A 115,343-nucleotide genomic window follows, 5' to 3' on the forward strand; every position below is an offset into this window, starting at 1 on the left:
GAGTGCTTTAATTGTAAAAATTTTTTCCATTAAAGCGAAAGTCTAAGATATTTTGAATGCAGATCACAACACTCCTTATTGAAACATCAAAACTGCTGCAGACAAAAGGATGTTTGTAATGATGATAAAAGGTTCAATGAATACATATACAGCAAAAGAAAAAATGGAAGAGTTACATTCTTTATTTTCAAAAAGTGAAGATTTGATCTTTAAAGAACATCACTTTGAACAAGTAAGGATTACGATGGTGTTTTTTGAAAGTATCGTTGATATCAAATACATGGATAAATCGATCCTGCCGAAACTGGACCTGATCACAGATAAAACCGTTTTACAAAAGATGAAGCAATTCTTCCAGGCAGAGGAATTTATAAACAGAGAAATGGAAGAACTGACAACTGCATTATTTTCAGGACATGTCCTCTTTTTCCTGGAAGGGACTATCCTCGGTATACAAGCTGGGAATCTTCCAAAGCGCAATCCCGAAGAATCTTCACTCGAAACTTCAATCAGGGGGCCGAAGGATGGATTTGTAGAGGACCTGAATACAAACATTTCACTGGTAAGGAGACGTCTTTTTACACCGTCTTTATGTGTCGAGACATATCATTTAGGTAGCAGGAGCAATACAAAAATAGCCGTTCTTTATATAGAAGACATCATCGACGATACAATCATTAAAGATTTGCATAATAGACTGGAAAATATTGATATTGATGTTTTGGTCTCCAATCAAGAACTGGAATCTTTGTTGGATGATTCCCCTTATTCAATATTTCCGAATTTCGATTATACCGGGAGACCGGATTTTATAGTGGAAAATCTAAATCAAGGCAGATTTGCCATCATAATGGATGGAAGTCCAACCGTATCTATTGCCCCAGTTAATCTTTTGCTCCAGACGAAGTCCCCCGAAGATTCAAATATTAATTATTTCTTTGTTTCAATTGAACGATTGATTAGAATCATTGGATTGATTATATCTGGCTTTCTCCCAGGAACTTGGGTAGCTTTTTCAGCTTATAATATTGAGCAAATTCCATACTTGCTAGTCGCTACAATTTCTATGTCAAGATTCGGCCTGCCCCTTTCTGCTCCTATTGAAATGTTCATCGTATTGTTTTTATTTGAATTTTTTAATGAAGCGGGCATACGGCTTCCAAGGGCCATTGGTCAGACGGTTTCCGTGCTTGGGGGACTGATTGTAGGGGACGCAGCCATCCGGGCTGGATTAACTTCACCCACTATGCTTGTTATTGGTGCGATAACCTATATTTCTTCTTTCACGCTCGTCAATCAATCATTAAAAAACGGGCTTACCACATTAAGATTTATCGTTTTACTCTTCAGCACCTTATTTGGATTGTTTGGGGTGATCCTTACCTTTATCATCACCATCCTTTATTTAGCCACAAAATCTTCTTTTGGGGTCCCTTACTTAGGCTCTGTCGCCCCTCTCAGTTTTACGGAAACAGTCAGGGCTTTTATAAAGCTGCCGCTTCAATTCTATAAAGAACGTACGAAGTCAACCAGTCCGAAAGATACAACCAGGAAAGGGAATGAGTAAACGTGGTCCTTCGAAAATTCAGCATATGCATACTCGCTTCACTTTTCTTGTTATCGGGTTGTTCAGGTATTAAAAATATACAGGACTTGACTTATATCGTCACAATTGGGATGGATTATGACCCTGACCACGATGAATACATTGTATATCTTCAAGGCTTGAACTTCTTGAATGTGGCCAAACAGGAAACGAGACCCATTGAACCGATACCGACACTGGTTGGGTCGGCGCGAGGGAAAACACTCAACCTTGCAGTAAGCAAGTTATATAAGCTATCACGGCCCCCGTTGTTCTTTGGCCATCTAAAGGCATTGGTATTATCGGATAAAGTGATTGAGTATAAATTTAAAGAAGTACTCGAAGATGTAGGAAGGAATCGATCGTTAAGGCCCAATTTATTGCTATTCACCACTGATCAAAATATTGAAGAGATCTTTCACACAAAAGGCTTATTTGGTTATCCCCCCGTCTACACTGTAATGTTGACTGAGGAAAATATTGAAGCAAATTTAAATGATATTGGTCCAATCAGCCTCATGTCATTCTTGAGAATGTATTATGAGCCGGTGGGGTCTGCATTCATTCCAAGATTGTCTGTCAATCAAAACGCATGGCAAACAAATGCCCCAAACCCTGTGCTTCTCCTTGACGGGTATTCCCTGTTCCAGCATTCAGACTATAAAGGTATACTTCCTTCAAAAGAAGCGATAATAGTGGATTGGCTTCTCGATAAAAGAAATCAGATCAATTACGGTATTCATATTGATGACGAATTGGCTGCTACATTTGAATTGACGTCCCAAAAGATGAAAGTGAAAATGAAAAAGGATGGATTACGGCCCGAATTTATACTGGAGCTCAAAGTGGAAGCAGAACTGCTGGAAAAGGTAAAAGAAGTGCCGTATGAAAAAGTGAAGGCTTCACTGGAGGAATCAATCAAAAAAGAAGTTCAAAAAGTGTATGATATCGGTATTGAGAAAAAAGTGGATTTGTTGAATATCGGGGAAAAGTATTACAGGTTCAATGGGGATGAATACAGGAAACTTATGAATAGCGATCAGTTCTATCTGACCCGGGATTCTTTGAAGAAGATTAATGTAAGCGTGAGCATTTCTCACTACAACGCATACCGGTTTAATAAAGAAGAACGTTAGGGGCTCCCTTTAAAAAATATTACCTGAACTTTCAATTATATCTTTATATTTCCAGTAGGATTAACTATGATGAAGATATAAGACATACACAAAGCGGGTGATATCTATGAAAATAAGTGTTTATATTTTAATCTTAATCATTTCAGCAGCCGTCGCAATTGGATGGAGCTGGAAGAGGCTCCTGGACTTTAACACATATAAGAAACCATTTTTTGAGGGGGTTGCCCTGCAGTTTTTATTCCTTTTGATCGCTTCCATTTGGTGGCTGGTGACAGAGGACACTTCTAACGGAATCATGGGTGTTTTTTATTATCTCGTCGCATTTCTCGTCATCATGGTGATTCACGGATATGTCCTTCACTATCTATTCTCCAAAAAGAAAAAAGAAGTATCAGAATGAGATATTTAGGAATCGACGCAGGCGGAACCCTTACTAAGCTTGTATATGAAGAACACGGCAGATACCATTATAAAGTCTTTGACAGTAAAGAACTGCCTCAGATAATGAATTGGATTCGGCTCACCTCACCGGATTCAAAATTGTTCCTTACCGGCGGGAAGGCTGAAAAGATTAAGATGCTGGTTCCGGAGAGTGCAGTATTTCCTGAATTCAAATCAATAGAAGAAGGTATTCGAAAACTTGTTCATACTCAAAATGAAGAGCTGGATCGATACATCTTGGTGAATATAGGCACCGGAACCTCTTTCTTTAAAGTCGCTCCCAATGAATTCTCCCGTGTAACGGGAAGCGGAATGGGCGGAGGTATGTTCATAGGGCTGGGAGCGCTGCTCACTGGCACAGATGATTTCCATGAACTCGTGGAGATGTCCGAAAACGGAAATCGTGAAGCAGTCGATTTGATGGTGAAGGATGTATATGAAGGGGAGGATGCTCCTGTGCCTGACTATCTGACGGCAGCAAACTTTGCTAAACTCGGATCTGGAGCAGCATCAACTAAAGATGTGACTCGCTCTTTGACCAACTTGATTGCGGAGACGGTTATATTGCTTTCCCAGCAGCTTGCGGTCTCACATCGCTGCCAAAAGCTTGTTTTCATAGGAAGCACTCTCATTGCGAATTCTCCCTTAAAAGAAGATCTCAAACAATTTGAAACCCTTTTGGGGTGTCAGTGTGTTTTTATTGAAAATGGATCATTCTCCGGAAGTATCGGTGCACTGAGGCTTGGATTGAAAAGCCTGGGAATTTCACAAAATAGTCATTGATACTCATAGGAAGCGCATTGTCTTTTCCTGTTCTTTCTACTAACATAGAATGAGAAAGAGTAGTGGAAAGCGGAGGAGATTTTAGTGCCTAAAATTAAATTAATAGCGGTCGTGATGGCTGCAGTAGGAATTCTCCTTGCAGGTTGCAGCAATAGTGACTTTCAAGCAGAAACGAATTATGAAATAGCGGATTTCAATTATACCAATCAACAAAATGAAAAAGTAAGTCTCAAAGACTTGGAAGGAAAAGTTTGGATTGCAGATTTCATTTTCACTAACTGTGAAACGGTCTGTCCGCCAATGACGTTCAATCTTACGAAATTGCAAAAAGAACTGAAGAAAGCAGGGGTAGAAGATTATAAGATCGTCTCCTTCAGCGTCGACCCCGAAAACGATACACCGCAGGCCCTGAAGGAATATATTTCAGGATACGAAGCGGATTCAGGCAAGTGGGAATTATTGACCGGTTATAAGTTTGAGGAAATCAAGGACTTTGCTGAACATTCATTCAAAACAATCGTTGCAAAAGACCCCAATTCTGACCAAGTCATTCATCAGACAAGCTTCTTCCTCGTCAATCAAGAAGGTGTTGTGGTTAAGAATTACAGCGGGAACAGCGATGTACCTTACGATGAAATCACCTCCGACATGAAGACACTTATAAAAGAAGGTTCAAATTAAAAACTGATCGGAAATAGTCGAGTTGGATCAAGCCTCTTTAGAAGGCGGGCTTGTCCGGCCGGCTATTTTTTTATTGAGATCAGCGCTTATGGTAAAGTAAGTATAGTCATTCTATATAAAAAGCAGGTGAGGAATATTCGAAATTCAAAAGGCATATTTATTTTTGATTGTATCATCACAGTAGTGATTCTGTTTTGGACGATCAAATCTTTCTCAGAAGGGGAAAGTATGAAAGGTTTCCTGTTTATTGCATGCTTTGCATTGATGACAGGCGTATTATTCACTCATTATAAAAGAAAGAAGAAGTCTTAGAAGAAGCAGGTGGGAATGTTGAGGAAACGGTACTATACGGTCGGAATGGCCGGACATATTGACCATGGTAAAACTGCACTGACTAAGGCCCTTACCAACATCGACACCGATCGCCTAAAAGAGGAAAAGGAAAGGCGTATTTCGATAGAGCTCGGTTTTGCCCCGTTTCATCAAGAAGAGGATATGCAGATTTCCATTATCGATGTGCCCGGCCATGAACGTTTTGTGAGGAAAATGATTGCAGGGACAGGTGGAATTGACCTTGTGGTGCTCGTTATAGCAGCCGATGAAGGAATCATGCCTCAAACACGTGAGCATTTGGATATCCTTTCCCTTCTTGGGATTTCAAATGGGATTGTGGCACTTACGAAAATGTCAAAAGTGGATGCGGAACTGAGGGAACTTGCTAAAGATGAAGTGAAGGAAGAACTTGAAGGCTCTCCTTTTGAAAATGCCCCGTTGGTGTTGGTCGACAGTATCTCAGGTGAAGGTATCCAGGAATTGAAGGATTTAATTTTAAAATCGATAGAAGATATACCTGTCAGGAGTTCTGAAGGTGATTTCCGTTTGCCGATCGATCAGATATTTTCACTGAAAGGACAAGGTACCATTGTCAGGGGGACCATATATGAAGGAGAGATAGAAACGGGGGCAGAAGTCACGATACTCCCTCAAGGAATCAAGGCGAAAGCAAGGCAGATACAAGTCCATGGAGAAAAGAGCAGCAAAGGTTGTGCAGGACAGCGTGCAGCCATCAACTTGGCAGGTGTCAATTATCAACAGATTGAGCGCGGAAACGCAGTTGTATCCTCTTCACTCTTTTCTGTCACAGATACAATCGATGTTTCATTGAATACGCTTGGCGGAATAAAGAATGGACTTAAACAGCGTATGGAAATCAAGTTCCATACAGGAACTTCAGAGGTAATGGGGAAGCTTGTATTCTTCGACCGTAATAAAACAGAACAAGCAGAAGACTCTATTCTATGTCAAATCCGGCTAAACGATAAGATTGTAGTTAAACGCGGCGATCGATTTATAATCAGGAGGCCATCGCCTTCAGAAACACTGGGCGGAGGTTGGATTATTAATCCAAGTGGAAAAAGGTACCGCTTTGGCCAGGAAACTATTTCGAAATTGCGTGCGGTAATGGAGGGTTCTGCTGAAGAAAGGATTTTAAGACTTCTTCAACAGAAAAAGAGTGTACCTGTACAATCTTTGATACTTGAAGTCTCCCTTACACAAGAAGACCTTGAGGAATTGCTGAATAAGCCAGGCTGGATTATGCTGCGCGATATTTTTGTGACGCATATAAGTATTGTAGAAAGCTGTGAAAAGAAGATTGTAGATGTCATCAGTACCTATCATGACAGGCATCCCCTTGAAAAGGGAATCAACAAGGGGGAGCTACACTCGATGCTGGAGTCTTTCACTGATACGGTCATCCAGTTCAGTATCGAAAGACTGATTCAGCAGAAGCAAGTATCTGTTGAAAATGGAGTTCTCCGTATACATGATTTTATACCGAGCCTCCCTTCACAGTGGGAAAAAAGGTGCGTGCAGCTTTTACACTCCTTAAAGGAGGATAATTTGAAAGTAAAACCAATAGAAGAATATTTTAAGGAAGCCGGTATCCCTGAATCGTTAAGACAGGAATATTATTACTTTTTTATTGGACAGGAGTGGATTATTCCACTCGATGAAAAGCATGCGTATGCTTATGAAACCTACAAGAAGGCAGTCAATGAGCTGAAAGGAAAAACAGACCGTAGATTCAATATCACTGAGGCAAAAGAACTGTTGGGTTTATCCCGGAAGTACATGATCCCGTTTTTAGAAAGACTGGATAAAGATGGACATACAGTTAGAATCAACGATGAGAGGAAATGGATTTCTTATCGAGAATAATATGATTATGTTTTTCTTTTTAAGGAAAGTGGTATAAATGTACTTATAGAATTGTATAACTTAGTAAATAGACAAGGCAGGAAAGTAGGAGACGTAAGATGCAGGAATTATGGAGCGCATTTGGATGGGTGATCCCCATTCTTGCACTGTTTACCATGACTTCCCTCCTGGCCGTCTCCGTATGGAAAAAGAAAAAAGGCAAAGGAAGGTGGATGAACCTCCTTCCTGTTTTATTGCTTTCAATTTCCATTGGCGGTATATGTTTGATCACCCTTACACCCATGCTGGGTGACGGAGGCATGAACGGCGGGGTAAAAGGTCATACCAATATGGATCCTTTTTCAAATTTGAGACTGAATCTAATTTATCGGAATCATTTAGATGTGCCGATTCGAAACTTATTAGCCAACGTGTTTTTGTTCGTACCCTTTGCTTTCTTTTCAGGCTGGTGGATGCGGCACCAGCGGGCAATCCTTTTAAAGGTGACATTCCTCGGGGCCATCTTATCATTCCTTATTGAATTGACTCAATACTATCTTCCTTTGGGAAGGGCGACAGATATCGATGATTGGCTTATGAACACGCTTGGTTCTTTTCTCGGCGGGATTATATTTATCACGGGAAGTTTCATATTCAGATTGTTAAGGTTAAATGGCTGGATAAATAGATAAAGCATTACTGAAAAAGATACTGGGATAAAAGTACTTTAGTCTATATAAAACCCGAGCTGATTTGCAGTTGAAGAGGCAAATCAGTCCGGGTTTTTAATTTGTTTAATTCAAATATACATTTTAGACCTTCCCAGAGGTTGATTGGATTGAAAAATAAAGACTCCTAATTGAAATGCGGAAGGGCTTTGCTCAGAGGCTTATGACCTCGAGGGGCTAGCCTCCGGAGCTGCACAGGATCTGCCGCGAGAAGGAGAGGGGCTCACGGGCTACCCGCGGAAAGCGAAGTCTTGCACGTAAACCATTAGCTATTCTGTAATTGTTTGTCCCAATCTCTTTCTTTTGTGTAAAGATTTTGAAAAAACCATGTTAATATGGAAATGACTTCAAATAAAGGAGAGAGTATTTGTGGATATTTCGATAGAAAAGGCATCTTTGGAAGATGCTGAATTATTGACCGGCATCATGAAAAAAACGTTTGATCGTGAAGCTGCGAGATGGCTCGGAAATGAGAAGACCCTGGATTATAATATTCAGCCGCCCGGGTATGACTCTGTTAGAAAGAATAAGTACATGATCAGCGAATTGGATGCTTTCATCATTTCAGCCGGTGGAAAACCAGCAGGTGGAATCTATGTGACCATTTCAGGCAAATCATATGGGAGAATCGACCGCATCTTCATTCAGCCGGAACATCAGGGGGAAGGAATCGGGTCCAAGGCGATAAAAATGATCGAAGAAAGATATCCAAACGTAAGGATATGGCATCTCGAGACATCTGCAAAGCAAATAAGTAATCATTATTTTTATGAGAAAATGGGATATAGTAAAACGTTTGAATCCCCGGAGGAGTATTCCTATGAGAAACTGATCCAGACGAAACCCGACGACCAAAAACTTCTAAAGAATGAAGATTTATCTCACAGAATTTATGAACATTGCAGTTTAAACCATTCAGAGTATTATGGGGTGAATATGGAAGAAAGCTCGATCATCAACAGTAATTTAAAAGGTATTCACGTAAGTAACTGTAATATGAGTGAAGTAAAATTTCAAAATATTAATCTTACTCATTCTCTTATTGCTGATTTGAATCTTTCAAAAAGTGAATTTGCACATCTATCACTTAGCGGTACAACTTTTACAAACACGGACTTGGGAGAAGAAGGAGAACCCGTGAGCTTTAAGGGATGCAACCTTCAAGGAAGCAAGTTCATAAACTGCGATTTAAAGGGAATTGAGATAAGTGACAGTGATCTGTCAGGAATGAAGATTAATGATATTCCAGTGAAAGATCTGCTGGATGCTTATAAGCGGATTCACAATACATAATGTTCCTGGAAGAATGATAATAAATTGAAGGTGTTGGAACAATGACTGAAGAAAAACTTGCAATCTTTGATGAAGATTATAATAGATTAGGTGAACGTACCCGTACGGAAGTGCATGCCCTTGGGTATTGGCATGAAACCTTTCACTGCTGGATGGCACATTATAATGAGAGCAGAAGTCGAATTTATATATATTTCCAGCTGAGAAGCGAAAGTAAGAAGGATTATCCGGGGCTTCTCGACATTACTGCTGCAGGTCATATTTTATCTCAAGAATCGATGGAAGATGGAGTGAGGGAGATCCATGAAGAATTGGGAGTGGATATTCCTTATGATCAACTTATTTTTGCAGGGATCATGAAAGAAGAGCTGAACGGCGCAGGAATAGTAGATCGCGAGTTAGCGAATGTTTACTTATATACAAAACCAATTTCTTTTGACAACTTTCGCTTGCAAACTGAGGAATTATCCGGAATCTTCCGGACGACACTTGATGAGGCTGATCAACTTTTTCATCATGCAGCAGATGAAATAAGTTTAGAAGGGTTTGTTGTAGATGATAATCAGGGATTAATTGATAAGAAGTGGAAGGCAACCATTCAGGACTTTGTTGCCCATCCTATTTCGTATTTTCAAAAAGTGATAAATAGAATTAAAGATGAACTTCTGGAAAAATAATTCAAGATTCCCATGTTCATTTCGTAATTTATCCTCTATCATGATAGTTTCAATATTTCATTTACTTGAGGAGGGATGTTGTGAACGGAACAGCACATATGGCAGCAGGGGCAGCAGCGGGATTCATCACAGCCAACTCAATTGGGGCAGACTTTGCGTCGACAGCCACACTCGTCACTTTTGGCGGCATTTCGGGGCTTATTCCGGATTTAGATATCGATGGAAAGCTCAGTAATAAGGTTACGTTTTCTTCTAAAATGATTCGTGCGGCAGCTTTGGTCATTGGACTATTAATGATGGTGTACAGCTTCCTGGAAGAAGGAGGGAGTGATCAATGGATAGGGCTGGGGTACGGCGCAGGAATCCTCTTGCTTTCAACCTTCATTACCCAAAGAAGGATGCTGACCTTTACAGGAATCGCCGTCACAGTCGGTGGCTGGCATATCAATGAAACCTGGCTGTGCTTACTGGGAATCTACATAGTGATTGCTTCACTGGTTTCACACAGAAGTTATACACATTCTGTTATAGGCATCATTTATTTTGGCTTTATTGCCCGTTACCTTGAATCCTCCCTTATGATCCAAGGTGTCTTTGAAGCGTGCATGCTGGGCTATGCAAGTCACTTGGCGGGAGACATGAAAGTCCTTCCCTTTAACAGGAGAGGGGTAAAATTGTTTCTGCCTTTTTCTTCAAAGGAAATGTAAAAATATATTGACCAATTATTTCTGTTACTATAAAATATTGGAAATGGCATAACACATGCAATGATGAAGAAAAGTAAGCTGTCGAAACAATTCAGAGAGCTGATGGCCGGTGAGAATCAGTGTGGGAAGGCAGACGAATGGGCTTCTGAGCATCCAGGCTGAAGTGGAAAGTAGGCTATGGCGGAGAGTCTCACCGATAAAAGAGGCAATGTATCGAGGTATGTCCCTCTGTACAGGAAAGTGCGTTTGCTTTATGTAAACGAATGAAGGTGGCACCACGGGTTTCCCGTCCTTTTTGGATGGGGAGCCCTTTTTGTGTTTAGGTGAAAAGGAGGTTTGTAAAAGTGAAAAAGCAAGTACTGACAGGGATCAAGCCCACGGGCAAGGTGCATCTGGGGAACTATATCGGTGCCATAAAACCGGCATTGGAGCTGGCGCGGCAAGAATCGTATCAGCCCGCATATTTTGTAGCGGATTATCACGGTTTGACAAAGATACACAACAAAGAGGAAATGAACGAGCTCAGCCGCGGGATTGCCGCCACTTGGCTGGCTTTGGGGCTTGATCCTTCTAAAGCGATTTTCTACAGACAGTCGGACGTTCCGGAGATTTTTGAACTGAGCTGGATTTTAGCCTGTTTTTCCCCAAAGGGATTAATGAACCGCGCACATGCTTATAAGGCGCTTGCAGAGGGAAATGCCCAAGCAGGAAAAGAAGCCGATACAGGGGTGAATATGGGATTGTTTACATATCCGATATTGATGGCATCGGATATTCTCCTATTCCAGACAGAAGTTGTACCGGTGGGGAAAGATCAAATACAACATGTGGAAATTGCAAGGGATATTGCTGAAAGCTTTAATCATACCTATGGAGTAACGTTCACCCTGCCTCACTATATCGTGGAAAAGGAAACGGCCGTATTGCCAGGTCTGGATGGACGTAAAATGAGCAAAAGTTATAATAATACCATCCCATTGTTCGAAGAGCCAAAAAAACTGCAAAAATTGATCAATAAGATCAAGACGGATTCAAGTCCGCCTGCGGCTCCGAAAAATCCAGATGATTCGATTATATTTTCGTTATATAAAGAATTTGCGTCAGAAGCTAAAGCAGATGAGATGAAGAACCGGTTTCAATCCGGTATCGGATGGGGAGAGGCCAAGAAAGAGCTTTTTGAAGTCATGAATGAGTTTTTGGAAGAGCCTCGTGAAAAGTATCGTGAATTGATGGACTCTCCTGAAAAGCTTAATGAAATTTTAATGGATGGTGCTGAGAAAGCAAGAAAGAAAACGAGACCATTCTTGCAGGAGGTGAAAAGGAAAATAGGGATTCTTCATTCATGACATTAAAAATACAAGCTGCCGATCTAGTTGAATGGCAGCTTGTATAATATAGGTTTATGGTTTTAATATCACCTTGATATTGCCGTCCTCTTTCTTATCGAAAATCTCGTATCCACGCGCTGCATCTTCAATGGGAATACGATGGGTAATAATATCAGTCGGGTCAAATTCTTTGTTTTCGATCATATCGTACAGTTTTGGCATAAGGTGTATGACTGGGGCCTGTCCCATTTTGATGGAGACATTTCTGCTGAAGAAGTCTCCTATTGGAAAACGATTTGCTTCTGTGGCATAAACACCTGTCAATTGCACGGTCCCGAATTTTCTTACTGATTGAGAGGCCGTTGTTATCGGGCTGATGGTCCCGAATTGATTATCGAAATCAGATCCGAATGTTTCATCAGGTGGAACGGTCCCGTCCATTCCGACACAGTCAATCACAACATCAGCGCCTCCCTTTGTATATTCATGGAGGACAGAACCGATGTCAGGGGTCTCCTTGAAGTTATACGTTTCAGCATTATTTGTGCGTTTAGCGTGCTGGAGCCTGTGATCGACCTGATCGACTGCGATTACCCGCTCGGCTCCTTTCAGTTTAGCGAATTTCTGGGCCATCAACCCAATTGGTCCGCTGCCAAGGACAATGACCGTATCGCCTTCTTTCACTCCGCTGTTTTCTACGCTCCAATAAGCTGTAGGAATGACATCCGAAAGGAAGAGGACACTCTCATCATCAAGACTGCTGGACTCGGGCACTTTGAACGAAGTAAAGTCTGCATAAGGGACCCGAAGGTATTCTGCCTGACCTCCCGGATAGCCGCCGTTCATTTCTGTAAACCCAAATAACCCGCCGACCTCTCCATGAGGATTTGAGTCGTCACATTGACTTTCCATCTGATTCTTACAGAAGAAACACTCTCCGCATCCGATATTGAAAGGGATGACTACACGATCGCCTTTCTTTAAACTTTTAACATTCGAACCTACTTCCTCTACAATCCCCATCGGCTCGTGCCCCACTACGTAATCTTGTTCAGGCTCGATTCCGCCGTGATAAAGATGAAGGTCAGAACCGCAGATGCCGCTTGCAGTAATCCTCACAATCATATCGGTATTCTCTTGAATATCAGGAGTTTCAACTTCTTTTACCACCATTTGTTCTTTCCCTTGGAAAGTTACACCTTTCAAGCAAATCACATCCTATCTAAGTATTTCTATACATTTAGACTTTAAGTAGATACTTTAAACATTTCTTATTGAATCTCATTTGTAACCTAAAACATTTCTAACGTGAAATGACGAAGTATTCATAATTTTCATTGACATTTAATAAAGTATGTTGTAAGTTATGAAGAAGTTATTTTAATAAAGTTTTTGGAGAAAGCTCTTTTCGCATACTTAGTTGCTCATTACACAAGAAAATACAGGAACTTTGGTATTTTCTGATGTTCGTCCACCTGTAGATTAACTTGAATTTGAAAAGAGCACGTATACAAGCAACATTCAGGCTACAAGCCAATTTACGAAAAGCAACAATCTTTTAGAAAACATCCTTGTAGAAAAACTAAATAGATTCTTATCAAGAGAGGTAGAGGGACTGGCCCGGTGACACCTCAGCAACCAGCATGGCGCATGGTGCTAATTCCAGCAAGTTGATTCAACTTGGCCGATAAGAGGGAGAATGAATGATGAAGCCTTCTTATATTGCATAAGGGGGCTTTTTATTTTATACCCCTTTTCATTTTACTGAGAAAAGGAGAGGCGAAAAGTGAGTAAACACATTGATACAATCCTCGTACAATCCGGTAATCGTACAGACAGCAGGACAGGTGCAGTCAGTCCGGCAATATACTTATCTACTGCATATGAGCATCAGGGAATCGGAAAATCTACTGGATTTGATTATTCCCGCACAGGAAATCCAACCAGGTTCATTTTAGAAGACACATTAGCCCAGTTGGAGGAAGGCAGGAGGGCCTTTGCGTTCAGTTCCGGTATGGCAGCCATCCAGGCAATATTGAATTTGTTTTCCTCGGGGGACGAACTGATTGTTTCCGAAGATCTGTACGGCGGCAGCTATCGGCTTTTCCTTCAGTATGAGAATCAGTACAATATCAGATTCCATTTCGTCGATACAGCAGATGAAAGCAGAATAATTGAGAAGATAAATGGAAGCACGAAAGGCATCTTCCTTGAAACACCAACCAATCCGCTTATGAATGAAACGAGTATTTCGACCGTTTCTTCCGTTGCAAAGGATAACGGCTTACTGCTGATTGTGGATAACACCTTTTACACCCCAATCCTGCAAAAGCCAATAACAGAGGGGGCAGATATTGTCGTCCACAGTGCCACAAAATATTTAGGCGGCCACAACGATGTGCTGGCGGGTGCGGTCATTGCACGAGACGAGGATCTCGGAGAAAAGATATACACAGTCCAGAATTCCATTGGAGCAGTCCTTTCACCGTTTGACAGCTGGCTTCTGCTCCGCGGTATGAAAACGTTGAGTTTGAGGATTGCGCAGCATGAAAAAAATGCCCGCGTCATCGCAGAATATCTGACGAATAATGAGTGTGTGACAGATGTCCTGTACCCGGGCAGAGGAGGGATGTTGTCCTTTAGGATTTCAAGAGAAGAGTGGGTCGGTCCCTTCCTTGAAAAATTGAAAGTCATTACATTCGCGGAAAGCCTCGGAGGCGTTGAAAGCTTCATAACTTATCCAGCCACCCAGACACATGCTGATATTCCCGTAAAAGAAAGGAATAAAATCGGTATTTGCAATCGTCTTTTACGTTTTTCGGTTGGAATTGAAAATGTCGGGGATATCATTGCTGATTTGGACAATGTTTTTAATCAACTAAAAGGAGAGGTGCTTACTTATGAGTAGAAAAACTTACTCTCAACAAACATCCCTTATTCACTCTCATGGATATGACCGGCATACTGGAGCTGTTTCAATTCCTCTTTACCACGCGACCACTTTCCATCAACAAGATTTTGATCAGTTTGGAACCTATGATTACAGCAGATCTGGTAATCCAACCAGGGAGGCATTGGAGGATACGATTGCTGAACTTGAAGGCGGTGTCCGGGGGTTTGCCTTTTCATCAGGCATGGCAGCTATTTCAACCACTTTTATGATGCTTTCTCAGGGAGATCATGTATTGATTTCGGAGGAAGTGTACGGTGGAACCTATCGCTTGATCACTGAGGTTTTGAACCGTTTCGGTATTCAATACTCTTTTGTCGATATGGGTGATCTTCATGAGGTGGCACGAGCAATCAGGGTGAATACTAAAGTGATTTATATTGAAACGCCTTCCAATCCACTGCTCAATATTACCGATATTGAAGGGATTGTGAAATTGGCGAAAGCCAACGACTGCCTGACATTCCTGGATAATACATTTATGACGCCTCTTCTTCAAAGGCCGTTGTCGCTCGGGGTGGATGTAGTCCTTCACAGTGCTACTAAGTTTCTGGCGGGACACAGTGATGTACTTGCCGGCCTCGCTGTGACTGGATGCAATCAAGTTGCTGAGAAACTGGCATTCTTGCAGAATTCGTTCGGTGCGGTTTTGGGACCACAGGACAGCTGGCTGTTATTAAGAGGATTAAAGACTCTTCATGTCAGGCTCAAGCAGTCATCTGAAAGTGCATCTAAAATTGCCAGTTTCCTCGAAGCAAGAAATGAGGTGGAAGAAGTGTATTATCCGGGGCTTAGCTATCACAAGGGTTATAAAACTCATGTCAGGCAGTCAGAAGGACCAGGCGCTGTATTATCATTCCGCCTCAAAAGTGAAAGGGAGGTAAGGGAATTGAAGAGGCATGTGAATATACCCGTATTCGCCGTAAGCCTGGGTGCTGTGGAATCCATCCTCTCATATCCTGCAAAAATGTCCCATGCATCGATGCCGAAAGAGGAAAGGGAAAGGCGGGGCATCACAGACGGGCTGCTGAGGCTGTCAGTCGGCCTGGAGAATGCAGACGAGTTAATCAGTGATTTGTCCCATGGGCTGAATTCAATCAATTTGTCATCACCGAAAAAAGTCATCCATTTATAGTTTGTATTAATGAAGGAGGAATTGTGTGAAGCCGCTCAAAGAATCTTTAAAAGAAAGAATCTTGATTGCTGATGGAGCAATGGGGACACTCTTATATTCATATGGAGTTGATCGATGTTTCGAGGAACTGAATCTCTCACACCCGGAGGAAGTATATAAAGTCCACAGGGATTATATAGAGGCAGGGTCTGATATCATCCAGACCAATACGTATGGGGCCAATTATGAAAAACTCTCAAGGTATGGCCTTGAGGATTCAGTAAAGGAAATCAACACTGCGGCTGTAAGACTTGCTAAAAAAGCTTCAGGCGGTTCTGCATATGTGGTCGGAACCATCGGGGGAATCAGGGCGATAAAACAAAATGTCTCACTGGAAGAAATCAAAAGAAGCTTCAGGGAACAGCTGTATTGCCTTCTGCTTGAAGGTGTTGATGGGATCCTTCTCGAAACCTATTATGATTTTGAAGAATTGATGACAGTCCTTAAAATCGCGAAAAGGGAGACAGATCTTCCGATAATTGCCCAGGTTTCCCTGCATGAAACGGGGGTACTGCAAAATGGAATGAAGGTAAAAGAGGCATTGCATCAGCTTGAATTTTCAGGTGCTGATGTTGTTGGGATCAATTGCAGGATGGGACCGTATCATATGGTCGCTTCCCTGGAAGAAGTGCCGCTCCCTAAGAGTTCGTTTCTTTCAGTCTATCCAAATGCAAGTCTGCCGAACTATGAAGAAGGCAGATTTTATTATTCAGCAGAACCAGGGTATTTCGGGGATATCAGCAATGAACTCCGCAGTCAAGGTGCAAGAATCATAGGGGGGTGCTGCGGAACGACACCTGATCATATCCGGGCTGTAGCAGCGAAGTTGAAAAGCCGGGTCCCTATTACGGAAAAGAAGGTGAAGCTGACTAAATCTGTAGAAATTGTTTCACGCCCTATAAGTGAAAAGCTCCTTCACCATAAAGTGAATGAAAAGATGACGGTCATCGTCGAATTGGATCCGCCTAAGCATCTTGATACAGACTTATTCTTTCAGGGAGCTCAGGCACTAAAGGAGGAAGGAATCGATGCATTGACGCTTGCTGATAATCCCCTCGCATCTCCGCGTGTGAGTAATGAAGCAATCGGGACAATGGTTAAAGAGAAGTACGATATTTCACCTTTGGTTCACATCACATGCCGTGACAGGAATTTGATCGGCCTTCAATCGCATCTGATGGGCCTGCATACACTTGGGATTCATAATATCCTGGCGATTACCGGTGACCCTGCAAAAATCGGGGATTTTCCCGGCGCTGCTTCCGTGTATGATTTATCCAGTCTCGAGCTGATTGAACTAATCAAACAGAATAATGAAGGCATATCATTTTCCGGCAAGTCTCTCAGACAAAAAACACAGTTTTCAGTCGGTGCAGCGTTTAATCCCAATTTCAGGCACATGGATGCTTCTGTAAAACGCCTTGAGAAAAAAATAAAAGCTGGTGCTGACTACTTTATTTCACAGCCAGTATTTGGGGTGGAAGAAATGTTCCAGATATATGAAGCAACCAGGCATTTGAATACGCCGGTCTTTATTGGCATCATGCCTCTGCTCAGTTCGAGGAATGCAGAGTTCCTTCACCATGAGGTACCCGGAATTAAAGTGCCTGAGGCAACCAGGCTGAGAATGAGAGAAGCGGGTAAAGACCCCATTCATTCCCGGGCAGCGGGTATGGAGATCGCAAAGGAACTATTGGATACAGCACTTACTCTATTTAACGGAATCTATCTGATTACACCGTTTGTCAGATATGATATGAGCATAGAATTACTTCGTCATATGAAAGAAAAAGCAGGGATTGAGAAGGAGGTTCCTTATGGCCGTCACATTATTTGAAGAACAGCTTAGAAAGAAAATACTTGTCCTTGACGGGGCTATGGGGACGATGCTGCAAATGGCTGAATTAACACCGGAAGACTTTGGCGGGGAGGAGCTTGATGGGTGCAATGAAAATCTTGTTCTCACAGCTCCTGAAGTCATATACAATATTCACCGGGAATACCTGGATGCAGGAGCCGATGTAATTGAAACGAACACATTCGGAGGCACTCCGGTTGTACTTGATGAATATGGATTGGGAAAAAAAGCATATGAAATAAATAAAACAGCAGCTGAAATTGCAAGAAAGGCAGCAGATTCGTATACAAATGCAGACTGGCCACGATTTGTAGCGGGCTCTATGGGGCCAACGACAAAAACGTTATCGGTAACAGGGGGAATCGGTTTTGATGAACTGGCTGAGAACTACCGTATACAGGCGAAGGGTCTTCTGGATGGTGGAGTTGACGTCCTATTACTGGAGACAAGCCAGGATGCGCTTAATGTGAAAGCAGCCAATCTCGGTATACAGGCTGCCTGCAAAGAAAGCGGCAGGCAGGTGCCTATTCTCTTATCTGGAACCATCGAACCGATGGGTACGACATTGGCAGGTCAGAATATTGAAGCTTTTTATTTGTCGCTTGAACATTTGAATCCCCTGGCTGTCGGGGTGAACTGTGCGACAGGTCCTGAATTCATGAGGGACCACCTCAGGTCTCTTTCTAATTTAGCAACCACTTACGTAAGCTGCTATCCGAATGCCGGGCTGCCTGATGAAGAAGGCAATTATCATGAAACCCCTGAATCACTAAGCTTGAAAATGAAAGGGTTTCTTGAGAAAGGATGGCTGAATCTTTTAGGAGGGTGCTGCGGGACAACCCCCCGGCATATAGAAGCGTTATCCCGGATGGCAAAAGAATTCGAACCAAGAATCCCAAATGATACACATCCCCATGCCGTTTCAGGCATAGAACCGTTTTTATATGAAGATAAGGCCAACCGTCCGATTCTCGTCGGTGAGCGTACGAACGTGATCGGTTCCAGGAAATTCAAAAGGCTGATTGCCGAGAACAAAATAGAGGAAGCCTCCGAAATTGCAAGGGCCCAGGTGAAAAATGGAGCGCAGGTCATCGATATCTGTGTGGCAGATCCTGACAGGGATGAAGTGGAAGACATGAATACTTTCATCCAAGAAGTCGTAAAAAAGGTGAAGGTGCCGCTCGTCATTGACTCCACTGATGAAGAGGTGCTTGAGACTGCGTTGAAATATTCTCAGGGGAAAGTGATCATCAATTCCATCAACCTTGAAGACGGGGAAGAACGATTTGAGAAAATCATTCCGCTCATCAAGAAGTTTGGGGCGGCTGTTGTCGTCGGTACAATTGATGAAAAAGGAATGGGAGTGACTTCAGCCCGTAAGGTAGAAATTGCTTTGAGGTCGCAAAAACTATTGACAGAGAAATACGGGCTTCCATCACAGGACATTATTTTTGATCCGCTTGTCTTCCCTGTAGGTACAGGAGATGCACAATATATAGGTTCAGCGAACGCAACTGTGGAGGGGATCAAGAGAATCAAAGAACTTCTTCCAGAGTGTCCTCATATTCTCGGGATCAGCAATGTTTCCTTTGGACTCCCTCCAGTCGGCCGGGAAGTATTGAATGCAGTATTTTTATATCACTGTACAAAAGCAGGGCTTGATTATGCAATTGTGAATACGGAGAAACTCGAGCGGTTCGCATCGATCCCGGCTGAAGAGGTTGAGCAGGCAGAAAAGCTCCTGTTCGATACGACGGATGCAGCTCTGGCAGCTTTTACTGAATTTTATCGGGGAAAGAAAAAAGAAACCAAAATACCAGTAAATACAATGACTCTGGAAGAAAGGCTTGCTCATTATATAGTGGAAGGTACAAAAGAAGGGCTTATTCCAGATCTAGAAGAGGCACTTAAACAGTATCATACTCCGCTGGACATCATCAATGGTCCTTTGATGGATGGAATGAGTGAAGTGGGCCGTTTATTTAATGATAATCAGCTTATTGTGGCAGAAGTTCTCCAGAGTGCCGAAGTAATGAAAGCATCGGTCGCCTTTTTGGAGCCTTATATGGAACAGGGAGAAACTTCTTCTTCTAAAGGAAAAGTGATTCTTGCTACCGTAAAGGGAGACGTTCATGATATCGGAAAAAATCTGGTGGACATCATTCTCAGTAATAATGGTTATGAAGTGAAAGACTTGGGTATCAAAGTGACCCCGCAGGAGTTAATTGAAGTGATTCGAAAAGAAAAACCGGATATAGTCGGTCTTTCAGGCCTTCTGGTGAAATCAGCACAGCAAATGGTCGTGACGGCTCAAGATCTGAGGCAGTCCGACATTTCGGTTCCCATTATCGTCGGCGGGGCAGCTCTTACCAGGAAATTTACCTCAACCAAAATAGCGAAGGAATATGGCGGGCTGGTAGTATATGCAAAAGACGCAATGGATGGATTAAGTATCATCAATGGAATGCAGGATAGAGGGACGAGAAAGAAGTGGGAAGAAGAAAGCCGGCAGAAGTTAATGGAATTAGAAAGCAGACCTGCACCTGAACCACGTAGTGATTCACCTGTTGCTGTAAAGGTGCGTTCAGAAGTAGCCAGGGATGTCCAGGTTTATACTCCGCCGGATCTGGAACCGCATATCATCAAGGATTTTTCCCTTAATCAGATCCAGCCATATATCAATCAGCAGATGCTCCTTGGACACCATCTGGGAATCAAGGGGAAAGTATCCCGGCTATTGGTAGAAAAAGATGAAAGGACAATCAGAATAAAACAATTGACGGATGGATTATTCAAAAGGGCAGCAAAAGAAGATATTATTCATGCATCCGCACTCTATCAATTTTTCCCGGCTCAGTCAGAAGGGGACGATGTCATCATTTACGATCCGAATGATTCATCAAAAGAAATTGAGCGGTTTCATTTTCCGCGTCAGAATCAAAACGACCATCTTTGTTTAGCCGATTATCTTCGGCCGGCAGGAAGCGGCGAGATGGATTATGTCGGTTTCTTTGCAGTCACGGCCGGCCGGCAAATCAGAGAATGGGCTGCATCATTAAAGGGTGAGGGGAAATTCCTTGAAAGTCATGCTATTCAGGCGTTGGCACTGGAGACGGCTGAAGGACTTGCTGAAAGGGTGCATGAAATGATGCGAAGCAGATGGGGATTTCCTGATCCGGTCGACTTCACGATGCAGGAGCGTTTCCGGACGAAGTATCAGGGTCAGCGATATTCCTTTGGATATCCTGCATGTCCTGACCTTGAGGATCAGAAAAAACTTTTCAATCTCCTCAAACCCGAGAGAATAGGCATTGAATTGACAGATGGTTGTATGATGGAACCGGAAGCATCTGTAACAGCGATGGTGTTTGCACATCCTGAAGCCAGATATTTCAACGTACTTTAGAAATAATAAAAAAATGGGGGTAGGACAAAACATAAATTTTCATGTTTAAAAACGAACATTTCAGAGTGGACTCTAAACAACGCTAATGATTTCCGTGCAAGACTACGCTTTCCGCGGGTAGCCCGTGAGCCTCCTCGGCAAGCCTGCGGGGTCTCACATAAGCTACTCTTCCCGCAGGAGTCTTCGTCTTGCACTCCAATCAAACGCTGAATGTGCTAAATCCTAAATGTACAATGAACAATAAAAAACCCGAGCTATTTTGTCTCACCTCATGCAAAATAGTTCGGGTTTTACTTATACTATATCACTTGTGTCCCAGCCTCATATTTATTTTAGTGAATCATCAATAAATCACTCCCGGGTGGAAGCCGTATATGCCATCAATTCATCTCTGCAAACTTGGAAGTCAATGTCGATTCTTTCCAAGATCTTTTCTTCAGAAAAGCCTGTAATCATTGATATATTCGTAATACTGGGTGTCAATCCCATGTTTCGGCAGAATTCACAAGCACTTCTTATCGAAAGGACTTCAACTGATAATCTAGAAAGTTTTCGTTTCACCTTCATCAACTCCCCAATTAATTGGCCGGTGGCAGGAAAAAGTTATCAAAAACCTTTTGGATCAATTTGTGAGTCCCGGAAGTGTAGTTCATTCTGCATATTTCAATCATAATCGACATAATATTCAGATATCTTTCTCTTATTATATACCCTAACATGTGTGGATGCGAGACAAAAGTGACATTCACAAGGATTTTTTTATTAATATTCATTTTATTGAATGTTTTTACATAAATACAAAATAATTGGAATGCCGGATTGTTGCTTCTGCGTGATTTGGCTCATTAATATTGGTGTCAGGCTGATTACTATATTATAATAGAAAGGAAGACATCACTTTACAGTAATAACAGATAAAGTCACAGGCATTGGTATACAATTTAAATAAACAATGGGGGGAACACATCCAATATGCATCGCAGCAAACATTTACATACATATCTTCTAAGCAAAGCACGTCAATTAACGGACTCCTGGTATGAATCTATCGATAAGAGCAAAGTTAGTGGAGTATACTCCTCTAATGACCCTGAAACAGTAGATAATTTAAAAAAACAAAATTTTGAGTTCCATCAATTATTTTGTGAAGTTTTCACAATAGAAAAAGAAACCTTTTATAAGCGTCTGGATGATTGGGTACTTTCCATTGCAGAAGATAAACACCACCTGGAAACACCTACCCATCATATCATTCAGGAGTTCATGCGGGTCCGAAATCAATATCTTGACTTTGTTAATGAATTCGCACAGAAAAGTGAGGATCCCAAGAGCTCGGATCTGCTTAGGATTTGGGAGGATACCGTCATTGAATCATTTGACAGGGTGATTCTCAGGTTCATGGAACTGCAGAACGAGGTTGTAGAAAGACAGCTGAAGTCTCAGGAACAGATTATCCATGAACTCAGTACACCACTCATCTCCTTGAATGAAGATACTGCGCTTGTGCCTCTCATTGGGAATATTGACCCTGAACGAGCTAAGTTGATCCTGGAAAATACATTAGAGCAATGTGTCCAAAAAGAAATATCCTATCTGTTCATCGATCTTTCCGGAGTTGTGATGATTGATACGATGGTTGCACATCAGTTATTCCAGCTGGTAGATGCTCTTGAGCTTATCGGTGTGAAGCCAATCCTTTCGGGTCTGCGCCCTGAAATTGCACAGACTGCTGTTCAACTCGGATTGAAATTTGACAGACTGACGATTACGTCTACCCTAGCCCAGGCTATCACAGTTAAAAGTAATGAACATATTTAAACAAACGATCCCGCCTGGCTGTAGGCGGTTTTTTTCTGCACATAAATTTTGAATTAAAATATCTTGAATTAAAGATAAATATATTGTAAGCTATTAGCAGAAGATAATTAAATACCATTATCAACAGGGAGTGAGTAAGGAATGAATTTAAAACCATTAAAAGGGCAGCACCACGTGTCTTCCATAACAGCCAACGCTAAGAAGAACTATGAGTTTTACACGAAAACACTTGGTCTTCGTCTTGTGAAGAAGTCCATCAACCAGGACGATACTTCTGTTTATCATCTTTTTTATGCCGATGAAAGGGGAAACCCGGGAACAGATCTCACTTTTTTTGAGATTCCTCATGCAGGAAATACGTATAAGGGAACAAACAGTATCTCATTGACTTCCCTGAGAGTGAAAAGTGATGAAGCCCTGACGTATTGGAAGAAGCGCTTTGAAGAATCAGGTGTTGAGCACGATGAGATATCTCATCGTACAGGAAGGGCTGCACTGGGTTTCCGGGATTTTGAAGGGCAGCGGTTGATGCTCGTATCGGATGAAAACAATACAGGAGTAGCGGGTGGAAAACCTTGGGACAAGAGTCCTGTTCCAGTCGAGTATGGGGTCGTAGGACTCGGTCCGGTTAACCTTACAGTAGCAAGGGGAGAGCTGACCGCAAAAGTATTGACTGAAGTGTTGGGCTACCGCGAAAAGGGTACGTTTCCTGCATATGAAAAAGGACAGCCTGATATCCGTGTGTTTGAAACAGGAGAGGGAGGTACAGGGGCTGAGCTTCATCTTGAAGAACGGAACGATCTGCCGCAAGAAAGACCTGGACGGGGAAGTGTTCACCATGTGGCTTTCAGGGTTGAAGATGAAGAGGAGCTGCGCAAGTGGGTGGATTGGATTACCCAGACTCGTCTGCCCAATTCCGGATTTGTAGAACGTTATTATTTCCGTTCACTTTATTTCCGGGAACCCAACGGCATTCTTTTTGAGTTGGCTACGGACGGTCCCGGTTTTGAATCAGATGAAGACTTCGACAGCTTAGGTGAAAATCTGTCCTTACCGCCATATTTTGAAGCTCAGAGAGAATCCATTGAATCCAGGTTAAAACCTTTGGATACGAAAGAATGAACAGGGAGGAATGAAATTGAAGCATATCTTCAACAAAGGGACGAATGAGCGATTGCCTGTCTTATTACTGCTGCATGGGACCGGTGGTGATGAACGGGACTTGCTGCCGCTTGCTGAAATGATTGCGCCTGAAGCATCTGTATTAAGTGTTAAAGGAAGTGTGAATGAGAACGGGATGGCGAGATTCTTTGCACGCCTTAGTGAAGGAGTCTTTGACGAGGAAGACTTAATCTTCCGTACCAAAGAATTAAATACTTTTCTTGATGATAGCGCTAAGGAATATGGTTTTGATCGATCAAATATAGTAGCACTGGGCTATTCTAACGGTGCTAATATTGCTGCAAGTCTTATGTATCATCATGAACATGCACTTAAAGGCGGGATCCTTTTTCATGCAATGGTGCCACGCCGGGGAGTATCAATTCCGGATTTACATGATTCGCCCGTTTTCATCGGCGCAGGAAAGAAAGATCCGTTGATTCCAGCGGACGAAACCGAAGAATTGATCAGGAACCTCAAAGATGCTAAGTCCACTGTAACCGAGTACTGGACGGATGGCGGTCATGAATTGAGAAGAGAAGAGGTCGACGCAGCAGCGGAATGGTTCAAGAGTAATTTCGTTGAAAAATAATCAAACGGACCCGGGTAGAACCCCGGGTTTATTTTTTTATTCAATTTTTTCGTAAGCAGCAAGTGAACGGAGCATAGAGAGGGTATTAATGCCCCGCCATTCAATTTCAGCTTTTTTCCAGGTCTCTTCGTAATGCCCAAACCAAGACCAGGCAGGCTGCCAATATCCTTTTTCATGCTGGCTCTTTATTTCATAATCTAATTGAAGAGTGATGTCTTTCTTAAGATGTTCGAAAAAAGGGGAAGAGGGATCAGGAGCTGCATCCAGAGGTTTGGCAACATATTCATTCCATCTTGAGGGGTCTTTGCAGACCGTCTCATGCACTGCCTGTGACAATGCTGAATAGATATACTGTTTTGTCTCTGAATATGTTGAAAGATTGTGAAGAAGCCTGGAGTAGCAAAGGAAATCATGTTTTCCTAAGGGCCGGGGCAGCTTCGAAAGTTCTTCGCCGGCCATCTTTGTCCATTTTCCCAATAAGGGTTCTTCCTGCTTGAATAAATGAAAATAACCTATTATCTCCGCATTTGGATTCGCCCATGTCGCCTGTACTCCGCAAAACCCTTTTTCATGATCAAAGTGCCACCACGGGGCATGTGGAACCTCATTGATTTCAGGAGGTACAGCATGCCAAATTATTTTTTGGTCATCATAAACAGATTCGAGGTAACTCAATGCTTTCGTAATGACCGGATGATTCTTTCCCAATTGAAGGTCCGCGGCAATCTGTAGTCCCACAGTCGTAGCCATAGGGGACGAAATCTCCAGACGGAAATCCGGTTCCAGACAGTTACCAAAGCCGCCGTCATTATTTTGAAACGAGATCAGCTCGTTTACTGCATCTTCTTTGCTCCCATTTTCAAAATGATAATTGAAAAGCTTTTGTTCCAGGGGACGGGCTTGCGAGAATATAAAAGACTTCGCAGCGTCCCAATTGTCCTGGGTGAGCTTCATCTTACATTACCCCCATTTTTTTATGTGCTCTCTACTAATTAGCTTTTTCAATTCAAATCTCCTGCTTAATATGAACATTGCCCTTGGAAGGATGGAGGATTTGGTCCGCAGTCATAAGCCATAAGCATATTTTCACATTGCACCGTTCCGAAAAGACTACTAAACTAGGATATAGATTGTTAATGAGCAGGAGTTTTAAGAATGAATCATTTGCTGAAGTCAGTCATACTTTTCATTGCATCAGGAATTCAAGGTACTGCAATGGCAGTCTTCCTGTTTCCTCATTTCATCCCTTCAGGGGGCGCAGCGAGCGTCAGTGTTCTACTGAATTATCTGCTTCACGTACCTTTTTCAATTACTCTCTGGGTATTGAATGCCGGTCTGTTGATTGCTGCCGTCAAATGGCTCGGGAAGTCTAATGCATTATGGACTCTATACTGTGTAACCGTTACATCCATTACTGTTAATTTAATCAGCCCTCATATGAAAGCCCCCTTATCGAATGTGATACCGGATATGGGCATCGGAGCAGTTCTATTCGGGATTGGAATCGGGATCCTCTTCAGAATGGGCGCATCATCGGGCGGAATGGATATACTTGCCCTCATCATTTCAAAACTGAGGGATAGTTCACCCGGCCGCACGCTCTTCTTCATAAATGGAAGCTTGTTATTATTGACAGGAATCGTCGTGGATCTGAAAGTCATAGTATATGCCCTCATTTGTCAATTCATAGGTACGAAAATACTTGATATCATCTATAAACTTGAATTCAGGCATAGGGTTCCTATGCTGGATTCGCAAAATGAAGGTCCGTCTTCAATGCTGTAAACATTGAGGGACGGGCCTTTAAGAGTTTTCAATGATTGAATGAATCGTGTGCATGGGGGAATTTTCAAATGCCGAGAGATACTGAAAAGCTCTATTTTTGGGCAGCAGCATTTTCCTGATTTCTAATGGTGTCAACCCTTTTTGATAGTGGGTCAGGACTTTCCCTTGAAGGTCCAGCAGATAATCCCGTTTTCTTTCGATTAACCTCCGCCCATTTAGGAGATACCCGCCGTGTGAACAGTAAATTTCCTGAAAGTTATAATTCAATGCTTTATTCAGGGAGTGTATCAATTCAGGGACGGATTCAAATGCAAAATGAGAGGTGGGTGAGTGGTATAAGTATAAGTCCCCCGAGAGGCAGATGCCTTTCTCCTCATCAATGAAAATGACATGATCAACGGAATGACCTGGAGTATGAACAATCTTAAACGTATGCTCCTTTGTATGAAACTCGCTGCTTTCAAATTCCCTTGGTTTAAAGGATTTTCGATTATACCAAAAAGCAGAACGATAAAGAGGAAGTTTGGTATTATTCATGCATTTTATCACACCTGCACGATGAATCCATTGCGGAACCTTTATATGCTTTTCAATCCAAGCGCTGTTTCCTGTATGATCCTCATGATGATGGGTATGGATGACATTCCGGATCGGGTGTTCCTTCACGATTTCCCTTACTTGTTTATGTAAACTATATGGACCCGTATCCACCAGTGTATCATCGACGATAGTGATATAAACGTGCATTTTCTGTCCTGGGATTTTCCTAACCAACTTGAATGTATTTATCAATACGTCATATCCTTTCTATTACTGACTGCATGGAAAAGGTTTGATTCCCTCTTTCAGTTGTCTTAAAGGCAAGGCTCTGTGTGCTTTTTTCCTCAACAGAGCCTGCAAAGAGAAGAATGTTCATGTGGTTTTTAAGCAATTCTGGACTTTCTTTTTTGTTCATGCGCCCTTGAGATATAACGGAATGATGTGAACCAAATTGCAGTCTGAATGAACGTTACGGAAATGACCACCCAAATGCCTGCAGCCGCCGCAAAGTTTCGTGCAGATTCTATAAATGGGCCCTGCGGTTCCATCAGCAGTGTAAAAGTGAAGTACATGGCAAAGGTGAAAATTCTGCTCCATTGGGTGACGTGGTATGTCCACATACCTTCACGAAATCCAAACAAACTCACTCGTTTTACTAAACGGGCAATTTCAATCGATTCTACAAGAATGAATATCAGCGTTGCAGCCGTCCACAAAGCTTGTACCAGTATAGAAGGCATAATTCCAGTTGAAACGGACGCAACCCCGGTAATGGAAAGAGCCCCGTGTAAAATGCAGTTTGAATTCTTCCAGTCGTGTACAATTGACCATTTATTAAATATATACCGTTTTAAGATAAACAGCAGGCATATGAAGTAAAAAAGGATGCCTGCCGTAATGAACCAAAAGTAAAAGATGGTGTCTGCTCCTTGATAAACTGAATGAACAAGAAGAACGAGAGACTGTGTACTTACGGTGGATAACAGGATGATACCGTTGACTTCTTGATCTTTATTTTTTATAAAGTATGGGATTATGATTCCAATATAGAACATCCACACAATACTATCAATAGCCAAGATCACTACAGGAACGGTTATCTGGCTGAATTGTTCGTGAATGATGATCCCGCATAACGAGCTGCTCGCAATCCAAGTGCCAATGCCAAATCGATTAAGAGGATTCAGTAAATGCAGCTCTCTGAACTTCCTATTACGGATTGAAGCCAGGATAGATATAATAAAGGACATCCATAGAGAAAGTACAATTCCACTTAGCAGCTTTCCAGTGAACCCTGTAAAGTAATCCATTCCCAGGTAATAATAGAAGACACCTTGCGTAAAAATCCCCAAAGCCATAACAATGGCCAGTGAAGAAGTCTGGATATAAATTCTTTTTTTATAAAAATAAAAAGTAAGGCCTCCTGTTAACAGGAGGATAAAATAAATTTCCGACACAATGACCACCAACATATCAATTTAGAATATAATACAATTTTATCATATACCTCCGTCTGCTGTTTTTACGATTTATGGTAAATGAACAGGTCTCATTAGTTTAGAAGATGGCTCTCGAATTTTTGTGATATGATAGTAATCAGAGAGATGTGATTCATAGGGGGAACTGTTTTGCAAAAATGTAAAGTTTGTAAAAGGAAGTTCGGCTGGAAAGAGCTGCTGATTTCTATTTGGAGTTCATATAAGCCTATTGATTGCGGGGAGTGTGGAAAGAAGCATACGATCAGTTTTGCTTCAAAGTTTTTAGTTTCTTTTTTAATCATTGTACCCGCAGTCTTTTTTGGCCTGCTCATAGCTCCGGATATGGGACTGTCCAAACCCGTAACATTCGGGATGATCGTAATGATGGCTTTCTTCATTTCACTTATACTTCCTTTCTTCGTGAAATATGAAGTGAAATCTTAATTTTAAAATATGTAAGAGGGACTGGGGAAAAAGTGTTTTAGTTAAGTAAAACCCGAACTTATTTGCACAAGACGATGCAAATAAGTTCGGGTTTTTAATTTGATCAAAGTACATTTAGATTTTAGTTGTTTTTAGCGGTTGATTGGAGTGCAAGACGAAACCTCCATTCAATCAGATAAATCATCTATAAGGCTGCCTATTCGGCGGCTTTTCTAATGGATATTTAAAAAATACTGCAATTTTATGACACTCACAGAATAGTCGAATTTACTGCATTTATAGTGTATCAATGCAATGGGGATTAAGATACAATAGTACTCATGTTGAATGAAAGATGTATTCTTTCAGTCGTTAACTGTTTTTGTAAACAAGAAATTTACAGGTTTTAAGGAGCGAATTCATGCTGGAATATAAAGTACATCAAGAAGAATTTGAGGAATATGTTATATTCCTTCATGGCATCGGAGGCAATTCGACTGTTTTTGGAAAGCAGCTCAATGAATTTAAAAAACAGTATAATGTCATAACCGTACACCTGCCTGGTCATGGCAAGTCCCCGAGTGTAAAAAGCTATGATGAAAGATTCTCAATTGAATTGAATCTCCGGGAAGTTTTAAAAGTCATGGATCACTTGAATATAGACCGTGCTCATTTTGTTGGTGTATCACTGGGATCCATCTTTATTCATGCCCTGATGCAGCGATATCCCCACCGGGTGAAAAGCGCTGTTTTAGCCGGATGCATCACACGGTTTACACCTTTTGCATCCATACTTTTAAAGTTGGGAGACGGAATAAAATCGCTTATGCCATTTTTATGGCTGTATAGAATATTTGCCTATATTATGATGCCGAAGAATAATCATGCTGTTTCACGTAAGCTTTTCATACGGGAAGCAAAAAAAATGAACAGGGAATGTTTCTTAAGTTGGTACAGATTGACCCCTTTTGTTAAATCTACTTATCAACTTGTCCAGACAAAGGCCCCGCATATTCCGAAGCTGTATATTTCGGGGAGGGAGGATCACTTATTTGTAAAAGCCCTTGAAGAAGATATTCAGGGGGATCCTTCAGCAGAGACAGTCTTTTTGGATGACTGTGGACACGTCTGCAATGTTGAAAAGCCTGCTGATTTTAATAAACATGCATTGGAATTTCTTTCGCGCCAGTCAGTATGTCAGCTGAAAAGAGTCCAATAAACCAAAAAACCATTTTACTAACGTAAGGTGGTTTTTCTATTTGTTCAATTGATAGAGTTGATGACTAAAAAAGGAAAATGAGGTTTGTAGAAAGAATATAGAAGAGAGGAGGATTAGAATGAAGGATCTGTTTAATTTCCGCTATAAAGAATTTCCATTTCAAATTTATTCTGCTTCACATATTATTGCCGTCCTTCTGATGATCATTTTCATTGTCCTATTATACAAATATAGAAACAATTTAAGCATGAACGGCAAGAAAGCGATAAGATTGATACTCATAGCAACACTTGCAGCAGGAGAATTATTTTTTCAATTTTGGTATGCGTTGAATGGGTTATGGTCTCCTGCCGTGAATCTGCCGTTTCAATTATGCTCCTTATCAATATATTTGTGTATCATCATGCTGATAACGAGAAATAAATTGATTTTTGAAGTTGCTTTTTTTGCTAGTCTCACAGGTGCATTCATTGCCATGATCACGCCAGAACTATTTTTTGGATATCCGCACATCAGATTTTTTCAGTTTTTTATCGTGCATGCAGCCATCATCCTTTCTTGTTTTTATATGAGGTGGGTTGAAGGTTTCTCGTTGACGGTTCTATCCCCGATAAAGTCATTTCTTGGGTTGAACCTGTTCGCAGCTGCAGCATATGTTCTGAATATGGCCTTTGGAGGGAATTATATGTTCCTTGCTCATAAGCCATACAATCCCAGTCCAATTGACTATTTAGGCGATTACCCATGGTACTTGTTGTCATTGGAAGCAATCTCCCTGATCCTGTTCTATCTGATGTATCTACCTATCCATCTTAATAAAAATGTAAAAAAATGAAACTTTTTCAAATTATAATCGTCTATTAATTAGGCTCTTTCTGTTTAAAGGCAGAATGGTCGATCGGTTTTGTACTATTTATTAGAAAAGTCAGGTGCAATGCGTTGGAGAATTCAATAATTGGATTTCTAGTGATCTCGGTGGTCTCCTATCTGGCCGGATCCATAACAGGGGCATTCTATATCATTAAATGGCAGACAGGCCAGGATATTAGAAAAATAGGGAGCAAAAACGTAGGTGCAACAAATGCAGGACGCATACTTGGCAAAAAAGGGTTTCTCCTAACCTTGCTCATTGATGCTGCCAAGGTGTTTATTACTTTGTTCCTGGTGAAGGAAGGACTTGCAGGGAGTGATTTTGCACTAATACTCAGTGCGGTATTCCTTTGTATCGGTCATTTATTTCCGATACAGCTCAGGTTTCACGGCGGCAAAGGTGTGGTCGTTTACCTTGCTTCTGCATTATTTTTAGTGCCTTTGACAATCGGAGCTGCCGCGGCAGTCATGGGGGCAGCTTACTTGCTGCTTCATCGTTATAAAACGGCGGGGTTTCTTACGATGACATCAATCCCCGTAGCGGCTTTTTTGATTGAAGATTCATTCATCCTGCCCAGTGGTCTTCTCTTCTTGTTCATCACAGTGATTCTGTCCCACAATAAATAGATGATTATCCCCTGAATGTTGAAAGAACAAGATTTTTTACATCACCTAAGAGGAGGTACATATATGGGTCATCAATCCTTGCTATATAAAATTGCAGACGATCCAAAAGAACTTCAACAAATCAATCAATTGAATTATCAAACCTTTGTGAATGAAATACCGCAGCATGAGGAGAATGAAGAAAAGCTGCTTGTGGATAAATTTCATGATGAAAATACATACATTATCGCGAAAAACCATGAAGAAATCGTTGGTATGATTGCGGTTCGTGCCAAGCGTCCGTTTTCTCTGGATAATAAGATCCCTAACCTGAATCAATTCATTCCTTCCGGCAGTGAACCTTGTGAAGTTCGTCTTCTTTCGGTAAAGGATGAGTATAGGAGCACAAGAGTATTTTACGGATTATGTAAAAGGCTTGTTCAACTGTGCCTTGAAGAAGGGTATGATCTTGCTTTTATCTCTGGTACAGTCCGTCAGCTTAAATTGTATAAGAGAATCGGCTTTATTCCTTTTGCTTCCCTGGTTGGGGAGGAAGATGCGCGTTTTCAGCCAATGTACATAACAAAGGCGAGTTTTGAGAAATCTACAAAGGCATTTCAAAAACTGATGGAAAACGTTACCCTCAATAATGAAAGGAGTGGAGCCCACTCTTTCCTTCCAGGCCCGGTCCCTCTTCACCCTGCGGTGAAAAGGGCATTGGGGAAGACTCCCATTTCCCACCGAAGTGAAGCTTTTTTGAAAGAAATAGAAGAAATTAAATTTAATTTATGCCGGCTGACCCAAGCCAATCATGCTGAAGTAGTGGTAGGCACCGGTACCCTCACCAATGACATGGCAGCTCAGCAGCTGAAGCGGTTTAAAGGAGATGGTTTGATACTCGCCAACGGGGAGTTTGGCTTCAGGCTGATTGATCACGCCAAAAGAAGCGGATTGTCTTTCAGAACTTTGGAAAAGCAATGGGGAGAGGATGTATCACTTAAAGAAATCGAATCCGCTATGAAAGCCTTCTCGCCTGACTGGATATGGACGGTACATTGCGAAACGTCCACCGGTTATTTATATGATTTGAAGGGGATATTGGCATTATCAAAAAAATTTCATGCAGAATTGTGTGTGGACGCTTGCAGCTCTGTAGGAGTTGTACCGGTAGATTTTAAAGAATGCTATCTTGCGACTTCAGTAAGCGGAAAGGGTTTGGGTTCTTTACCGGGACTTGGTATTATATTTCACAGGGATGCGTTAACGTCCCATCCTTCTATACCGCGATACTTGGATATCGGCTTGTATGCAGAAAATGGGAGCATCCCGTTCACTCATTCCTCCAATCTTATATCTTCGTTAAAAGAAGCAATAAGAAATATCGATTACGTTGCTAATCTCCGTTTAGCCCGTGCTGTCAGAGAAGCAATGGAAAAATGGGATGTACGCATAATGGGGAATCAGGACTATTCACCGGGGGTCATCACCATTGAATTGCCGTATGGGGTATCAAGCAGGGTGGTCGGAGACAAATGTAAGGAAAGAGGAGTACTGCTCAGCTATGAAAGTGGCTATCTCCTAAATATGAATTGGGTACAGCTCGCATTGATGGGATATCAGAATGAGGAAGAAGTAATGAAAGCAATCAATTCAATAAAGGAAATAATTGCTCCTGTAAAGGAAATAGGGTATATATAAATGTCAAAAATGAAACAAATGTATCTTAACCTAAAAAAATTCAAACTGATCGGAATCGTATTAATCCTTCTATGGATAAAAACATTGATTGTCATGCTCGCAGGCTTTAATATTACCCCGCATTCTTTAATGGATATATGCTTGCTTCTCATCAATTCAATAGGTTCTTTAATGATCGTGCTCGGCGTCAGCTTTTATTTTAGAAAAAAAATCCACGCTTTTACATTGTTTCTGATGATGGTGATTATAACAGGGATTTTATATGCAGATTTACTATATTTCCGATTTTATTCTGATTATGTAACCCTGCCGATATTGTTTCAATTTAAAAATGTCGGTGGAATCGGCCCCAGCACATTTGAATTGATGAGTCCATGGGATGTATTGCTTTTTATTGATATTCTTTGGGCTGGATGGTATCTGAAGAAAAAGAGGCGTATGCCTTCCATCAAACCAAGAGAAAAGGCGACTTATTTGTTGGCCGGCACAGCTGTTGTCATGTTGACTATATTACTTGGTTTGATTAAGAGTCCATACCTGTTCGAGGAGGTATATGACCGGGAACAAATGGTCACGGCTATCGGTCCTTTTAATTATCATCTATACGACACAGGGTACGCTTTGGGTGTGAATCTCAATCCGTTAACCGCCTCCAGGAACGACACGAGCTCTCCCCTGAAATATACAAAGTCCAAGGAAAATGAACAGACTGATTTATTTGGTATTGCAAAAGGGAAAAATGTCATTTTGATCAGTATGGAGTCGACCCAGAATTTTGTCATTAATAAGAAAATCGAAGGAGAAGAAATCACTCCCTTTCTTAATTCACTAGTGGATGAGAGCTTCTATTTCAATCAGATATATGATCAGACCGCCCAAGGGAAGACCTCAGATTCGGAGTTCATGATTGATACAGGTCTTTACCCGCTCGCAAGCGGATCTGTGTTTGTGCGTAATCCGGATAATGTATTTAAGGGGATGCCTCACATCCTGAAGGAAAGCGGGGGATATTATTCAGCCGTTTTCCACGGGAATGATGCCACCTTTTGGAATCGGAACAGAATGTATGATTCTCTTGGATACGACCGTTTCTTCTCAAAGAAAGACTATGAGGTGACGGAAGAAAACTCAGTGAATTATGGGATAAAAGATATTCCGTTTTTCGATCAGTCCGTTTCTTACCTTCAGGATCTTCCCACACCGTTCTATTCACGTTTTATAACTCTGACAAATCACTTCCCGTTTTTATTGGAAGAGAAGGATCAATTTATATCCGAAGCATCAACGAAAGTGGATGTAGTCAATCGATATGTGACGACTGTGCGGTATGAAGATGAAGCGATCAAAGAATTTTTTGGGAAATTGAAGGAAGAGGGCATTTATCAGGATTCAATCTTCGTACTTTATGGTGACCATTATGGCATTTCCGAAAAATATGAGCCTGGTGTCATGGAGCTGCTTGGTATGGAAGATACTACTCTTAATCACGTGCAGCTTCAGCAGGTTCCGCTTATTATTCATATACCCGGTACTGAAGGAAAGACCATCACATCCATAGGCGGGGAAGTTGATATCCGTCCTACCATCCTTCACTTACTGGGAATTGAATCCAGGGAAAATCTTTCATTCGGTCACAACTTGTTTACAAGGGTCAAGAACCATCCCGTCATTTTCAGGGACGGGGGATTCGTTACAGAAAAGTATATATTCAAGGACAATATGTGTTACAGAAGAAAGAACGGGGAAGCAGTTATGGATAATCAGTGTGATTCTTATAAAGAGATCGCCAGAAAAGAATTGGGGATGTCTGACGATATCATTTACGGAGATCTGCTCAGGTTTCTCGAGTAATGTCACTTAGCAAATAGTACACCCGGAAAATGTAATATTTAGTCTAAGTAAAACCCGAACAAATTTGCAGGAAATGAGGCAAATTTGTTCGGGTTTAATTCGTTCATTGTACATCTATGGGTTAGCTTATTCAGCGGAAATCATTAGAAGAGCCTACTCTGAAATGTTCGACTTTAGAGGTGGGATCTTAAGATTTGTCCCATCCTCTTCTTCTATTTACTTTTTTGATTTGCCAATGGCAGGGAGATATTTACTTTTGTCCCTCTGCCGGGTTCACTTTCGTATTCAATCATACCGTGCATCTCACGGATGATTTTATTTGTGACCATGCTGCCGAGTCCGGTACCTTTGGTCTTGGTTGTATAAAAGGGGAGCCCAATTTTATTTAGTTCCTCGTGACTCATTCCTTTTCCGTCATCCGTTATCGTTACTACGATTTTATTGGATGCAGGGATTTCCTTTGTTTCAATAATTACTTCTCCTTGACCATCTATCGCTTCAATCCCATTCTTTATGACGTTCATGATTGCCTGTTTTAAATACTGTTCATCTCCTTTGATGAAATGTTGTCCTGATGTACTGTAGAAAATCGAAACATTCGAATAAGAGGCAAAAGGTCTTAATAGTTCGACACAATCATGAAGGACTTTATCTGCATTCAGTAAGGAAAGTTCGAATTTTCCAGGTCTTGATACGTTTAGATAATCTGTGATGATCTTATTGGTACGATCCAGTTCATCAAGAATCAAAGGTGAATATTTCTTGAACTGTTTGTCATTCGTATCCTCGGCCAGGTGTTGAATGAAACCTCTTACGGTCGCCAGCGGATTTCTAATTTCGTGAGCAATGGATGCAGCCATCTGACCTGCCATATTTAACTTATCGAGGTACATCATTTCTTCAATTTGTTTATTCGTACGAATTAAATATTCAATAATAAAGACGATTGAAATAAATGTAAGATAAAAAACACCAAAGTAATTGAAATAAAATCCGGTATGTAAAAAAGGAACGAAAATGAAAATATTAATAAAATAAACAATCATATAGATGAAAAAAATGACTGTACTCGTAAAGAATGTTGAACCTGATGATAGAAACAGTTTCCGGAAAGCGAGCGCGACCAAATATGCCAGAATGGAAACAACCAAACCAGTAGACACAAAAGGACCGCCTATTATAGATCTGAAGATCAGCACGAGCAAAAGAACCAAAGAACCAGAAATCCATCCAGCGTATAGAGTGACTACCAAAATAGCAATCATTCTTAAGTCAAAATGGGTTTTACCCAGTGTCTCGATGGGATAGAGCATACATAGAAACGCTCCGAATGCACCGATGAGACCGTATGTTATTTTATGCTTTAAAAACAGCATCTGCTTTACCTTGAAAGGAAAAAATATATTAGCGTTGTATGTCAATGATAACAGAATTGTGATATTGACTAATAATGTCTTAATAAGTGTGATCAAATGTAAGCCTCCGTAAGGTAGTAACCATAATGTTATCGTAAACCTACATAAGATACCAAATCTTGTTCAATATTACAAGTAAAAAAGTACCTTTATCGCAGTCTGGAAATCAATAGGCAAGGTACTAAGGACACGAAATCACTTTTGGAAAGGCAGACTCTGACGCGTATCATCACTTCCTGCAGCTTCATTCATGCTCCTGAGTTTACCCATACCTGCCTGGTTCAAGCTGTGAAGGACCATCCCGATGACTATGACTCCAATTCCGAAGAGTGCAGAGGCTGCAGGGAGGGGGGCTGAGAAAATCAAAATCTCCCCGGCCATGACGAATAAAACCTGCGTCGATTGAGTGGCTTCGACGGAAGCAAGCTTACCATGATGATTCCGGACCATGTCGGTTGCAATGAAGAATAAAATGGTGGCAACGATACCTGAACTGATTGCTACGATAAGGGATTGGAGGACTTGGCTGGAAGATGGGAGTCCTGCATCGATAAATCCTGCAGACGCTATAAGCAGCCAGATGGGTACAGTGGCAATCGTCATGCCGAATACACGTTGAAAAGTATCCAATCTCCCATCCACTACTTCCATCATTTTTCTGTTACCAAGAGGATAACAGAATGCCGCTATAACAACTGGAATGATGCCGCTCATTATCATATTTACAGACATTCCTTCTGCATTCGGAATTTGGATGAGAATCACCCCGCACAAGATGAATAGGGAAATGAAAAGTGAACGGAATGGTATTTTTTGACGCACTTTTACTGCTCCCGAATTAGTTATGACCTCTTTCATGAATAACGGGCCAAGCAGAGTCCCGGCGACAATGGTAAGCTGCCACGTTCCTGCTACAAGCCATCCAGGGCCATAAGCTGCCGCATAAGTAATCGGTGCATAGAATAACACGAATCCGACAAAGCTCCATAGTAACCAAGGGAGGGGATTCTTCCACATTTCCGAAAGCACTTGCTTCATGTTTCTTCTTACCATTACGATCAGGACAAGAAAGGGTACCATGAACAAAAATCTCAGCGATGAGCTCCAAAGCCAGCTTCCGCCTGAAAGTTCCATAGACCTGTTTAATATAAACGTTACAGCGAAGAACATAGAAGCCATTATTCCCAACATCATTTCTTTCAACCTGATCACCTATTTCATACAGTTATTGTCTAATATATTAAACTTTAACAATAAAATAGTATACTATTTTCTGAAAATGATGATAAATTCTCATTGGCTAAATAAGGGAATAAAAATAGTCCGGTTTGTCTGCCGGACTGTGATCTTTCATTTACAATTTTTCAGTTGGAGGGATGAGGTGGCCAAGTTGACCGTAGTGGACGATCCTTTGATATTCGCCCCAGACTCTTTTCTTTCCCAGATCTGAGTTCATCCAATTGTGGCGGCTCACTGTAGTATTTTTATAGATTGTATCGAATGAAAAGGGGATGTATTCCATCGTCTCCGGAAAGTGCTTCTGCAGCGTCCTGATCTGCCGCCCGGCCGCGTGGCTTTTGCATATTACCAGCAGGGAAGTGATTTTTTTAAAATCAATAAGGTCTTTCGCATATAATACATTTTCTAATGAATTCGAAGATTGGTCTTCAAAGGTAATATTCTCTTCAGGAATCCCCGCTTTTACCAAATAAGAGATAATGATGGAAGCCTCTGTTTCTGCTGAAGCCGATCGGCCAGACCAGTCAGGGTGAGACTCTCCCGTGAGACTTCTGCCGCCCGTCACTATGACCTTTGGTGCAAGGTTCAGGTTGTACGCCTCGATTGCTTTCTCCCAATGGCCTGGATGTGTTCCCGCAAATACAAAAATTGCATCACAGGATTTAATCTTTTCAATCTTTCCGAAAGTAAGTTCTGTTATGTAATCAATTTGTTCTGGACTGAGCTGAGGCATATCAATTTCTTTCTGAATGATCGGTTTCATTGTCTTCCTCCTAAAAAATGATAGTTTCCGGTCATATACCAGAATTCCTGGGAAGTGGATAGATATAATGAGCCAAGTTCCGATTTTCTGTTTTGTGCTTGTTTATGCAATTTTGTTTTTTTGATCTTTTTTTCGATATTGATGTATTGAAGCTTATCTTTATATTCCCATATTGCCGTAATTTGCGTTTTGTCTTCATTGATCCATCTTCCAATGAGTTTTGCGCCGAAACGAAGTTGATTGGGAAGCAAAAATTCGTGGAAAAATGAATTGAATGTTTCTAAAACATCAGGTTTGATGCAATATGTTCGTACTCGATATACCATAATATTCCTCCTTTTCTTTATTGTACGTGTTTGTTCACGTTTGTTCAAGTATTATTTCATTTTTTCTCCTGTTTTTGCGTTGTATCTATAGGTGAAATTGATTTAAATACAAAAAAATAAACCCGCTGATTTCAGCAGGTTTATTAATACTAGCTTATAATACTTTACTATCCTTCTCAGGTTCGTTAAGTGTCATTTGCTTGAGTTCCAGTTTCATTTTTTCGGTTTCAATTACAAAATTTTCATGCTTCAATTGCTCCAGTTTTAATTGATCTTCAATCATCTTTTGTTTAGTCCTTGACTGTTTTTGAATATGGTCTGTGAAAATTGCAATGATAGGTATGGAGAAAATCATGATAACTGCTATCGTCCCAGTCATTTTTTTGCCTCCTTGTTACATTGGAATCTCGTTCATAAATCATACTTAATAGTAAAATTATAACAAAAACAGAGGGACTAGTACAGACTGCAGCAAAATTAAAGTATGGATCAAACATTCCATTTTTTATGGACGAATGTCAATAGACTGTGCCGGTGTCTGGAGATAAGTGCATGTACAACTTTATAAACGATCACTCCAAAAAAAATGACATTGACCACCATGCCAATAATAAATGCCTTACCAATTTCAACTGCAGAATGATGGACTGAGTATACGGCATTAGTAACTGTATTTGCATGGGTGACTTCCACAGGGATTAACAGGTTCCCGACAAGATAATTAATATAAAAGCACAAGGGGAATGCCCAGATCAGAAAAACACCCCCGACTAATCCTGCGTACGCGTTTCCTTTGAATATTTTAGCGATTAATGTTGATAATACGGGACCGATTCCAAACGAAGGCACAAAATTGACCATTAATCCCAAGGTGAAGCCAAGGGATATTTTATGTGAGTTATCTTTTATTCTTAATAGCTTCAGAGTCAGACACTTTAAAGTTCTGGCATATTTTTTAAACATGTTTCACCAACTATATACATAATCTACTGAGAATCTTATTATGAATGAGTGTAAATGTAAACGTTTTTTTATTGGATGTACTTTATCATATGAAAAAGCACGTACATTTGGGAACGAATTTTATATATATTCCTTCATCATCGTCAAAAAAATGGTATTCTATAAGTATGTTTAGCACAGACTGGAGAAGACAAATGAAATTGACAAAGAAAATACCTAATGCCTTGACACTTGGAAACTTATACTGCGGATTCTTATCAATCGGCTTTGCTGCAAATGGGCAATTCAAGAATGCTGCAGTACTGATCATTATTGGAATGATGCTGGACAGTATGGATGGCAGATTAGCCAGGATGCTCGATGCTGACAGCACCCTTGGAAAGGAACTGGACTCACTCGCGGATATCGTTACTTTCGGTGTAGCGCCGTCTTTCCTTGTTTACTATACTTCGTTTTACCAATTCGGCCTGCTGGGATTTTTTGTTGCAGGTCTGCTGCCCTTGTTCGGAGCTTATCGTTTGGCGCGCTTCAATACCAGTCCGCCCAAGTCATCCCTGCATTATTTTATCGGGGTGCCGATTACAGCAGCTGGCGGAATTTTGGCCATTCTGACCTTATTCGGAGACCGTATCCCTAATATAGTGACATCTGTCATTTTTACGGCGATGTGTTTTCTGATGGTAAGCAGGATCCGAATCCCAAGTTTCAAAGAAATACCGCTTCCGAAATACGGGACAATCGTTACAGTATTCATTGGCGCACTATTGTATGTCATATATAAAGGTACATATGAACAATTCCCTTACTTGATTTATATTGCTGCTCCACTTTATTTCGCTTACTTGGCGTGGCGTTTCATTAAAAGGGGGAAAAACGAGTGAAAAACGTTGGACATTCCAACGTTTTTTTTATTGCCCTTCATCAACAAATATTTTTTCCTGCCATTTATGGTAGAAATAAATGATGAATGAAATACCGAAAATCACCAGGAGATACTGCCATGGTGTTATGTTTTTATAGTTTGCTATCCCCATGACGTCCAGCAGGGGAAGAGCTGCGTAACACATGAATGCATCCATGATGAAATTGGTCGCTATAAATTTTGGGAAACTGTGATATGTGAATCGGAAGATCCAAAACGTCCCTACTGCAAATACGCCATAGGCAAAGCTCACATCAATCATATACCCCCATGGAACGATGTATTCATGAATCACCCACCAATCATAGGTATAGGCGATTTGAAAGACAATGGTCATTAGTAAACAAGTAAAAATGGTGACAGGCATAAATCTCCTGATCGTATCAGGTTTGGCAAAGAAAAGGGTCAACCAGGGTAAAAGAAACCCGATAAAAAGAATGATCCTCATTGTCATAAAAAAACTCCTATTCCATTTGATACTATTTATTCTTGCGTTTGAAGTGAAGAGTATACATGAAAAATGTTACACAAATACGTATAGTGAAAAACAGATGAACGAATGGGACATAGTTCATTTCTATCAAGTTTAGATGCCCCGTAATATGAAAAGCTGTCCGTCGATATAATTTACAGGTTTCATAATTATGGAAATGAGGAGATATTATGGTAAAGAAACTGGGATTTCTTATTGTTGCTCTTGTATTTATGTTTCCAACTTTAAGTATGGCCGGGGATTTCGGAAAAGATGATCCCTCAGGTGTTCCCGGTCAGTGGTATGTGGGTACGACTCCTTCATACTCTTCACCGTCTAAGTATCCGGTATTATTCGTTCACGGGTTGAATTCTTCCTCCAATACATGGTGGGATGAAAATGATATGTATAATACTGCCTATCAGAATGGTTATGAAACAGCCTTTATCGATCTTTATCCAACGAAAACAATGTGGGACAATGGAGCACTTCTGGCGGGGAAAATACGCGATATCTATCAATATTTCGGAGAAAAAGTTGTCATTGTGGCCCATAGTAAAGGCGGTGTAGATACGCAATCTGCCCTTGTTCATTACGGTGCTTATCCATATGTTGCACGTGTAATCACACTATCTTCACCGCATAATGGCTCAGAGCTCGCCGACCTCGCATACAGCAGCTGGGCTGGGTGGCTTGCAGGGATTCTCGGAAGTAAAAATGATGCAACATACTCTCTCCAAACAGGGTATATGAACTACTTCCGGGAACTAACGGATACCCATATTAATGTTGGCAGAGTACCTTTTTATACTGTCGCAGGCACTAAGTGGGGGAGTTTTGGCAGTTCACTTTACTGGGGAGGACTGTACCTCAGCTCATATGGAAGTAATGATGGTGCGGTGACCGTGAACAGTTCACGTCTGCCTTATGCATCCCATCTGGGAACCGGTTCATGGAACCATTCACAAATAAAAGAAGGTTCCGCTACATTCAATTTATTTAATGGCTACTTAAATGAAAGCATACCTTCAGGTGCTGATTTAGACGCAGTACAAAAATTGAAAGTTACTGAAAAGGAGACGGCTTCTTCATACATCAGGGGAGGAGAATATACTGGATCTAAACAAGAACCCATAACAGTAGAAGACGGTACAAATTCAATAACGATCGACTGGATCAGCAATCACAAAGATTCGATCCTGACTCTGGAAGACCCTGATGGGGATGACACATATTTTTCAAAATCAACATCAACATCAGAAGCAGATGGTGTTTTTGAAGGCGGTTATCACCACAGTCTAACGATTCCATTTCCTAAAGCAGGCGAGTGGAAAGTACATGCCCGATCCCCCAAAAAAGAGGCTTATTTAATGAACGTCATATACGATAGTGAATTTAATGACTCAGTGGATGTCCAAATAAGCTCAAATTCAATAAAATTGAAAGGAAAAAACAGTAAAGTCAAGTTCAAAATCGAAATTTCAATTGAATACTATAAAAATGGGAAACTGAAAAAAAGCAAACTAAAAATGAAAGATCAAACATTCAAACTACCTGAGCTTGGAGAAGGGGTATACAATCTAACAGTAGATGTAAATGGCCACAAAAATAATGAGAAATTTAAGAGGACAATTCTAACATCCATATATGTCGATGAAAAAGGGCAAATGTATTCTCAATACCAATACTAATTAACCCGAATCAATTTGAATCACGAGATTCAAATTGATTCGGGTTTTACTTTTAACCTGAAACAGTTCTCCCCCAGTTCAACAAGATCCCCACGTTAAAAAACGGCCCGCTTATCAAGTCCATTGGTCCCTGGCACAACGAATCAGTTTGAGGTAATTTTCTACATCATTTTTAGTCAATATTCACCATTCGGACTTACGTAACCAGGTTCATTTGTTTCATCTTTCCGGATAGTAAAGGGTTTCATACTCTATGAATCAAATATGTTAAAAGATCGATAAAATAAAAAGGGGGAAAACAATGAATAAGAAATGGATTAAATGTACAGTATCTGGTTTATTAATCGCTTCCGGAATCTCAATGACAGTACCTACTTCTCCTGTTTCGGCAGATGGACCCTTCTATAATGGTAATGAAACCATCAAGAATGAACGTCTGCACAGTTATGAAGAAATGGTAAAGCTGCTTGAACGTCTTGATGCTAAGTCAGAAGCCCTTTCACTGGAAGTTTACGGTCAATCCGTAAAAGGCAGGGACTTATATCTGGCGAAGTTCGGAAATAACGAGAGTAACCCCACGGTATTATACTTGACCCAGCAGCATGGCAATGAAACTTTAACAACCGAAGGTGCCCTTAAATTCATTCAACACCTCACTTCCAATTCCAAGGAAGTAAAAGAAATGTTGGAGAATGTAAACATCCTGGTTGCTCCCCGTTTAAATGTGGATGGGGCCGAGGGTGACGTTAACTTTTCTTTAGACGATTATGTCTCAGGTACGCATACTCGATATAATGCAAATGAAGTGGACCTGAACCGTGATCACGTAGCTCGCCAACAGCCTGAGACACGCGCGCTGCATGAAAATGTCCTGCAAAAATATTCACCAGATTATATGATTGACCTCCATCACCAAGGAGCAGAGACCACTTTAGGGGATACTGATGAACTGGTATCCGGATCTATTTTATACCCAACAAATGAAGAAGTAGACCCTGAAGTCGTTAGAAAATCCAAGCAGCTCGGGGCAGTATTATATGATACTGTCGAAAGCAGAGGTTTTGGCACGCTATCTAAATATATTGGCGGTTCTGCCCAGACCATTTCAAGAAATGGTCTGGCAGTCGAGTACGGAATTGCAACCCTGCTTTTTGAAATGAGGGGAATGGCAGATCATTACAGGGATGATTATGTACTTGGTCAGAAGAGTAATGGATATTTGATCAAACAAGCAGTCATCGGAATGGAGGCCACAGCTAAAGCCATTGCAGATGGTTCCATTAATGAAGCAGATACTTCTTTCTGGGATACTTTGCCTGAAAGTTCCTATAATCACAGTGAACATGAATAAAAGAAAAAAGAGCGGCACCGTGGGGCCGCTCTCTTTTCTTTTATCAGTTACATATTATCAAAAATGTTTAGATCGTACATGGTAAACTATTCGTATGTTCAGTAGAAGGAGGTTAAAGAATGTACGAGAATTTTGAAGTGCAAATCACACCTCTTAAGAGAAAAAGACAGATACGCATATACCTGCCCAATACATACGGGGAAGACGTGACAAGACGCTATCCGGTGTTATATATGCATGACGGACAGAACCTATATAAGGATGCAGATGCGGGGTATGGAATGTCCTGGAGAATAGGGGATTATCTTGACCAAAGTGATTTGGAGCTGATTGTAGTTGGAATCGACTGTAATGAAGGATTAAAGAGGTTAGATGAGTATGGACCATGGAAAAGTAATGAAATGAGCGATGTCTTCTCTGCTGATCGGCAGTCAATCGGGGGGAAAGGAAAAGAGTATGTCGAATTTATCGTTCATGAATTAAAGCCTATGATCGATGAAATGTATCGTACCTTTCCGGGAGAAACAAGTATGGCAGGCAGTTCGATGGGCGGACTTATTTCTACATATGCAGCTTGCGTGCATCCCAATATTTTTAAAAGGGTGGCTTCCATCTCATCTGCATATTGGTTCAATCAGAAGGAGATTGAAGCACTGATAAAAGAGAGTGACTTATCAAATATTGAACGGTTTTATATGGATATCGGAACAAAAGAAAATACTGAGAGCATTGATGATCTAACATACATAAATTCAAGCAGTGATATTTATCAATTACTTCTTGATAAAGTGCAGGATTGTAGATTTGATATTGTAGAAGGTGCTGCCCATAACGAGGTGGCATGGAGAGAACGGGTTCCGGTGATTTTTGATTATTTATACAAAGGATGAAAACAGCTTGAGGGCCCCCCCTCAAGCTGTTTTCTATTTTACAATCATGACGGGACATTTTGCCTGTTTAGCTACTTTATGGCTGACGCTTCCCAAGACCATTTCCTGAAAAGTATTGAGGCCGCGGCTTCCGATAACGAGCGCATCATAAGTATCCTTGTTTGCAAATTCAACTATTGTAGGACCGGGTTCTCCGTGTAAAATGATCGTTTCGTATTTTACTTCAGCATGTTTCGCTTTTTGTTCAATTAATTGAAGTTTATATTTTCTTTTGTCTGAGGCATCTCTCCCCCAGTGCTTAAGAACATCATCTTTTGATTGCTTGGCATCAATCACATATACAATATCAATTTCTGCACCGGGTAGTAATGAAGCAAGTGCAATTGCTTTATCAGCGGCCCTGATTGAATGCTCAGAACCGTCGGTGGCAAGCAATATTTTTTTGAACATAGAACCTCCCCTTGATGAACCAAACTTTCTGAATATATTCTATTTTACACCTTTTTTTATATAAAAAAATGTATCTTTTTTTACATTTTTAAAAAATGAAGAAAACAAGAGAAAAACGTAAAAATTACGAGATAATCATTTGTGGTTTCGCTTACATCGTCGGTTCACAAATGGATATATCCATTATATAATGTGCCTTGTGTAAAACGGCCCCGACTTTCATGAGAGTTGAAAGTCACGACAAAAAATCAAAAGAGGTGTATTATGAATTTATCTTCAAAAATTAAATATGAATGGTTTGGAAACATCCGCGGAGACATCCTTGCAGGGATGGTCGTAGCGATGGCATTGATCCCTGAAGCGATTGCATTTTCGATCATCGCCGGTGTCGATCCGATGGTTGGATTGTACGCCTCATTCTGTATTGCAGTTGTCATTGCGTTTGTAGGCGGACGTCCAGGAATGATTTCTGCAGCGACGGGAGCGACAGCATTATTGATGACAACCTTGGTGGCTGAGCATGGATTGAAATATCTGCTTGCTGCTACAATCCTGACAGGGGTGATTCAAATTCTCATGGGGGTCCTTAAACTAGGCCGCTTAATGAAATTTGTTCCACGTTCTGTCATGATTGGATTCGTTAACGCGTTGGCAATCCTGATTTTCACAGCACAGTTGCCGCATTTTGCAGGAGAAGAATGGATTATGTACGCCATGGTGGGTGCTGCTCTTGCCATTATTTATATACTGCCGCGTTTTACGAAAGCAGTTCCTTCCCCGCTTGTTGCAATCATTGCGGTGACGATTTTTTCTGTTTTGGCAGGCACGGGAGTAAGGACAGTGGGGGATATGGGTGAATTGACACAAACACTGCCTGTATTCTTGATTCCGGATATTCCATTTACCTTCGAGACGCTTCAAATTATCTTCCCTTATTCATTATCGATTGCAATTGTAGGTCTGGTTGAGTCTTTACTGACTGCTTCAATTGTAGATGATATGACGGACACTTCTAGTGATAAGAATAAAGAAGCGAAGGGACAGGGTATGGCCAATATCGTATCAGGTTTCTTCGGCGGTATGGCAGGCTGTGCCATGATCGGACAATCAGTAATCAATGTTAAATCCGGCGGCCGGGGCAGACTATCTGCTTTTGTGGCAGGGACATTCTTGATGATCCTGATTCTCCTTCTGAATGATTTCCTCGTGCAGATTCCGATGGCAGCGCTGGTAGGGGTCATGATCATGGTATCGATTGGAACATTTGATTGGGGATCTGTCATGAATCTTCACAAAACGCCAATCACAGATACAATTGTCATGCTTGCTACTGTCATTACAGTATTATTCACGCATGATTTATCAAAAGGAGTACTGGTAGGAATCATTTTAAGTGCTATATTCTTTGCTTCTAAGATTTCAAAAGTGGAGATTACATCTATGGCATCTGAACAAACCCATAAGAAAGTATACCGGGTGTCAGGACAACTATTCTTTGCATCCGTGACAGATTTTGTTGAAAGCTTCGATTTTACTGAAGATGTGAAGGAAGTGACTTTAGATCTGACAAATGCACATCTTTGGGATGATTCAGCTGTGGGTGCAGTTGATAAAATCGTGTTAAAATACCACCAGAATGGTGTTAAGGTCAACTTGGCAGGGCTTAATTCAGAAAGTAATAAATTGATGGATAAACTGGCAGTTCATAATAAGCCAGGTGGTCTTGAAAAGGTTGTAAATCATTAATAACAGAAAACCAGCAGAGAAGAATCTCTGCTGGTATTTTTTATATTTAATAGATTCCGACTGCATCAAAGGAAAGGTTCACTGCATTCACCTCTGCCGAACCGCTTCCATAGAGGTCCGATGCCGCCTGTACAGCTGCCGCCCTTGCCTGAGTGAAAGTAGAGGAAGAAGTGAGGTATACAGTATTCATGCGATAATAGATGTCACCAAGCTTCTCTCGTCCGATGCCCGGTACGGTTACACCGTAGAACGTACCGCCTTCGCTTAATAGATAAGCTTGCTTGTTGATGATCCCAGAGTTGATGTGAACGCCGCCGTTATCCTGAGTTCCGGTGTAACGGACGGAGTAATGGTCAGGGTCACCGTATTTGCTCGGATCGCTCATGGATCTGAGGGCATCCCCGCTTGTATCTGGAGTGTAAATATCTTCACCGATTTCGTAATCAGGATCTTCACCTTTTTCAAATTCCACAAGGGTTCCAAAGATATCCGAAATCGCTTCGTTTAAAGCACCAGACTCGTTTTGATAGACCAAGTCGGAAGAATAATCTGTAACGGCATGAGTCAACTCATGGGCGACGACGTCGATCCCGCCTGAAAGCGGTGCGAAAGTGCTGCCGTCCCCGTCCCCGTATACCATTTGAGAACCATTCCAGAATGCATTATTGTAGCCACTGCTGTAATGCACGGAAGATACCAGTTGAGCTCCATTATCATCGTAGGAATCACGATTGTAATTTTCTTTATAATAATCGTAAGTTTGCCCGGCGAAAAAATGTGCATCAACCGCTGCTGCATCATAAGAGTCGTTGTATACATTATCACTGTCACTCCATAATGAACCAGGGAGGAAGAATTGAGGGAAGAAAGTCATATTATCCATATCGTATGTGTATATTCCGCCGCCGCGGGTGTTGTCCTGAAGATAATAAGTGCTTCCGGCCAGCGTAGTATTAAGATTCCTTGTGTTTCCAAGTACGCCTGTACCGGTCCCTGTTGCATTCGTACCGCTCACTTCGTGCATATCATTATATTTGTTGAGGATTTCCCCTGTATTGGCATCAATGAAATAGTTCCAGTTCCCCGGCTCTGGCTGGAGGAAATTCAAGTTAATGAAGTATGCGAACTTGGCAGAATCTTCTTCTGTATAAACAACCAGTTCAGGAGTTGCTTCTTTTTCAAGTTTGGGTTCGATGTTCAAATCCTTTTTAGCGATTTTCAGGGCTTTAGTGGAGTTTATTTTTTTTGCTGCCTTCAAGTTCTTCTTATCCAGGTTGGCTGCCACAGCCCCGGAGAATGCTTTGATGACTCCTCTTTCATCTACAAGAGCCGATTGGGTTGAGCCCCAAACGGGTACACCTTTGAACATCTGTTGAAAGCGGACGACAGTATTGCCGAGCCCGTCCTTTTTAACAGATAATACTTTGAATTGTTCTTTCGCACCTTTATCAGTCAACTTGAACGTTTGTTTGTTATTATTCAGGTAAGAAAGTACGATGTCTTCCGCCTTTCCCTTGGACGGAGCGTTCAGTGAACCTGATACAAACTCGGGTGTCCCTGACTTAGCATTCCATTGCACCGATGCCTGCGGAGCGGCAGAAGCACTCCCTGCAGCGAATAACCCCGTCAATAAACCTACTGATAAACCAACACCTGCTAATTTCCTCATTTGTTCTCCTCCTGTTTTTAAAACAAGCTCCCTCCGGGCCGGAGAGGCACGGGGGAGCTTGTTGATAGATTAATATCTTACAGCATCATATGAGTTGATGCGCCCATGTTCAAAATAAGATCCTGTGCCGCTGATCGGATCGGCAGTCTGCTCGATTGCCTGACGGATCTGTACGTTGCTGCGTCCTTGTGAAGCAAGCAATCCGGCAAGTCCTGCCACGTGCGGGGAAGCCATTGATGTACCGGACATATATGCGTAACCATTATTAGGTACGGTTGAAGCAATGTCTACACCCGGTGCAGTGACGTCCACCCAAGTCCCATAATTAGAGAAAGATGCTTTTCGGTCATAGCTGTCAACTGCACCAACGGCGATGACATTAGCATAGGATGCAGGCTCAAATGTAGTCGAAACTCCATCGTTCCCTGCAGCCGCTACTATGACACTTCCTTTATTCCATGCATAATTGACGGCGCTTTCCAAAGTCGGAGTTGAACAATCGCAGCCTAATGACATGTTGATTACTTCTGCGCCCTGGTCTGCAGCGTAACGGATACCATCGGCGATGTCCGCTAAAGAACCACTTCCATTTGCATCGAGTACTCGGACTGCCAGGATTTTAGTATTTGGCGACATTCCTGCGACACCAGTTCCGTTATTTGTTTCTGCAGCAGCCGTGCCTGCTACGTGAGTACCATGTCCATTTAAGTCCATCGGGTAATAATCGTTATCAACAAAATCATATCCGCGTATTGTTTTCCCATCGAGGTCAGGGTGATTGTAATCAACACCAGTATCAAGTACTGCAATTTCCTGACCGCTGCTGCCGCGGGTATAATCCCATGCATAATTGGTGTAAGTATTTTGAGGTCCGTATTGATAGCCTTGGTAATAGGTGTCATTTGGTGTCCATGTTGCAGCTAATTTATAGTTAGGCTCGGCATATTCGACGTTTGGATTATTATTCAGAGCTTTGACAACTGCTTCTACATTGCCGACTTTAAGGACTTTAAAAGGTGATTCAACTGCATCTTTGTCCTCCACCTCAGAGGCTTTCATACTTTTAAGTACATTGACTTTGGTCGATTTCGATGCAGAATCTTTAAATTTAACAATTACTTCACCCTTGACATATTCACTTTTATCAAGACTTTTATTTACGATGGTATTTTTTGAAGCGAGATCCAAAGAGGTAGAATCCTTCGCAAATGCACTTCCTCCGAAACTAGGGAAGATGGCGAGGGATGCAGCTAATGATAATGCAGCAATCTTTTTGAATTTCATGCACGTATTCCTCCATTTTCTTTTTTTTAGAGTAAGACAGTTCCATAACGACAAATTGATTTAATCGTAATTCCTTACCGTTTCCCCCTTTCAATCAATCTGGAGATGCTTGTTAAGACAGTCTTGTATGTATTGCATCCCGCTAAATAGGATTCTAGCAAACTATCTGAAAATACAGAATACCATCTGGGTGGAAGTGAATGGAAATAAATAGAAAATAATATTTTAAAATGTAATTTCATGCTGGTTTTTAAGAAAAGTTTCCTGAAACACCTTATCATCAGCCCATTATTCGTAGGAATTCGGTCCCGTTTTTTCTCAACCTTATATATGGAAAAGTTACAAATTAAAGTATCTTTCGAAGGATTACATGGAGATTCTTTACAGGTGAATGGTAGAATGAAGATGTAGGAAGGGGGGGTGAAATTGCAGAAATTGATACTATCAGGCGGTGGGGACGAAATACAGACAAGAATAATAGATGAGTATTTTGCTTCGATGCTGAATATCGATCAGCGTCTTTTATATATCCCGGTCGCCATGGAGGCGAATGTGGAAGCTTATAATGAGTGCTATGAGTGGCTCACTGGGGTATTTCGTCCGCTGGGTGTAACATGTTTTGAGATGTGGACTGATTTAGATGATAAGAGATTAGAGGATTTACGGTGTTTCTCGGCTGTATATATCGGAGGGGGCAACACCTTTCACCTATTGAAAAAGTTGAAGGATACGAAATTTTCTGAGCTGCTGAGTCAATATATTTCGGAGGGCGGCATCGTATATGGGGGAAGTGCAGGAGGAATCATCCTTGGCAGCCATATTGAAACCTGCGCACTCAATGATGATAACACTACAGGTATGATGGATTATTCGGGGCTGGGCTGCATTGGTAGTTATGCGATTCATTGTCATTATGAAAGAGGTCAAGAAGGTTTCATCCATTCTTTAACGTCCAAGTGGAATAAGCCTGTTATTGCTTTATCTGAGGAGACGGGGATTGCTGTACAAGGTAATCAAATTAAGGTAATTGGGAAACAGCCAGCTCATGTTTTTGACGGGAAGAATACTTTTGAGATTGGTGTCGGCAAGGTAATTGAATGGAAAGAATGAGCTGATTCAACATTCATGCTGTTAAGGGAGGAAAGGAAAGAGAGTGAATTTGAAATTATTAATATTCCCGGGGGCAGGTATTATCATCATGATTGGTATTTTCCTCTGGAATGATGCACGGACTCTACCTGTCGAACAATCTGATTTACCGGTAAACAGGACGCTTGCTGCCGAGATATCGCAAAGGTACTTGGCAGGGTGGTGGAAGGCCCCTTCAAAGCTTGAATCTACACCTTATAAAATAAAAGACATTCAAATAACGCGAGAGGAAGTCAGCGTTGAGTTACTCGACGAAAGAGATAATTCCGAGTGTGAGGGCTATGAAGTCGTCATTAACCGAAACAACGGCATTGTTCAGGGCAAAGAAGAAATTGATTTTTGCAGGTGAAATTTGAAGAGAAAGAAAGGGTGAGCGACAGATGAAAAATATTCTATTTTTCTTTGCTTGTCTTTGTGCCTTTTTGGGTGTTTCAGTTTTGTTTATTACAGGCATTCTCAATATCATGATGCCCATGGTCGGAAAGGCAGCTTACCAGGCGGCAATGGCAGGGAGTTATTCAACTGAAGATTACGTGATGGATTTTACATTTATGAATTCATCTGCGGTTCTGATGATTGTAGGCGGGAGTTATTTTGCATACATACTTTACAAACATGAAAAAGGGAATAAATAAATAGCGGAGAAGAGAGATGATGAATGTGGATTACATATTAAAGGAAGTACCAGGCAGCATCGAGACGGAGAGACTGATAATACGGATGCCGATGCCGGGTGACGGGAAGGAGGTAAATGCAGCGATCAAAGCCTCGTATGCAGAACTAAAGCCGTGGCTTGGATTCGCGCAGGTCCTGCCTGAAGTTGATGAGACAGAAGCTAACACCAGGGAAGCCCATGCGAAATTCATAACACGTAAAGCTCTCAGGTACCTGATATATTGCAAAGAAACCCACCGTTTCATCGGATCGACAGGATTTCATAATATCGATTGGGATGTGCCTAAGTTTGAAATAGGTTATTGGATCGATGCAAGAATGAGCGGTAAAGGATATATGCGGGAAGCAGTAGGAAGACTGACAGAGCTTGCATTAAATGACCTTGGTGGAAGAAGGGTCGAGATCCGCTGTGAAAGTGGGAATATCAGAAGCAGAAAGATTCCAGAACACCTGGGGTATGAGTTAGAAGGCATTTTGAAGAATGAAGATTTGTCTGTCGATGGGAAGCGTGTTACGGACACTTGTATATATGGACTAGTTAGATAAAGTATATCAATCTGCTATCAATTGATAGCAGATTGATAACGTTATGGTATACGCTGCTATAACAAGGTTATTGAAGAATACTGTATGCAGCAATCTGACTAAGTAAGATTTGGTTAAGAATCAGTTCCTATCTGAGTCCAATCTGCAGCAAGCATGCTGTATGTAACAATGTCCTCATAATGATCATGCAGCCATTGTCCGTCCCGCTTAACTCCTTCTTTTTGAAATCCAAGGCGCTCAGGGATTCTAATGCTTTTGGAATTTGTAACAGCACACTGAATTTCAACACGGTTCAGCTCTAATTCAGTAAAAACGTAGTTTAATAATGCTATTATGGTGCTCGTGACGATTCCCTTTCCTTGAGCTTGTTCTGATAAAAAGTAACCGATGCTCGTAGATTTCGTCTTCCAATCAATATAATGAAGACCGATCATCCCCACTAAATTTCCCTGAAAACGAATGCCCGCATCAAATCCGTTATTATCGGCATAATTGCGGATCCAGATTGGAATGATCGGTATCAAATCATCAGGAGATTGACGCTTGTCCACCCACTGAAGCCTCGCGCGCAAATGTGCCCTGTTGCTGTCAATCAATTCATACAATTCCTCTTTATGATGCTGCTGAAATAACTCCAATGAAATATCCTCATTTATTTTAAATGAAAACAATCTTTCCACCCCTTTGTGAAATTTAGAAAATTATACCACACAGGACAAAACACCGGGTAACAGTTTTTTTGAAATTCATTTATAATAAGAATCAGAAATGATGCAGGAGGTGGTAACATGGTAATGATATTACCAGAGTCCGGAGCGTCTCATGCAAAGCCTGTTACTGGAATGGCGATACTTTGCATGGGATGGAAGAGAATTTAATCGCCCGTACATTTTTCGTATATTTCCAATGATGGGCTTTGTTCCTTATTTACTTTCATTAAAAATAAGGGGATGAGCTCGTTGAAATATGTGAACGCAGTCGATTTACTGCCGGAAAAACTATTAAAGGAAATTCAACATTATGTCCAGGGGGAGACAATTTATATCCCTAAACCCAGAAATGCCTATAAGAAATGGGGAAGTCAATCAGGATCTAGGGCGTTTATTGATAAGCGGAATGCGGGTATTAAGCAGGCATTCAAGAACGGAAAGACGATTGATCAACTGGGATTGGAGTATCATTTATCTTGTGAAACGATCAAGAAAATCGTTTATCGAAAATAACCAGCATTCACCGGGAAGCTTCATGCTCCCGGTTTTTTCATTCATCATGCAGACTGTATGTATGGTTTATTTCTGAATCATTTATTACATTTATTTTTAACCCGTGATGTATTATTGTGGAATGGAAGTAAATGTTTATAACAGTCAATATAGGAGCGATCAAGATGGATGCATTTATTCGAAATGACCAATTTAATTTCATCAGCTATCAGACCCAGGTGCTAATCAATGGCCATGCTGCCGTGAATGATCTCGGGGTGCTGCAAGCTTTAAGAGCACTGGTAAGAGATAAAGTCATGGATTTGTTCGAAGAGCCGGGATCTCAAGAGACGAATCTGATTGAGAAAATAACAAATATCAAAGATTCCAATCACGCAGAAGAATACCTGGAACAGCTGAAAGAGTATGTAATACCTTTTTACAGTGTAAATGAAAAGGCTTTGAAAAAGATGTTCCCCAAGGTGAAGAAGCTTAGGGTTCCCGACTTGAAAGAAATGGATTACAAAGCCTTATCTTACCTTGGATGGAATGACTTCGGGCAGGAAAGTAAATACATCGTAGCTAATGTAGATGGAAAGCTCAAAGGGATCAAGGGGACATTTAAAAACAGCAGTAAAAAAGGACTTTGTACCATTTGCCATACCTTTTCAGAAGTTGGCCTGTTCGTATCCCAATCCAAGAAAACTTCTCAAGGAACATTTGTTAAAAGAGGGAATTATATCTGCCAGGATAGTATGGAATGCAATGGTAAGCTTAAGGATTTAGATAAGCTTGATGATTTTATTGAGAGAGTGAACCACTAAACCGACCGGGAATGAGGCCGGTCTTTTTTTACGTTTAACAAGCATCCGTTTCGGTATCGTTCATCGGATTACGGAATTCCAATATTGTGTAAACTGGATAATTCCCTTGAAACATGGCTGCACTTTAAGTAGTATAGATAAGTAGAAAATTTGTTTAGTTTGAAATGAGGGTTTTAAATGGAGAAAACATCCATATATGGATTAACACTAGATCAACTTACCTCATGGCTGGTAGAGCATGGTCAGAAGAAATTCCGTGCTGCCCAGGTGTGGGATTGGTTATATAAAAAAAGAGTGACTGATTTTTCCGAGATGAAAAATGTAAATGGTGATTGTATAAAGTTATTGGATGAACATTTTCATATACAGACGCTGGATCAGGAAATCAAACAGGAATCAAAGGACGGAACGATCAAGTTTTTGTTCAAACTTCAGGATGGCAACCTGATCGAGACTGTCTTGATGCGTTTTAATTATGGCTTGAGTGTCTGTGTAACGACCCAGGTAGGCTGTAATATCGGCTGTACGTTCTGTGCAAGCGGATTGTTGAAGAAGAACCGCGATCTTTCCAGTGGTGAAATTGTTGAACAGATCATGAATGTTCAGCACCATCTGGATGAACAAGGCAAGGACGAGCGTGTAAGTCATATTGTCGTGATGGGGATAGGTGAACCTTTTGATAACTATGATAATATGATGGACTTCTTCAGGGTGGTGAACGATCAGAAAGGTCTTTCCATTGGGGCCCGCCACATCACGGTGTCGACAAGCGGCTTGGCGGATAAGATCTATAAATTTGCTGACGAGAACATTCAGATCAACCTGGCTGTCTCATTGCATGCACCGAATAATGAACTTCGTACGAAGATCATGAAAATCAATCGTGCGTATCCGCTCGAAAAATTGATGCCTGCTATCGATTATTATCTGGAGAAAACGAATAGAAGGATCACGTTCGAATATATCCTTCTTCACGATGTGAATGACCATAAAGAAGAGGCCCTGCAGCTTGCAAAGTTATTAAAAGACAAGCGTCATTTATCTTACGTCAACCTGATTCCTTACAACCCTGTTGATGAACATAATCAATATCAGCGAAGTACAAAAGATGCGATTGTAGGATTCTACGGCACTCTTCTCGATCACGGCATCAATTGCGGTGTGCGAGTCGAACAAGGGACGGATATCGATGCAGCGTGCGGTCAATTGAGAAGTAAGCAAATTAAAAAAGATAAAGAAAAAGCTAAATCCTGATTATGATGAATGAAAACACGAATTCCTATTTGGAATTCGTGTTTTTTTGCATTGGTTACGTTGACTTTACCAATTTGTATTGAATAAATCATGAAATATAATAATTATTTATTGAAAAACAATAAATGACCTCTTATAATGAAAAATATGGAAGGGGAGGGCGTAATGAAACAAACTTCAACTTTTTTCTTGAAATCAGCCATTATCTTAATCGGATTGACTGTTACAGGACTGAGTATTTTTGGACTGCCCGGGCTGGCAGCATTTTCAGCTGTGGAAAATCCTGAATTTGCGTATTTGAAGCTGCCGGTGCTCCTTGGCCTGTATGCGACTGAGATTCCATTTTTTCTTGCACTTTATCAGGCTTATCGATTGATTCAGTCCATTGAGTCTGGCAAAGCGTTTACACTAGAGGCGGCAAATACGTTAAGAATGATTAAGATATGTGCATGGGTCATTACTGGGATTTATTCCGCAGGTGCTTTATTTTTACTCCTGCAAGGTGCACTGCACCCCGGTATTGCAGCAGCAGGATTGGTGATTATATTGGCATCTATGACCATTTCTATATTTTCTGCATTATTGCATGAAATGCTGAGTCATGCACTCGAAATGAATTCGGATAATGAATTAACCATATGAGGTGAGGAAATGAAGATCGATGCTGTCATTTTTGATATGGACGGAACACTATTTCAAACAGATCGAATTTTAGAATTATCCCTTAAAGACACTTTCGCCCGCTTAGAGAGTGAAGGATTATGGGAAGGGGCACCCCCGATTGAGAAATACCGGGACATCATGGGTGTTCCCCTGCCGAAAGTATGGGAAACGTTATTACCCCTTCATTCAGAAGAAGTAAGGGAGAGGGTGGATGAACACTTCCTTGAAGTGCTGGTTGATAACATTCAAGGCGGGAAGGGTGAGCTGTATCCTCATGTAAAAGAAACTCTGGCTGGATTAAAGGGGCATGGATTGAAATTATTCATCGCCAGTAACGGGCTTCCTGCTTATTTGGAATCAATCGTGAAGTACTATAAGCTGGACCGCTGGCTGGATGCAACATATAGTATTGAGCATGTGGATTCACTGTTTAAATCAGACTTGGTGCATATGATTTGCAGGAAACATGGTATTAAGAGTGGTGCGGTGGTCGGAGACCGGCTATCGGATATCACCGCTGCAAAAGATAATGGACTGCTGGCAGTAGGGTGCCGCTTTGAATTTTCTCTAGAGCATGAGTTGAAGCTGGCTGATACAATTATCGAGGATTTAAACGAATTAAATCAAATTATTCTGACCGTTAATGGACTAAATGAAATCAAGCCTTAACATAATGGGGGCAAGCCGGGTGAAGAAGAGCCAGTTGATAATAGGTATGGTAGTTATAGTTTCGTTGATACTGCTGACAGGGTATGGGCAGGATCTGAATGATCGAGAGAGTTTTTATAAAACCATTGAGCATACAGATCTTTCTCTTGAGAACGTAAAGGGAGTTTCTTTGGATACTGAGGAAGAAACTGTTTTATCGTACTTGAAAGCCCCTTATGAAGTGAATGAAATACCTGAAACACAAACTAAATACCTTGTCTATGAAGATGTTGAATTCGGTATAAAAGATAAGAAAGTTTTCCGTTACTTTTTCAGGGGCGATTACAATACTGCCAAAGGGATTCGTGCAGGGGATGAAGTCGAAAAAGTAATAGATGCATATGGTCCGCATTACTATGAAAGAACGGACACAGGGACAGCTGTCATTGGATACTTTGATAAAATGCACAACATTAATATGGAGTTCAGTTTCGTTGATAAGAAGCTGATTGGAACAATCATACAAAAACATTGATTTCAAGGCCCGTCTCTCGCTGGCAGGGACGGGCCTTTGGCATGGAGAATAGTATGTTAAGATAAGAATAGAATGATTGGATTGTAAATCTATAGATACAAATTCATTGCAGGTAAAGAGGTGTTATTTTGGAATTGAATCATCATGATATCACCATCATCGGTGCAGGGGTAAGCAGTATTTTCTTCGCGTATACGCTGATTAATGAGAATCCGGATATCAGTATCCATATGATAGATGTTGGCAAAGAACTGGAAAACAGGCACTGCGGGATTGATGAAGGAAAAGAATGTACGTGCGGAGATTCTTGCAGCAAGTATACGGGTTTTTCAGGACTTGGGAAATCTGAAGGAAAATTCAATTATACAAATGATTTTGGAGGAGAACTTCATAGGAAGATAGGAAATGAACGTGCGCTGCGACTTATGGAGGAAGTGGATGCGATTCTCTGTAAATTCGGGGGCAGTGTCAGGGAGAAATACAGCACTAAGAACGAAGCTCTTTCCGAAAAAGCAAAGCGGCATGGCCTTCATGCACTTTCAACTGAAGTACGTCACCTGGGAACCGGTCTGTCGCAGGAGATCTTTCAAGATATGTATGTGTTCATGCAGGACAGAATGACTTTTTCGTTTGAAACTAAAGTTGAAGCTATTCACAAGAATGATAAGGGATTTGAACTCCATACCAATCAGGGAAAAGTCCACTCAGATACCATAGTGGTTGGGACGGGAATGAGCGGAAGCATCTGGTTGAAGAAGATGATGGAGTCTTTCGGTGTCTATCCGGGAGAAACGCGGCTTGATATGGGATGCCGGGTGGAAATGAAAGAAGATCAGCTAAAGTCGATCCTTAAAGACACTTTTGAGACAAAATTAAAAATACAGGGCCTGGATTATGAAGCAACGACATACTGCATGAATCCCAGGGGACGAATCATTAGGAAACATCAACACGGGTTAGTTATGCCTGATGGACAAAACGTTTATGAAAAAGAAACTCCAAGCACCAACTTGAATTTCACGCTATTCGTGCCGCGGTATTATTCTTCCTATGATGATGCAATGAACCGGGCAGAAGAGATCATTGGCAGTATCAACAGGGGAAAGGACAGGGTTGTTGTCCAGAAACTTTCAGACTTTAAGAATGGAATGCCAACTGAAGCCCTTGCCGGCAATGGAGTGGTACCCTCCCTGAATGCGGATATCGGGAATGTCAGGAAAGAAATACCTCAACTGTATAGTCAAGCCCTGCTCGACTTTCTTTTTGCACTGGAAAATCTGCTTGGTGAAGAGATTCATGGAGATACACTTGTTTACGGACTGGATGCCAAATTCTATGAACCCAAGTTATTTACTGACGAATTCCTTCAAAGTGAAGTGAAAGGGATATATTTGATCGGTGACTGCTCAGGAGTCACTCATTCTCTTTCCCAGGCTGCAGCAAGCGGGATATACTTAGGAAAACACCTCGCAGACATTTTAGGTGCATAGAAAATAATTTAAGGGGATACCAATGATGGACTTTAGTGTGTTTGAAAAGATTATGTATAACAATGAAAGTAAGCTCATCGTAATTGGTGTTGATGGATTGAGCCGATCGGGTAAAACAACGTATGTGAATATGGTCGAAAAATTCTTGGTGGATAATCATATCGATCATGTTTGTCTACATTTGGATGACTTTATCGAGACACGTTCTAAAAGATATAATACCGGATTTGAAGAATGGGAGGAGTATTATTTTCTTCAGTGGAATGCGGAAAAGTTGAGAAAAGACATGTTTGAACAGCTTAGGAACTCAACCTTCTTGAAACTTCAATTTTATGATGGGGAAAAGGATGTTCAAATTCCGAAAGATGTAAATATCCCATCAACCGGATGTATCCTGATTGAAGGGGTATTTCTTCAACGGAAAGAATGGAAGGACTATTTTGATTATGTCATCTATTTAAACTGTGACAGGGAGACACGATTCAGAAGGGAAAGTGAACTGACGCAGTCCCGCTTGGAAAAGTTCAAGAAACGGTATTGGAAAGCTGAGGACTACTACTTAATGAATGTAAATCCTGAAGAAAGTGCCGATTATATAATCAACACATAGAAATGAAGGAGGTCCTGACCATGTGGGGAGTAATACTTATCATCGTGCATGCGATAAGCCTGACATTGGCTTTGGCTGTATTTTTATCTATATACCGGAATAATCCAGTTAAAGGTAAGTTGTTTCTTGCAGCGATCATGTTATGGGGATTATTCAGTTTATATAAACTATTCATATTCTCAACTGCGGCCGGTGTTTTATCAATCTTCATGTACGCAGCATTCTCAACCATCACTTTCCGCGAACTTAAAAGAAACGGGCCTGCTGCATGACCGGCATGCGCAGGCTCTTTTAAAAGGTCAAACCATCTTTAAACCTTTCATCGTATGCCCTTTACAAGTCCTTCAAGAAAACAAAGCTTTTTTTCTGATACTCCATTTTTTCTTCATAAAATCGATGTGCATCAATCCGCTGAAGTCCCGATGAAAGAGAGATGCGCTCATAACCATGATTCTTTGCCCACTTCTCGACATACAAAAGTAATTCATGCCCGTGACCTTGCGAGCGCTCATTAGGATCAGTGACTAAATCGCATACCCAAATGAATCTTCCATTATAAAGTGTGATCATGGGCATAAACCCGGTGACAGCCACAATCTTTTCGTTATAGTACAAAGCCGCCAGTTGATATCCGTCTGAAGCAGCCGAATCTTTTACTAATTCAAGATATTGGTCCCGGTCCAGATGAGTCCTTAGCTGCTTCATCAAGGGGTATGCCTCAAGCCAGTCTGTCTCGCTCTTCAATTCCTTAATGACTGTCATATTCCCGCTCCTTGTTTCGTTATTATGTTAATCAAGTTTTATTCATTTTCCTGCATTCTCTTTACTTCTTCCCTGTGAAAAGGAGAACCTTCCACTTCGTTGACGACACTGAAAGGATTACCGTCAGGATCAATAAAATCAAAAAATTTCATCCCATCCCACTCATCTATTTCTGAAGTTCTGACACCATTTCTGTTAAAATGGGAATAAGCCTCATCAATATCCGCAACGAGAAAGTTATAATATGAATTTTTCTTGTTTTTATCTATTGAAAACTCTGACGGCTGTGGTTTCTCTACTTGCACCAAGCCCATCTGAGTCGGGCAGTCAGGGAAATAAAACCCGGCGCCGCCGTCCCATTCATCAATTAATTTGACACCTAATAGATCTTGATACCACTTCTTGGATTTCTTTAAATCGGTCACTGGTATGAATACGCTTCCTACTTTGAACATAAGCCCACTCCTAACATATTTAAAATCATCCTGCTAACGAATGAAAGGAACGAAAAGTTACACACTTTTTTAAAAAAATGGAGGATTGCCGTGATATTCGATAATATAGACAAAACCATGTCCCGCCTCTACCGTTTTTGTTTAAAGCAGACAGGTTCACCTTGGGCAGCTGAAGATTTGGTTCAAGAGACGTTGACTAAGGTATACTCGCTAAAAAAGAGTGATCCTGAAAGAGAGTTCACTATTAGTTTTCTGTGCAAAGTGGCAAAAAACCTTTTTATCGACGAATTAAGAAAGAAAAAAGTCGTCACCGGTTTCAGGGAAGAGCTTTACCAGTTTGAAGAGGACTTTGTTACCAGCGAAGGTTTGGTTGAAGAGCTGATGATGAAATTGCCAATCCGTCAGGCAGTTCTCATTACTTTGAAAGATGTTTTCAATTACCGTTCTCAAGAAATCGCAGAGATGCTCAGAATTTCGGATGAATCAGTAAAGACGGCATTATCACGCTCAAGATCGAGATTAAAGAAAATGAGGGACTACACACCTCAGGTCCAACGTTCGCCTCAAGATCATGAGTTGATTTCCGAACTGACAAAGGCGATCAAGCACAGCCGCCCCGCCTCGCTTTTTACCCTTTGCCGGCTGCTGGAGTCAAGACATTTTAAGATTGGACGAGACTCAGGTACCAGGCGAATGCATTTATGTGACCCTGATGGGAACATCCTCGAAATTGTTAATTAATGAAAATTCATCACGGGGAAACGCGTAGTTTTAGACAGTTTGTCAAAAGAATGTTAAGCTTCTGTAAGGGTATACTAACAATCGACTGGGCTATTGGCCTGATCGATTTTTTTTTGGCCCAAAACTTATTAAAAGGAGGGTTTCGATTGGATAAATGGATGAAGTTCCTCGAAGTCAATGCTCCGAGAATCTTGGATATGACGATTGAACACGCAGTACTTGTCGGGTTGGCGATTTTCGTTGCACTTTTGATCGGTATCCCGCTTGGGATTTATTTGACTACGAATGATTATCTGGCGGAGACTGTTTTGCAGATTGCATCGGTAATGCTCACAATTCCAAGCATAGCATTATTCGGAGTCATGATCCCCATTTTCTCGATCATCAATCAGGGAATCGGTTTTGTCCCCGCATTTGTAGCACTGGTACTTTATTCCCAATTGCCCATCATCCGGAATACATATACAGCAATTAAGAATGTCAGTCCTGAAATGAGAGATGCAGCAAAGGGGCTCGGAATGAAAACACACCAACGATTGTTCCGTGTAGAAATTCAGAATGCTTTTCCGCTGATCATGGCCGGTATCCGAACAGCGGTGGTGCTTAACATTGGAATTGGGGTCATTGCAGCTTATATAGGAGCTGGAGGACTGGGCGTCCTTATCACCCAGGGAATCTCCAGGGGGGATAATTATTTAATTATCAGTGGATCTGTTGCCGTTGCAATCCTTGCGATCATTGCGGATGGCATTCTTATGTGGATACAAAAACGCTTCACACCCAAAAGTATATCTAACTAAAGAGGTGAAAAGATGATAACGTTCGATCAAACAACAAAAACGTATGAAGGCGGAGTGACAGCCGTCAACAAAGTTGATTTCACAGTGGAAAAGGGTAACATAGTGGTCCTTCTTGGCCCCTCAGGCTGTGGAAAGACAACATTGCTTCGCATGGTGAACAGGCTTGAATCCATTTCCGAAGGCAAGATCATCATCGATGGTCAGGATTCCATGCAACTGAATGAAATAGAGTTAAGAAGAAAAGTCGGATATGTCATTCAAAGCAACGGATTATTTCCCAATATGACAATCGAACAAAATGTAATGATTGTTCCTGATATGCTGGGATGGGATAAAAAACAGAAAAGAGAACGATTTGATTCATTGATGGGTATGATCGGCTTGAGTCCCGACAAATATAGAAAACGCTATCCGCATGAATTATCAGGCGGTCAACAACAGCGGATCGGCGTAATCCGGGCACTTGCAGCAGATCCACCCGTCATGTTAATGGACGAACCGTTCGGTGCTCTCGATCCGATCATCCGGGAAAAAATACAGGATGAATTTTTGCAGATTCAAAAAGAAGTGAAGAAAACCATTCTGTTTGTCAGTCACGATATCGATGAAGCAATCAAGATGGCAGATAAAATCGTTTTACTGCGAGGCGGGGAAATCATGCAATATGATTCACCCTCCGAAATGCTCGTGCGGCCAAAAAATGACTTTGTGTATGAATTTTTCGGGAAAGACAGGGCGATAAAGAGTTTAAGTCTGCATACCATTTCTGATTTAAAAGAAATTATCGGACTTGTTGATATTGATGAAACCATAGAGGATACAAAAACGATAAGCGTGCATCATGATTTGAGGAATACACTTTCCATGCTATTAAACCAGGAAGCAGAGCAGGTCATTGTTTTGGATCATGCCGGGGATAGACTTGGTGCGATTACGATTGACCGTGTCCAGAAATATCTTCATTATGAAATCAAGGGCAAAACCTCTCAGGCTGTGAAAGGATGATTTCATGAATAAGAAAAAACTGATCAGCCTGCTTGTTCGTTATTTGGTGTATGCACTGGTCATTATCTTTATGGTTTGGGCGGTAAAGAATCAATATTTCAGTTATATCTTCAGTGAAACCAACACGTTTCTATTATTATTAAAACAACACTTTCAGCTGGTCCTGGTATCATCCCTCTTAGCGATAGCAGTTGCAGTGCCAGCAGGGATCCTGATTACACGCAAGTCGTTCAGGAGGGCTGAGTGGGCTGTTTCGAATACTGTAAACTTTGGTCAGACCATTCCGAGTCTTGCTGTTCTCGCCCTTATGATCAGTATACTTGGAATTGGCTTTAATACGGCTGTGTTTGCACTGTTTATTTATTCCCTGCTTCCGATATACAGAAATACAGTAGCCGGTATCGATTCCCTTGATGAAAATTTAATAGATGCAGCAAGGGGGATGGGGATGACTCCATCTCAAATCCTTTTTAAAATCGAACTCCCAAATGCGGCTTATTCCATTTTAGCGGGGATCAGGACAGCTGTCGTATTGAATATCGGGACTGCCGCACTTGCCTATGTAGTCGGAGGCGGAGGATTAGGTGTCTGGATTTTTACAGGTATTCAATTATTTGATAACGGTTATTTAATTTCAGGGGCAATCCCGGTCACACTGCTGGCGATATCAGTGGATTACTTACTCAGACTGCTGGAACGGGCAGTCGTTTCTGAAGGGATTAAGCGAACCGGTGGAATGTAACAAGAAACGGAGGTGATTGTATGCTGAATAAACAACTGACTCTCGTACTTGCAGTGGCTCTTACACTTTTCCTTTCTTCCTGTTCAAGTGTAGGAGGAGGGAAGCAAGTTTCAGTCGGGGGAAAGAATTTTACGGAACAGTACCTGCTTTCTGAGATGACGGGATTTTTGCTCAAAGAGGAAGGTTTCAAAGTCAAGGAGATGAACAACCTGGGCAGTACGGTCGTAAGAAAGGCTCTGGAAAATGAACAGGTGGATCTTATGTGGGAATATACCGGTACTGCTCTCATTACATACATGGGGAAAGAGCCGATATCAGATCCGGAGGAAACTTTCCAAAAAGTAAAAGCGATTGATGCCAAGAACGGAATTCTTTGGATGAATATGTCGGAGGTCAATAATACATATGCACTTGCGATGACTAAGGAAAAGTCGGAGGAGCTGGGTATTAAGTCGATCAGTGATCTTGCATCATATGTTAATGATAACCCAGGAAAACTGACGATGGCTTCCTATGCGGAATTTGCAAACCGTCCGGATGGACTTCCCGGAGTCGAAAAAAAATATGGCTTCGGCTTCGGTGCAGAAAATATCAAACAAATGGACATAGGACTGACACAGCGTGCCCTGGATAACAATCAGGTTGATGTATCTGTTGCTTTTGAAACGGATGCCACAATCAGGGATTACGGACTTGTCACTTTAGAAGACGATAAGCATTTCTTTCCACCATATCGTGCTGCAGTTAGCATCAATGAAGAAGCATATGAAAAATATCCGGAAATAAAAGAAATCACTGCCCGTTTGGCTGATAAACTGAACAGTGATATCATGCGTGAACTGAATTATAAAGTAGATATCGAAGGAAACAGTGTTTCCGTAGTTGCCCACGATTGGCTCGTGGAAAATGGATTATTGGAAGATTAATCAGTGGACAAATGATTAGGGAGAGAGTGTGTGCCATTAAAGGTACACACTCTTTTTTGAATTCAGGAAGAAGAATTATCATCCATGGATTTCAGTCTGTCCAAAGAGGAGCTTTTTTTATAGTAGTCCTCCATGATTTCCAATATCTTTTCCTCTGACAGACCGGAAAAATCAACCAGCATTGAAATGGTTGGCTTGATTGAAAGTGACTCACACGTCTGGAGGGTGGATAAGATCAGGTTATGGTAGTCCTGGTCACGGGATTTTGTGCTCTTCCGCTCTGGTTTGCTTTGTTCATTTATCTGATGTTGATCACATGGTTTCATAAGGTTGAACCTCCTAGTCATAAAAAAGGAATTGTATAGGGTTTATCCTTAAAATAGAGGAGATAAACATATATTCCATCTTAACGATAAAATCCCCTGCTGGTTTTTTGTGATCCAGTTTGAGGTATATATACGTATATCTGGGACAACTGGGAGGAAAGAAGATGAAAAAAGCAATGATGATCGTGAATCCTTCTTCGGGAAAGGAAGAAGCAGTCGATTATGTTGAAGAAATAGAGCAGATATTAAGTCAGCAAGGTTATGAGGTGAAAATCAGTCAAACAGAGAAAGAGCTCGATGCAACAAAATTTTGTCAAAATGCATGTAAAGATGAATATGATCTTATTATTTCAATAGGGGGAGACGGCACTTTACATGAGACGATCAATGGCCTTATAGATGAACATCATAGGCCGAAGCTCGGAATCATCCCGATGGGTACCGTGAACGATTTTGCAAGAGCACTGAATATTCCCTTGGACCCCAAGGAAGCAATTGAGCTAATTCGGCATCACAAGATCCGAAAAGTTGATATTGGGAAAATCAATGAAGACTATTTTGTCAACATTGTTGCTGCAGGGGCGATTGCAGAAGCGGTGTATGAGGTTTCCCCAGAGGAAAAGACGAAGATGGGACCCCTTGCGTACGTCCTTGAAGGCGTGAAAACATTGGCATCAAACCCTACCTACCCTCTTACAATAGATTATGACGGAAAGAAATGGGAGGGGAATTCATTATTATTCCTCGCAGCCTTGACCAATTCGATTGGCGGATTTGAGAAGATCGCTCCTGATGCAGAGGTCGATGACGGTATGCTGCATTGCTATATAATAGATGACATTAATGTTCTGAAGCTGCCTGCCGTCATGTCTTCCATCATGACCGGAAAGTTAAAGAAGAATAAAGATGTGACTTATTTCAAGGCGAAATCTATCAAACTGTCTTCTCCGGATGAGCTTATTACGAATGTGGATGGAGAGGAGGGACAGAAGCTGCCTATAGAACTGGGGGTAATCTCAAATCACATTGAGGTAATGGTTCCTTAAGAAGACATTTAGCGAAAGATCGAACAACAATGTTCGATCTTTTTAAGTGTCTGATGGAATTTTATGTTAATATAGGGGTGTTATACGTAATGGGTTATGGGAGGTAATGAGATGAACAAGAAGGTGTTAACAGACTTAAAGTCTGTAATGGGATTTATAACGGCTTTATCATTAAGTATTGCAGCCATCATATTAGCAGTGAGTGACAGTCAATTATGGGTGGTCGCCATTGTGTTCTCCTTGGTTATATTAGCACTCAGTGTCAGAAGGGCGGAAAGATTGTATAGAGAAGTACAGTAAACTCCCTTTATTAATACCGGTCTCTTATTGAATAGAAATCAGTGTAAAAAAGGAGTGAAAATATGAAAACAGAAAAACAAAAAATGATGGATGGGGAGTTATACAAGCCCTGGGATGAATTACTGGTGAAAGAAAGGGAACACGCCAGGAGACTTGTCAGATATTTCAATGCAACAAAGGAAACCGAATATGAAGAGCGCGTGGACCTGATCAAGCAGTTGTTTGGCTCAACCGGTGAAAAGGTTTATATGGAGCCTAACTTCAGATGTGACTACGGCTATAATATCCACACGGGGGACAACTTCTTTGCGAATTTTGATTGTGTGATCCTTGATGTATGTGAAGTCCGATTCGGTGAACATTGCATGCTTGCACCTGGAGTACATATCTATACCGCCACCCATCCTGTCCATCCATATGAGCGGATCAAGGGGATGGAATACGGCGAACCGGTCGTTATCGGTAATAACGCATGGATTGGCGGCGGGGCCATCATCAATCCAGGGGTGACAATCGGAGATAATGTGGTGGTTGCTTCCGGTGCAGTAGTAACGAGGGATATACCTTCAAATGTAGTGGTTGGCGGAAACCCTGCAAGAATCATAAAAGAAATCGACTTAACCAACCCAATGTGATACCCAGTTACGATGAATGCATAAAAAAACGCTGAACAAGTCATTCAGCGTTTTAATTTATTCAAGGCTGATTTCTAAAAGATTGTTGCTTTTCGTAAATAGAGTTGTAACCTGAAAGGAACTCGTGTACGTGCTCTTTCCGAATTCAAGTTTAAACTAGAGACGGACGGACAACCCGAAAATACCCAAGTTCCGGTATTTTCTTGTCTGTATAGCAACAAAGTATGCGAAAAGAGACTTAATCAAAAAGTCTTTGGAAACTGTTTAGTGATCCCTGCAGACAAAGCATCAGACAAGTGGAAAATATGAGCCCGGCCTTTATCGAAGGTTTGGATATTCTTCACCCAATCTTTCTGAATACGGGCTACTGCTTCTTTCGTGACAAAATCAAGATGCATATATAGAAGTTCCTTCAACTCTTTTTCACTCCATGCCGGGTTAACAGATGTCAAAAACAAGGTGATATCGTCAGCGTTCCGATACCATTCTTTATTTAGTTGTTCCACTTCTTTTTGTTTTCCTGCTTTTGCAGCTTCAACAATCTTCCCTGCAAGGACAATGTGTTCTGTCAACAAATCAGCAAGCCTGTTTCCAGATTTCTCCCCATAGAAAGGTTTAAATGCATTTCCAATGTCTTTTTGATTTTGAAGAAGTCTTTCAAGCACCATATCTTGATCTTCCAAACCGTCAACGGCACTGACAATATAGTTATGTGTCCAAATGACATGATCGTTCCAGAGGAGGCGCATGTCCTCCTTTAACTTTTGGGCAGCGGGATTAAGACACTCATTATTGACTGCCTGGGTTTTTGAAAGATTGGGTGACAGCGTTAAAGTCATAAGAATAGCCATTGATACAATGAGGTATTTTTTCACTTTTATCCACTCCTAGTTTATTGTCAATTCTATTCTTTACCAAAAAAGCGGGTTCATCCTAAAAAGATGAAGAAGATTTTGCATCAAGATGCAGAAAATTGCCTCAAGGTGCAAAAAATCGCCCCCAGGTGAAAAAATTGCATCTTGATGGGGAAATGACCATTTTCAGAAAAAGAATATGCTTGTCTGCACACCCCTTAAGGGTTGTACATATAGTGAAGTAGAGAAACAAACAAATCGGTAAAAAAGAATGCGGCTCTTCGAAAAGCGGCTTTTTTAAAATCCTTTAGTCACCGTAAAAGAAAAGCCTCATTCGTTTTACCCATAAAAAGTTTTCTCGTCTATATACTTCCGCCGTATAGACAAGAGTACCTCCTTATTTGTTCGTTAGGCAAAAGAGCTTCTGCGCCGTCAGGAGCTCTTTTGCCATTTTTGTTTTGACCATATTTGTTCAACATTGACCATTATGGGTATTATAACAATACAATGCAGGCATAGAGAGGTGAGATGGATGCAGATGCGGTCTTCTGAAAACGAATTGATGCATGAAATCATTCAGAGCTTGAAAGACGGAAAGAGAAGGGTTTTTCTGGATATCATAGACGAGCTGCAGCCATATGATGTGGCTCAGCAGTATCAGCATTTACCAGCAAAGCATCGAAATAAATTCCTTTTATACTTAACGCTGGCACAACTTAAAGAGCTGATGGAGGAATTGTCGAAAGAAGATCAGCTCGAAGTCCTTCAGAAATTGGGGATTGAGAAGTCGACAAAAGTCCTTGATCTGATGGAAAATGATGACTTGACCACACTCTTAGCCGACCTTGAACCGGAACAAATCGAAGAACTGATGTCCGAAATGAAAAAAGAAGAATCGGATATGGTTCAGCACATGATGAAATATCCGGCTGAATCAGCGGGGCGCCTGATGAATAACCGTTTCGTATGGATTTCTAAGCATTATACGGTCCGAGAAGCGGTTGATAAATTAAAAGACTTTGCAGAACTCGCAGAGTATTTGAACTACCTTTACGTTATCGATGAAGGTAAGAAGCTGGTAGGAGTTGTATCATACAAAGATCTGCTTCTTGGAGAAATGCAGGACAAAATAGAAGATATCATGTTTACAAGGGTGGTCAAGGTTGATGTCCTTACGGATCAGGAGGATGTGGCCAAATTGATCAGCCGCTATGATTTTGTATCGATTCCAGTGATTGAAGACAATGACAAATTGATGGGCGTCATTACCGTCGATGATATCCTCGACGTCGTGATCCAGGAGGCAAACGAGGATATTGAAAAACTCTCGGCTTCCGGTAAAGCGATTGATTTCAAGACAAAACCTCTCGTTGCTGCGTACAGAAGATTGCCGTGGCTCATTCTGCTGCTTTTGATCGGGCTTGTCTCAGGGAGCATAATCGATGGCTTTTCAGAAACATTGCAATCAGCCGTTGCTCTTGCATTTTTTATGCCGATGATTGCCGGGATGACAGGGAATACAGGAACACAGTCGCTTGCGGTGGTGGTAAGGGGGTTGGTGGCTCAAGATTTGGATGTCAAACAAGTGGTGAAGCTGATATTCCGTGAATTATGGGTAGGCATCATCATAGGGCTTACTTGTGCCATTTTGATCTCTATCATTGCGTTTATATGGCAGGGCAGCTTGATCCTTGGGATAGTCGTGGGCAGTTCATTATTAATCACCCTGATTATCGGTACACTTGCAGGAACAATCATCCCGCTTGTCCTGTACAAGTTCAATATAGATCCCGCGGTTGCTTCGGGCCCCCTCATTACAACGATAAATGATATCTTTTCCCTTCTTGTGTATTTTGGCATAGCAAGTATGTTTATTTCAAAGTTATCCTAACTGAAAACCGCCGCATTGCTGTTTGCAATGCGGCGGTTTTATTTATGATTTTACTTCCAATGGCTGTTTATTAAGATATCGTTCTATGATGCCTGCCAACTCATTTATATTTGTAAATTTCTCTGTTTGCTGTGTATCATTATAAGTCAGCAAGAACGTTTCGGTGTCAAAGTGGTAAATAACAGACAATATCGGTGTCTTGGTTGTGGAGTGGAACGTATGAACGATCTCACTCTCTTTGAAGTCCACTTGTGTTTGCAGCATTCGTACAATTGTATCGAATGACATAAAACGTCTCCCTTCTACATTATAGAGGGGTTGACTAAATACAGTCTCGTAGACCCAAAATAATTTATTCTTGATTAAGTATTCATTATATCATAAAATAGAACATTTATATACCCATTAAGCAATAACCACTATATTCACCAGATTAATCGGCTGTATTCAACATTGATTCCATTGTAAACATTCTATATTCACCTCAGTGCGCATATAGTGAACTAGTAAATCTTATAAGTATAGGAGTTCATTCATGGCGTACAAATCCAGAAAAGATGGCACCTTACCCTTACTAGTATTCGTGACTGTTAAATCACTGGCAAGAATGATCGTTCTCGGGATCATCCTCCTTTATGTTTCTGTCTGGCTTATTTCTGCCACGGCGATTAAATTGAAAGTGGACACGCTGTTTTACACCACAGTATCTGATATGGTTCCAAAAGAAACGCTATTAAAACTTATTTCTGAAGAAATTACCCCGTTAAGAGTATTGAACGAAGAAGAATTGGAGTCTGATTTTGATTGGCTGGAAAGCGTAACAAATGTCTCGTTGTTTGACCCCCGGAGTCTATTTGGAAGGGAGATACCCGGGATTGAAAATTATCACACACAAATTGCGGTGGCGGGGAAAGGGACTGATATTACAAATCTCCCTGTAGAGTCGCCTGCACCGACCGATGAACAATTAAAGAATCAGGAAATCGATCAGCACCAGATTGACCGGGCGAACGGCGAAAGCGGCGACGAGTTCAAAGAGGTCGATAAAAAGTCTGTCTTTATCTATCATTCACACAGCTGGGAAGCCTTCAGTCCCCTGATTAAAAACAACCAATCAAAGGATCCCGCAAGTACGAATGAAAAAGTAAATGTATTAGCCATCGGCTCCAAGCTTCAGCAAGAACTCGCAAAAAGAGGGATAGGGGCTGTACAGGATAAAACAGATGCTACACAGGCATTAAAAGATAAAAATTGGACGTATTATGAATCGTATAAATTATCCAGGGAGCAGGTCCAGGAAGCACTGGCCGGAAACGATGACCTCAATTACCTGATTGATATACACAGGGATTCCCAGCCCCGTGACATTACGACCAAGACAATCAATGGAAAACAGTATGCGCGATTGTTTTTTATAGTCGGAAAAGAAAACAAAAATTTCGAAAAAAACCTGGCTATCGCGAAAGAACTGAATAGTGCCCTAGAAGAGAAGTATCCCGGGATCAGCAGGGGCGTATTTGTTAAAACAAAAGCTGAAGGGAATGGAGTTTACAATCAAGATCTGACAGAAAGAGCCATGCTCCTCGAATTCGGCGGAGTGGAAAACAACTTAGTAGAACTTTACAATTCCACGGAAGCATTTGCTGAAATCTTTGCGAAATATTATAAACAGGATGTTGTTGAAGTAAACGGATGATATGGACAAAAGCTTCCGTACCTGGATAACGGGTCCTGTTTTCGGTATCAAAATAAAATAAAATCATATTTTAAAAGAAGTGACAATTTAAATGGATTGTCACTTCTTTTTTTGTTTTGACGGTATTTCTGGCTTAGCGGCGGGTTCGTCATTGGAATCTTCAGAAGAAGTTTGTGGAAATACTCTTTCATGAATTTCTGGGGAAGTGATAGTTAGGTGAAAAACTATACGACCTAGAAGATTTTTTCTGAAGGTGAAGCAATAGTGACTCGTTTATATTTAGTTAATTTTAAATAATATAATGCAACTTGCATAATTTCTGCAATAAATCAGGGAAACTATATTCTATCCGGATCAACAAGCAAGTAATTCAATTGAATTCTGGTAAATTTGTTTAGTTGAGGTAAAACACGGATAAAGAAGAATGAACGCAAAATATTAAAGGAGGAATTGTAAAATGTCACATGAAAAGTATCAATCGTTAGTACAAACATTACATGAATGTATGGAAGCTTGTAACCATTGTTACGACGCTTGCCTCGGAGAAGATGATGTTAAAATGATGGCTGATTGCATCCGATTGGACCGGGAATGTTCAGACATGTGCGGATTTTTGGAACAAGCTCTTGTAAGAGGAACCCCTTTTGCATCCGAACTTGCTTCAGTATGCGCAAGTATTTGTGAAGCTTGCGGAAACGAATGTAAAAAGCACGACCATGACCACTGTCAAAAATGCGCGGATGCCTGCCTCAAGTGTGCAGACGAGTGCAGGAAAATCGCATAATTGCTGTTGTAAAATGTATATGCCCATCCTCCAGCATCTTCCCTTTTGGCAGGATGGGCATTTATTTTTAAGCCGAATCCATTTAACAATACATAGACCTTCAATAAAATGACACAATAATTTACCTATTTGTTTATGATTTCACAATGAAAAATGATAGGCTATTGGTATAAACCTGCATTTGGAGTGAAGGAATATGAAAAAGGTTGTTATAGTTGGCGGGGGAGTTACCGGGCTGACAACACTATACCATTTAGATAAATTGAAGAGAGAACAAAAGGTGGATATCGAGTTGACACTGGTTGAGCGAGATAAGGAGCTTGGCGGAAAAATAAAGACGGTGAAAGATCACCCCTTCATCATGGAGGCCGGTGCTGATTCAATTGTTGCACGGAATGAAGGCGTTCTGCCTTTTATAGAGGAATTGGAACTTCAAGATGAACTTGTCTATAACAAAACAGGGACTTCCTATATCTATACATATGGAAAACTGCACAAAATTCCGGAAGATACGATTTTCGGCATACCCATGAGTGTAGAATCATTGATGGAGAGTACCCTCATATCTGAAGAAGGAAAGCGTAGGGCGATGAAGGAGCTGGAGACTCCCAATACACAGTTCACTAAAGACAGCTCTATAGGTCAATTTCTTGAAGCTTTTTTTGGCAGGGAGCTTGTCGAGAATCAAATCGCTCCTGTATTGTCGGGTGTTTATTCAGGAAAGCTGCATGAACTGACGATGGCCACCACACTTCCTTATCTCCTGGAATATAAGAATCGGTATGGAAGTATTATAAAAGGTCTCGGCGAAAATAAACATAAATTCAAAAGTTCAAGTAAAGGAAAATTCATCTCTTTTAAAAACGGTTTATCTACCATGATAGAGCGGATGGAAGATATCATTAAGGAAGCTGACATCCTGAACGGTGCTGAACTTATTGAACTGAAAAAAAGTGGTGAAGAATATGAACTGACTATAGCAGAAGGAACAAAGATAAAGGCAGATTACGTCGTTTTTTCAACTACACATGATGTTACTCAAAAAATAATAAGGGATCCTCAATTGGATGTTCATTTCAATCAGTTGAAGAATTCATCCCTTACCAGCATCTATGTTGGTTTCAATGCAAAAGATGATCTTCTTCCTGCAGATGGGACCGGATTTATCACATCACATGGCAGCGATGTGCTGTGTGACGCATGTACCTGGACCAGCCGAAAATGGGATCACACCTCGAAGGATCACGAGCTGCTGGTAAGGTTATTTTATAAAAGTTCAAACCCGCATTATAAAGAATTAAAGAACTTAACTGAAGAAGCTCTTACTGCGACTGCCCTCAAAGATATTTCGAAGAGCCTGGGGATCGATAGGACTCCCGTGTCTGTAGAAGTTACAAATTGGAGCGGACTTATGCCGAACTATCATTTGCAGCACAGCCAGGTGGTGGAAGCTCTGCAGCATTCTATACAGATGAGGTATCCTAATGTGCTGCTGGCGGGAGCATCTTATTTCGGTGTAGGGATCGGTGCCTGCATAAAAAATGGTAAACAGACTGCTGAATCGATCCTTAAAGAAGTGACTCAATAAAAGGAAAAGGGCTTGGATCCTTTAATGGGTTCAAGTCTTTTTGTTTATTTTCTACCTGCCGAAAATCCGAGCAATCATTAAGCATAATCTTACATGAAAAGAGAAACCTAAGGGCAGGAGGGATTACGCATGAAGCATGTAAAAGCATTTGCCATAAAATTTGTGGCAACGTTTGTCCTTTTATTTTTAGTCCTTGGAGGTGTTCAAGGCATCACATTCGGAGATATTTTCTCGATATCTTTAGTATTGGGCGGGGCCGCTTATTTACTCGGAGATCTTTTTCTGCTTCCGAGAACCAGTAATACAGTAGCCTCACTAGCTGATCTGGGTCTGGCATTCATACTCATATACTTTATGAGTGGGGGCATGACTGATGGAGGTCCATACCTGACTAGATCGGTTCTTGCCGCACTTGCTGTTATGGTGTTTGAATTGTTTTATCATCAGTATGTCGTTCAGAACGTTTTGCCGAACCGGCGAAAAGCAAGGAGGGCCCCCAAAAATCTCCGATACCAGACCGAAGCTTCAGAACAGATCCATCCCGAATTCCCAACCAAACTTACGGATGAATTTCATCTTAAAAACAGGGACAAGGAATAAATAAAATGCACTGGACATCAACAGATACTCCAGTGCGTTTTATTTTATTCAGGACAGAACGAGCCCTCAGCTGATTTGCAGGATCATCCACGCAGTAGTGGCAGCGTACAGCATCTGAACGAGCCGCCTGATTTGATGATTTCATCGAACTCCACTTCGATTACTTCAAATCCGCGGTCGCGCAGTTCTTTATTGACCCCTTTATTAATCGGGAGACTGATGACTTTCTTATTACCTATCGAAAGTACATTCACCCCCATGGTAAATTGTTCTTCCCTGCAAACATCAATCAAGTCGAATTGCGACGACAGGCGGGTGATATCATCTCCCCGAAGTCCTTCACGGTAAATGAGTGCCTCATTGTCTGAAATAATATTGAAAATACAATCAAGATGTAAAATATCTTCATGTATCGGCAGCGGTATGACATTATAGTCGGGTAGATAAGATTGAATTCTTTCCACAGCTTCAAAAGTTGTCCTGTCACTCAGACCAATATATACCGTATTCCCGTGTACCAGAACGTCACCGCCCTCCGTTTCATCTTCAACCAAGTCTATGTACGACATTCCCCTGGCTGATAGCCAATTTCTCAGTTCAATTTCTTCACCCTGCCTGACGGGCATTTTCATATCAGAAATGAATAAAGTCCTGCCAACCGTGAACCCGATATCCCTTGTGAAGACTTGTTCGGGAAATGTGTTCTTTGGAGAGAGCAGATGGGTCGTTATGTTGTTTTCTCTTAAAATTTCATGAAACTTATTGTGCTGTTCGACGGCTCTATCTACATCAATGTTCTCCTTGTGGTAACGTCGTTGAGTTTCATTGATGATATCTTGTATTTTCATATAAGTCGGTTCACACAAAATTACTTCTTTAAGAGGAGAAAATTCATTAGGACAACTCAGTTGTGTTTGTTTCATAGAAAACCCTCCTTTAAGGAATCATTAAACATCCTTCTTGTTCATTATCATACTCATATCCAGTCTTACCATACATCATTGGACTTTCACGCTAGCTCTTCCATTTTCCATCTCTTATTCATCAAGAAGGCAGCTAGTGCAGTCAAAAGGACGACTGCCAAAGATACGTAAAAACCGAATCTGATGCTCTTTTCTAAAATTGTCCCGGATACAGCCAGAAATAGAAAGCATAAACCAAGTATCCCCATTGCTTTCCCGAATACCTTTTGATTTAAAATCTTAAAGGCTGATAGGATAATGAATGCCCAATTATATATAAGCAGTATTCCGGCTGCCGTTGTTAAATATTCATATACCTTTCCCGGTAAGAGCATAGCTGCAACTACAGAAGCAATCATTCCGGCAGTTGCCAGCAACAAAGAGGGAAGGGGTAGATCCCTGGGTGTCTTAAGTTTCTTTTTAAAGATGATAGGAGCTTCCCCATCCTTGGCAAGCGATACCAACAGATTCGTCACAGCGAAAAGAGCAGCAGTAAGAGCTGAGAAGCCGGCAATGATGACTGCTCCGTTAAAAATATGCGGAAAAAAAGGAAGATCATACAGACTCAATGCTGTAACAAAAGGACTTTCTTTGTCGTTGAAAGCATCAGTTGCTATGAGTAAAACTGCAAATGTCAACGAAGTAACATAAATGATTGTCAAAATAATCAACATGACATTTCCCGCTTTTAGGATATCCTTCTTTTTCTTCAACTGGAGAGCCATCAATCCTATGACTTCAACTCCCCCATATGCATAAAAAGCATAAATCAAGGAGGACCATAATCCCTTGAACCCCTCTGGCAGCAAAGTTGAACTTCGATATGTAAAATTCGGTATTTTCCCATCGCCTTCCATTACACCAAAGACAGCAAGGGCTGCAATAACAATAAACATGATGATTGCCGAGGTTTTGATTACAGCAAATAAATTTTCTGCTTTATCAAAACTCTTGGTTCCCAACAGCATTATCAATAAGGATAGTATGCCGTATCCACCTGCAAGCAGCCATAGAGGGATCCAGGGGAACCAAAATTGAGAAAGAAGGGCCAGCGCTGTAAGCTGACTGCCCATAATTAATATATTCGACCACCAATACACCCAACCGCAGCAAAATCCTGCCCATTTACCAAATGCTTTCGCAGCATAATAGCAAAAAGAACCTTCTTGAGGATCTTCTGCCGTCATTTTTGCGAGATGATAATAAACAATATACGTCCCTGCTCCAGCTGCAATGAATGAGATGACAAAAGAGGGACCGGCATACTTTATCCCGATTGCAGAACCTAAAAAATATCCAGTCCCGATTGTACAGCCTACTCCGATCAGTGAAAGGTGCCACCAGCTCATGGTGCCTGTACCTGTGGATTCAGAATTAGTTACATCTTTACATCCTCCAGTTTGTTCTGCCATCAAGACTCTCCTTTCAAAATGCTAAACGGTTGCTTCTTTTAAGCGGGGCTTTTCCTCTGTCTTGATGAAAAAGTAAACCAAGGCAGCAACCGCAAGTGAAATGATCCCTGCCACAATGAAACTTCCATTAAGAAAATCCCTCATGAAAATCGACATCAGTGGAGGGCCTGCAGCTACACCAATAAAACGAGATGAACTATAAAAGGAAGAAATCGTACCGCGTTCTTCTTTCTCAATATTCTCCGTTATGATTGCATCAAGTGTAGGAAGAAGTGATCCTATAGCAAGGCCAAGAAAACTCGTGACTGCAAGGAGAATGATCAGACGGTCATTTACAAAGCCAACAAAGGAAACACTCAATGCTATGGCAGTCAGGCTAACCAACATGATTTTTCTCATCATTTTAAGATCACCCTTTATTTTCCTCCCTGTTATGAAAGATGAAAAACATAAGGCGAGTAGTGGTATCGAAAGGACGAAACCCTTTTTTACCCCATATAAATTATGCGTTTTTTCTAGAATGTCGGACAGGAAGAATAAAACAGCAAAAAGTACATACATAACAAAAATCCCTATGACAAAAATGGTGAATATCCATTTTCCTTCATGTTTAAAGATTTTTTTGGTGTTTTTCATAAACTCTTTTAAAGCAGGCGGTTCTTCTTTTTTCTTTGGTATTTTAATGAAAAAAATGACCAGTAAGATAGAAATCAGGCTGAAAAATGAAATCGAAAAAAATGGAAGATACCATAAAAAAGCGGCAAACGCCGCCCCGAGTATTGGGCTGAGTACTTTTCCGAAGGTATTTGACGTTTCTATGATCCCAAGGCATGAACTTGTCTTTTCATCATCATCTTTATAAAGGTCCCCGACCAAAGGCAGGATGATTGGCGCAGCACCTGCAGCTCCGATTCCCTGAAGTACACGGCCAATGATAATCCAGGTAAATGGCTCATTTATTTTCCATGAAGCATATCCGGCTATAAGTCCCCCAATAAGAGCAAAAATCAAACTCGGCAAAATCACTATTTTTCTTCCGTAGCGGTCAGATAAATATCCGGCGATGGGGATGAGGAAGATGGAAGCTATTGAATAAGAAGTAATGATCATACTTGTTTGAAAAGATGAAATACCCACTTTCTTTTCGAATATGGGCAGTACAGGAATCAGCATAGAATTGCCCAGTGTCATGACTAATGGGATTGAAGCCATACTGACGACACACCAATTACTGACTTTGTTTGTTTCCTTGGTTTTAACGTCCATGGGGCCACCTCTGAATGATTAAATTTACAACTAAAGTATTTGGTCAAAGACAATAATTCATACACTTGCTGCTTGGCTAATTAATTCCATTTGAGGATGTTCCTTGAGGACAGGGAAAGGTATTAAAACAAACATTTAGTGGAATGAATAAGTGCGGGTGGCAAGCAGTTCATATTTAATATACAGGAGGTGGACTTTACATAATGGCACTGAATCTGTTTCTGCTTTTTTTATTGATAGCACTGACTGCTTTCTTTGTTGCGACAGAATTTGCAATAGTCAAAGTAAGGACGTCGAAAATTGATCAGCTTATAACCGAAGGAAAGAAAGGGGCAGTTTCCGCTAAGAAGGTAGTCTCGCATCTTGATGAATATCTATCTGCATGTCAGCTCGGGATAACTGTAACTGCATTGGGTCTTGGCTGGCTTGGGGAACCCACTATTGAGGCTATGATGCATCCTATATTTAACTATTTTTCATTAAATGAGTCATTAACTGAAATATTATCGTTCGGGATAGCATTTTCACTGGTTACATTTCTTCATGTGGTGATCGGTGAACTTGCTCCGAAGACTGTAGCCATTCAAAAAGCGGAAACGATTACTCTGCTTTTTGCGGGTCCGATCATCCTCTTTTATAAGATCATGTTTCCGTTTATCTGGCTGTTGAATGGTTCAGCAAGAACGGTGGTACGTGTATTTGGCATAGAACAGGCATCTGAACATGAATTGGCTCACTCCGAGGAGGAACTCCGGATACTGCTGTCAGAAAGTTACGAGAGTGGAGAAATCAACAAATCAGAACTAAAGTATGTAAATAATATTTTTGAGTTTGATGAACGCATTGCACGCGAAATCATGGTTCCGCGCACAGAGATGGTGACCATCTCAAAAGATGCTACATTTGAAGATGTAAAAGGCATTATTTCTTCCGAACATTATACCCGTTATCCCGTTGTAGAGGATGGGGACAAAGATCATGTATACGGATTTATCAATGTTAAAGAATTTTTAACGGCAAACATGATGAAAAATTTTGAAGAGGACAGTCTTGTACCATTCATAAATCCCCTTATAAGGGTTATTGAAACCATACCCATTCACGACCTCCTGGTCAAAATGCAAAAAGAACGGATTCATATTGCACTTCTGCTGGATGAATATGGCGGTACTTCAGGATTAGTGACCGTCGAGGACATTATTGAAGAAATCGTCGGTGAGATAAGAGATGAATTTGACGAGGATGAAATCCCTGAAATTCAGAAAATAGATGAAAACCACTACATCATTGATGCAAAATTGCTGCTACACGAAGTGAATGATCTGCTTGATACGAATATTCATCATGACAGCATCGACACCATCGGAGGATGGTATCTTGAGGAATGCATGAATCAGCAGAATAAAGAAGTCAAAACAGATAACGGCTATTTGTTTTCGGTACACGAAGGCGACGGTCATCACATTCATTATCTAGATGTAAAAAAATAGCATGACAGCAAAAAAGGCTTGAGCAGTGACTCAAGCCTTCTTTGCATTTTCTGAATAATTTATATGTTTGTAGATGTATTTGATCAGATTGTTTTATCTATGAGCATTTCATAATGAGGGGAATTCATGTCTTTCATGAACGTATGCAATTCCTCTTTTGTTTTCTCATCGAGCCCTTTATAAATCAGGAAGGCCTTCGTCTTTTCAGAAGTAATCATCTTTCTGTAAAGTTTAGAAATTTTTTTACTCCTGTGGGTGTCCATTCAATCCATCCACTCCTTGAATATTGATTAAGATTATTATAATCATTATAAGCATGTTTTTTCAAGTTATTACACTTTGATGTTATAAAATTTTAATATTTTTGACAATTTAAGCTGCATCAGTTGTAACAGTAAAAATAATATGACAAGACTTACGTGAATATTTGTATTAATCGGGCAATTACATACAGAAATATGGTAAAATTTAGTTTAGAAATCCATGACACTGTATGTTCAATAAAAGGATCAAGAGGAGAGGTTAACATGAATTATTGGTCTTGGATCATTATATGCAATCAAATCATTGCCGATATTGCTTCAGGCAATTCAGGCAAAAAAATAAATCTTCGGGTGAGATGGGAAAATGAATAAGGTCCAAGAACAGCTGATCAGCAAAGAATGTAATGAAATGCAAAGCCTCTACAGATACGTTAAGAAGGTGAAGGATCAAATCTTTGCCACCGCAAGCTCAGTTTACATAATTCAGGGGAATGAAGTAATCGGGGAATGGTATGAAGGGAAGGATCCATCTTCACATAGAAAAATTAATGAAAATACACGGTTTAACGTTTTTTCCGTGCGTAAAAGCTATATAGGACTTGCAACAGCCATCATGTTGCATGAAGGGGAAATTAAAGATATAGATGATGCTGTATCTGCTTATCTAGGGGACAATGACCTCTGGGAAGGAATAACGATCCGGCATCTTGTCACACACACACATGGTCTGAATGATGATTTCCCGGATGTGATTAAATCAGCCGGTCCTGGTACAGTCTGGGAATACAACGGGGCAGGTCTTTCGCTGTTGTATAAAATATTAATGAAGGTATCGGGTACCACAGTAAGCGAAATTCTCAAGGCATATGTGTTTAACCCTCTTCAATTAAGAGAAACAGGATGGGAATCGGAACCTTCCCTGCATCTCACGGCTGATGTGAATGAACAAAATCAACCAAGTATCCGGCTCGAAGATCCCACCGGATTTGAAAAAAATTTATTTGTCAGTACAAGAGAGCTCGCACATTGGGGGTATTTCCATTTACATAATGGTCGAATCGGCCAAAAACAAGTTCTTCCCGCAGCCCTTTTCGAAATGACAACTTCGATTCAAACACCTGTCAAGCTGAAGAACACCCCGGAGAATGGATTCTTTTGGTTCCGTAATGAGAATCAATATGAAAAAAGTGAGCTTGGTGAGGAAGTACCGCAAGGCTCTTACCAGATTCTTGGGGCGTCAGGCTGTACGTGCCTGGTCATCCCGAAGTATGACGCCGTGGCTGTAAGAATGTATAACAAGCGTGGAAACCCTCCCGGATATAATTACCTAAGGGACATTAAAAATTTCGGGAATATAGTAAATTCCATTTTAATGAAGCGAATGGGGGAATGATGATGATTCCAAATCATAAGTTCTCAACCGGGCGATTGATATTCCGTGAGTTGGTGGAAAGTGATTGGAGAATGATTCACGATTACGCGTCACAAGAAGTCGTTTGCAGGTATCAGCCCTGGGGACCGAACACCGTCGAGGAAACGAAAACGTTTGTGAGTGAAGTCCTTACTGATCATAAAAAAAATCCTCGAACAAGGTTTATGTTTGCAGTTGTGAGTAAGGAAGATGACCGGTTAATTGGAGCAGTAGAACTGAAAATCGGTGATTTCCAAAACGGTGAAATTGGATACATCATTCATCCGGATTATTGGGGGAGAGGCATTGCCACGGAGGCAGCTAAACAAGTGGTCAACATAGGGTTTGAACACTTCCGTTTACATCGGATACAAGCAACCTGCGATCCCAATAATATTGCCTCTTCCAAAGTCTTAGAGAAAATCGGCATGAGAAAAGAGGGGATTCTGCGCGAAAACCTTTTGATTAAAAGCGGATGGCGGGATTCTGCTGTTTATAGTGTATTGGAAACCGAGAATAAACGTTAACATATAAAAACTGGCTTTTTTAAAACAAATTCTCTATTAAAGGTGGCGGATGAGATTGCTATATGTTGTAAGGCACGGACAAACAGACCTAAACAAAGAAGGCCGGCTGCAGGGGAGGAACGGATTGTCACTAAACACAGATGGATTGAAGCAGGCAAATGCATTAAGAGAACATTTCAAGGAAGTTGAATTCGACTATGTTTTTTCTTCACCTCAGGAAAGAGCCATACAGACCGCGGAGATTTCTACAAGTGTTCAGCCAATTATCGAGGAGCGTCTGAATGTATTCGATTTAGGTGAAGCAGATGGACTCAGAAAGCACGAAGTCAAGCTGAATGGGATACTGCCAGACAGAACTATATATAGAGGAATGGAGGATATTCATGACTTCATAAGGAGAATCTTCAGTTTTATGGGGGAGCTTCAGGAAAAGCACGCTGATGAAAGGGTAAATATCCTCTTATCTGGTCACAGGTGTACCACTGGAGGCATAGGGGCTTATTTCGAGGGCGTGCCTGAAGATCAAAATATTTTGAGGTATTCATCTGATAATGGCAGTTTCAAAACATATAAGTTCGTTAATTATCAACAATAGTTTTCAATTTGCCTTTTATATGTTTAATTCGTAATTTGTAATTTGTAATGATAGAAACATTATATTATGAATGAGGGGGTAACGGGATGAAAAATAAGTTAATGAGGGTGGGAACCACCTATATACCCGTTAGTGACGTGGAAAAAGCTGCATCGTGGTACTCAGCTAACCTGGAGGCGGTCTTGAACTATAAAGATGGAGAAAAAGCCATTCTTGAGTTGGCAAATCATAGTCTGTTCCTTGTAAAAGCAAAGGAAGGAGAAACGGCGAACTTTCAAGATCATAATGGAAGAATAAGATTTTCAATGACGTTTGAGGTAGAGGGTATGGATGCATTGAATTCGCTTCATAGTGAATTGAATCGGAAAGGGATCATGGTGGGGGACATAGAGAACAGAGGACATGCAGGCAGAAATTTCGTCTTTACCGATCCTGATGGAAACAGATTTGACGTGTGGAGCGAGTTGAGCCCGTTTTTTAAAGAAATGATGATTAAGAAATAACTGTCACAAGGATTAGGAATCGCTGGAAGTGTTTAAACCTTCATAGGGATGTTAGATAAAAAGTCTAAGAATTTTTATAGAAAGATAGATGGAGTGTTCACATGAATATTAGACCAGTCAAAAAGGAAGAAGCAGAAGAGTTATTACATTTAATCATGAATGTTGAGAATCAGTCCGAATTCATGCTGATGGCGCCCGGGGAACGTCAAATGACTTTGGAGAAGCAAACAACGATGATAGAAAAAGTTGAAAAGCAGGAGAATGCTGTGATATTAATTGCAGAGAAAGAAGGCGTCATGATTGGATACCTTTTTGCGCTTGGAGGTTCTGCTCAAAGGAAGAAACATTCGGCATATCTGGTAGCCGGTATTTTAAAGGAGTATAGAGGTCAGGGTGCGGGAACACTGCTTTTTCAGGCTGTTGAGGAATGGGCGGTAATACACGGCATCTCAAGGTTGGAGCTGACCGCCGTTACCCGTAATACACCTGGCATAGCACTCTACAGAAAGCGCGGATTCGAGGTGGAAGGCACCAAGAGGAATTCTCTTTTAATAAATGGTGATTTCTATGATGAGTACTATATGTCTAAACTTTTATTCCGCTAATATCAAGTGACAAATTAGTAAACGAACAACTATGAAGCGAGGTAAAGTCATAATGGACAAATTAAAACAAAAATCTCTTGAAATGGCAGCTTTCTATAAACAAAATCCAAAGGTAGAAGCAATCCTGCTTGCAGGGTCTGTGTCGAGGGGCTGGCAAGACGAGCATTCGGATATTGAATTGCATATTTTATGGAATGAGCCTCCGAGCGACGAAGATCGGCTTGCCCCAATAGAGAAAGCAGAAGGTGAAATTCTTTCCTTTCATCCATACGAAGATGAGGAATGGTCAGAAGCGTATCTGACAAATGATGGTGTAAAACTCGAAATCAGCAGTTTTCTTACCTCATCCATAGATAAGATGATTGAGGATGTAGTAATCAGGACTGAGACAGATTATGATAAACAATGCATTGCGGCTTCGGTTTATTATGGCCAGTCATTGTTTGGGAAAGAGAAAATCACTCAATTGAAAAATACCGTCCATACATATCCGGAAGAGTTAACGAAAGAAATGATCCTGGAAAACCTGGACTTTGGAAATCGATGGCATAATCGGGAAGCGCTTCTGGATCGTCAAGACTGGCTTATGCTGTATAGTGTTATTTGCGATGTTGAGAAAAAACTTTTAGGTCTATTATTTGGCCTTAATAAAATGTATATTCACCATCCGGCATTTAAATGGTTGGAGAAAAGTATTGAGCTTATGGATGATAGACCAAGTAATTTGTACGAGAGATTGTCTGATATCCTATCAGGGAGAATTGAGAAAAGTTTAGAGGACCTTAATACGTTAGTTGAGGAAACAATAACTCTGGTGGAAATGCAGTATCCTCATTTGATAAACAGTGAAATAAAGAAAAAGCTAAAATATATCAAGTAAAAGGAGATTGAATCCTCTATCAAGGTAGGGGAAATCATTCATGATAAGAAAATTGTTGAAGAGGCATTATTTTTATGCCGAAAAATCAGGAAGAAAAGCGATTTTGCTTGCTCTTCCTTTTTTTGTGTGAATTAACACACCCGTAAGATATTGGCGAGACTTTTCATCATTCATCAAACAAATGAGCAAATTTTATGGCTTAGTATTATTTGTGAATCGTTGGAAGGGTTTTCAGTTTATTTTGTCGAATGAAAAATATATAACTATAATTCAAAGGGGAGTTTTTCTATGGGTACCACTTTCGATAACAAGAAGGAAATTTCAGCATTTATAGTGGCAAATCGGAAAAATTTTCAGGATAAACTGCTTTCCGAAGCAGTGAATGTAGGGAGCAAGATCGATGATATATTAAAGAAAGGAAATATCGACCTTCTTAAAAATGCAGAAAAATTGGTCGTATATATCGCAGAGAGTCATGAGAAGGAATTGGAGGAATTCGCCAAAATCGAAGGCGTAGCCTGGGCGGAACATTCACTTACCCTTGCATTTAAGCTTGAATGGGTGCAGGCAATAAGACGTACATTATGGCACTTTCTTTATGAATATGACAAAATGCATGAAACCCAAACAGACCGGGAAGAATTTTACGAATTGGAAAAAAGGATCAATGATAATGTTGATCGTTTCTTGAACAACTTTTTTATCAGTTATTCTGATTTTAAGGATCAGCAGCTCTTATCACAAAGAAAGCTTGTTGAGCATTTATCGGTTCCGATCATTCCGATCAGTTCTATGATTGCTGTACTTCCCCTGATTGGAACAATCGATTCCTACAGAATTCAGACTATCGAAGAGAAAATATTAATGAATATCGCTTCATTGAAAATTCAAACCTTAATCATAGACATGTCGGGGGTAGCAGAGATGGAAATTGACATTATTGTCCATCTTCAAAGGTTATTAGGAGGCATCAATATGATGGGCTGCGAAGCCGTCATGACCGGTTTGCGGGTTGATCTAGTAAGAAAGATGATTCATTCAGGAGTCAGTTTTGAGAAGGATGCACTGACCAAAGGAACATTACAGCAGACATTAAGGGAGTATCTGGTGCTTGAACCATGTAAGTAGTCTCCGAAATCCTAAATTATCATAACTTTATTATGTAAACCCTATAAAGCTATTGTGCATTTTTTTATTCATTCATAAAAGCAGCACCTCCCGCCCATACTAAACGTATGTTCGGGAGGTGCTATTGTTGGAAAAAGAAAATTTTGAACAAATTTATGAACAGTACAAGCAGGAAGGCGCAAATCATCTTCAACAAGAATCAGCACAACCTGGTCAGCCAGGTGCTGAAAAGATCGTAGCCATACGTAAAAATGGGGACGATGATATTATCGCTTTTAAAACAGAAAGCGGACGGGAACTTGATTACCTGACTGCTCTGGAGGAAGCAAAGACAGGGAAGCTTGCCCATTTAGATGTCTTTCACCGGTACGGAAGGGATATCATCCGTAGTGAACCGGATGGAATTGAAGAAAATAATCTAAATAATCTTCCACATTTTTAACTTGAGAAGTGGAGTCTTGTAAATAAGGCTCCACTTTCATTTATCAAGTCCAGATTGGGAAAGTAAATGTTGTTTAAGATAGATTAATTTCTCAGCACTGTAATGAATCCTCCGAGGATTTCGTGGCTGACTGTAAATCCTTTTCTTTTATAAAACTCAAGTGCATCCACATTTCCGTTAGAAACAAAGATGAAAACGTCATCAACTTCATTGAATTGATTCAGCCAATCCATTGACATACCAAATAGCTTCGAGCCGATGCCATATTTTCTATATTCTTCTTTAATATAAAACTGCGATAGGCATCCTACATTAGGTTTTCTGACAGTTGCCATATCAAAGAAAGTGGCAAATTCGTTGGAGTAGGTTTCCTTCGGTGAGATATTGGAATAAACATATCCTACAATCCGGTCTGCATCTTTAACGACTACGATGAAATTATGTATGGCTTTTTCAATAGATGGAATCAGTCGCGTCTCAAAACTCATATCATCGAATAGCTCAGGTCTTATTGAAGCTGCTGATTGCTGGAATTTCATCAGTTCATTGCAGCTCTCCCGCAGGCAATCGACCTTATCCTCATGCAAAACTTCATAGATTAAGTTCACGTTTCTCACTCCTTACATACATAGACATGGTGGAATAGTATATGATTATTTTATACGAGATTTATTTTAATTGGTATGATTTTAAAAGTACCACTTTAATAGTTCACTCTGGCTTTTAAAATCATCCAATTATTTTCAATTTTTAACGCTGTAGAGAGGGCGGCCTTGATATAAAGAGAGGGAGGAATCATCAATGTACTCATCAGGATTTGTACCATCATGGTTTTACCTCATGGTCATTATTGTATTTATTTTATTTGTAGCAATAGGATATTGGGTGACAAGGGCAGAGAAAGACTTAAAAACAGGGGGAGACGGGAAGATTGCGGATAAGGCCATTTTCTATGAAAATCGTTTCAGGAATTCGATAAAACCTGCTGAAATCATTGATGTCAAAACGAATTATGCAGGATCCGTACAACGGATCTTCAGCACCAGGCTACAGCAGATATTTGCCTTTTTTTCACCTCGGCATCATATTAAACTGATTGGCAAGAATCATGATGAAAGGCTTGTAATAACCGTCAAAAACATAAAAAGCGGTGAGGAATTCCTACAGAGCAGCTGGGAAGCTGAAGTCAGAAAAGATGGGGTCAAGGAAAGATTTAAAATAAATAATTATTCAAAAAGAAGAAGGCGCATTGACTTGTCTTTCCCATTTAAAGGTAAGTTAGTCACAGTTTCAAGTGACCTCAAAGACGGGGTGATAAGGTTTCATGATGATAACAGAGAGTGTGCTTTAATCACTTTCCAACGAAAGTTTCCGCCCAGAAAAGTATTTATCGACGCAAAAGAGGGAGGGCTGCCACTCACAATGCTTGCAGTCATGTTTGAGATCGTAAAGTATTATGATTAATAAAAGAGGGAGAACCAATCTGCTGGTTCTCCCTCTTTTATTAAGTCCCTATTCCTGCAGTTCCTTCATTGCGATGTGAAGGCTTGAATAAATTGGTATAGTTGAAATGTTGATTCCGAGATTGATCATGGTTTGGGCAATTTCGGGGCGAATGCCTGTCAAAATGGCATTGATGCCGGAAAGACCCAGGGCATCGATTACTTTGAAAATCCGGTCTGCAACCATTGTATCAATGATCGGAACTCCTGATAAATCCATGATGATATGATCAAGTCCAAGTTCGGACCCTTTTATGAGAGCCTTGTCCATTAATTCGTGAGCCCGTTTTGTATCAATGTCACCGACCAAAGGCAGAATCCCGATTGTATCGGTGACCTTGATTACAGGTACCGACAGTTCCAACGCAACCGATTCGGCTGCATAGATTCTTGAATAGTATTTCTTACTATAAGAAATACTGAGCCAGTGAACTGCACGGTCAACAACAGAATTAAACCGGGAAAGCACATTATAGAACTCAATATACGAAAGTTGCTGCTTTTCAGCTTCTTCACTGATGATTTTCCCGATTCTATCTCTGTAATTCCTGATTTCTTCTATTGCAATATCCAAAGGAAGATCTAAATCTATTAAAAGATTCACTGCCTGTTCTCCCCATTTATTTAAATGCTCATAGGATTCATCAAGAGACTCAGTGATTGATTTTGCATATATATTGATAAGGTTATGACGCCATTCTGTCATTTCCCTGCTGATTGCATTTGAGTAGTTATCCTTATTATCAATCGCTCTCTGACCTACCATTTCATCTTTAAGTTTAAGGATGGATTGGGCGATATCATTCATTTTTGTATTCTCCATATTTACTGACACAAAAGCATTCCTCCTGCCGGCTTTTTAAAATATGGTAACACAAAATGATCATTTCGTCTTTAGTCAGCACTTCTTTACCAGGCAGATAGGTTAATATTACAGCTGACAGCTTATGAATTAACTGTATTCCACTTCTTCAATTTTTTTTCAGGGATACCGTAATAAACTGTTTCTGTCCGGTCCCTTGCTCCGTAACTGACAATATACTGACCCCCATTCCAATTGATTTCGATGGAAACAACTTCTGCATTCCGCTTCAAACCTGCGATTTCTATCTGGACATCATCTTCTAAATCAAACATCGTATCATAAAACAGGCACTGCCTTTCAATGGATGTAAGGGACGCACAGTCCTCTACATTTACATATGTCTTGGATCCTCCATCAATATCATATGTGATGGCAGAGGAATGCTTATTTAACAAAAAGCTGATTTTAATTACTTTTCCTGCCTTCAGACGGCTGGAAGTATGAGAAGCACTAAGTACATCTTCATTGCTGACTTTAATATTTAATGGAATCACTTCCACAGATCCAAACATGAACCAGACCCCCAGGTATAGATTGACTTAGTTATACCTATTAAGAAGGGACTATTGATAGAACATTGTAACAATATAGAATATTGTAAAATAATTGCATAATCTTATTGCGAACATTTGTTCTGTCTGCTATGATTATCATGTAATGGGTGATGTCACGAATGAGCACAGTACTTTAATGGAGTACAGGAATGAAAATATTTTAAATTAGGAGATGTTAAAATGAATGTACAAGTTTTTCCATACTTGGTGATGGACGGAGACGCCGGCGAAGCAATCAATTTTTATAAAGAAGCTTTGGATGCTGAAATTCTTTACTCCCAGACCTTCGGTGAGAGCCCTGAAGATCCTGAACATCCACTTCCAGCAGAGGCAAAAGCCCGTATCATGCACGCGACAATCAAGATCGGGGAATCGGAGATCATGTTGAGCGATACGTTCCCGGGGCAGCCTCATTCAATGGGAAGCCAAGTGACTTTGTGTATTACTACGAGTAATGCTGAAATTTCACAAAAAATATTTGAGGGGTTAAAGCATGAAGGCGAAGTAACAATGCCGCTCCAGATGACATTTTTCAGCCCGCTATATGGGTCCGTGATTGACAAATTCGGAGTTTCCTTCCAAATTTATACTGGTGAAGAAAAATAATCTTTAATCATCACCCTTACAAGGATCCTCCTTAGAACCATACATAATCCTGAAAGGGCCATTCTCTGTTCACCATGGAGGCTGGCTCTATCGTTTACTATTCTCTGTTCCCCAAACTGCTTAATTCCTCAAATATGTTACAATCAACCTATCCAATACCCGTAATTCAGCATTTAGAAGGAGATTACTATGAATTTCAAGCTTAATCCCAAAATCATTCAGGATATGTGCGGGACTGTGTCTTATAAAAGTGGAGAAGCTTACGTCCGTACCAATAAGGTTACCATCTTAAAACATGAATCAAATCTTTGCAAAGCTATAGTAAAAGGTGCCGAAACGTTCGAAGTAACCATATTCAAAGACGCTGTGGGTGAATTGGCAACTGATTGCAGCTGCCCGAAACTTGCATCCTATAATCTTTCATGTCAGCATACCGCAGCTGTATTGATAGCAATTCACGACTCCCAGGCTTCATCCGGGAAGGAATTAACTGATGACTTTTTGTCTCTTTTTAACGGTCAGAAAGAAAGTCGTTCAAGAGCTGAAATGCTTCACTTTGAAACAAGAGAGGCAACAAATATGGATTTCATTCTTCTGCCTGTTTCAATGGTGGAAGGGCAGAGTTTGTTGGGTGCGAAAATTGTAATGAACCAACATCCTGTCGATGACATCAGGGGATTCTTAAAAGCTTTGAAAGAAGGCATCTCGTTTAAAATAAACAACAACTTCACTTATTCACCTCATAATCACTGTTTGCCAAGAGAAGCAGATGCAGTTGTAAGCGAATTAATTAAAACTCTGGATGATGAGCGAATATATAGAGACAAACTCAAGGGTGAGGTTGAGATTGTCAAAGAGATATTGATCCTTCCTCCCTCTTCATTCGAAGAAATTCTTACAGTTTTGGAAAAAGTGACAGTGACCATCGAACATCGGGAAAAGGAGTTTTTCAGGTTTCAAAAATCCACCTCACCGCTGCCTTTGATTTTTGTCTTTGATGTATGGCAGGAAGATCGGTACACATTAAGTATCACCGGGCTTAAAGGTATGATCTTATTATCCCCGTACAATTCGGTACTGTATGATGGGATACTCTACCCCCTGAATGATACTGACTTTAGAAGGCTTACTGAATTGCAAACAATGTTGAATGCGTCAGGCCAAAAGGAAATAAACATCCCGAAAGACAAAATCGGTTTTTTCTTGGAAAAAGTGGCACCGCATCTGAAAAACCTTGGTCAAGTAAGGATATCCAAATCTCTGACTGAACAGTACTTTAAAACTCCCCTGACAGCAAAACTCTATCTGGACAGGGTGCATAATAAACTGCTTGCCGGTCTTGAATTTCAATATGATCATATCATTATTAATCCTTTAGAAGAAAAAGACCTTGCAACCGGTTCACTGGTCATCCGGGACACCGAGAAGGAAAAGAGGATTTTGGCTATCATGGAGGAAAGTTCATTTGCACAGACGGATGGCGGCTATCTTATTCAAAATGAAGAACTGGAATTTGATTTTCTGTACTATCAACTGCCAAAGCTACAAAGACTCACGAGTGTGTATGCCACCACGGCTGTCAGGAATAGGATTTTCCGGGGGAACATGAAGCCGCAAATCAGGATTAGGGTAAGTAAAGAGCGGACTAACTGGCTTGAATTCAATTTCCAAATGGATGGTATACCCGAAACTGATATACGTGACTTGCTATCCTCCCTGGAAGAAAAAAGGAAATATTTTCGTCTGCGTGACGGCAGATTAATGTCCTTGGACACAAAAGAAACTCAGGAAATCCGTCGTTTCCTGGAAAGAGCAGAAATACATCCTGCTTCTTTGTCAGATGGACTGGAAATTCCAATGGCTCAGTGCATTGAGTTGATTGATACTGTAGATGGAAGTGAAGGGTTCAAGATGGAGAAATCATTCCGTGAGTTCCTTGATACTCTGCATAAACCTGGAAGCTTGGAGTTTGATGTACCTGAAACCCTGAATGATGTACTCAGAGATTACCAGAAGAAAGGATACACATGGATGAAAACCCTTGCTCATTTTGGGTTTGGGGGCATCCTTGCTGACGATATGGGGCTCGGGAAGACGATCCAGAGCATTGCATTCATTCAATCAATTTTAGAAGAATCCAGAAAGGATGAAGTACCCGCACTGATTGTTTGTCCTTCATCGCTCACATATAATTGGCTGAGTGAGATGATGAAATTTTCTCCCGAAACAAATACATTGGTTTTAGACGGAAGCAAAAACAACAGAAAGAAATTACAGTCAACCATTCAAGAGGTGGATGTCGTCATTACCTCCTATTCAATTCTGCGGAGGGATATCCGATGGTTTGAAGAACAGAAATTTTCAGTTGTGTTTTATGATGAAGCACAAGCTTTTAAAAACCCTCTGACTCAAACAGCCCGGGCTGTCAAGAAAGTCCAGGCCGTTCATCGATTCGCCCTTACCGGGACTCCGGTCGAGAATTCAATTGAAGATCTATGGTCGATCTTCCATGTAGTGTTTCCGCAACTGTTCCTGGGTTTGAAGGATTACAGCCAGCTCACTAATAAAACGATTGCACGCAGGGTCCAGCCTTTCATGCTTCGTAGAATGAAAGAAGAAGTTCTGGAGGAGCTTCCAGATAAACTAGAAACAAGAGAAACAGTCGAATTACTTCCCGAGCAGAAGAAACTATATGCTGCATACTTGGCAAAACTCCGTCATGACACACTCAAACATCTGGATAAAGATACTTTTAGAAAAAATAAGATTAAAATTCTTGCTGGAATCACACGATTGAGACAGATATGCTGCCATCCTGCATTATTTGTCGATGGATATGAAGGAAGTTCTGCTAAAATGGAGATGCTTATGGAATTATTGGATGAGTCCATGGAATCAGGCAGAAGGGTGCTGATTTTTTCTCAATTCACCAAAATGCTTCAATTGATTGGCAGGAAACTCGCGGAAAGAAGCACACCATTTTTTTATCTTGATGGTGAAACTCCTTCTGAAGAACGCCTGAACTTATGTAATCGTTACAATATCGGGGAAAGGGATATATTCCTTGTCTCCTTAAAAGCAGGAGGTACCGGACTTAACCTTCATAGTGCCGACACTGTAATCCTTTACGATACTTGGTGGAACCCCGCAGTAGAAGAGCAGGCCGCAGACCGTGCTCACCGTATGGGGCAGGAGAATGTGGTCCAAGTAATCAAACTGGTTGCAAGGGGGACAATTGAAGAGAAGATGAATGAATTGCAGGACATGAAGCGGGATCTTATAGAAGAAGTCATTGATCCTGCAGAGAAAAAAGGAAATCTGCTGAGTGAACGTGATATCAGAGAGATATTGATGATTTAATAAGGATCGCAGCTGTTGAAAAGGGGGACAGGTTCGTGATGGGCAAAGCCTTTCATGGAGATCAACAGCTGCACATAAAATATTTCTAACGTTTACAGGCAAATACATAGTAAAATGGTAAAATAATGATTATTATCCTGTAAAGGAAGGGACCCGATGGCTATGGAAGTTGAAGAAAAGAATATTACAAGATTGAACATAGACGGTAAAGAATACATATTGATCGGTACAGCGCACGTTTCAAAAAAAAGTGCTGAACAAGTAAAGGAAGTCATTGAACGGGAACAGCCCGATTCTGTGTGTGTTGAATTGGATGAACAAAGATATCAATCGATCATGGAAGGCGATAAGTGGAAAGAAACAGATATTTTCAAAGTGATTAAGGACCGGAAAGCGACATTTTTATTAATGAACCTTGCGATATCTTCTTTTCAAAAAAGGATGGCTAAGCAGCTGGGAATTCAAGCCGGGCAGGAAATGATCCAGGGAATCCAATCAGCCAAGGAGACCGGTGCGGAGCTTGTTCTTGCAGATAGGAATATCCAAGTGACGTTTTCCCGGATATGGAGCAATGTCGGGTTTACCGGAAAATCAAAATTACTAATGCAGATCATTTACAGCATATTCAGCAATGACAGTATTTCAGAGGAAGAGCTTGAAAAGCTTAAATCGAAAGATATGCTGGAAGGGATGCTGAACGAATTTACAGAAACATTTCCCCGATTAAAGGAACCTTTAATTGATGAACGAGATCAATACCTGTCTCAAAAGATAAAAGATGCGCCGGGCGAGAAAATAGTGGCGGTTTTAGGGGCAGCACATGTCCCGGGAATTAAAGAGGAAATCAAGAAAGAGCATGATCTTGAACAACTTAATGAACGGCCGCCAAAATCCAAGCTTCCCAAAATCATAGGCTGGGGGATTCCAATTTTTATACTTGCACTGATTGCTTACACCTTCATCTCCAATCCCGATGCAGGTTTACAGCAATCGATAAGCTGGATTTTATGGAATGGAGGTTTTTCTGCACTTGGGGTGGCAATAGCTTTCGGTCATCCACTGGCGATATTGACCGCTTTTGTCGCGGCTCCGATCACCTCGCTGAACCCTTTGCTTGCAGCAGGCTGGTTTGCAGGGGCGGTACAGGCTTACTTCAAACGCCCGAATGTGGCGGATTTTGACCGGTTGTCGGAAGATGTCTTGAGTATAAAGGGATTCTGGTCAAATAAAGTGACCCGTGTATTATTGATTGTAGTACTAGCTAACCTCGGCAGTTCATTGGGGACCTTTATCGGAGGAGCGGACGTCATTCGATTATTTTTTGAAAACCTATGATTTCATTATAAAATACATGTTTAAAGGGGGATAGCGATGATACAGACCCTTCATTCACAAAGACTCGTACTGCGGCCCTTTTCTAAAGCGGACGCAGCAGCAATACAAAATCTTGCCAACAATAAAGAGGTTGCAGGCATCATCGGGCTTCCTCAACCATATTTGCAAGAACATGCTATTGACTGGATTGAAATTCAGCCGGAGTTGATTCTGCTTGGGACCGAATATCCACTTGCAATCGTAGAGAAAAAGTCAAACGACTTAATCGGAACGATTACTCTCCGGGTGAATAAAGAACATTTCAAGGGAGAGCTTGGTTATTGGATAGGCAGGCCCTATTGGGGTAGGGGATTTGCGACTGAAGCCGTGAAGAGGATGATCTCGTTTGGATTTGAGGACCTTGAATTAAATAAGGTCTGGGCGTCAGTCCTTTTAAGGAATAAAGGTTCCATTGCTGTATTGAAGAAAGCAGGGTTATTTAAAGAGGGTATCTTAAAACAAGACCGGCTCATATCCGGAAAATATGAGGATATAAATCTATTTGGGATTTTGAGGGAAGACTGCTCTCGCAATAGATAAAATAGTATTGGGCAGTCTCTGAAAGGTCTGTTTCGACCGGGCCATCAGAGACTGCTCTGTTTACTTTACAGGAGATTTGTTAATTCGGATGTTTTTCATCACAAATCCACTTTTAGGGAGGGAGGGTATTTCCCGTAGGCTGTATGATATATCTTGTTTAGGAAATGAATACGAAATACCACTTGCCAGGAATTTAAAGCTTGCATTCATTACTTCTATCGTGGGCCATTCTCCCGGACAGCGATGGTTTTTATAATGGTCCCCGCCTCCTTGTGGAATGAGGTCATATTGACTGCCTACATAGTTAATGAAACGGTCAGGCATAAATCTATCCGGACTTTCCCAAAGCCTGGGGTCATGATTCGTTCCGTAAAGATCAAGCATGACCAGCTGCCCTTCCTTGAATGAATATCCCTGCCAGGTAAAGTCATTTTTCGCTCTTGCAGCCAAAAATGGAAAGAAAGGGTAGAAACGGCGGACTTCTTGAATGAAATTTTCAAGATATCCTTCATTTTCGCAGATCTTTATCTTGGACTCAGGGTGTTCCTGCATTGCACACGCTCCAAAAACAATGTACCTGGCAACGGCGACTAAAGGGCGAATGATGTTCAAAAGTTCTACTGCAGCCGTTTTTGCCTGAAGTGGATGCCCGTTGATGTCCTGATGAGTGGCAATTTCGTGTAGAGCCCTTCCTTCAGCTGCCATCTGATTCCCTGCACGCACGTTTTCAATCATCTTCATCATCCATTCTTCAAGGCGTTTACGTGCAGAAACACTTGATAAATACTTTGGTCCCACTTTTGAAGCACCCTCGATTAATAAATTCAGTTCTTTTGCACGTTTAGGTGCCTCCTTGTCTGAAAGAGGGATTCCCGCCCATTCACACCCTGCTCTTGTAAGGAGTAAGAGTGTTTCATCAAAGAGAACAATCTTTCGTTTGCTTACCCAATTATCGGCTGTGTGTTTCCACAGCTTGGTGGTAATGGTATGTAAATCGTGCAGCCTTGAAGGAGTCATTAAGTTCATGAACAGCAGTTTTCGGTGCTCATGAACTGCACCGTCCAAACCTTGAACACCCCCTTCTCCGAACAGACTTTTAAGGATATGGGAAGGCATGGCCCCGCTCCGTTTCATTCGTTCCCGGTCATAAAAGAGCCTTGCACCTTCCTCCCCGCTTAAAAGGGCCGTTTTTTTTCCTAGTACGCGGGTTTCAAATACATCCAGATGATGATTCTGTACTCGTTTTTGAATAAACTCATAACCATCCTTAAAAATGGAAAGCGTCCTGTCCATTCCCCGATCCTTCGGTATTTTAATGTTCATCGAAACGTCCTCCTTCCAATCAGTTAATATATAACATTCCCGGAAATCGGAGAGTAGAAACCCATATGGAGAAGGTGTGTTGGGTGCATGAATCATTCAAACACTTCACCAGTCATTACGGACATAAACCTGCTGTAAAATTTTTTATAATCAAATCCAAATGCGATTCGATGCTTTTTGGCATCTTCCCCGAATTTTATATAAGGTCTTATGTCTGTGATACTTTGTCCTTGATTTACACGCCCCTCAGTCGTCACGATGAATACAGGAAGTTCTTTGAAGGTGAACATGTCTTCGAATAAAGGGGCCATCAAGGTGATGGCATCGTGTACGGGACTACCCTGAATGTCCGGATTCCGTTTCTTGTAGAAAGCGTAGTAGTAGTCGAGCAAAGGTTTTAAAAGTTCTGTCCGGCCTTTGGAGTCGATATAATCCACCATTTCCGGTGTCACAATTGAATAGTCGGTCACGTTAAGGGGGATGATCGTTAAATTATTGCCATAGTTCATGACAAGTCTTGCAGCTACCGGGTCCGAATAAAAGTTTGCTTCAGAGACAGCTGTTACATTCCCTGGCACCCAGAAAGCCCCGCCCATTACATAGACATCTTTCACTGTATCCATAAGGCCCGGATACAGAATATACATTGTAGCAAGTGAGGTCAATCTGCCGACGTTTACTATCGTGAGCTCTCCATCATATTGCTGGATGATGTTCACGATTTCAAAAAAATTCTCAGTCGTGTCCACCAATTTGTCAGGAATGATCGGACCGAGTCCGTACTCCCCATGGATTTCAGGATAATAAGTCGGTTCCTGCGCAGTCATCGGTATTTCCGCTCCTCCTATTATCGGGAATTTTTTATCTTCCGGTACATACGTCATCAAGTAATTCGCTGTCTGGATGGCGCGTGTTCTGGGCACGTTGCCATAATCTGCGACCACTCCGACAAGTTCGATATCATCACTTAAGTATCCATAAATAAGCGCAACTATGTCATCGACCCCAACATCTGCAAAAAGCAGGATTTTCTTTTTCATAAAGACGCACCCCACAGTTTTTCACATTATATGGAAGCCGAATGTTGTCCCGTGCGTTCAGGTATCAAGTGTTTAAGATATGAAAATGAAAATAAAAGTTTTTCAAAGAAATTCAACTTTCAATCATCATGAGTGTTAAAATATAACTATCTAAAAATTCTAAAAAATAGTAGGGTAAAATATAGCATGAAGATCAATCCGCATTCCTGTCTGCAAAGTCTTCCTGAAAGAAGGATTCCCCATGATACTGTGTGAAGAATTAAGTGAGGTGAAACCATGAAGAAAATTGAAAATTTTTATCTTGAAGATCCCCATTTTCAGCAATTGATCCGCCGCTCCCTTAAAGGAGACTTCCTTCAATGGGCAGAAAAAGAGCTGTCTGATTTCGGGGAAATGTGTGCAAATGAAATTGATGAACGTGCCGTTCATACGGACCGGGAAGGACAGCCAAAGCTGATTAAATATAATCGCTTTGGTGAAGAAGTATCTGAGGTCTGGGTAAATGAAGGGTATAGAAAAACGGTCCGGGATACGTACAATAAAGGGATTGTGGCGTATATCCACAAAGAGATCCCTGCTCTCGGGAGAAAAGGGAATTTTCTCTATTCATTTGCACAGGGATATCTTCTATCTCAATCAGAACCGGGGTTTTATTGTCCCGTCACATTAACGATGGCCACGGCACTTCTTCTTGATAAATACGCCTCTGAAGATGTGAAAGGGATATTCATGAAGCATGTACTTTCAACCGGGGAAGTGGAGCTTTATGAAGGTGCGACCTTCCTGACAGAGAGGCAGGGGGGATCTGATGTAGGAGCTAATGTCGTTCGTGCTGTTAAAAATGGATCTGATTTTGAACTGTTTGGAGAAAAGTATTTTGCCTCCAATTCAGGCATGTGCGGAGTCGCGATGGTTCTTGCAAGGGTAGATGGTGCCGGAAAAGGCACCAAAGGACTCAGTTTGTTCGCCGTTCCATGGAGAAATACAGACGGGACTTTAAATGGTATCCATGTCCGCCGACTGAAAGATAAATTAGGGGTTCGTGCAGTTCCTTCTGCAGAAATTGAATTCGACGGGGCAAAGGCATTCCTTGTGGGAGAACCAAACAAAGGAATTTATTATATGATGGAAGCTTTAAATCTATCAAGAGTCTGCAACGCGGTTGCATCAATCGGGATCATGAGAAGAGCATATATGGAAGCGAGAAATTATGCATTTCACCGCGAAGCGTTCGGAGAGAAGCTTTCCCAATATCCAATGATCAGGGAGACACTTGTAAACCTTGCCGCTAAACAGGAAGTTGAAACAAGTGCAGTTTTCAGACTGATTGAAATGTATGACCGGGTCTCAAGTGAAGAAATACCAACTACAGAGGATGAGGCTGCCCTTACAAGGCTGTACATTGCTATTTTGAAAAAAGAAACTGCCGAGCAGGCAATTCACTTTTCACATGAAGCGATTGAAATGCATGGAGGAAATGGATATATTGAAGATTTCGTTCTTCCGCGTTTGTTGAGGGATGCCCAAGTACTTACCGTCTGGGAAGGGACGGCAAATATACTCGGCCTTGAAGTCCTTCGCTTGATGAAGAAAAACCGTGTACATGAACTATTTATAAACCAAATGAAACAGGAGCTTGATCGACTTCCCAAGAAGTACAGTGCGTCAATCGAAAAGGTCCTCAACGGGTTGACTATATTGGAGTCGTTGGCGGCCAAAGTAGCTGGTTCCGATGATGAAACCCAAACCTATCATAGTAAGCGGATAGCTGAATTGATGGTCAAGATTTTTGAAAGCGTTGTGGCCCTTGGGGATGCAGCTCTATATGGTGATGGCCGAAGGAGAATGATTGCGGAGGTATTCATTGATCATACGTGGAAAACCAATGAGTGGCTTGACTCAGAAATGAAATCACTTAAATACTTTGAAGAAATAATAGGTATGAAAGTGAAAGTATGAAATAAAAAATTCCCGTGTAGACCGGGAATTTTTTATTTCTCACAACAGCATGGGCAGTCACATTCTTTTTTTGTCTGACATTTGCATCGTTCACATGTGCAGCTTTTATTTATCATGGGCTCACCTCCAGGGAATTTTATCCTATTTAAAGGGTTACCAATTCATGCGGTTTCATACTTGAATGGACGATAGAGTGTGATTATGACCGGAGTAATTTAAGAATCACCATATAAAACAAATAAAAGTGGATGTTTTAATGATTCCCTGCACATATTATTCCTAGCATAGTGGAAAGGAGATGCACCCTCATGAAAGAAGAAAAGCAAAATAAAGACCTGCCCTTAAAAGAAAAAGGCGATATGCAGACAATTGAAAATATCTCCAATAACGAGGATATCCAACAGGCCGCGCAGCCCCAGCCGAAAGATTACGATGAAATTGAATATTGAATAGCAAGATCAAGGCCCGTCTCCCAGAAAATGTGGGGACGGGCCTTGTTGTGAGTTTTCCCTAAATACATGATGAAAAGGGGCCGTTTTGTCGAATTTCTGTGCATTTTTCAGCCTGATCCATCACTAAAACATGTTATGATAGTGTAAATTAAATTGAAATTCAAATGGGGGAAAACATAATGAGTAACAAAAAAGCATCGCCAATGAAATACTTGGTCATCATAACTTTATTGGTTGCCGTTCTGTTGGCAGCTATAGTTATGTTGAACAATAAAGCGCAGCCAAAGGATGAAGCTCTTGAATCTCATCCGCCGACTGAAGGGCAGCCGACACTTGGTGAAGGAGATGCCCCGGTATCGATTGTGGAGTTCGGGGATTTCAAATGCCCTGCCTGCAAAGCATGGGGCGATCAAATTTATCCAAAGGTGAAAAGCGATTTCATTGATACCGGTAAGGCAAATTTAACTTATGTGAATGTACTATTCCATGGTGAAGAATCGATACTTGCAGCACTGGCTGCAGAATCAGTATACAAAAACGATCCTGAATCTTATTGGGATTTCCAGAAGGAATTGTATAAAGAACAGCCTGAGGGCGATAATCACGACGCAGCATGGGTAACGGTGGACAAGCTGACCGAGGTTGCAGAAAAAACAACAAATATGGATATTGGACAATTGAAAAAGGATATTGAAAATGAAGCAAATGAAGAAGAGCTAAATATTGATACCAATCTGGTACAGGAATTTAACATTGAACAAACCCCGACGATCATAATCAATGGTACAAAACTGGAGGATCCATATGACTATGAACGAATTAAATCACTTATCGAAGAAGGTCAGGAGTAAATGGACAGGAATAAAACTGATAAAACCCAGCTGTTCATGTATGCTGCCTGGCTTGTGTCCATCATTGCAACGTTGGGGAGTCTTTATTTCAGTGAAGTGAAGGGTTTCATACCGTGTGAACTATGCTGGTATCAGCGGATTTTTATGTATCCGTTGACGTTGATACTCGGGGTAGCGACTTTTAAAAATGACGCAGCATTAAAACAGATAGTACTCCCGATGTCCATCACTGGAGGAATCATTTCAGTATTTCATTATATGGAGCAGAAAATACCCGGATTTGGCGGAATCAAGCCATGTGCAAGCGGAGTTCCATGCAATTCGGAATATATCAATTGGCTGGGATTTATCACAATACCATTCCTGGCAATGACCGCGTTCACTTTGATTACGATCGTAACGTTATGCTGGACGAATAACAAAAAATAAAGAAAAGCTGAAGTTTACTAAACTTCAGCTTTTCTTTATCGTGGAGCCCATAAAATGATGGATACTCCGATCAGGCAAATCGCTGCACCTATGAAATCATACATATCAGGTGTGTTTTTATCAACCCACCATCCCCATAGAATTGCAAGGACGATGAACACCCCGCCGTAGGCTGCATATACTCTTCCGAAAGTAGGGAAGTTCTGGAGGGTGGGTATGACACCGTATAGCACCAGAATCAAACTGCCAAATACACCATACCATGGTGATGCACTCTCTCTAAGCCACAGCCAGACCAGGTAACCTCCGCCAATTTCTGCGAGACCTGCAATGATGAATAATACAATCGCGGATATCATTTTTTCACTTCCTTTCAAAGCAGAAGGGGAAAGGCAGTGAAATGTCCCCGTTTAAGTCAGCCCCACCCGAACACTTTTGCCAGCTGGGCAATGGTAAAGGTAATGGCAATCGCCAAACCAGTAGGGATGGCAAAAGCAAGGAAAGTCCATTTCTTACTTTTTGTTTCCTTGAATATGTTGATAAGTGTCGTACCGCAAGGAAAATGAAGAAGTGAAAATAGCATCATATTTAATGCAGTGATCCAAGTCCATCCTTGATCGATAAAGATTTGCTTTAATGAATCCAGGTCTTCTACTTCGATCATGGCCCCCGTTGATAGGTAACCCATCAATAAAATGGGAAGGACGATTTCATTTGCAGGTAATCCAAGTATGAAAGCCATCAAAATGAAACCATCCAGCCCCAGCTGTTGTGCAAACGGATCTAAAAAGTTGACAATGTGCATCAATATACTTGTATCACCAATTATGATATTTGCAAGTACCCACGTCAAGACACCTGCAGGGGCAGCGATCACAATCGCCCTTTTTAGAACGAAAACTGATTTATCCAATGTTGCCCTGACGATTGTATTAATGAAGTCCGGTCTCCGGTAAGGAGGGAGTTCAAGCGTATAATGAGTAGGAACTCCTTTCAAGGCCGTCTTCGACAGGGTCCAGGAAACAGCCAGGGTGACTATGATGCCGAAAACAACCATGCCTACAACGACTGCAGCCGTTACCAGCGTACCGGCTGCCCCCGTAAATCCTGCAGCCATGAAGATCGATGCGAGCAGTATAAGCGTCGGCCACCTGCCGTTGCATGGGACAAAATTATTGGTCAGAATCGCAAGCATCCTTTCACGGGGAGATTCTATGATTCTAGTTGACATGATCGCGGCAGCATTACATCCGAATCCCATCGCCATTGTCAGGGATTGTTTACCATGAGCCCCGGATCTCTTAAATAACCGATCCATGTTGAACGCTACCCTCGGCAAGTAGCCGTAATTCTCTAAGATAGCAAACATAGGGAAGAAGATTGCCATTGGCGGAAGCATGACGCTGATTACCCAGGAAGTTCCCCTGTAAAGGCCGAGCACCAAGATACCATGCAGCCAATCCGGTGCATGGATGGCGTTAAACCCAAGTGTCAGATACCCTTCAAGCCAGCCAAAAAAAGACGCCAGCATGGAAGAAGGGATGTTTGCACCCGCTATCGTTAAGTAAATGACGACAGCAAGCATGGAAAGCATGATCGGGAATCCCCATATTTTAGATGTGAATATTTTATCAAGTTTTTCAGTTTGTAATAACTTGTTCTGATCTTTTATAGAAACAGTTTCATTACAGAGTGTTTTTGAATGAGAGAATGCACTGGTGACAATGTCATCCCGCAGTGAAGCAGTGGAAAGTTCAATTGCTTTTTTTCTTAAGAATTGACTTCGATCAGTATTCCCCGGAAGCGAACTCATAACTGTGACCCCCTTTTTTTTCATTTAACAGTTTGGCATTCAATTCATCGATGATCCGCTCATCACCTTCCAGTAAGCGCAATGCAATCCACCTGGCCGGCAGATGAGAACCATATATTGATTGAATGTCCGGAAGAAGTTCTTCTATTCTTTCTTCAATTTCATCCCCATACTTCATTTTGAATGGTGATAGAGGCAATAAGCCTTTAACAACACTAAGAACAGCATCTAATAAGCTGCTTATTCCGACTTTGTTCCGTGCAGAGATTTTCACAACAGGCACGCCCAGCTTTTTTTGCAGCTTCGCTTCGCTGATTTCAATCCCTTTTTTGGCAGCTTCATCAATGAGGTTCAGACATATTACTGCTTTATCTGTTATTTCCAGCACCTGAAGGGCAATATTCAAGTTTCTCTCTAAAGAAGTGGCATCCAGAACGACGACTGTCACATCAGGCTGCTCAAAGGCTATATAGTTTCTGGCTATTTCTTCATCCATAGAGTTGGCAATGAGTGAATACGTACCAGGCAAATCAATGATTTCGAACTCTTCATTTTTATGTTCAAAGTATCCCTTTGATTGAGCCACGGTTTTCCCAGGCCAATTTCCTGTATGTTGTCTAAGTCCTGTGAGTTGATTGAATAATGTGGACTTCCCGGTGTTTGGATTTCCTGCTAATGCAATCCGGTATTTTTTCCCGTTCATTTATACCATCTCCCCATATATATTCGAGCTCTCTTCTTTTCGCAAAGCTATTACTGTGCCACTGACCCTGAATGCAATCGGATCACCTAAAGGGCTCTTGTTTACAACCGTCACAACATTACCGGGGACAAAGCCTAAATCCAGCAGGCGCCTTCTCATGACCCCGGTCAAATCCATAGATATGATCTGTACGGACATGCCTTCTTGGAGCTGGCATAATTTGTATTTGTGTGCAGACATTATTTTTCCGCTCCCTCACATATTTTTTATAAGGTTATGATTGTTTCCTTTGTGCAACTTTTTCTTTATCGTATGTCTCTAGAAAGGTTTTGTCAATGGATATTTGGAAGACTGCTTGTACTTTTTTAATATCGACTTGTTTATCATTACGATGAAACTGCTTAAACACGGTTGTATCTGCGAACACAGAACTTCCTATTTGAAATGAAGGCGGAAAGGGTTACAATGGTTATAAAAAAGGGGAGGTCGAGGGGGATTTTAAATCTGCTATTGGGATACGTCATATTATCCGTACCTGCATTATTCGTTGTTTTCTTCTTCAAACATAAATCAAAAAAGGAATTGGAAAAATTGAATGAAAATGAGTTTTCTCAAAAACATTGAAAAAGAAAGCCCTCTGCTATGGGCTTTCTTTTTCAATCGCGCTTGGATGCATGAAGAAGAATTAAACCATAGATTAAAGGAATTAGCTTCATGCTGTAGAATTTATTATACTGACACTTTATAAGGAGGGGGATATATGGAGAAGTTAGATTATAAAGTCACAGATCTGCCTGGGTATCGGGCCATCGGACTAAAATGGGAAGGCGCTTATTCAGAAGTGGCTGGTTTGAAGGAAATGATCCAAAAAATGAGCAATAGGGTTTCTGAGTTGGAGCATGCGGTAAATCCACAGGAACAATTGGGTTTGTCATATCACTTGCGCCCCGATGGATTCTTACATTATTCTGTGTATGAAGTTAGTCCTGAGCAAGAGATTCCAGCAGGGATGGAAGAGATCAACGTCAGTCCCATGACTTATTTTTGCGTCCATCATCCGAAAGGCAAAGACATCGGTCATACATACACTGCAATCTATCATTGGATGAAAGAGAACGGCGAATATACTCCTTTTACTGAAGCCGGGACGAAGTACTATGATGATTTGCCGATCAAACATGAACGATATCCGTATAAAAGGGACTTAAAGGATCCACACTTTGATATATTAATACCTTTAACGAAAAAATAAGCATCAAAAAACCCATCCTTTCCGGATGGGTTTTTTGATCATCTGCCGCAGCTGCATTTCTTACCGTGATGTTCATGTTGTTTATGACAATTACATTTGCGAGACTTCATACATCCACAGCTGTCGTGATGGTGATCTTTTTTGCATTCACATTTATGGTGATCTTTTTTACATCCGCATTTCTTCCATTCATGTTGATCGCTATTTTTATGACAGCTGCAGGAATGTGCATCTTTGATTTTAAAACATTTTTGTTCCACGGCTTCTTTTCTTCTGGAGTCTCTGCAGTCATCATGGTCATAATCGTCCTCATAGCAAGTGCAATGAATGAACATCAAATTGTCCCAGAAATTGCAGAATTTATGCTTTCTTCTGCCTCTTTCACAGCCCTGAGAATACGGAAACCACATATTATTTCCCCCTAACTCCATGTATTTGCCCAAGGTAATACCCCGACTTAATACATTCTATGTATCTTTGTCCAATTGGTATGGACGAGCGCCCTTTTTTACAGTGGGAATATGCAGCATCTGTTTACTTTAGTTAGCTGCAGCCTTTCCATTCATCTTTAAGCATTCCGTACACGACGTGATCCACGTAGTGATCATACAGCCATTCCGCCTGTCTGATGGTTCCTTCTTCTGCAAAACCCAATCTCTCAGGGATGCTTCTGCTTTTCTTATTTTCTGCAGCAGCCCTGATATCGACTTTATTTAATTTGTGATAGTCAAAAGCATAATCCGTTAATGCTTTTGCAACTCTGGTCATGATTCCTTTTCCTTGATAGTCCTGGGGGAGCCAGTATCCAATATAGGCTGTTCTATTGGACCAATCAATTGAATTGTAGCCAGCGGTCCCGACCATTTTCCCATTATATAAAATCACAGTGTTCATGCTCTTATTTTCTGCATAGCTTCTCATGCAGCCTTGAATGAACTCCTTTGTATCCTCTGCTTTTTTGGTGTAATCCAGCCAGCCAAGCCACTCCTTCAAGTGTTCTCTTGCTGTGTCCACCAATTGAAACATTTCTTCTGCATCATTCATGTCCACCAATTTCAATGCCAATTCTTCGTCAATTTTATGTAAGAACATTTTCTTCACCCCTATTAATTAATATTGTATAATTTTACTATATGAATTGAAAAAATTCTCGGATAATTATAAAAATAGAAGATTTGGTAAAAGAGGGGTCAAGCGTGCATATTTTTGAATTGAGTAAACGGAAAGATTTATTTGAAGAAGCTGTAGACGCTTTCTGGAAGCAGTGGGGAAGTGAAGAGAGCTACCTTTTTTATAAAGACTGTATGCATCGATCATGTGAAACAGATGAAGAGGTTCCAAGGTTTTATATTGCGCTGGAAGATGAAACAATAATAGGTACGTTCGCTATCCTTCGAAACGATATCAATAGCCGGCAGGACTTATCTCCTTGGATTGCCTGTTTATATGTCGATCCGGAATGGCGGGGCAGGGGACTCGGGGCACAGTTCCTTCAATATGCTTTGAAGGAAGCGGGCAGAAAAGGCTACAAAAAACTCTATCTGGCCACAGATCATGATGGTTATTATGAAAGATATAACTGGCTTCATTCATCAGAAGCCTATGGACTCGGCGGCAACTTTATTAAAGTGTATGAAAAGTCTACTGGTCTATGAAATGAACTGTTACATACCAAAATGACCAAGGAGGACTCCTTTGAATATAGAGTTGGCTAAAAAAAGTGATTTACTTGATTTAATACATATTGATCAAGCAGTGATTGGAAACGATCATCGAGCGGCTTTGATAGATAAATCCATTCATGACCGCTGTTGCCTTGTTTGCAAAATAGAAGGAAAGTCTGCAGGGTTTCTTTTATCCAATAACCAATTTTTTGAACATTGGTTTATCTCATTGGTCATTGTCCATCCAGATTGTCGGAAGAGAGGTATCGCCCGTGAACTTTTCACCGCATTTGAAGAAATGGCTGATGGAAATAAAATCTTTTCTTCCACAAATAAGTCACACAGCATCATGCATCATCTATTCCTATCACTCGGCTATGAAAAAAGCGGGTTTATCGATAACCTTGACGAAGGTGACCCCGAAATTATATATGTAAAAAAGCGGAAAGAGAAAGACTTGTGATCGTCAAAATAGATATCACTATACCTTCACTTGCTAAAGAGGTACTGGATCTTCAATATAAATCTTATCAAATAGAAGCAGACATAATCGGTTATGGTGAACTGCCTCCGCTTAAAGATAACGTGAACTCGCTCAAGAAGTGCGGAGAAGTCTTCTTTGGTTTCTATGAAAAAAATCAGTTATGCGGAGCCGCATCTTTCAAATGCGAGGAAAATATTGTTGATATTCACAGAATGATGGTCCATCCCAGCCATTTCAGGAAAGGAATTTCAAAAGCCTTGCTGAATCATCTGGAAGAGGAATGCAAGGGATTGGACGCCATGGTTGTATCAACAGGCACAAAAAACAGACCAGCCATTCATTTATATAAAAATGCCGGGTTTAAAGAGGTCGCTGAAAAGGAAATAACAGAAGGGCTGCGAATTACTACTTTCAAAAAGATGCTGAAGTGAATTGGAGGATGAAAAATGGACAGTATCATATTCGATTTGGACGGAACGTTATGGGACCCCCGCGAGACGGTGGTTGAGTCTTGGAATAGAGTCATTAAAGAACATGATAAAGTAGACAATGAACTGACTTCACAGCATTTGAAGGAAACAATGGGAATGCAGATGCATGAAATAGGGAAGAAGTTGTTTCCCGAGCTGGAAGAAGAAGAAAGAGACCGATTCATGAAGACCTGCTCTGGTGTAGAAATCGGCCATCTGCGTGACAAAGGGGGCAACCTCTATGACGAGGTGGAAGAAGTCCTGGAAGAGCTTGCTAAGACATACAAGCTTTATATCGTTAGTAATTGCCAGGATGGTTATATTGAAGCATTTTATGACTATCACAAATTAGGAAAGCACTTTATCGATTATGAAAATCCGGGAAGGACAGGTCTTTCAAAAGGTGAGAATATTAAACTGATCATTGAGCGCAATCACTTGAAACATCCCGTTTATGTGGGGGATACGGAAGGAGACAGGAATGCTGCAATGCATGCAGGCATACCTTTTGTATACGCCAGGTACGGTTTCGGCAATGTAGACCATTATGATTATGTGATCGATACATTCGGAGAATTGCTTGAAATCTTTTAATTCCGGATACTTCCTGGGCTATTCACAGGAACTCCATTATAGATGAAATGAGAACAGCAAAGGAAGGAGGAGTGACATTGGATAAGTTATCGAATGGGTTTATGGAAGAAGTTGTGAAGGCTTGCAGACCATATACTGCTCAAGGAGAAGTTATCGATCATATCCCAGGGCTGGATCAGTCACATGCAACCGATCTCGGGGTTACCATCATTACGAAAGAAGGAGACGTTTATTCAGCCGGAGAGGATGATTGCAACTTTTCACTTCAAAGCATTTCCAAGGTCATCATCTTATTGATGGCACTGGAAGACTTCGGGAAGGAAGTCGTCTTTCAAAAGGTTGACATGGAACCGACCGATGATTTCTTCAATTCAATATCCAATCTTGAAAATTATGAGGGTCACCGGCCGTATAATCCATTCATTAATTCAGGAGCCATAGCCACAGCGAGCCTTGTCAACGGCTCAACGGTTGAGGAGCGCTTTCAGAGGATACTATCGTTTCTGCAAACGATTACTGGGGATGATGAAAAAGTAAAACTCAACGAAGAAGTGTACCGCTCAGAAATAAAAAACGGTGCAAGGAATCGGTCACTTGCTTATTTCATGGAAAGTACAGGAGTTCTTTCAAATAGAGAAGCCGAAGAAGCGCTGGATCTTTATTACAGAGTGAACTCAATCGACGTAAACTCGCTTGCGTTGGCAAAGCTTGGTTTTTTCCTTGCTAATCACGGTAAAATCAGTGCAACAGGTTCTCAGCTGATACAATCCAGACATGTCCGAACCGTGAAAGCGATCATGCTTACTTCGGGGATGTATAATGAGTCGGGAACCTATGCAGTGGATGTTGGATTCCCATTAAAGAGCGGAGTGTCAGGAAGTATCGTTGGAGCAGTTCCAGGGAGAATGGGGATTGGGATCATCGGCCCTTCCATAAACAAAAAAGGAAACAGTGTAGCAGGCGGACAAGTACTGAGGATGCTGTCAGAAAAACTCAGACTGAATATATTTCACGATAGTACCATCGTATAAAGGGAAAGTTAAGGTTCTATTTATAAATGACAGTCTTTTCTTAATAGGGGGTATGAAGTTGATCATCATGCTGAATGGTGCGTTTGGTGCAGGAAAGACAACCGTTGCCGAGGGTTTATTAGAAAAAATTGATGATAGTATGTTATTCGATCCGGAAATAGTCGGATATATGTTAAGGTCCATGCTGCCGGAAGATATCAAACGTAATGAGTCTAAAAGCGGTGACTTCCAAAACTATGAACTTTGGAGAGTATTAACTGTGGATACAGCCAAGAGGTTGAAAGATAAATATGGTAAGCATCTCATTGTCCCTATGACACTGAGAGTCCCAGCGTACTTTACATATATCTTTAATGGCTTGAAAGAAATCGATGATGAAACACAGCACTTTTGTCTGCAAGCAAGCAGGAAGACAATATTTAAAAGGCTCAGGGACAGGGGGGAAGAAGAAGGGAACTGGTGCTTCCAGCAAACCGAAAAATGCCTGCATGCATATGAAGAATATGATTTTGGTGAGTATATTCAGACGGAGGATGTTGAAATCAATGAAGTAATCAGCAGCATAATGAAAAAATTGAACACAACAAGTTTTCAAAAATAAGAAGAGGACAACCTTGACTTCAAGGTTGTCCTCTTCTTTTTAGCTAGGTGACAACTACGATCCAATCCTCGTCAAGGCTTTCAACCCCTTTATCAAACGTCAGCTTTGTTTTGAAAAGATAACGAATTCCGTTCTTTCCTGTTTGCAGCGTCTTAGGAATTCTATAGACAAAGTTAAGCCTGTTTGTTTCGTCTGGTGCTAAATCTTCTGATCTGTAAATCGTTGTTGAGTCGATGACCTTTTCTGTCGACTGTTTATCTACCATGATAAGATCACAGTCGATCCTCCGTACTTTTTGTTTTACAATCCCGCCCTTTAAAACGAAATACCCGTGAAGCAGCTCGCCGGGATAGAATTCTGTTTTCGGTAAGATTAAATCAATCTTGGCTGAACCAACACCAAGCATGGAAGCATATTTTCTCAGTAACATTCAGGCATCCCCTTTTGTGAGTCTGTGTGCTTTTGTTCCAAATTCTTTTCAATTACTCCCAGCTGTTTTTTATCGCGCATGATGTTTTCTTTATTATCCTGAATCAATTGTTGTAAACTTTTCTTAATCAAGGTTTTCCACCCTTTCGCATTCGAGGTTGAGTATATAAAAAGGACCTTTACCGAAAAGGTAAAGGTCCACTTGATGCATGTATCAACCTTCACCGGACGGTAAAGGTCTCGCTAACAACGGTGTTGTCAATAAAGCCGAGAGCCAGGGCTCCGTATTGACGACTTTATTGTAAAAGCTACTCCCCTTTAGGAGAATATGAAATTATGACTCTATAGTACGAGCTCAGCGGCGAATTGTCAATTGAAATCCTCCCGCGCGCAAAGTTTGTCGAGAGAAAAAGAGTAGAAGCCTATTGTATTGAAGTGATCCAACATGATAAAATTCAGCTACACGGTAAAATAAAATTTACCGAGTTAATTTTATTACATGGGGATGTCTAAATGAAATCAATGTTCATCATCAAGGAATATGATCAGTTAAAAGCGTTAAGTGATCCGTTTCGTATCAAGCTTATGATGCGCCTTGTAGAAAAGCCATATACAGGACAGCAGCTTTCTGAGTTGTTTGAAATGTCCCGCGCAAGAATTCATTATCACTTGAAGGAATTAGAGAAACTGGGATTGATCGAAATCGTTAAGACCGAAGAAAAGAACGGAATAATACAAAAATTCTTTCAGTCGGTATCTAGCGGTTTTTATCCTGATGCAAGCCTGCTGCCTCATAGAGAAGAAATAAGTGAAACGAAAAGACTGATGATGTACGGTATGCTCGAGAGGACGATGAGCCGGATACTTGAAGCACCAAGTTCAGCATTTGAAGAGGCTGGAGATAAAGATCCATCTGATTGGAATATACTTGCATCATCCTGGGAAACCACAAGTTCAGAGGATAACTTTAAATGGTTTGTTAAAGCATACTTCGAACTTGTCGGTGAATTTCAAAAAAGAGCAAGAGAAGAAAAAGACGTTGAACAAAATGTCTATTATATGACCGGGATTGGTTTCGAGGTGGAAGAATCTAAATTTGCAGGAAGGCTTTTGGATGTGGAAAAAGAAAAAGACCGTTGATCGGTTTTTTTTAGACAATCAGTAAAAAAAAACTTACTGTATAAAAGTATTTTTTTGATGACACGGTAAAATTATTTTTACCGAATAAAATAATCACACTGATTTAGGAGGGGAAAGCATGAAAGAATTATTGTTTCATAACAGAAATTTTGCTTGGTTATTTTTTGGGAGACTGGTCACGAATATGGGTGACAGTATTTACTATGTTGCAGCAATGTGGCTTGTATATGAAATGGGGGGGAATGCATTTTACACGGGTCTGGCCGGATTTCTGACACTGCTTCCGGGGACCCTGCAATTTCTGATTGGGCCGCTCGTTGATAGATGGAAGATCAAGAAGGTTTTAATTTTGACTCAGATCATCCAGGCTTTGCTTGTATTGATGATTCCAATCGCACACTACATGGGATTTCTTACTGTGGTCTTCATCCTGGTAATTATGCCGATCATTTCTGCAATTAATCAATTTGTCTATCCAGGTCAGGCAGCACTGCTGCCCAGAATCGTCCGTAAAGATCAACTGGTTAAAGGCAACTCTTTGTTTTCTTTTGCTTTTCAAGGGGTCGATCTTGCCTTCAACGCCATAGCCGGTATTCTCCTGACTATGATCGGAGCAATTACCCTCTATTTAATTGATGCGGTTACCTTTATTGCTGCGTGCATACTTTTCAGCCTGTTAAATATTCCTGAAAAAGAATCAGTTAAAGAAAAACAAAAGATTAAACAAACGATACACCAATACAAAACTGATCTTATTGAAGGTTTTTCAATAGTATTCCGTTCCCATCTGGCCAAATTCCTCCTGGGATCAATCGTTGCAAACTTTGCTATTGGATCTGTGTATGCAATCTTACCTGCTTTTGCAGATGGCAGGGCTGGTTCCGGGCTTTACGGACTTTATTTGGCGGCAATTTCAGGGGGGGCGCTTATAGGTGCGCTTTCCGCTTCTTGGCTAGGGCGCTTCCCGGTCGGCAAGCTTACCATTCTATCATTTATGATTGGAGGAACGATGTGGCTAAGTTCGGGTTTCATATCCAGCAACAGTATAAGTATTCTTTTATTTGGTATTTCATGGATACCCATTGGGGCGACAAATGTCATATTTGGATCTGCGATTCAGTCAATGGTCCCATCCAGGTTACTGGGCAGGATATTTTCTGTAACAGCATCATTGGGAGCGGTGGCAATGCCGCTCGGCTCTCTTCTTGGAGGGCTGCTGGCCAGCCAGTTCGGCCCGGAAGCAGTATATATATCAAGCTCAGGAGGGATTTTGTTTATAGCCCTGGTATGGACTATAAACAAAACACTCCGCTCCCTTCCGGAAACTTCTAAACTAAAACCTGGAGAAATGGGCCTGCCTGAAGGAGACCCTGCTGTATCCGGGGAAGTAATCTCCGGATAATGAATCAGCTTGTTTGTTATTAACGTGACACCTCGCTAAAAGAAATCTGCTTCAACTGTTCGGTTTTAGTGTCAAATCTTATGTTTACAAGCACTCCGAATTCTTTATCTTTTCCCTTTAGCCATAGTTTGAATTTTTCTGTGCTGATGCCTCCACTGTCTTCACGGCCAATATGAAGATAGTCGATGATCTGAGCCTGGGGATAACGTTCTTTTGTTTTTTTCATTGCAAGACGGCCCCATTTCGCATAAGAAGGAATGGTCACGTTTATGCTTTCTAAGTACTTTGCTTCGCAGACCGTCCCGTGCAATCCAAGCGTCATCAATGGAATCAGGAACATACACATCCTTAATTTTTTCAAAATAGAGGTCCTCCTGTTTTAGTATTATCATCTGTTGATTTTTCCTTCTTATTCCCTTCATGCAAAACCAAATCGTTTTTTATTGTGCTACTATTGAGAAGATAACAGGGAAAGTATGGTGGAAGGCAGGGAACTATATGGATAGTAGGAAGAAACGAAAGACAGCAGTCTGCTGGAGCAGTGGTAAGGATTGCAGTCTCGCATTATATCGCCTCATGAAGGATAATGAAGAAATCGTATGTCTTGTTTCGATGGTTTCCAGTAAAGACGAACGAAACCATGCACACGGAATTAAATTAAAGATCCTCAAATACCAGGCGGAGGCGTTGGGACTGCCGCTAGTGCTTATTGATTCAGAAGGAAATTATGAAGCTTCGCTTGTGGCTGCACTCAAGGGTTTGAAAGCCGAGCTGGGTATTGAACAAGTGGCGTTTGGAAGTTTGTATGCAAAAGAAGATAGGAAATGGAATGAGGAAATTTCTCATAAAGCCGGAGTCGAACCCATATTCCCTGCTTGGATATCTCCGGAAGACTCGAATGAACTCATGCAGGAATTCTTGTCTCTCGGGTTCACCGCTTACATTTGCAGGGCCTCAAGCGAACACTTCGATCAAACCTGTCCGGGCAGGATCCTTGATTTTCAGTTTTATGAAGAAATTCGGCAGAAAGCGATCTGTGTGATGGGTGAGGCGGGTGAATATCATACATTCGTGACAGATGGACCTATATTCAATAAGCGGATAGAGCTGCTGAAATCCGGTGTTGTGATGAATTCCGGATTGTGGTCACTGGATATACAAGATTGTCGATTGATTGCAAAAAACGAATAATGAAAGAATCTTTGATGTTGAAAAGCGCTCGATATCGGGCGCTTTTTCATATGAAAGAAAACACAACGAGCTAAGTTTATCCTTTGACATATGACATCGTGTCATCTATAGTAAGGAAGGTCTTGAAAATGACACTGTGTCACTTAGGAAGGGGGATGTATATGCCAAAGCCGACTTTTTATAATTTAAATGAAGAAAAAAGGCATATCCTGATTGAGGCGGCAAAAAAGGAGTTCTCCCGCGTATCTCTCTATGAAGCCTCTATTTCAAACATCTTGAAATCAGCCGGGATACCGAGAGGAAGCTTTTATCAATACTTTGAAGATAAAGAAGATGCATTTTTTTATCTGCTGAATGAACATACACAGGAAAGACATGAAGAATTCTTATTCAACTTAAAGAAATATCAAGGAGATCTCTTTCAAGCATTCATTGAAGTATTCTCCCACACATTAAAACGTTCACATAGTGAAGGTCAGAGCAATTTCATAAAAAACGTCCTCTTAAATATGAATTATAAGATTGAAAAAGCATTCACCAAATTCATCAGTAAAGAAGAATTGAGCAAAAGGTATGATGAAGTATTTCACCTTGTGGATTGGGACAGCCTTAATATCTCGGAAGAAAATCAGGTATATCATATCCTGCAGATATTATCAGCGGTAACGTTCCATAATCTTGTCCACAGCATCTCAAACGATTTAACGTTTGAAGAAGCAGTGACCAAGTATAAAGTTGAAATACAGCTTCTTCAAACTGGCATGACTAAAACAAGCTAACAAAAAGATTAAACATTTAATTTATATAAGAAAGAAGGGAGAAAATGAAGCCAAAATCACACGATGTATCGCAATCACCCGATTCCATTAATAAATTCCCATTATTGCTGGTGTTAATTTCCGGGGCATTTGCGGCCATATTGAATCAGACTCTGCTTGCAACTGCTCTCCCGCATATCATGGAAGACCTGCACCTGGAAGCCAGTACAGCTCAATGGCTGACTTCCATTTTCATGCTGGTGAACGGGGTCATGATCCCCATCACAGCATTCTTGATTGAACGATTTACAACACGCTCACTTTTCCTGACGGCCCTGGGTCTTTTTGCTGCAGGAACGCTAATCTGTGCTGTTGCACCAAATTTTGGCATCCTGATGGTGGGAAGGGTCATTCAGGCTTCCGGCGCTGGTATCATTATGCCGCTGATGCAGACGATTCTATTTCTGATTTTCCCTGTGGAAAAGCGGGGGAGTGCCATGGGAATGTTCGGACTGGTCATTTCCTTTGCCCCGGCCATCGGTCCGACTCTGTCAGGC

127 protein-coding genes, 1 riboswitch and 1 other annotated feature (2 of these 129 cut by a window edge) are annotated in these 115,343 nt (G+C 41.0%); of the genes, 87 read left to right on the forward strand and 40 right to left on the reverse strand.

The genetic code is table 11. From position 1 onward, the window contains the following. The 12 genes from AS034_RS11050 to AS034_RS11105 form a co-directional block, all read left to right on the forward strand. A protein-coding gene (locus AS034_RS11050) for an endospore germination permease (protein ID WP_058298480.1) crosses the window boundary here: on the forward strand, positions 1-46 show its final stretch. 1,049 nt of this gene lie to the left of the window's left edge; only the last 46 of its 1,095 coding nucleotides appear in the window; its start codon lies off the left edge, out of view; it ends in the stop codon at positions 44-46. A 72-nt stretch (positions 47-118) separates the two neighbouring features. Next, positions 119-1,567, forward strand: a complete 1,449-nt coding sequence (locus AS034_RS11055) for a spore germination protein (RefSeq protein WP_082641668.1) — start codon at positions 119-121, stop codon at positions 1,565-1,567. A 2-nt stretch (positions 1,568-1,569) separates the two neighbouring features. Then, positions 1,570-2,721, forward strand: coding sequence for a Ger(x)C family spore germination protein (locus AS034_RS11060; RefSeq protein WP_058298482.1), 1,152 nt, complete (start codon positions 1,570-1,572; stop codon positions 2,719-2,721). 106 nt (positions 2,722-2,827) lie between these two features. Further along, positions 2,828-3,121, forward strand: a complete 294-nt coding sequence (locus tag AS034_RS11065) for a hypothetical protein (protein WP_058298483.1) — start codon at positions 2,828-2,830, stop codon at positions 3,119-3,121. Further along, positions 3,118-3,945 carry a type II pantothenate kinase gene (gene coaW / locus AS034_RS11070; protein ID WP_058298484.1) on the forward strand — a complete coding sequence of 276 codons (828 nt, stop codon included), beginning with the start codon at positions 3,118-3,120 and terminating at the stop codon, positions 3,943-3,945. The genes AS034_RS11065 and coaW overlap by 4 nt, the downstream gene beginning before the upstream one ends. 84 nt (positions 3,946-4,029) lie before the next feature. Further along, positions 4,030-4,626: an SCO family protein gene (locus AS034_RS11075; RefSeq protein ID WP_058298485.1), complete on the forward strand. Its 597-nt coding sequence runs from the start codon at positions 4,030-4,032 to the stop codon at positions 4,624-4,626. Between the two features lie 327 nt (positions 4,627-4,953). Next, positions 4,954-6,846 carry a selenocysteine-specific translation elongation factor gene (gene selB, locus AS034_RS11080; RefSeq protein ID WP_082641669.1) on the forward strand — a complete coding sequence of 631 codons (1,893 nt, stop codon included), beginning with the start codon at positions 4,954-4,956 and terminating at the stop codon, positions 6,844-6,846. A gap of 98 nt (positions 6,847-6,944) precedes the next feature. Then, a complete protein-coding gene (locus AS034_RS11085) occupies positions 6,945-7,517 on the forward strand; it encodes a VanZ family protein (protein WP_052011625.1) in 573 nt (190 codons plus the stop codon). Between the two features lie 462 nt (positions 7,518-7,979). Next, on the forward strand, positions 7,980-8,846 hold the full coding sequence (locus AS034_RS11090) for a GNAT family N-acetyltransferase (protein ID WP_058298740.1): 867 nt from the start codon (positions 7,980-7,982) through the stop codon (positions 8,844-8,846). 41 nt (positions 8,847-8,887) lie between these two features. Further along, positions 8,888-9,523, forward strand: coding sequence for an NUDIX hydrolase (locus AS034_RS11095; RefSeq protein ID WP_058298486.1), 636 nt, complete (start codon positions 8,888-8,890; stop codon positions 9,521-9,523). A gap of 80 nt (positions 9,524-9,603) precedes the next feature. After that, entirely contained in the window at positions 9,604-10,230 is a 627-nt protein-coding gene (locus AS034_RS11100; RefSeq protein ID WP_032088675.1) for a metal-dependent hydrolase, read from the forward strand. A 51-nt stretch (positions 10,231-10,281) separates the two neighbouring features. Then, positions 10,282-10,527: a binding site (T-box leader), on the forward strand. A 47-nt stretch (positions 10,528-10,574) separates the two neighbouring features. Beyond that, entirely contained in the window at positions 10,575-11,576 is a 1,002-nt protein-coding gene (locus tag AS034_RS11105; protein WP_058298487.1) for a tryptophan--tRNA ligase, read from the forward strand. A 54-nt stretch (positions 11,577-11,630) separates the two neighbouring features. Here the strand turns inward: AS034_RS11105 and AS034_RS11110 are convergent, their stop codons facing one another. Next, on the reverse strand, positions 11,631-12,764 hold the full coding sequence (locus AS034_RS11110; RefSeq protein ID WP_058298488.1) for a zinc-dependent alcohol dehydrogenase: 1,134 nt from the start codon (positions 12,762-12,764) through the stop codon (positions 11,631-11,633). 385 nt (positions 12,765-13,149) lie between these two features. Then, a riboswitch (SAM riboswitch) is annotated at positions 13,150-13,252 on the forward strand. Positions 13,253-13,344: 92 nt separating this feature from the next. Here AS034_RS11110 and AS034_RS11115 point away from each other — a divergent pair. From AS034_RS11115 to metH, 4 genes are read left to right on the forward strand one after another with little or no spacing between them, the layout of a single operon-like run. Further along, complete coding sequence (locus AS034_RS11115; protein ID WP_058298489.1) at positions 13,345-14,466, forward strand: methionine biosynthesis PLP-dependent protein; 1,122 nt, start codon at positions 13,345-13,347, stop codon at positions 14,464-14,466. Continuing rightward, positions 14,459-15,643: a cystathionine beta-lyase gene (metC, locus tag AS034_RS11120; RefSeq protein ID WP_058298490.1), complete on the forward strand. Its 1,185-nt coding sequence runs from the start codon at positions 14,459-14,461 to the stop codon at positions 15,641-15,643. Before AS034_RS11115 ends, metC begins: the two co-directional genes overlap by 8 nt. A gap of 25 nt (positions 15,644-15,668) precedes the next feature. Beyond that, a complete protein-coding gene (locus tag AS034_RS11125) occupies positions 15,669-17,519 on the forward strand; it encodes a bifunctional homocysteine S-methyltransferase/methylenetetrahydrofolate reductase (protein WP_074439995.1) in 1,851 nt (616 codons plus the stop codon). After that, entirely contained in the window at positions 17,500-20,946 is a 3,447-nt protein-coding gene (gene metH, locus AS034_RS11130) for a methionine synthase (RefSeq protein WP_058298491.1), read from the forward strand. Before AS034_RS11125 ends, metH begins: the two co-directional genes overlap by 20 nt. On the opposite strand, the gene AS034_RS23145 is transcribed toward metH, so the two are convergent. Beyond that, on the reverse strand, positions 20,943-21,149 hold the full coding sequence (locus AS034_RS23145) for a hypothetical protein (RefSeq protein WP_074439996.1): 207 nt from the start codon (positions 21,147-21,149) through the stop codon (positions 20,943-20,945). The genes metH and AS034_RS23145 overlap by 4 nt on opposite strands. A 148-nt stretch (positions 21,150-21,297) precedes the next feature. After that, positions 21,298-21,507, reverse strand: coding sequence for a hypothetical protein (locus tag AS034_RS11135; RefSeq protein WP_141687703.1), 210 nt, complete (start codon positions 21,505-21,507; stop codon positions 21,298-21,300). A gap of 411 nt (positions 21,508-21,918) precedes the next feature. On the opposite strand from AS034_RS11135, the gene AS034_RS11140 reads away from it, so the two are divergent. The 3 genes from AS034_RS11140 to AS034_RS11150 all read left to right on the forward strand — a co-directional run bounded on the left by AS034_RS11140 (position 21,919) and on the right by AS034_RS11150 (position 24,517). After that, complete coding sequence (locus AS034_RS11140; protein ID WP_058298492.1) at positions 21,919-22,764, forward strand: STAS domain-containing protein; 846 nt, start codon at positions 21,919-21,921, stop codon at positions 22,762-22,764. Between the two features lie 141 nt (positions 22,765-22,905). Next, a complete protein-coding gene (locus tag AS034_RS11145; protein WP_058298493.1) occupies positions 22,906-23,886 on the forward strand; it encodes a ring-cleaving dioxygenase in 981 nt (326 codons plus the stop codon). 16 nt (positions 23,887-23,902) lie between these two features. After that, complete coding sequence (locus AS034_RS11150; RefSeq protein ID WP_058298494.1) at positions 23,903-24,517, forward strand: alpha/beta hydrolase; 615 nt, start codon at positions 23,903-23,905, stop codon at positions 24,515-24,517. Positions 24,518-24,553: 36 nt separating this feature from the next. On the opposite strand, the gene AS034_RS11155 is transcribed toward AS034_RS11150, so the two are convergent. After that, positions 24,554-25,471, reverse strand: a complete 918-nt coding sequence (locus tag AS034_RS11155; protein WP_058298495.1) for a prenyltransferase/squalene oxidase repeat-containing protein — start codon at positions 25,469-25,471, stop codon at positions 24,554-24,556. A gap of 201 nt (positions 25,472-25,672) precedes the next feature. On the opposite strand from AS034_RS11155, the gene AS034_RS11160 reads away from it, so the two are divergent. Then, a complete protein-coding gene (locus tag AS034_RS11160) occupies positions 25,673-26,302 on the forward strand; it encodes a YitT family protein (RefSeq protein WP_058298496.1) in 630 nt (209 codons plus the stop codon). 18 nt (positions 26,303-26,320) lie between these two features. Here AS034_RS11160 and AS034_RS11165 read toward each other — a convergent pair whose 3' ends face one another. After that, positions 26,321-27,094, reverse strand: coding sequence for an MBL fold metallo-hydrolase (locus tag AS034_RS11165; protein WP_058298497.1), 774 nt, complete (start codon positions 27,092-27,094; stop codon positions 26,321-26,323). A 131-nt stretch (positions 27,095-27,225) separates the two neighbouring features. After that, positions 27,226-28,299 carry a TDT family transporter gene (locus tag AS034_RS11170; RefSeq protein WP_141687704.1) on the reverse strand — a complete coding sequence of 358 codons (1,074 nt, stop codon included), beginning with the start codon at positions 28,297-28,299 and terminating at the stop codon, positions 27,226-27,228. Between the two features lie 171 nt (positions 28,300-28,470). On the opposite strand from AS034_RS11170, the gene AS034_RS11175 reads away from it, so the two are divergent. From AS034_RS11175 to AS034_RS11200, 6 genes are all read left to right on the forward strand, one after another. Further along, positions 28,471-28,764 carry a TIGR04104 family putative zinc finger protein gene (locus AS034_RS11175; RefSeq protein WP_058298499.1) on the forward strand — a complete coding sequence of 98 codons (294 nt, stop codon included), beginning with the start codon at positions 28,471-28,473 and terminating at the stop codon, positions 28,762-28,764. Positions 28,765-29,164: 400 nt separating this feature from the next. Continuing rightward, positions 29,165-29,962, forward strand: coding sequence for an alpha/beta fold hydrolase (locus AS034_RS11180; RefSeq protein WP_058298500.1), 798 nt, complete (start codon positions 29,165-29,167; stop codon positions 29,960-29,962). A gap of 118 nt (positions 29,963-30,080) precedes the next feature. Beyond that, positions 30,081-30,797, forward strand: a complete 717-nt coding sequence (locus tag AS034_RS11185; RefSeq protein WP_058298501.1) for a YwaF family protein — start codon at positions 30,081-30,083, stop codon at positions 30,795-30,797. Positions 30,798-30,901: 104 nt separating this feature from the next. After that, on the forward strand, positions 30,902-31,459 hold the full coding sequence (locus AS034_RS11190) for a glycerol-3-phosphate acyltransferase (protein WP_058298502.1): 558 nt from the start codon (positions 30,902-30,904) through the stop codon (positions 31,457-31,459). A gap of 63 nt (positions 31,460-31,522) precedes the next feature. Further along, a complete protein-coding gene (locus AS034_RS11195; protein ID WP_032088661.1) occupies positions 31,523-33,136 on the forward strand; it encodes an aminotransferase class V-fold PLP-dependent enzyme in 1,614 nt (537 codons plus the stop codon). Further along, positions 33,137-34,987 (forward strand): LTA synthase family protein, encoded by a 1,851-nt coding sequence (locus tag AS034_RS11200; RefSeq protein WP_244888144.1) that lies wholly within the window; start codon positions 33,137-33,139, stop codon positions 34,985-34,987. It begins immediately after the preceding gene. A 212-nt stretch (positions 34,988-35,199) separates the two neighbouring features. On the opposite strand, the gene AS034_RS11205 is transcribed toward AS034_RS11200, so the two are convergent. The 6 genes from AS034_RS11205 to AS034_RS23475 all read right to left on the reverse strand — a co-directional run bounded on the left by AS034_RS11205 (position 35,200) and on the right by AS034_RS23475 (position 39,693). Further along, the gene (locus AS034_RS11205; protein ID WP_058298503.1) at positions 35,200-36,459 is read right to left on the reverse strand and encodes an ATP-binding protein; all 1,260 of its coding nucleotides are present in this window, start codon (positions 36,457-36,459) and stop codon (positions 35,200-35,202) included. A gap of 138 nt (positions 36,460-36,597) precedes the next feature. Continuing rightward, a complete protein-coding gene (locus AS034_RS11210) occupies positions 36,598-37,605 on the reverse strand; it encodes a DMT family transporter (protein WP_058298504.1) in 1,008 nt (335 codons plus the stop codon). A gap of 151 nt (positions 37,606-37,756) precedes the next feature. After that, a complete protein-coding gene (locus AS034_RS11215; RefSeq protein ID WP_032088659.1) occupies positions 37,757-38,404 on the reverse strand; it encodes a YdcF family protein in 648 nt (215 codons plus the stop codon). Further along, the gene (locus AS034_RS11220) at positions 38,401-38,730 is read right to left on the reverse strand and encodes an NIPSNAP family protein (RefSeq protein WP_058298505.1); all 330 of its coding nucleotides are present in this window, start codon (positions 38,728-38,730) and stop codon (positions 38,401-38,403) included. The genes AS034_RS11215 and AS034_RS11220 overlap by 4 nt, the downstream gene beginning before the upstream one ends. A 154-nt stretch (positions 38,731-38,884) precedes the next feature. Next, the gene (locus tag AS034_RS11225) at positions 38,885-39,109 is read right to left on the reverse strand and encodes a hypothetical protein (protein ID WP_032088658.1); all 225 of its coding nucleotides are present in this window, start codon (positions 39,107-39,109) and stop codon (positions 38,885-38,887) included. A 110-nt stretch (positions 39,110-39,219) separates the two neighbouring features. Then, a complete protein-coding gene (locus tag AS034_RS23475) occupies positions 39,220-39,693 on the reverse strand; it encodes a DUF2062 domain-containing protein (protein WP_032088657.1) in 474 nt (157 codons plus the stop codon). Between the two features lie 194 nt (positions 39,694-39,887). On the opposite strand from AS034_RS23475, the gene pssA reads away from it, so the two are divergent. Further along, complete coding sequence (gene pssA / locus AS034_RS11235; protein ID WP_032088656.1) at positions 39,888-40,574, forward strand: CDP-diacylglycerol--serine O-phosphatidyltransferase; 687 nt, start codon at positions 39,888-39,890, stop codon at positions 40,572-40,574. Positions 40,575-40,601: 27 nt separating this feature from the next. Here pssA and AS034_RS11240 read toward each other — a convergent pair whose 3' ends face one another. Continuing rightward, positions 40,602-41,069, reverse strand: coding sequence for a hypothetical protein (locus tag AS034_RS11240; protein WP_058298506.1), 468 nt, complete (start codon positions 41,067-41,069; stop codon positions 40,602-40,604). A 209-nt stretch (positions 41,070-41,278) separates the two neighbouring features. On the opposite strand from AS034_RS11240, the gene AS034_RS11245 reads away from it, so the two are divergent. The 3 genes from AS034_RS11245 to AS034_RS11255 all read left to right on the forward strand — a co-directional run bounded on the left by AS034_RS11245 (position 41,279) and on the right by AS034_RS11255 (position 45,019). Next, on the forward strand, positions 41,279-42,778 hold the full coding sequence (locus AS034_RS11245) for an esterase/lipase family protein (RefSeq protein WP_058298507.1): 1,500 nt from the start codon (positions 41,279-41,281) through the stop codon (positions 42,776-42,778). Between the two features lie 301 nt (positions 42,779-43,079). Further along, entirely contained in the window at positions 43,080-44,129 is a 1,050-nt protein-coding gene (locus AS034_RS11250; RefSeq protein ID WP_058298508.1) for a M14 family metallopeptidase, read from the forward strand. Between the two features lie 119 nt (positions 44,130-44,248). Next, positions 44,249-45,019, forward strand: a complete 771-nt coding sequence (locus tag AS034_RS11255) for an alpha/beta hydrolase (RefSeq protein ID WP_058298509.1) — start codon at positions 44,249-44,251, stop codon at positions 45,017-45,019. A gap of 33 nt (positions 45,020-45,052) precedes the next feature. Here AS034_RS11255 and AS034_RS11260 read toward each other — a convergent pair whose 3' ends face one another. After that, positions 45,053-45,469 (reverse strand): universal stress protein, encoded by a 417-nt coding sequence (locus AS034_RS11260; protein WP_058298510.1) that lies wholly within the window; start codon positions 45,467-45,469, stop codon positions 45,053-45,055. A 264-nt stretch (positions 45,470-45,733) separates the two neighbouring features. Here AS034_RS11260 and AS034_RS11265 point away from each other — a divergent pair, with 264 nt between their 5' ends. Then, positions 45,734-47,215: a SulP family inorganic anion transporter gene (locus tag AS034_RS11265; RefSeq protein ID WP_058298511.1), complete on the forward strand. Its 1,482-nt coding sequence runs from the start codon at positions 45,734-45,736 to the stop codon at positions 47,213-47,215. Between the two features lie 46 nt (positions 47,216-47,261). Here the strand turns inward: AS034_RS11265 and AS034_RS11270 are convergent, their stop codons facing one another. Next, a complete protein-coding gene (locus AS034_RS11270; protein ID WP_058298512.1) occupies positions 47,262-48,884 on the reverse strand; it encodes a M4 family metallopeptidase in 1,623 nt (540 codons plus the stop codon). 69 nt (positions 48,885-48,953) lie between these two features. After that, a complete protein-coding gene (locus AS034_RS11275) occupies positions 48,954-50,168 on the reverse strand; it encodes a S8 family peptidase (protein WP_058298513.1) in 1,215 nt (404 codons plus the stop codon). Positions 50,169-50,594: 426 nt separating this feature from the next. Here AS034_RS11275 and AS034_RS11280 point away from each other — a divergent pair, with 426 nt between their 5' ends. From AS034_RS11280 to AS034_RS11295, 4 genes are read left to right on the forward strand one after another with little or no spacing between them, the layout of a single operon-like run. Then, entirely contained in the window at positions 50,595-51,278 is a 684-nt protein-coding gene (locus AS034_RS11280; protein WP_052011619.1) for a Type 1 glutamine amidotransferase-like domain-containing protein, read from the forward strand. A gap of 43 nt (positions 51,279-51,321) precedes the next feature. After that, on the forward strand, positions 51,322-51,666 hold the full coding sequence (locus AS034_RS11285; protein WP_058298514.1) for a hypothetical protein: 345 nt from the start codon (positions 51,322-51,324) through the stop codon (positions 51,664-51,666). Between the two features lie 31 nt (positions 51,667-51,697). Beyond that, positions 51,698-51,952: a hypothetical protein gene (locus AS034_RS11290; RefSeq protein WP_032088647.1), complete on the forward strand. Its 255-nt coding sequence runs from the start codon at positions 51,698-51,700 to the stop codon at positions 51,950-51,952. Positions 51,953-51,968: 16 nt separating this feature from the next. Continuing rightward, complete coding sequence (locus tag AS034_RS11295; RefSeq protein ID WP_419184981.1) at positions 51,969-52,538, forward strand: GNAT family N-acetyltransferase; 570 nt, start codon at positions 51,969-51,971, stop codon at positions 52,536-52,538. A gap of 113 nt (positions 52,539-52,651) precedes the next feature. On the opposite strand, the gene AS034_RS11300 is transcribed toward AS034_RS11295, so the two are convergent. After that, positions 52,652-53,209: a GNAT family N-acetyltransferase gene (locus tag AS034_RS11300; protein WP_058298515.1), complete on the reverse strand. Its 558-nt coding sequence runs from the start codon at positions 53,207-53,209 to the stop codon at positions 52,652-52,654. A gap of 288 nt (positions 53,210-53,497) precedes the next feature. Here AS034_RS11300 and AS034_RS11305 point away from each other — a divergent pair, with 288 nt between their 5' ends. From AS034_RS11305 to AS034_RS11345, 9 genes are all read left to right on the forward strand, one after another. Then, positions 53,498-53,761, forward strand: coding sequence for a CD3324 family protein (locus tag AS034_RS11305; protein WP_058298516.1), 264 nt, complete (start codon positions 53,498-53,500; stop codon positions 53,759-53,761). A gap of 164 nt (positions 53,762-53,925) precedes the next feature. After that, entirely contained in the window at positions 53,926-54,564 is a 639-nt protein-coding gene (locus tag AS034_RS11310) for a FusB/FusC family EF-G-binding protein (protein ID WP_058298517.1), read from the forward strand. A 177-nt stretch (positions 54,565-54,741) separates the two neighbouring features. Beyond that, complete coding sequence (gene rlmN, locus AS034_RS11315) at positions 54,742-55,818, forward strand: dual-specificity RNA methyltransferase RlmN (protein WP_032088643.1); 1,077 nt, start codon at positions 54,742-54,744, stop codon at positions 55,816-55,818. A gap of 165 nt (positions 55,819-55,983) precedes the next feature. Next, positions 55,984-56,460, forward strand: coding sequence for a DUF2975 domain-containing protein (locus AS034_RS11320; RefSeq protein ID WP_058298518.1), 477 nt, complete (start codon positions 55,984-55,986; stop codon positions 56,458-56,460). Between the two features lie 9 nt (positions 56,461-56,469). After that, entirely contained in the window at positions 56,470-57,150 is a 681-nt protein-coding gene (locus AS034_RS11325; RefSeq protein ID WP_058298519.1) for an HAD family hydrolase, read from the forward strand. A gap of 19 nt (positions 57,151-57,169) precedes the next feature. Then, positions 57,170-57,664 (forward strand): hypothetical protein, encoded by a 495-nt coding sequence (locus AS034_RS11330; RefSeq protein ID WP_052011618.1) that lies wholly within the window; start codon positions 57,170-57,172, stop codon positions 57,662-57,664. A 134-nt stretch (positions 57,665-57,798) separates the two neighbouring features. After that, a complete protein-coding gene (locus AS034_RS11335; RefSeq protein ID WP_058298744.1) occupies positions 57,799-59,154 on the forward strand; it encodes a hypothetical protein in 1,356 nt (451 codons plus the stop codon). 25 nt (positions 59,155-59,179) lie between these two features. Further along, complete coding sequence (locus tag AS034_RS11340; protein ID WP_032088640.1) at positions 59,180-59,764, forward strand: kinase; 585 nt, start codon at positions 59,180-59,182, stop codon at positions 59,762-59,764. 20 nt (positions 59,765-59,784) lie between these two features. Then, entirely contained in the window at positions 59,785-60,036 is a 252-nt protein-coding gene (locus AS034_RS11345) for a hypothetical protein (RefSeq protein ID WP_058298520.1), read from the forward strand. A 61-nt stretch (positions 60,037-60,097) separates the two neighbouring features. Here AS034_RS11345 and AS034_RS11350 read toward each other — a convergent pair whose 3' ends face one another. Together AS034_RS11350 and AS034_RS11355 are read right to left on the reverse strand one after the other, a co-directional pair. Next, the gene (locus AS034_RS11350) at positions 60,098-60,526 is read right to left on the reverse strand and encodes a GNAT family N-acetyltransferase (protein ID WP_058298521.1); all 429 of its coding nucleotides are present in this window, start codon (positions 60,524-60,526) and stop codon (positions 60,098-60,100) included. Positions 60,527-60,564: 38 nt separating this feature from the next. Continuing rightward, complete coding sequence (locus AS034_RS11355; protein ID WP_058298522.1) at positions 60,565-60,981, reverse strand: VOC family protein; 417 nt, start codon at positions 60,979-60,981, stop codon at positions 60,565-60,567. Between the two features lie 90 nt (positions 60,982-61,071). On the opposite strand from AS034_RS11355, the gene AS034_RS11360 reads away from it, so the two are divergent. From AS034_RS11360 to AS034_RS11380, 5 genes are all read left to right on the forward strand, one after another. After that, the gene (locus AS034_RS11360) at positions 61,072-61,722 is read left to right on the forward strand and encodes an RNA polymerase sigma factor (RefSeq protein ID WP_074439998.1); all 651 of its coding nucleotides are present in this window, start codon (positions 61,072-61,074) and stop codon (positions 61,720-61,722) included. A 146-nt stretch (positions 61,723-61,868) separates the two neighbouring features. After that, entirely contained in the window at positions 61,869-62,522 is a 654-nt protein-coding gene (locus AS034_RS11365) for an ABC transporter permease (RefSeq protein WP_058298523.1), read from the forward strand. Positions 62,523-62,534: 12 nt separating this feature from the next. Beyond that, complete coding sequence (locus AS034_RS11370) at positions 62,535-63,527, forward strand: ABC transporter ATP-binding protein (protein WP_032088635.1); 993 nt, start codon at positions 62,535-62,537, stop codon at positions 63,525-63,527. Between the two features lie 4 nt (positions 63,528-63,531). Then, positions 63,532-64,269 (forward strand): ABC transporter permease, encoded by a 738-nt coding sequence (locus AS034_RS11375; protein WP_058298524.1) that lies wholly within the window; start codon positions 63,532-63,534, stop codon positions 64,267-64,269. Positions 64,270-64,289: 20 nt separating this feature from the next. Beyond that, complete coding sequence (locus AS034_RS11380) at positions 64,290-65,195, forward strand: glycine betaine ABC transporter substrate-binding protein (protein WP_058298525.1); 906 nt, start codon at positions 64,290-64,292, stop codon at positions 65,193-65,195. A gap of 62 nt (positions 65,196-65,257) precedes the next feature. Here the strand turns inward: AS034_RS11380 and AS034_RS11385 are convergent, their stop codons facing one another. Then, positions 65,258-65,521, reverse strand: a complete 264-nt coding sequence (locus tag AS034_RS11385) for a hypothetical protein (protein WP_032088632.1) — start codon at positions 65,519-65,521, stop codon at positions 65,258-65,260. Positions 65,522-65,685: 164 nt separating this feature from the next. Here AS034_RS11385 and AS034_RS11390 point away from each other — a divergent pair, with 164 nt between their 5' ends. The 3 genes from AS034_RS11390 to AS034_RS11400 all read left to right on the forward strand — a co-directional run bounded on the left by AS034_RS11390 (position 65,686) and on the right by AS034_RS11400 (position 67,502). Next, complete coding sequence (locus tag AS034_RS11390; RefSeq protein ID WP_058298526.1) at positions 65,686-66,567, forward strand: diacylglycerol/lipid kinase family protein; 882 nt, start codon at positions 65,686-65,688, stop codon at positions 66,565-66,567. Positions 66,568-66,678: 111 nt separating this feature from the next. Next, on the forward strand, positions 66,679-66,867 hold the full coding sequence (locus tag AS034_RS11395; protein WP_032088630.1) for a hypothetical protein: 189 nt from the start codon (positions 66,679-66,681) through the stop codon (positions 66,865-66,867). A 62-nt stretch (positions 66,868-66,929) separates the two neighbouring features. Further along, the gene (locus tag AS034_RS11400) at positions 66,930-67,502 is read left to right on the forward strand and encodes a sugar O-acetyltransferase (RefSeq protein WP_032088629.1); all 573 of its coding nucleotides are present in this window, start codon (positions 66,930-66,932) and stop codon (positions 67,500-67,502) included. A 242-nt stretch (positions 67,503-67,744) separates the two neighbouring features. On the opposite strand, the gene AS034_RS11405 is transcribed toward AS034_RS11400, so the two are convergent. Then, positions 67,745-68,377: a hypothetical protein gene (locus tag AS034_RS11405; RefSeq protein ID WP_058298527.1), complete on the reverse strand. Its 633-nt coding sequence runs from the start codon at positions 68,375-68,377 to the stop codon at positions 67,745-67,747. Between the two features lie 511 nt (positions 68,378-68,888). Between AS034_RS11405 and mgtE the strand changes: the two genes are divergently transcribed. After that, entirely contained in the window at positions 68,889-70,247 is a 1,359-nt protein-coding gene (gene mgtE / locus AS034_RS11410) for a magnesium transporter (protein ID WP_032088628.1), read from the forward strand. A gap of 42 nt (positions 70,248-70,289) precedes the next feature. Here mgtE and AS034_RS11415 read toward each other — a convergent pair whose 3' ends face one another. Continuing rightward, positions 70,290-70,535, reverse strand: coding sequence for a hypothetical protein (locus AS034_RS11415; protein WP_058298528.1), 246 nt, complete (start codon positions 70,533-70,535; stop codon positions 70,290-70,292). Positions 70,536-70,782: 247 nt separating this feature from the next. Between AS034_RS11415 and spoIIP the strand changes: the two genes are divergently transcribed. The 4 genes from spoIIP to AS034_RS11435 all read left to right on the forward strand — a co-directional run bounded on the left by spoIIP (position 70,783) and on the right by AS034_RS11435 (position 74,915). Then, positions 70,783-71,943, forward strand: coding sequence for a stage II sporulation protein P (gene spoIIP / locus AS034_RS11420; RefSeq protein WP_032088626.1), 1,161 nt, complete (start codon positions 70,783-70,785; stop codon positions 71,941-71,943). Positions 71,944-72,400: 457 nt separating this feature from the next. Next, the gene (locus tag AS034_RS11425; RefSeq protein WP_032088625.1) at positions 72,401-72,727 is read left to right on the forward strand and encodes a four-helix bundle copper-binding protein; all 327 of its coding nucleotides are present in this window, start codon (positions 72,401-72,403) and stop codon (positions 72,725-72,727) included. Between the two features lie 196 nt (positions 72,728-72,923). Further along, positions 72,924-74,315: a protoporphyrinogen oxidase gene (locus AS034_RS11430; RefSeq protein ID WP_058298529.1), complete on the forward strand. Its 1,392-nt coding sequence runs from the start codon at positions 72,924-72,926 to the stop codon at positions 74,313-74,315. A gap of 129 nt (positions 74,316-74,444) precedes the next feature. Beyond that, complete coding sequence (locus tag AS034_RS11435; RefSeq protein WP_058298530.1) at positions 74,445-74,915, forward strand: YndM family protein; 471 nt, start codon at positions 74,445-74,447, stop codon at positions 74,913-74,915. A gap of 83 nt (positions 74,916-74,998) precedes the next feature. Here AS034_RS11435 and AS034_RS11440 read toward each other — a convergent pair whose 3' ends face one another. The 3 genes from AS034_RS11440 to AS034_RS11450 form a co-directional block, all read right to left on the reverse strand. After that, entirely contained in the window at positions 74,999-75,838 is an 840-nt protein-coding gene (locus tag AS034_RS11440; protein ID WP_058298531.1) for a dimethylarginine dimethylaminohydrolase family protein, read from the reverse strand. Between the two features lie 86 nt (positions 75,839-75,924). Continuing rightward, a complete protein-coding gene (locus tag AS034_RS11445) occupies positions 75,925-77,289 on the reverse strand; it encodes an amino acid permease (RefSeq protein WP_058298532.1) in 1,365 nt (454 codons plus the stop codon). A 21-nt stretch (positions 77,290-77,310) separates the two neighbouring features. Then, positions 77,311-78,555, reverse strand: a complete 1,245-nt coding sequence (locus AS034_RS11450) for an MFS transporter (RefSeq protein ID WP_058298533.1) — start codon at positions 78,553-78,555, stop codon at positions 77,311-77,313. Positions 78,556-78,755: 200 nt separating this feature from the next. On the opposite strand from AS034_RS11450, the gene AS034_RS11455 reads away from it, so the two are divergent. Beyond that, a complete protein-coding gene (locus AS034_RS11455) occupies positions 78,756-80,045 on the forward strand; it encodes a hemolysin family protein (protein ID WP_141687705.1) in 1,290 nt (429 codons plus the stop codon). Between the two features lie 83 nt (positions 80,046-80,128). On the opposite strand, the gene AS034_RS11460 is transcribed toward AS034_RS11455, so the two are convergent. Continuing rightward, the gene (locus AS034_RS11460) at positions 80,129-80,308 is read right to left on the reverse strand and encodes a hypothetical protein (protein ID WP_032088619.1); all 180 of its coding nucleotides are present in this window, start codon (positions 80,306-80,308) and stop codon (positions 80,129-80,131) included. A 364-nt stretch (positions 80,309-80,672) separates the two neighbouring features. On the opposite strand from AS034_RS11460, the gene AS034_RS11465 reads away from it, so the two are divergent. The 8 genes from AS034_RS11465 to AS034_RS11500 all read left to right on the forward strand — a co-directional run bounded on the left by AS034_RS11465 (position 80,673) and on the right by AS034_RS11500 (position 86,399). Further along, positions 80,673-81,701 carry a serine hydrolase domain-containing protein gene (locus tag AS034_RS11465; protein ID WP_058298535.1) on the forward strand — a complete coding sequence of 343 codons (1,029 nt, stop codon included), beginning with the start codon at positions 80,673-80,675 and terminating at the stop codon, positions 81,699-81,701. 2 nt (positions 81,702-81,703) lie between these two features. Then, positions 81,704-82,246, forward strand: a complete 543-nt coding sequence (locus tag AS034_RS11470; protein WP_419184982.1) for a GNAT family N-acetyltransferase — start codon at positions 81,704-81,706, stop codon at positions 82,244-82,246. 55 nt (positions 82,247-82,301) lie between these two features. Then, a complete protein-coding gene (locus tag AS034_RS11475) occupies positions 82,302-82,841 on the forward strand; it encodes a histidine phosphatase family protein (protein ID WP_058298537.1) in 540 nt (179 codons plus the stop codon). 86 nt (positions 82,842-82,927) lie between these two features. Next, a complete protein-coding gene (locus tag AS034_RS11480; RefSeq protein ID WP_032088615.1) occupies positions 82,928-83,344 on the forward strand; it encodes a VOC family protein in 417 nt (138 codons plus the stop codon). A 101-nt stretch (positions 83,345-83,445) separates the two neighbouring features. Beyond that, a complete protein-coding gene (locus AS034_RS11485; RefSeq protein ID WP_058298538.1) occupies positions 83,446-83,949 on the forward strand; it encodes a GNAT family N-acetyltransferase in 504 nt (167 codons plus the stop codon). Between the two features lie 52 nt (positions 83,950-84,001). Further along, complete coding sequence (locus AS034_RS11490) at positions 84,002-84,829, forward strand: nucleotidyltransferase domain-containing protein (RefSeq protein WP_058298539.1); 828 nt, start codon at positions 84,002-84,004, stop codon at positions 84,827-84,829. Between the two features lie 288 nt (positions 84,830-85,117). Next, the gene (locus AS034_RS11495) at positions 85,118-85,957 is read left to right on the forward strand and encodes an STAS domain-containing protein (protein WP_058298540.1); all 840 of its coding nucleotides are present in this window, start codon (positions 85,118-85,120) and stop codon (positions 85,955-85,957) included. Between the two features lie 127 nt (positions 85,958-86,084). Beyond that, on the forward strand, positions 86,085-86,399 hold the full coding sequence (locus AS034_RS11500) for a DUF3892 domain-containing protein (protein WP_058298541.1): 315 nt from the start codon (positions 86,085-86,087) through the stop codon (positions 86,397-86,399). Positions 86,400-86,482: 83 nt separating this feature from the next. On the opposite strand, the gene AS034_RS11505 is transcribed toward AS034_RS11500, so the two are convergent. Next, positions 86,483-87,007, reverse strand: coding sequence for a GNAT family N-acetyltransferase (locus AS034_RS11505; RefSeq protein WP_058298542.1), 525 nt, complete (start codon positions 87,005-87,007; stop codon positions 86,483-86,485). Positions 87,008-87,200: 193 nt separating this feature from the next. Here AS034_RS11505 and AS034_RS11510 point away from each other — a divergent pair, with 193 nt between their 5' ends. Beyond that, positions 87,201-87,863, forward strand: coding sequence for a tubby C-terminal domain-like protein (locus tag AS034_RS11510; RefSeq protein WP_058298543.1), 663 nt, complete (start codon positions 87,201-87,203; stop codon positions 87,861-87,863). Positions 87,864-87,911: 48 nt separating this feature from the next. Here AS034_RS11510 and AS034_RS11515 read toward each other — a convergent pair whose 3' ends face one another. Together AS034_RS11515 and AS034_RS11520 are read right to left on the reverse strand one after the other, a co-directional pair. After that, entirely contained in the window at positions 87,912-88,736 is an 825-nt protein-coding gene (locus AS034_RS11515; protein WP_058298544.1) for an STAS domain-containing protein, read from the reverse strand. A gap of 110 nt (positions 88,737-88,846) precedes the next feature. Then, positions 88,847-89,278 (reverse strand): hypothetical protein, encoded by a 432-nt coding sequence (locus tag AS034_RS11520; protein WP_058298545.1) that lies wholly within the window; start codon positions 89,276-89,278, stop codon positions 88,847-88,849. A 222-nt stretch (positions 89,279-89,500) separates the two neighbouring features. On the opposite strand from AS034_RS11520, the gene AS034_RS11525 reads away from it, so the two are divergent. From AS034_RS11525 to AS034_RS11540, 4 genes are all read left to right on the forward strand, one after another. Beyond that, positions 89,501-89,926, forward strand: coding sequence for a VOC family protein (locus AS034_RS11525; protein WP_058298546.1), 426 nt, complete (start codon positions 89,501-89,503; stop codon positions 89,924-89,926). Positions 89,927-90,115: 189 nt separating this feature from the next. Beyond that, positions 90,116-93,286 (forward strand): DEAD/DEAH box helicase, encoded by a 3,171-nt coding sequence (locus tag AS034_RS11530; RefSeq protein ID WP_058298547.1) that lies wholly within the window; start codon positions 90,116-90,118, stop codon positions 93,284-93,286. A gap of 162 nt (positions 93,287-93,448) precedes the next feature. Continuing rightward, the gene (locus AS034_RS11535; protein ID WP_058298746.1) at positions 93,449-94,621 is read left to right on the forward strand and encodes a TraB/GumN family protein; all 1,173 of its coding nucleotides are present in this window, start codon (positions 93,449-93,451) and stop codon (positions 94,619-94,621) included. Between the two features lie 36 nt (positions 94,622-94,657). Continuing rightward, positions 94,658-95,200 carry a GNAT family N-acetyltransferase gene (locus AS034_RS11540; RefSeq protein ID WP_058298548.1) on the forward strand — a complete coding sequence of 181 codons (543 nt, stop codon included), beginning with the start codon at positions 94,658-94,660 and terminating at the stop codon, positions 95,198-95,200. Between the two features lie 60 nt (positions 95,201-95,260). Here AS034_RS11540 and AS034_RS11545 read toward each other — a convergent pair whose 3' ends face one another. Both AS034_RS11545 and AS034_RS11550 read right to left on the reverse strand, forming a co-directional pair. Further along, positions 95,261-96,523 carry a cytochrome P450 gene (locus AS034_RS11545; RefSeq protein ID WP_058298549.1) on the reverse strand — a complete coding sequence of 421 codons (1,263 nt, stop codon included), beginning with the start codon at positions 96,521-96,523 and terminating at the stop codon, positions 95,261-95,263. Positions 96,524-96,615: 92 nt separating this feature from the next. Continuing rightward, the gene (locus AS034_RS11550; protein WP_032088603.1) at positions 96,616-97,563 is read right to left on the reverse strand and encodes a nucleoside hydrolase; all 948 of its coding nucleotides are present in this window, start codon (positions 97,561-97,563) and stop codon (positions 96,616-96,618) included. Positions 97,564-97,839: 276 nt separating this feature from the next. Between AS034_RS11550 and AS034_RS11555 the strand changes: the two genes are divergently transcribed. The 4 genes from AS034_RS11555 (at position 97,840) to AS034_RS11565 (ending at position 101,254) form a co-directional block, all read left to right on the forward strand. Then, a complete protein-coding gene (locus tag AS034_RS11555) occupies positions 97,840-99,522 on the forward strand; it encodes an acyl-CoA dehydrogenase family protein (protein WP_058298550.1) in 1,683 nt (560 codons plus the stop codon). A 308-nt stretch (positions 99,523-99,830) separates the two neighbouring features. After that, positions 99,831-99,971, forward strand: a complete 141-nt coding sequence (locus AS034_RS22735; RefSeq protein ID WP_156416141.1) for a hypothetical protein — start codon at positions 99,831-99,833, stop codon at positions 99,969-99,971. Between the two features lie 182 nt (positions 99,972-100,153). Then, entirely contained in the window at positions 100,154-100,825 is a 672-nt protein-coding gene (locus AS034_RS11560) for a DsbA family protein (RefSeq protein ID WP_058298551.1), read from the forward strand. Then, a complete protein-coding gene (locus AS034_RS11565; RefSeq protein ID WP_032088600.1) occupies positions 100,826-101,254 on the forward strand; it encodes a disulfide oxidoreductase in 429 nt (142 codons plus the stop codon). Positions 101,255-101,289: 35 nt separating this feature from the next. On the opposite strand, the gene AS034_RS11570 is transcribed toward AS034_RS11565, so the two are convergent. Genes AS034_RS11570 through AS034_RS11585 form a run of 4 tightly spaced genes read right to left on the reverse strand, consistent with a single transcriptional unit; the run spans position 101,290 to position 104,013 of the window. After that, complete coding sequence (locus tag AS034_RS11570) at positions 101,290-101,613, reverse strand: YnfA family protein (RefSeq protein WP_058298552.1); 324 nt, start codon at positions 101,611-101,613, stop codon at positions 101,290-101,292. Between the two features lie 56 nt (positions 101,614-101,669). After that, entirely contained in the window at positions 101,670-103,067 is a 1,398-nt protein-coding gene (locus AS034_RS11575) for a nucleoside recognition domain-containing protein (protein ID WP_058298553.1), read from the reverse strand. Beyond that, a complete protein-coding gene (locus AS034_RS11580) occupies positions 103,042-103,770 on the reverse strand; it encodes a FeoB small GTPase domain-containing protein (protein WP_058298554.1) in 729 nt (242 codons plus the stop codon). The genes AS034_RS11575 and AS034_RS11580 overlap by 26 nt, the downstream gene beginning before the upstream one ends. Further along, entirely contained in the window at positions 103,771-104,013 is a 243-nt protein-coding gene (locus tag AS034_RS11585) for a FeoA family protein (protein WP_419184984.1), read from the reverse strand. 517 nt (positions 104,014-104,530) lie between these two features. Between AS034_RS11585 and AS034_RS11590 the strand changes: the two genes are divergently transcribed. After that, the gene (locus AS034_RS11590) at positions 104,531-105,022 is read left to right on the forward strand and encodes a GyrI-like domain-containing protein (RefSeq protein WP_058298556.1); all 492 of its coding nucleotides are present in this window, start codon (positions 104,531-104,533) and stop codon (positions 105,020-105,022) included. 106 nt (positions 105,023-105,128) lie between these two features. Here the strand turns inward: AS034_RS11590 and AS034_RS11595 are convergent, their stop codons facing one another. Next, a complete protein-coding gene (locus AS034_RS11595; protein WP_032088595.1) occupies positions 105,129-105,323 on the reverse strand; it encodes a hypothetical protein in 195 nt (64 codons plus the stop codon). A gap of 242 nt (positions 105,324-105,565) precedes the next feature. Then, positions 105,566-106,114, reverse strand: a complete 549-nt coding sequence (locus AS034_RS11600; protein WP_058298557.1) for a GNAT family N-acetyltransferase — start codon at positions 106,112-106,114, stop codon at positions 105,566-105,568. Positions 106,115-106,218: 104 nt separating this feature from the next. Here AS034_RS11600 and AS034_RS11605 point away from each other — a divergent pair, with 104 nt between their 5' ends. From AS034_RS11605 to AS034_RS11630, 6 genes are all read left to right on the forward strand, one after another. Then, entirely contained in the window at positions 106,219-106,677 is a 459-nt protein-coding gene (locus tag AS034_RS11605; protein WP_032088573.1) for a GNAT family N-acetyltransferase, read from the forward strand. 40 nt (positions 106,678-106,717) lie between these two features. Further along, positions 106,718-107,149 carry a GNAT family N-acetyltransferase gene (locus AS034_RS11610; protein ID WP_058298558.1) on the forward strand — a complete coding sequence of 144 codons (432 nt, stop codon included), beginning with the start codon at positions 106,718-106,720 and terminating at the stop codon, positions 107,147-107,149. Continuing rightward, on the forward strand, positions 107,146-107,601 hold the full coding sequence (locus AS034_RS11615; RefSeq protein WP_058298559.1) for a GNAT family N-acetyltransferase: 456 nt from the start codon (positions 107,146-107,148) through the stop codon (positions 107,599-107,601). Before AS034_RS11610 ends, AS034_RS11615 begins: the two co-directional genes overlap by 4 nt. A gap of 15 nt (positions 107,602-107,616) precedes the next feature. After that, the gene (locus AS034_RS11620) at positions 107,617-108,234 is read left to right on the forward strand and encodes an HAD family hydrolase (RefSeq protein ID WP_058298560.1); all 618 of its coding nucleotides are present in this window, start codon (positions 107,617-107,619) and stop codon (positions 108,232-108,234) included. A gap of 77 nt (positions 108,235-108,311) precedes the next feature. Beyond that, positions 108,312-109,265, forward strand: coding sequence for a glutaminase A (glsA, locus tag AS034_RS11625; protein WP_058298561.1), 954 nt, complete (start codon positions 108,312-108,314; stop codon positions 109,263-109,265). A 67-nt stretch (positions 109,266-109,332) separates the two neighbouring features. Further along, complete coding sequence (locus AS034_RS11630) at positions 109,333-109,866, forward strand: AAA family ATPase (protein WP_232353688.1); 534 nt, start codon at positions 109,333-109,335, stop codon at positions 109,864-109,866. Positions 109,867-109,909: 43 nt separating this feature from the next. On the opposite strand, the gene AS034_RS11635 is transcribed toward AS034_RS11630, so the two are convergent. Both AS034_RS11635 and AS034_RS22740 read right to left on the reverse strand, forming a co-directional pair. Continuing rightward, the gene (locus tag AS034_RS11635; RefSeq protein ID WP_058298563.1) at positions 109,910-110,296 is read right to left on the reverse strand and encodes a sporulation protein; all 387 of its coding nucleotides are present in this window, start codon (positions 110,294-110,296) and stop codon (positions 109,910-109,912) included. Then, positions 110,287-110,427, reverse strand: coding sequence for an FbpB family small basic protein (locus tag AS034_RS22740; RefSeq protein ID WP_141687706.1), 141 nt, complete (start codon positions 110,425-110,427; stop codon positions 110,287-110,289). Before AS034_RS22740 ends, AS034_RS11635 begins: the two co-directional genes overlap by 10 nt. Positions 110,428-110,808: 381 nt before the next feature. Here AS034_RS22740 and AS034_RS11640 point away from each other — a divergent pair, with 381 nt between their 5' ends. Next, entirely contained in the window at positions 110,809-111,435 is a 627-nt protein-coding gene (locus AS034_RS11640) for an ArsR/SmtB family transcription factor (RefSeq protein WP_058298564.1), read from the forward strand. Positions 111,436-111,553: 118 nt separating this feature from the next. Then, positions 111,554-112,837 (forward strand): MFS transporter, encoded by a 1,284-nt coding sequence (locus AS034_RS11645; protein ID WP_058298565.1) that lies wholly within the window; start codon positions 111,554-111,556, stop codon positions 112,835-112,837. Positions 112,838-112,856: 19 nt separating this feature from the next. On the opposite strand, the gene AS034_RS11650 is transcribed toward AS034_RS11645, so the two are convergent. Continuing rightward, positions 112,857-113,183, reverse strand: coding sequence for a YqzG/YhdC family protein (locus tag AS034_RS11650; protein ID WP_052011615.1), 327 nt, complete (start codon positions 113,181-113,183; stop codon positions 112,857-112,859). Between the two features lie 152 nt (positions 113,184-113,335). Between AS034_RS11650 and AS034_RS11655 the strand changes: the two genes are divergently transcribed. The 3 genes from AS034_RS11655 to AS034_RS11665 form a co-directional block, all read left to right on the forward strand. Then, positions 113,336-114,028, forward strand: coding sequence for a Dph6-related ATP pyrophosphatase (locus tag AS034_RS11655; protein ID WP_074440000.1), 693 nt, complete (start codon positions 113,336-113,338; stop codon positions 114,026-114,028). Between the two features lie 161 nt (positions 114,029-114,189). Then, positions 114,190-114,807, forward strand: a complete 618-nt coding sequence (locus AS034_RS11660; RefSeq protein WP_032088565.1) for a TetR/AcrR family transcriptional regulator — start codon at positions 114,190-114,192, stop codon at positions 114,805-114,807. Positions 114,808-114,851: 44 nt separating this feature from the next. After that, positions 114,852-115,343, forward strand: partial view of an MDR family MFS transporter gene (locus AS034_RS11665; protein ID WP_058298567.1) — the 5' portion only. The gene runs 930 nt beyond the window's last position; only the first 492 of its 1,422 coding nucleotides appear in the window; it begins with the start codon at positions 114,852-114,854; its stop codon lies off the right edge, out of view.

The sequence above is a fragment of the [Bacillus] enclensis genome, assembly GCF_001456935.1.
GTDB classification, from domain to species: domain Bacteria; phylum Bacillota; class Bacilli; order Bacillales; family Bacillaceae_B; genus Rossellomorea; species Rossellomorea enclensis.

Bases quoted from the DNA above. Each gene is read 5' to 3' on its own strand.
- AS034_RS11450 (WP_058298533.1), bottom strand. From the start codon at position 78,555: ATGGACGTTAAAACCAAGGAAACAAACAAAGTCAGTAATTGGTGTGTC.
- mgtE (WP_032088628.1), top strand. From the start codon at position 68,889: ATGCAGATGCGGTCTTCTGAAAACGAATTGATGCATGAAATCATTCAG.
- AS034_RS11590 (WP_058298556.1), top strand. From the start codon at position 104,531: ATGGAGAAGTTAGATTATAAAGTCACAGATCTGCCTGGGTATCGGGCC.
- AS034_RS11660 (WP_032088565.1), top strand. From the start codon at position 114,190: ATGCCAAAGCCGACTTTTTATAATTTAAATGAAGAAAAAAGGCATATC.
- AS034_RS11550 (WP_032088603.1), bottom strand. From the start codon at position 97,563: ATGAAAAAGAAAATCCTGCTTTTTGCAGATGTTGGGGTCGATGACATA.
- AS034_RS11380 (WP_058298525.1), top strand. From the start codon at position 64,290: ATGCTGAATAAACAACTGACTCTCGTACTTGCAGTGGCTCTTACACTT.
- AS034_RS11325 (WP_058298519.1), top strand. From the start codon at position 56,470: ATGAAGATCGATGCTGTCATTTTTGATATGGACGGAACACTATTTCAA.
- AS034_RS11575 (WP_058298553.1), bottom strand. From the start codon at position 103,067: ATGAGTTCGCTTCCGGGGAATACTGATCGAAGTCAATTCTTAAGAAAA.
- AS034_RS11595 (WP_032088595.1), bottom strand. From the start codon at position 105,323: ATGACCATGATGACTGCAGAGACTCCAGAAGAAAAGAAGCCGTGGAAC.
- AS034_RS11460 (WP_032088619.1), bottom strand. From the start codon at position 80,308: ATGGACACCCACAGGAGTAAAAAAATTTCTAAACTTTACAGAAAGATG.
- AS034_RS11085 (WP_052011625.1), top strand. From the start codon at position 6,945: ATGCAGGAATTATGGAGCGCATTTGGATGGGTGATCCCCATTCTTGCA.
- AS034_RS11290 (WP_032088647.1), top strand. From the start codon at position 51,698: ATGAAAAATATTCTATTTTTCTTTGCTTGTCTTTGTGCCTTTTTGGGT.
- AS034_RS11375 (WP_058298524.1), top strand. From the start codon at position 63,532: ATGAATAAGAAAAAACTGATCAGCCTGCTTGTTCGTTATTTGGTGTAT.
- AS034_RS11400 (WP_032088629.1), top strand. From the start codon at position 66,930: ATGAAAACAGAAAAACAAAAAATGATGGATGGGGAGTTATACAAGCCC.
- rlmN (WP_032088643.1), top strand. From the start codon at position 54,742: ATGGAGAAAACATCCATATATGGATTAACACTAGATCAACTTACCTCA.
- spoIIP (WP_032088626.1), top strand. From the start codon at position 70,783: ATGGCGTACAAATCCAGAAAAGATGGCACCTTACCCTTACTAGTATTC.
- AS034_RS11270 (WP_058298512.1), bottom strand. From the start codon at position 48,884: ATGAGGAAATTAGCAGGTGTTGGTTTATCAGTAGGTTTATTGACGGGG.
- AS034_RS11630 (WP_232353688.1), top strand. From the start codon at position 109,333: ATGCTGAATGGTGCGTTTGGTGCAGGAAAGACAACCGTTGCCGAGGGT.
- AS034_RS11140 (WP_058298492.1), top strand. From the start codon at position 21,919: ATGCATCGCAGCAAACATTTACATACATATCTTCTAAGCAAAGCACGT.
- AS034_RS11220 (WP_058298505.1), bottom strand. From the start codon at position 38,730: ATGGTATATCGAGTACGAACATATTGCATCAAACCTGATGTTTTAGAA.
- AS034_RS11055 (WP_082641668.1), top strand. From the start codon at position 119: ATGATGATAAAAGGTTCAATGAATACATATACAGCAAAAGAAAAAATG.
- AS034_RS11155 (WP_058298495.1), bottom strand. From the start codon at position 25,471: ATGAAGCTCACCCAGGACAATTGGGACGCTGCGAAGTCTTTTATATTC.
- AS034_RS23475 (WP_032088657.1), bottom strand. From the start codon at position 39,693: ATGTTTAAAAAATATGCCAGAACTTTAAAGTGTCTGACTCTGAAGCTA.
- AS034_RS11345 (WP_058298520.1), top strand. From the start codon at position 59,785: ATGTGGGGAGTAATACTTATCATCGTGCATGCGATAAGCCTGACATTG.
- AS034_RS11385 (WP_032088632.1), bottom strand. From the start codon at position 65,521: ATGAAACCATGTGATCAACATCAGATAAATGAACAAAGCAAACCAGAG.
- AS034_RS11370 (WP_032088635.1), top strand. From the start codon at position 62,535: ATGATAACGTTCGATCAAACAACAAAAACGTATGAAGGCGGAGTGACA.
- AS034_RS11240 (WP_058298506.1), bottom strand. From the start codon at position 41,069: ATGACAATGAGGATCATTCTTTTTATCGGGTTTCTTTTACCCTGGTTG.
- AS034_RS11065 (WP_058298483.1), top strand. From the start codon at position 2,828: ATGAAAATAAGTGTTTATATTTTAATCTTAATCATTTCAGCAGCCGTC.
- AS034_RS11390 (WP_058298526.1), top strand. From the start codon at position 65,686: ATGAAAAAAGCAATGATGATCGTGAATCCTTCTTCGGGAAAGGAAGAA.
- AS034_RS11540 (WP_058298548.1), top strand. From the start codon at position 94,658: ATGATACAGACCCTTCATTCACAAAGACTCGTACTGCGGCCCTTTTCT.
- AS034_RS11435 (WP_058298530.1), top strand. From the start codon at position 74,445: ATGAAGCATGTAAAAGCATTTGCCATAAAATTTGTGGCAACGTTTGTC.
- AS034_RS11655 (WP_074440000.1), top strand. From the start codon at position 113,336: ATGGATAGTAGGAAGAAACGAAAGACAGCAGTCTGCTGGAGCAGTGGT.
- AS034_RS11640 (WP_058298564.1), top strand. From the start codon at position 110,809: ATGAAATCAATGTTCATCATCAAGGAATATGATCAGTTAAAAGCGTTA.
- AS034_RS11495 (WP_058298540.1), top strand. From the start codon at position 85,118: ATGGGTACCACTTTCGATAACAAGAAGGAAATTTCAGCATTTATAGTG.
- coaW (WP_058298484.1), top strand. From the start codon at position 3,118: ATGAGATATTTAGGAATCGACGCAGGCGGAACCCTTACTAAGCTTGTA.
- AS034_RS11350 (WP_058298521.1), bottom strand. From the start codon at position 60,526: ATGACAGTCATTAAGGAATTGAAGAGCGAGACAGACTGGCTTGAGGCA.
- AS034_RS11090 (WP_058298740.1), top strand. From the start codon at position 7,980: ATGAAAAAAACGTTTGATCGTGAAGCTGCGAGATGGCTCGGAAATGAG.
- AS034_RS11355 (WP_058298522.1), bottom strand. From the start codon at position 60,981: ATGTTCAAAGTAGGAAGCGTATTCATACCAGTGACCGATTTAAAGAAA.
- AS034_RS11425 (WP_032088625.1), top strand. From the start codon at position 72,401: ATGTCACATGAAAAGTATCAATCGTTAGTACAAACATTACATGAATGT.
- AS034_RS11340 (WP_032088640.1), top strand. From the start codon at position 59,180: ATGGACTTTAGTGTGTTTGAAAAGATTATGTATAACAATGAAAGTAAG.
- AS034_RS11095 (WP_058298486.1), top strand. From the start codon at position 8,888: ATGACTGAAGAAAAACTTGCAATCTTTGATGAAGATTATAATAGATTA.
- AS034_RS11465 (WP_058298535.1), top strand. From the start codon at position 80,673: ATGAATAAGGTCCAAGAACAGCTGATCAGCAAAGAATGTAATGAAATG.
- AS034_RS11520 (WP_058298545.1), bottom strand. From the start codon at position 89,278: ATGTTTGGATCTGTGGAAGTGATTCCATTAAATATTAAAGTCAGCAAT.
- AS034_RS11180 (WP_058298500.1), top strand. From the start codon at position 29,165: ATGCTGGAATATAAAGTACATCAAGAAGAATTTGAGGAATATGTTATA.
- AS034_RS11555 (WP_058298550.1), top strand. From the start codon at position 97,840: ATGAAGAAAATTGAAAATTTTTATCTTGAAGATCCCCATTTTCAGCAA.
- AS034_RS11395 (WP_032088630.1), top strand. From the start codon at position 66,679: ATGAACAAGAAGGTGTTAACAGACTTAAAGTCTGTAATGGGATTTATA.
- AS034_RS11255 (WP_058298509.1), top strand. From the start codon at position 44,249: ATGTACGAGAATTTTGAAGTGCAAATCACACCTCTTAAGAGAAAAAGA.
- metH (WP_058298491.1), top strand. From the start codon at position 17,500: ATGGCCGTCACATTATTTGAAGAACAGCTTAGAAAGAAAATACTTGTC.
- AS034_RS11145 (WP_058298493.1), top strand. From the start codon at position 22,906: ATGAATTTAAAACCATTAAAAGGGCAGCACCACGTGTCTTCCATAACA.
- AS034_RS11185 (WP_058298501.1), top strand. From the start codon at position 30,081: ATGAAGGATCTGTTTAATTTCCGCTATAAAGAATTTCCATTTCAAATT.
- AS034_RS11490 (WP_058298539.1), top strand. From the start codon at position 84,002: ATGGACAAATTAAAACAAAAATCTCTTGAAATGGCAGCTTTCTATAAA.
- AS034_RS11480 (WP_032088615.1), top strand. From the start codon at position 82,928: ATGAAAAATAAGTTAATGAGGGTGGGAACCACCTATATACCCGTTAGT.
- AS034_RS11430 (WP_058298529.1), top strand. From the start codon at position 72,924: ATGAAAAAGGTTGTTATAGTTGGCGGGGGAGTTACCGGGCTGACAACA.
- AS034_RS11645 (WP_058298565.1), top strand. From the start codon at position 111,554: ATGAAAGAATTATTGTTTCATAACAGAAATTTTGCTTGGTTATTTTTT.
- AS034_RS11215 (WP_032088659.1), bottom strand. From the start codon at position 38,404: ATGAAACCGATCATTCAGAAAGAAATTGATATGCCTCAGCTCAGTCCA.
- AS034_RS11545 (WP_058298549.1), bottom strand. From the start codon at position 96,523: ATGAACATTAAAATACCGAAGGATCGGGGAATGGACAGGACGCTTTCC.
- AS034_RS11200 (WP_244888144.1), top strand. From the start codon at position 33,137: ATGTCAAAAATGAAACAAATGTATCTTAACCTAAAAAAATTCAAACTG.
- AS034_RS11250 (WP_058298508.1), top strand. From the start codon at position 43,080: ATGAATAAGAAATGGATTAAATGTACAGTATCTGGTTTATTAATCGCT.
- AS034_RS11295 (WP_419184981.1), top strand. From the start codon at position 51,969: ATGATGAATGTGGATTACATATTAAAGGAAGTACCAGGCAGCATCGAG.
- AS034_RS11445 (WP_058298532.1), bottom strand. From the start codon at position 77,289: ATGGCAGAACAAACTGGAGGATGTAAAGATGTAACTAATTCTGAATCC.
- AS034_RS11620 (WP_058298560.1), top strand. From the start codon at position 107,617: ATGGACAGTATCATATTCGATTTGGACGGAACGTTATGGGACCCCCGC.
- AS034_RS11525 (WP_058298546.1), top strand. From the start codon at position 89,501: ATGAATGTACAAGTTTTTCCATACTTGGTGATGGACGGAGACGCCGGC.
- AS034_RS11260 (WP_058298510.1), bottom strand. From the start codon at position 45,469: ATGTTCAAAAAAATATTGCTTGCCACCGACGGTTCTGAGCATTCAATC.
- AS034_RS11225 (WP_032088658.1), bottom strand. From the start codon at position 39,109: ATGACTGGGACGATAGCAGTTATCATGATTTTCTCCATACCTATCATT.
- AS034_RS11535 (WP_058298746.1), top strand. From the start codon at position 93,449: ATGGAAGTTGAAGAAAAGAATATTACAAGATTGAACATAGACGGTAAA.
- AS034_RS11635 (WP_058298563.1), bottom strand. From the start codon at position 110,296: ATGTTACTGAGAAAATATGCTTCCATGCTTGGTGTTGGTTCAGCCAAG.
- AS034_RS11600 (WP_058298557.1), bottom strand. From the start codon at position 106,114: ATGTTCTTACATAAAATTGACGAAGAATTGGCATTGAAATTGGTGGAC.
- AS034_RS11245 (WP_058298507.1), top strand. From the start codon at position 41,279: ATGGTAAAGAAACTGGGATTTCTTATTGTTGCTCTTGTATTTATGTTT.
- AS034_RS11565 (WP_032088600.1), top strand. From the start codon at position 100,826: ATGGACAGGAATAAAACTGATAAAACCCAGCTGTTCATGTATGCTGCC.
- AS034_RS11470 (WP_419184982.1), top strand. From the start codon at position 81,704: ATGATTCCAAATCATAAGTTCTCAACCGGGCGATTGATATTCCGTGAG.
- AS034_RS11275 (WP_058298513.1), bottom strand. From the start codon at position 50,168: ATGAAATTCAAAAAGATTGCTGCATTATCATTAGCTGCATCCCTCGCC.
- AS034_RS11160 (WP_058298496.1), top strand. From the start codon at position 25,673: ATGAATCATTTGCTGAAGTCAGTCATACTTTTCATTGCATCAGGAATT.
- AS034_RS11650 (WP_052011615.1), bottom strand. From the start codon at position 113,183: ATGTGTATGTTCCTGATTCCATTGATGACGCTTGGATTGCACGGGACG.
- AS034_RS11440 (WP_058298531.1), bottom strand. From the start codon at position 75,838: ATGAAACAAACACAACTGAGTTGTCCTAATGAATTTTCTCCTCTTAAA.
- AS034_RS11195 (WP_032088661.1), top strand. From the start codon at position 31,523: ATGGGTCATCAATCCTTGCTATATAAAATTGCAGACGATCCAAAAGAA.
- AS034_RS11265 (WP_058298511.1), top strand. From the start codon at position 45,734: ATGAATTTATCTTCAAAAATTAAATATGAATGGTTTGGAAACATCCGC.
- AS034_RS11415 (WP_058298528.1), bottom strand. From the start codon at position 70,535: ATGTCATTCGATACAATTGTACGAATGCTGCAAACACAAGTGGACTTC.
- AS034_RS11485 (WP_058298538.1), top strand. From the start codon at position 83,446: ATGAATATTAGACCAGTCAAAAAGGAAGAAGCAGAAGAGTTATTACAT.
- selB (WP_082641669.1), top strand. From the start codon at position 4,954: ATGTTGAGGAAACGGTACTATACGGTCGGAATGGCCGGACATATTGAC.
- AS034_RS11570 (WP_058298552.1), bottom strand. From the start codon at position 101,613: ATGATATCCGCGATTGTATTATTCATCATTGCAGGTCTCGCAGAAATT.
- pssA (WP_032088656.1), top strand. From the start codon at position 39,888: ATGAAATTGACAAAGAAAATACCTAATGCCTTGACACTTGGAAACTTA.
- AS034_RS11580 (WP_058298554.1), bottom strand. From the start codon at position 103,770: ATGAACGGGAAAAAATACCGGATTGCATTAGCAGGAAATCCAAACACC.
- AS034_RS11530 (WP_058298547.1), top strand. From the start codon at position 90,116: ATGAATTTCAAGCTTAATCCCAAAATCATTCAGGATATGTGCGGGACT.
- AS034_RS11510 (WP_058298543.1), top strand. From the start codon at position 87,201: ATGTACTCATCAGGATTTGTACCATCATGGTTTTACCTCATGGTCATT.
- AS034_RS11320 (WP_058298518.1), top strand. From the start codon at position 55,984: ATGAAACAAACTTCAACTTTTTTCTTGAAATCAGCCATTATCTTAATC.
- metC (WP_058298490.1), top strand. From the start codon at position 14,459: ATGAGTAGAAAAACTTACTCTCAACAAACATCCCTTATTCACTCTCAT.
- AS034_RS11310 (WP_058298517.1), top strand. From the start codon at position 53,926: ATGGATGCATTTATTCGAAATGACCAATTTAATTTCATCAGCTATCAG.
- AS034_RS22735 (WP_156416141.1), top strand. From the start codon at position 99,831: ATGAAAGAAGAAAAGCAAAATAAAGACCTGCCCTTAAAAGAAAAAGGC.
- AS034_RS11560 (WP_058298551.1), top strand. From the start codon at position 100,154: ATGAGTAACAAAAAAGCATCGCCAATGAAATACTTGGTCATCATAACT.